We start from the raw sequence: 115343 nt of genomic DNA on the forward strand, positions 1-115343 counted from the left end.
TGCAAGAATTCCTCTATCACCACTTTGTGCCCGGCAGCACCGAACTTCTGGTGCAGCAACATGCCAGACAAAGCTAAACTGGCTTCTTCAAAGTTTTGAGCAATTACCACCCCTTTCCCCGCAGCTAATCCATCGGCTTTCAACACCACTGGGTAAGAGTGCCCTTTCAGGTAATCTACTGCCTGGTCATGCGTATCTGCTGTAAATGTTCTGTAGCGGGCAGTTGGTATGTTGTGCTTGAGCAAGAACTGCTTTGAGAAATCTTTGCTGCCTTCCAGCTGTGCTCCGGCTTTGCGAGGCCCAACTACCAGAATGTTTTTTAGGTATTCTTTCTCGGCAAAATAATCGGCAATGCCTTCTACCAATGCAGCCTCCTGCCCTACTACCACCATCATGACATTGAAGTCAGCAGCAAACTTGGCCAGCTCCTCAAAGTTGGTGATAGAAATATCTACGTTGGTGGCAATTTGGGCAGTTCCGGCATTACCGGGAGCTACAAATATTCTTTCAGCGTAAGGGCTTTGGCTCAGCTTCCAGGCAAGGGCATGTTCTCTGCCGCCTGAGCCAATGATCAAGACGTTCATATAAAATTAGGTTTGACGCAATAATTTCTTGCGCGTGACACATCAGAAAGGTCTGCTGTTTTTGGCGCATTTACAAGAAAACAGGGCAAAAACAGATTTTCCGCTCTTCCAATTCAGAAGAACCAATTTCCTGACCTTTCTTTAAGCAAGGAAAGCAATCTGAATTGATAACAAAAAAGCAGGCTGTTACACCTGCTTTTCTTTATGCTGCTCAAAACTAGTTTGCGTACTTAGACAGGAATTTAATCCGCATCAGACGCAAGTCATCTTCAGTATAGTCATCGGTGCCCAACTCTTTAATAGCCATGGCCATGTTGTCTGAAGAAGCCGTCATGAAGTAATCAATCACTTCCTGCTGGCGGTCATCGTCTAACACATTATTAATATAATAGTCTAGGTTCAGCTTTGTACCAGAATAACAAATGTGCTCAATCTCCTCAATCAGTTCAGGCATGGTGATTCCCTTAGAGCTGGCAATCTCCTCCAGGTCCATCTTCTTGTCTATCTGCTGAATGATGTAGATTTTGAGTTTTGACTTGTTCACCGTTGACTTCACTACTACATCAGCGGCAGTCACAATGTCATTCTCTTCTACGTATTTGGCAATCAGCTCCAGGAAAGGCTTTCCAAACTTTTGCGCCTTACCCATACCCACCCCGGCAATGTGCGAGAGGTCTTCTTTGGTGGTTGGGTACGTGGTGGCCATTTCCTTGATAGAAGGATCCTGGAACAATACGTAAGGCGGCAGGTTCATTTCTTTGGCCAGCTTCTTGCGCAGGGCTTTCAGCATGTCAAACAGAACCTCGTCATGCCCGGCCGCAGCCTGACTTTCCTCTTTTTCTTCGTCTTGCTTCACTTCCTCGTCAAAGTTGTGATCTTTGGCAAACTTAATAGAATGCGGGCTTATTATGAAGTTTTCCCCTTTCTGAGTAATTTTCAACGTCCCGAAATTCTCGATATCCTTCTCCAGGAAGTCGAACAGCAGGGCCTGACGAATAATAGAGTGCCAGTATTGTGGCTCTTGCTCTTTACCAGCGCCAAATACTTCCAGCTCATGGTGGCTGTAACTGTCTACGTGCTGGCTTTTCACCCCAATCAGCACATTCACCAAATGGTCAATGGCAAAGCGTTGGTTTGTTTGCACTACTGTTTTTAAGGCCAGCACCAGTTGTTCTTGTGCCTCAAACTTCTCTTTAGGGTGTACGCAGTTGTCACAAAAACCGCAGTCTTTGTCATATTGTTCGCCAAAATAGTGGAGTAGCTGGCGGCGGCGGCATACGGCTGAGTCAGCGTAAGAAGCCATTTCCTGCAACAAAAGCTTTGAATTATCGCGCTCAGTCACGGGCTTGTCTTTGCTGAATTTCTCCAGCTTTACAATATCATCATAGCTGTAGAACATGAGGCAGTTGCCCTCTAAGCCATCACGACCGCCACGTCCTGTCTCTTGATAATAGCCTTCAATAGATTTAGGGGTGTCATAGTGAATGACAAAGCGAACGTCTGGCTTATCAATGCCCATACCAAAGGCAATGGTGGCCACAATTACGTCTGCTTCCTCGTTCAAGAAAGCGTCTTGGTTGGCCATACGCACGTGTGAGTCGAGTCCGGCGTGGTACGGAAGAGCCTTCACATCATTCACGCGCAACAGCTCGGCAATCTCCTCTACCTTCTTGCGGCTCAGGCAGTAGATAATACCGCTCTTGCCTTTATTTTTTTTGATGTACTGAATTAGCTGCTTCTTCGTGTTGTGCTTTGGCCGAACCTCGTAATACAAGTTGGTACGGTTAAAGGATGATTTAAACACCGAAGCATCATCCATCTGAAGGTTCTTCTGGATATCCAGCTGTACTTTTGGCGTGGCCGTGGCCGTAAGCGCAATAATTGGCAGATTACCTATGTTGTCAATAATTCCGCGGATTTTACGATACTCCGGACGGAAATCATGTCCCCACTCAGAAATACAGTGAGCCTCGTCAATGGCCACAAATGAAATTTTGGCCTGACGTAAAAAGTCCAAGGTGTCTTCCTTCGTAAGTGACTCTGGGGCCACATACAAAAGGCGCACGTCTCCGCTTACTGTCTCCCTCTTCACTTTATTGATCTCTGCCTTTGACAAAGTGGAGTTCAGGAACTGTGCGTTCACCCCGAAAGCGTTCAGCTGGTCAACCTGGTTTTTCATGAGCGCGATGAGCGGCGAAATCACAATAGCCGTACCCTCCATAGCCAAAGCCGGGAGCTGGTAGCAAAGTGATTTTCCGGCACCGGTAGGCATGATCACAAATGTGTTCTTGCCCGCCATTATGTTCTGAATAATGGCCTCTTGGTTTCCTCTAAATTGACTATAGCCGAAAACTTCCTTTAATTTGTTTTTTAAAAAAGAATCCTGTTCTACTAACATTATGGGTCTTGTTTTTGCAAACAAGGTTTAGAATTGTTTTTGTTGTCTTGTCTAACACAAATTTAACTTGAATATCACGAAAAATATCATAAGCATCGCAAAAAAAGTGTTGCACGAAGAGGCAGCGGCGGTGCTTAAGCTGGCGGACTATCTAAATGAAGATTTTGACCGCTGTGTACAAGCCATTTTAGCCATTAGAGGCCGCGTGGTGGTAACCGGAATTGGTAAGAGCGCTAACATTGCCAGTAAAATGGTAGCTACGCTTAATTCTACCGGAACCCCCGCCATGTTTATGCACGCCGCCGACGCCATACACGGTGACTTAGGCATGATTCAGGAAGATGATTTTGTCATATGCCTCTCTAAAAGTGGGAATACACCAGAAATCAAGGTATTGGTTCCTTTATTAAAGCGCAAAGGCACTCAATTGGCGGCCTTGGTCTCAAATATAGATTCTTACCTGGCGCAGCATGCCGATTTTGTTTTGAACGCTACCATAGAGCGCGAAGCCTGCCCCAACAATCTGGCTCCCACTACCAGTACCACCGCCCATTTAGCCCTTGGCGATGCTTTGGCCGTTTGCCTGTTAGAATCGCGTAACTTCAGCAGCGAAGACTTCGGCGCCCTTCACCCCGGTGGGTCTTTGGGCAAGCGTCTTTACCTGAAGGTTGATGACATTTACACCCAGAACGCGGCACCCAAAGTAAACATTGAAGCCAATCTGAAAGAAATCATCATTGAAATTTCGTCTAAACGATTAGGAGCCACCGCCGTTTTAGGAAATGCAGGTGACTTAGTGGGCATTATTACTGACGGGGATTTACGCCGCATGCTTTCAAACTTTGATAATCTTGCAAATATTAAAGCAGCTGACATCATGACGCCGTCTCCGCTCACCATAGATTGTGAGGCCTATGCGGCAGAGGCGCTCAGCATTATGCAGCAAAGGAATATTACCCAGTTAATTGTGGTGAAATCCGGTAACTTTGCTGGATTCGTGCACCTGCACGATTTATTGAAAGAAGGATTAGTATAGCATGAAGGAAAACACCTACGTAGTGATCATGGCGGGGGGCATAGGCAGCCGCTTTTGGCCTTTTAGTCGTGTAAGCCATCCAAAGCAGTTTCATGACGTGTTTGGCACCGGCGAAAGCTTACTTCAAACCACGTTTAAACGGTTCAAAGACATCTGCCCGCCCCAGAACGTTTATGTGGTCACCCACAAAGACTACGCTTCTTTGGTGCGGGAACACTTGCCGGAACTGTCAGATAATCAGATTCTGCAGGAGCCCATTGGCCGTAACACCGCCCCTTGTATTGCCTACGCCTGCTATAAGATTGAAAAGCAGAACCCTAACGCTAATATAGTGGTTGCCCCGGCTGACCATGTTATTCTGCGTGAAGAAGCCTTTACCAATTGCCTGAAAGAAGCTCTACAGGCCACCTCTGAGCGTGATATTTTAGTTACGTTAGGTATTAAACCCTCTAGACCAGATACCAACTACGGCTACATTCAGTTTATTGACGATGAGCAGAATACGCTAAAAAAAGTAAAGACCTTTACCGAGAAGCCAAATTTAGAGATTGCCCAGATGTTTCTGGACAGCGGAGAGTTTGTCTGGAACGCAGGTATTTTTATCTGGAACGCCAAAGCTATCATCAAAGCGTTTAAGGCCTATTTGAGCGACATGGCCGACACATTTGAAGAGGGCCATAGCGCTTTGAATTCAACGGAAGAGGAAAATTTCATCAGTAGAGCCTATTCCCACTGCCGCAATATTTCTATTGATTACGGGGTGATGGAAAAGGCCGATAATGTTTTTGTGATTTTGGGAGATTTTGGGTGGTCTGACCTAGGCACCTGGAATTCCCTTTATAGCCTGTCAGAAAAAACGGCAGAAGGTAACGTAATAGACGGCAATACCTTACTGTATGATGTCCATAATTGTATTGTCAAGACTCCTGCCAACCAATTAGTGGTGGTGCAAGGCCTGCAAGATTACATAGTAGCTGAGTATGACAATGTACTAATGATCTGCCGCCGTGAAGACGAGCACAAGATTAAAGACTTCGTAGCCGATGCCAAGGCGATAAAAGGACAGAACTTTATTTAAGTATTTCTTTACATCCACAAAAAAAGGAGCGTCTCGTGAAGATTCGCTCCTTTTTTTGTGGTTGAAGTTCAACACTATTGCACTTCAACCTGTCGCTTCAGCCGGTAAACATCCGTCACATCTCCTTGCTTACGCGTAAGGACTAACTCTCCATCCCCTTCCGTAGCTATTGAGAAGGTGTTATCCAGAATGATAGTCCAGTCGAAGTTTGCCGTCCAGAAGGAAGCATCTTTAAAAGTTATTTGCTCCCCTGACACATAATAAGTTCCTCTGCCAATGGCTGGGTAGTACATTCTATCACTGGTACCGGAGAAAGAGTTGCCTTCCAGCACTAGCACAACATTGGCAGGCACCGGTCTAATAGTTGGGCTACTCCTATAAAACTGCCCTACATACGTACCATTTTCAATTTTGGAAGGAGTTTCCTCTTCCTCAAGGCAGGAAAACGAAACAAACGCTAACAACAGAATCAGTAACTTCTTTTTCATATAGGTGCTTTTAATATGAAGACCCTATAAACGCGGGCAAGGCTGCATGTCCGGAGAAAAATCTTACTGACACTAGCAAACGTTTTAGTGCTGTTTTCCAGAAAACACGCCTAAAATAGAATTTGTGTTCTCTGCCGCTGACGCTAGGCCTCGTATAAAATGATACAACTGCTTCTTCAACAATCTTTGGTTTCAGCAACTCTCCTTCTGTTTCTAGCTTGCTTTTGCAAAAAAAAGACAGGAATACACAATCACACTCTACTTTGCCAACGGAAAACCCATTTCAAATGTCATCTTTAGCATAAGCTTAAGAATGACCTTAGAAATGGGTTTGTGAGACAGGGAGAAAGCAATTTGAAAAAGGATATCCTGTGCTGTTGATAGTACAGCTCAGGCATCTTCGTTAGATCCTTCGGCTTGCGCTCAGGATGACGGGAAGGGTGAAGGGAAAGGCAAAAACTGCGTTTTGAGCCTACTTTCGAAAAAGAAGGCCCAAAACGCAGTTATAAACGCTTATAGATTTATGCTTGTTGCCGCTGCCGCAGAGCCTCATACAAGATGATACCACTGGCCACCGAAACGTTAAGAGACTGTATTTGACCCGCCATAGGAATCTTTACCCGCACATCAGCACGTTTCAAGTATTCTGGAGAAATACCGTCTTCTTCGCTTCCCATCATAACAGCAATAGGCCCCGTTAAATCAACAGTAGTATCGGTTAAAGTATCATCCGCTTTTTCGGTACAGGCAACAACTCTTATTCCGGAGTTTTTCAGGTAGTGCAGAGTGTCTTTCAAATTTGCCTCACGGCATACCGGAATCAGGTTCAGAGCACCGGCTGAGGTTTTCAGGGCATCAGCGTTTATTTGAGCCGCGCCACGGGTAGGCACCACAATGGCGTCAACGCCCATACATTCGGCGTTACGGGCAATGGCACCAAAATTACGCACATCGGTAATGCGGTCCAGTATCAGCAGCAAAGGGTCTTTCCCTTTCTCAAAGAGTGAAGCCACAATTTCATCTAACGGAGAATAAGAAATAGCCGAAAGGAATGCTACTGCCCCTTGATGGTTCTTTCTGGTAAGTTGGTCCAGTTTCTCATTAGGCACTAGGGAAACTGGTGTGCCGGCTGCTTTAGCCAAGTCAGTAATTTCCTGGCTGATGCTGTGTTTCGTACCTTTTAGAAGGTACACTTTTTCTAGAGTTTTGCCGGCATGCAATGCCTCCAGTATTGGCCTTAAGCCAAAAATCATTTCCATTTTATCGGCTTTGGGCTGGCTGTGGTATCTTGGCCTGCCCCCACCCTCTCTATCTCTGTAGTTTCTGTGCTCCATTACTTATCATATTTGTGTAGCAGTATCTTCCTACTGCTTACGAGAACAAAGGTAGGCGGATTTCACCATAAATAGGCAAATCATGAATGGTGCTTTCTTAGCAAGCTATAAAACAGCAAAGGCTGACCGCATGGTCAGCCTTTGCTGTACTTCTTTATTTATAAGCAACTACCGCTGCATTTGTCCATAGTACGCCATAAACCTTTGCTCAATTTCAGCTGCCTTTTGGGTGTGGCCTACCTGACGGCTTACCTGAGCCAGTTGCTGCATGATGAACAGATTTATACGAATTTCGCTTTCAAACAAAGAGCTTTTATCAAGATAATACTGCAGCGCTTTGTCTGAGCGGGCAAACATGACATTGATAATCTCCTGCGCCCGCTTCTCATCTCCTACTTCGTACAACGGCACCACATAAGGTGGAATGTAATAATCATACGGAATGGCATTATCTGGCAGCTTTTCAAAGATATAGTCCATAATCTTTTTGGCAGTTGCTTTGTCGCCGTCTTCCAGATACGCTACTGCCAGCTGGTAATACTTATCACGGGCGTTAGCGGGGAACCTTAGGTAATTTTCATCATAGAAAATGTCATCGCGGTTCATGTTGCGCCATGAGAATTCATTCATGAGATTATCATACATGATCTCTTTCGCTATGTAACCGGTTCTTTCTGGGCTACGCACCAATGCTGGCACAATACGGTAAGCCAAACCTTCTAACTGCAGGTAATTATCAAGCCCCAGGAAGTCAGAGTTATCTGCGGTGGTAGAGAAATAAACTGGGCGTTTCCAGTTGTTAGTAGCCAATAGGTCTAAAATAGCCAGGTGCTTTTTCTCTAAACCAGAATTATTGACAGTCCAGCGCATGACGCTTACAACAGAGTCAGTATACTCTTTCGGCACAATATTCATCTTCTGCACGGCCTCTTTGTCCACGTTCAGAAAGAAGCTTTTAGTAGGGAAAGACATGTACTGACGGCCAGAGCGGTCAGCAATTTTCAGTGCAGGGTGACCTTCATTCACCAACTGTATGTACTGCTTCAGGTCAATTCCACCAGCCACTTCGGCGCGTTCTACATACGGCAGATAATCATTCACACCTTGTCTGTAGTCATCTTTCTCCAACGTCATCGGGAAAGGCTCAGACTCATAGGCCTGACGCTTCATTTGCTCAATGTACCAGTCAGTGTTCATGTAGGAAAGCACTGCCACACGAACATCTGTCCGGAAGCCTTCTACCTCCTGCACGTACCAAAGCGGGAACGTATCATTGTCTCCGTTGGTGAAAAGAATGGCGTTAGGGGCTACAGAACTCAACAGGTTACGAGCCGAATCTACCGAGTGGTATCTGTCAGAACGATCGTGGTCATCCCATCCTTCGGCGGCCAGCAAGGCAGGCGCCACCAGCCCTATTACGGTAGCCAAGCCACCGGCTACTGCGGCATTACGGGTAAGTTTTCTCAGGAAGTCGGCAATGGCCAACACTCCCAAACCAATCCAAATAGAATAGGCATAGAAAGCACCGGCAAACGTATAGTCCCGCTCACGAGGCTCAATGGGTGGCTGGTTCAGGTAAATAACAATGGCCAAACCGGTAAAGAAAAACAGGAGGCCTACAATAAAGGCATCGCGGCCTTTCCGGTTTAACTGGTAAAGCAAGCCTAAAATTCCCAGCACAAAGGGCAGCATGTAAAAATTGTTCCGTGCTTTACTCTCGGCAAATCTTTCAGGCACATTGGTGTCATCTTCCCATGGCCAAAGTACTCCAGAGTTCTGAACATCCCCCTCACGGCCAATAAAATTCCACCCGAAGTAACGCCAGAACATATGGCCCATTTGGTAATTAAACAGGAAGCTGAGGTTTGCCCCAAACGACGGTTTCTTTCCAGCTTCTACATCAACCCATTTCTGATACTGAGCCAGGTGGCTTGGTTGGTTGCTGTACAAGCGCGGCAGCAAAGTTTTGTCTTTAGAATCATACACATATTCTTGCTTACGACCTACCTCAATGTACTTGTCTTTGCCCTTAATGTACTGCGCACTTCCTTCTTCAGAAGCAACTGGCTCCGCATTGTACTGGGGCCCGAACAGCAACGGACGGTCACCGTACTGCTCGCGCTTCAGGTAAGAAACAAACGAAACTATATTCTCAGGGTCGTTCTCGTCAATGGTAGGGTCATAATTTGATCTGATTGGAATAATCAGGTAAGAGGAATAACCTATCAAAACAAAAACAAAGCTCAGCAGGGCCGTATGAAGTGTACGATTGCCCGTGCGGATAGCATAACGGATGGCCCATACCAAACCTGCCACAAAAAGGACCAGGAAGAAAATGACACCAGAGCCGAAAGGTAAGCCAAAGCTGTTCACAAACAGCACCTCAAACCAACCAGCTACAGACGGCAAGCCGGGGATAACACCCACCAGAACTATTCCTAAGATAATGCCGCTGATGACCAGCGTAAGAATAGCTCCCACCAGCGAGTACTTTTTTAACCGGAAAAAGAAGATAAAAGCCAAGGCCGGAATAGCTACCAAGTTGAGTAAGTGAACTCCAATGGAAAGTCCCACCATATAGGCAATCAGAAGCAGCCACTTGTCTGAAGACTCTTCATGCGCTTTGGTCTCCCAGCGCAGCATAGCCCATACCACAAAGGCGGTAAAGAAAGACGAAAGAGCATATACCTCTGCCTCTACTGCGCTAAACCAGAAAGAATCGGTAAAGGTGAAGGCCAGAGCACCCACCGCTGCGCTACCCATAATAGCAATGGTTTGTCCAAAAGTTGGTTCAACCGTAGCCGTTACAGAAGCTGTAGTGGCGGTAGTACCCAAGCCAACTTTTTTGGCAGGTGCACCCACCACTAATCTGCGGGCCAGAATACTAATGGTCCAGAACAGGAACAATACAGTAAAAGAGCTAGCCAGGGCAGAAAGTAAATTCACCCACCATGCCACCTGCATTGGGTCACCGGCAAACATGGAGAAGATCCGACCCAACAATAAATAGAACGGCGCCCCGGGCGGGTGCGGCACTAATAACTTATAAGAAGTGGCAATGAATTCTCCGCTGTCCCAGAAACTGGCGGTTGGCTCAAGGGTTAGTACATACGCAATGGTGGCCACTGCAAATACTACCCACCCCACCAGATTGTTAATCCGATTGTATTGAAGCATGATAGGTTAAAGATTGAACCCTCGAAATTAGTAATTTTCTGAAAGTGTTGGTTCTCGAGGAGGCAATAAATAAAAAAAGAGCCGGCTAAGCACGGCTCTTTTACAAACGATATTGGTTTTCAGTTATTGCTGCTGCAGTATGAGACGCTTAGTCTCCACCATTTTTTCATTTACCAGCAGGCTGTAAAAATAGATGCCGGCCGGCAGCGGAGAAAGATCAACAGTAATGGTTTCATTAGCCGTTTCTTTGCTAATGGGTATTACCTTGTATACTTTTCCTATGGCGTTGGAAATTCTGATTTTGTAGTTATCGTCTCCTAGCGCGGTAAGTGAAATTCGTGTCAGTCCTTTTGATGGGTTAGGGTAAGCGTTCAGGGTAGGCGCTGGCAGCACCCGCTGCTCCTGGAAAGTAGAAACAGAAGCAGTCTTGCTGTTCCCTGAAAAATTAAATTTCACTGATTTTATTCCCGCTTTGGCAGATAATACACTGTTGCTCTTGTTCAGGCTCAGGAAAGGTGAATATTTTTTCGCGTTTGGGTTATAAGACGGCAACTGAAGGGCGCTGGAAATTCCAAAATCGGTAATGGTTAACGTGGCACCCGTGCGCCAATTCACCAAAACTGAGTCACCTTTAGAGGAGTCGGCCGTGCGACTGCCTGCGGGAATTGTACCTGGCACCACGCCAAAAGACGCGGCCTGACTACCAAAAACCAAGCTTATTGACAAGAAACCTAAAAGAACGCGTGTAAAAATTTTCATGCCATATAACTAGAAGTAGGTGCTACATATTCTGATCTTTTCAAATATATAAAGCAGCCCCCTAACCACAAATTATTTTAACAAAAAATTAATGCCTCTTGGTTAAGAAAAAGCCAAAATGCCTTTTCTAAAATCCTACTCACTTTTAGGTAGTTTTGCCAAAAACAGCCCAAAAACATGCGTTAGCCAAATAGATATTTTATTTCTTGGAACTGAAAAAACTGCAATTTTTGTTCTACCAGCAATGCAAGCCTGCCCGCAGCGTCTACTCCTACAATTTGACCGGTAATTTTCTCACCGTTCACTTCAAATGGATGCCATTCCTGATAGCGGTACAAGTGCTGTAGGTATTCCTGCTTTTGGGCATTGTGCGCTCCGCCCCGCAAGGCCAAATAGCGGCGTTCTATGTTCTCCAGCAGCTGATCGACAAGTTTAGGAAGAGGCAGCTGTTCTCCGCCAATGAAAGCGAAAGAGGAAGCTCTAGGGTGTAGAAAAGAAACTTGGTTAATGTTCAGGCCAATTCCTATAATGCTGTGCTGCAAAAAGCGACCGCTCACGGAGTTTTCTATGAGTATACCGCCCAGCTTCAGGTCATGGTAATATAGATCATTGGGCCACTTGAGGGAAGCACCCACAGGCAGATAGTCTCTAATAAGGTCCAGAGCAGCCAGCGCCACCGCAATATTAAGCGAGAATTGCTGTTGGGCCTCTAGGAAGGTTGGCTTGAGAACAACTGACAGCGTAATGTTTTTGTCAGGCTCTACATCCCAGCTATTACCGCGCTGGCCACGGCCCTGGGTTTGGGCACCCGCCACTATGACACAGCCATCCGTGGCTCTATTTTTGTTTAGAAGCTCATGGGCAACCGTGTTGGTAGAGGCACATTCGGGCAAAAAAATCAATTGTTGCCCCACAAAGAGCGTATTAGGCGAAAAGTTTTGCAAAAGCTTTAGTATTTTTGAGAATCAAATTTATATTTCCATAATGAAACATAACACCATTCAGGACACATCCGACATATTGGCAGAATTGGTAGTAAAAGGAATGCAAGAAAAGAAAGCTTCTGACATTGTCGTTCTAAACCTGAAATCTTTGAAGAATGCCGTCTCTGACTACTTCATCATAAGTTCAGCCAACTCTGACACCCAATTAGACGCCATTGCCACTTCTATTGAAGAAGAAGTATTTAAACTCACCAAAGAAAATCCTTGGCAGAGCGAAGGCCGTACCAACCGTGAATGGGTGGTGCTAGACTACGTAAACGTGGTGGCGCATATCTTTTTGAAAGAAAAACGTAATTTCTATGCCCTTGAAGAACTTTGGGGCGATGCCGAGATTACGCACGTAGAATCCACGGAGGATTCTGCATCGGCCGCGGTATAAAACATATACCGGGCTCGGAGGTTTACTTTTATCCAAAAGGACAATCCATGACTGAAAAACCAGATAATAAGAAAAAAAGGAAAATAATACCGAATACCCCACCCCGCCCTACCATGCAAATATGGGTATTGGCGGCATTGGTTATATTTATTTTCGGACTCACTTACTACAACAACCTTAACGCCACAGTAGAAATACGTCAGCCCCGCTTTGAACAAATGCTGGAGTCTGGAGACGTGAAGAGGGTAGCGGTGGTGAACAACAACATGGTAGAGGTAACCTTGAAAGAGGAAGCGCTCCAAAACGAGAAGTACAAAGCAGAACTGGAAAACCGGGGCTCTTTCACTTCCACCCAAGGCGCGCACTACCACTTCCCTATCATTACCGCCGAGGCCTTCAAACAAGACTTAGACGAACTGCAGAAAAGCGTTCCCCGCGATGAAAAAGTGCCGCTGGAGATTGAAAAACGTACCGGACTGCTGGAATTGTTGATGGGCTGGCCTTTCTTTATCCTGCTCATGGTAGGCTTCTGGTTCCTGATGCGCCGTATGGCCACAGGCGGAGCTGGAGGACAGATCTTCAACATCGGGAAATCACGTGCCGCGCTGTTTGATGCCGAAAACAAGGTAAAGATCACGTTCAAAGACGTGGCAGGTCTTGAGGAAGCCAAAGAAGAGATACAAGAGATTGTAGAATTCCTGAAGAACCCTACTAAGTTTACTATTTTGGGAGGTAAAATCCCCAAAGGTGCTTTGCTGGTAGGCCCTCCGGGTACAGGTAAAACCTTGTTAGCCAAAGCCGTAGCCGGCGAGGCAGATGTGCCGTTCTTCTCCCTTTCAGGTTCTGACTTTGTGGAGATGTTTGTGGGAGTAGGTGCTGCCCGTGTGCGTGACTTGTTCAAGCAAGCCAAAGCCAAAGCTCCTTGTATCATCTTCATTGACGAGATTGACGCCATTGGCCGTTCACGTAGCCGCGGACAAATGCCTGGCGGTAACGACGAGCGTGAAAACACCCTGAACTCCCTATTAGTGGAGATGGATGGTTTCGCGACTGACTCTGGAGTAATCATTCTTGCTGCGACTAACCGTCCAGATATTCTGGATTCTGCCCTGTTGCGTCCCGGTCGTTTTGACCGTCAAATCAGCATTGACAAACCAGATATCAATGGCCGTACCCAAATCTTTGGGGTACACTTAGGTCCTCTCTCTTTGGCTGAGGATATTGACGCCCGTAAATTGGCTGCCCAAACTCCTGGATTTGCCGGTGCTGAGATTGCAACGTGTGTAATGAGGCAGCTCTTATTGCGGCCCGCCGCAACAAGAAGGCCATTGACATGCAAGACTTCAATGATGCCATTGACCGTGTGATTGGTGGTTTGGAGAAGAAAAACAAAATCATTTCTCCGGAGGAAAAGAAAATTGTGGCTTACCACGAGGCTGGTCACGCCATTGCTGGTTGGTTCCTGGAGCACTGTGATCCGTTGGTGAAAGTAAGTATTGTACCACGCGGGGTTGCTGCGTTGGGTTATGCCCAGTATTTGCCAAAAGAGCAATTCCTGTACACTACTGAGCAGTTGATAGATGAAATGTGTATGGCGCTGGGTGGTCGTGCCGCTGAGCAGATTGTCTTCGGTAAAATTTCTACCGGAGCCCTTAGTGACTTGGAGCGCATTACCAAAATGGCTTACAGTATTGTAACCATGTACGGTATGAACGACCGCATAGGCAACCTGTCATTCTATGATTCTAAGCAGCCAGACAATACGTTCACCAAGCCGTATTCTGAAACAACTGCTGAAACCATTGACTCTGAAGTAAGACTTTTAGTCGGAGATGCTTACCAGCGTACCTTAAAGTTACTTTCTGAAAAACGACAGGAGCTGGAGCTGGTAGCCCAGGAATTATTGCAGAAGGAGATTCTGTTCCAGAACGATTTGGAGAGATTAGTAGGCGCCCGTCCGTTTGAAGGATTAACCGCTTACCAAGCTCACACGTCAGGAACTGACCGTAGCAAAACCCAGAGCGAGGTAGCCGCTGAAAACCACATTACCACGCCAACTGGGGCAGTGGAGTCTGGTGAAGACACGCCTACAGCCGCTGAGCCCGGCACAACACCTGGTTCTACCGCAGGAGAAGGTCCTACTTATAATCCGTAGGGCTGTTCCCTGGCCGTTTTCTGAAAAACAGCATAAAAACGCAAAACATGTACGAAGCCAAATCTAAAGAGATTGTGCTCCGCAAGGTAAGAGAGGCGCTGGCAATGTCAGCGCCTTTTCTGCCTCCTACCCCAGACTTCGCCACCTCAGTATACGGGCCGTTGCTGGAAGACCTTTCGGTGCTGTTTGCCGAAACGTTTATCCGCAACAGCGGCACCTTTGTGTACTGCGAGAACGAAGAGGATTTCTTTGACCAGCTGTTTGAATTCAAAAGAGAGCGTGGCCTGGACAACTTATATGTGTGGGAACCAGTCCTGAAAAAGATTCTGCACGCAGGCGGAATAAATTTTAATGGCACTGAGGAAAACTTTATTGGCCACGCCGAGGCTGCGCTAACTACCTGTGAGGCACTAGTGGCCCGCACTGGCAGCATTCTGATTTCCTCAGCCAACGCCAGTGGCCGGCGGTTATCTGTTTACCCGGCTTTGCATTTGGTAGTGGCCAAGCTTTCTCAGCTGGTACCAGATATTAAGCAGGCCCTGCAGCTGGTAAAGACTAAGTACGACAAGCGCCTGCCTTCTATGATTTCTTTGGTGAGCGGCCCCAGCCGTACCGCCGATATTGAGAAAACCTTAGTGATGGGTGCCCATGGCCCCAGAGAGCTTATTCTGTTCCTGATTGATGATCACACCGATTAACCAACTTCCGCCAGGCAAGAAAGTATACTTCGCTTCTGATTTTCACTTAGGCGTACCAACGCCTGAGAAAAGTCTGGCGCGGGAACGCAAGATTGTCCGTTGGTTAGATGAGATCAAAACAGATGCCCAAGCTATTTTCCTGCTGGGCGATATTTTTGATTTTTGGTTTGAGTACCGCCATGCTATCCCCAGAGGATTTATTCGGCTACAAGGAAAGTTAGCTGAGATAGCTGATAGTGGAATCCCTATTTACCTGTTCACCGGAAACCATGACATGTGGATGTTTGACTACTTCCCGAAGGAGCTCAACATACCAATTGTCAGAGAGCCCGTTTCGGTTAAAATTGGGAAGCACATCTTTTACATTGGCCACGGTGACGGGCTTGGACCAAAAGATCACACCTATAAATTACTCAAGCGTGTTTTCGCCAACAAGGCATGTCAGTGGCTCTTTGCCCGTATTCATCCAAACGTGGGCATAGGGCTGGCCAACTTCTGGTCGCGCCGTAGCCGTGTGCAGAATACCAAATCTGATGAAGTTTTTATGGGTGACGAGGAGTGGCTGGTACACTATTGTAAGGAAGTAGAACAGCGCCAGCACCACGACTTTTACGTGTTCGGGCACCGCCATCTACCCCTGGACTTGCCAATTGGAGAAAAGAGTCGCTACCTTAATTTGGGAGAGTGGGTCAATTTTTGCTCTTACGCTGTTTATGACGGGAACGAACTTAGCCTTACGTATTTTGAAAAAGCCGAAGCTTAGTCTTTTTGGCTTCGCAGCCGCGCTATGTTTATTTCTCCTTACCTCATCGGTTCAGGCGCAAACTCCTGTTTTGACACTGGCCTTCCAACTTCCGGCCAAAGGTCTTAGCCTCCAGTCTATTGACCGCTTTGACCGCATCTATATGTCAGATGCCCGCCAGAACGTGCTTCAGTTAGACACCTTAGGCCAGATCACCAACACTTTTTCGCCGCCTATACAAGGCCGCGTGGCCATGGTAGAAGCCTGGAGCCCGGCTAAAATTACAGTGTTCTATGATGACCGCCAGCGGGTACAATTGCTGGACAGGTTTCTTACGCCCCTTGGCTTAGCAGATTTGCGTGAATACACCGATGGCACCATTCGGGCGGCCACGCTATCGGCAGATGACCGCCTTTGGTTATTTGACGAGACTTCTTTTCGGCTGCTCAAGATTGATACCCGCTACACCCGCATCACCCACCAAACACCTTTGGAACTCCTGCTCAACCGCGAGCCACATGATATTACCTTTCTGCGCGAGTACCAGAGTAAACTGTATATGGTGGACCGACTATCTGGCGTATTCGTTTTTGATAACATGGGCAACTACCAAACAAAGCTTCCTTTGCCCAATTTATCTTATGTTGGCTTTCTAGGCGAAGAGCTATATTACTTGACTGGAAACCAAATTACGTTTCAGCACCTGTACAGCCCCAAAACCCGCACCCTTCAACTCCCTGAAACAGCCTCACCTTACCGGCAAGTTTTAGTGGGTGATAAATTTCTGTACCTGCTTACCAACACTTCTTTACTAGCTTACCGCTGGCGGTAAGAGTAATGCCTGAAGGAGTAAATAGAAGCGGGGCTTTTCTGAGCTGTTTTTCAAAAAGAAAGGCTAAAACAGAAAGTTGTTTATTCTTTTGATAAAAACTTAAGCCCCAGCACCCCTCCTATAATGAGCGCAATGCAGAGCAAGCGTACTAAGTCTTTGGGTTCATTAAACAATACTATACCTAAAATAGCAGTTCCCACTGCCCCTATACCCGTCCAGGAGGCATAGGCTGTTCCCAAGGGCAATGTTTTCATGGCCTGTGCCAAAAGCACGAAACTCAAGATCATGACCACCACAGTGACCAAACTGATCCAAGGTTTGGTGAAGCCCTCTGTATATTTCAGGCCTATGGCCCATCCTATTTCACATAGCCCCGCTGCCACTAGATATAACCAAGCAGAATTCATAAATTCACCTTTAAAGATTAGAATGTGAACCAATTGAGAAACCCTTTGCACCTATTCATCTGGTAAGGTTCCGCTTTGGTCAGATTTTACTTGTACGCTTATTTGTAAAACTTTTATTTGCATAGATAGGCCATTTCTTACCTGCCTAACTTGTGCGCTTGCAAACTTATGAAAAAAGCCGCCCTTACGTTCTGCACTTTTCTAGCCTCTGTGGTCTTTTGCTGGTCACAGACGTTTCCAGCTTCCGCAAATGAGCCAGAAACCTTGTTTCAAGGAGACGTAAACCACTCTTTCTATATAGCTCCCTCGCTCCTGCTCACGCACTGGCAGGAACGGTCTGGCTTGATGGTGGGTGGCAAGGCAGCATGGGTCATGAACCATAGGTTTGGGATTGGCCTATCTGGCTACGGATTGGTGTCGCGCAACAACATTGGCGAGATTGCTGAAACTAATAACGCTTTTTTACAGGCCGGCTACGGTGGGGCTTATTTTGAATACACCCCGCAGCCAAGTCGTTTGCTGCACCTAAGCTTTCCGGTTTTAATTGGTATGGGTGGGGCTGCCTATACTAATAACGCCCTAGGTAATAACACCTCTGGTTCTTACAGCTATGAGGTGTATGACACCGACACCTTTTTCGTGTTGGAGCCCGGCGTACAGGCAGAGCTGAATCTTGCCAGATTTATGCGGCTGGGGCTAGGCGTAAGTTATAGGTTTGCCCAAGGGGTTGACCTTCCAAAATCAACCGACAAAGACATGAGCGCCCCGGCGGTCTCGCTCATTTTCAAGTTCGGCAAATTCTAACCTAAAAAATCATCATCGGCTGTGCCCTTGAATATATTACCAGCATACCAAGACCAAGAGGCTGTTTCATTACAGCCCATTTTTATGAAAAGACCTTTTCATTTTAAGCATAAGAAACTGCTCCGGTACACCATCAATACAGGTATCGCGTTTCTTATTTTCTGGACGTTCTTCTTCATTCACCGCACCGGTCTGCATGAGTTCCATAGCACTGACGTGTTCCGGCTCCTGTATAACTCGGTGATGGTAAACGTGATTTTAGAGGGTACCCGCCGTATTTCAAAGCGCCTAAGCAAGAAGTATGACTGGCGCGAGTTTGGTCTGAAACGCTTTGTGTATGAGTGGATTGCGGTGCAATCATACATCTTGCTGGTCATGGTGTTGTTCCAGATTATCCCGCGCCTGATTCTGGGCCAAATGGTTTCTTACAATTTCACTGATGCCGAAACCATACGAGATGTAAAAGAGGTATTTGTGTTTGGCAGCCTTATTTTGCTGTTCGTGCACTTTATCAGGTCTGGTATTTATTTCTATAACCAATGGCACCGCTACCTGGTGCAGTCAGAGAAACTGAAGAAAGAAACAATAAAAGTGCAGTTTGAAAGCCTGAAGCAGCAGGTGAACCCACACTTTCTGTTCAACAGCCTGAACGCCCTTTCTTCGTTGATTTACAAAGATCAGGACATGGCCGCCAAGTTTGTGGAGCAGCTGTCAAAAGTGTACCGCTACGTGCTGGAGAACAAAGACAAGGAGCTGGTAACCTTGCACACCGAACTTGATTTTATTTACTCGTACCTCTTCCTGCTTAAAATAAGATTCAGGGAAAATCTGCAGGTAGATATTCAGGTGCCTGACGAACTGCAGAACCACCAGGTGGCGCCGCTCACCATGCAATTGCTCATGGAAAACGCCATCAAACACAACATTGTAAGCCGCGATGAGCCCCTGTACATTAATGTATTTGTGGAAGGTGACTACATCATTATTAAAAACAACCTGCAGCTCCGCGAGAGCCGTGAAGAGTCTACCGGTGTGGGGCTGAAGAACATTATTAACCGCTACAAATTCATTACTGATAAAAAAGTGGGCGTGGAAGTGACAGCAGAAAATTTCATTGCTAAATTACCGCTTCTAAACAATGCTGCCTGATGAACATTCTGCTGATTGAGGACGAATACCTGGCCTCAGAGAAACTAGAAGCCCAGCTGCTTCGCTATGACTCTACCATACAAGTTGTGGGTACCATAGACTCTATCCGGAATGCTGTTAAATGGTTTGAGACACACCCTGCCCCTGACCTGGCTTTTCTTGATATTCACCTCTCTGACGGCAACAGTTTTGAAATCTTTCAGAAGGTAGACGTAAAATGCCCTATCATCTTTACCACGGCTTATGACGAGTATGCTGTGAAGGCCTTTAAGGTAAACAGCATAGATTACCTGCTTAAGCCCATAAGCAACGAAGATTTGGCAGCGGCCATGGAAAAATTCAAGAACCTCCGCCAGCAGCAACCCGCTGCCCCCGCGCTGGACATGACCCAGATCATGGCGCTCCTGAACCGGAACCAAACACCGGAAACGCCGCACTACAAAAACCGATTTCTGGTAAAGAGTGGACAGAAAATTCGCTCAGTGTCTACTGATGAAATTGCGTATTTCTATGCCGAAGACAAAATTGTTTTCCTAATTACCACGGCTGGTCAGCGTTTCATCACCGACTATACCTTAGACACCCTGCAAGAGCTTTTAGACCCGGAGCAGTTCAGCCGCTTAAACCGTCAGTTCATTGCCCACATCCACTCCATTGACGAGATTCACCCTTATCTCAAGGGCCGCCTGAAAGTGTACGTGAAGCCAAACACTGATAAAGAAATCATAATTAGTAATGAACGGGCCCACGCGTTCAAAGAGTGGCTAGGGAAGTAGCGTTTTAGGCTTGTTTTTGGGAAAACAGCCCCAAAACGACACAGGAAAATTGAAGATTTTTAGCCGCGTTTGCTGCGCATGGCCTTAACGTTTTTCAAGTTTTTATCTTCCGCCAGTTTCTGGTATTCGGCAGATTCCACGGCGTAGAGAGCCATTTTACCGTCTTCTCTATGGTGCACGCCCCAGCCGTAGCGCTTAGTGAGCGGTGATGCCCTGAAACAAGCCTGCCCCTTAGAAAAGAACTTCTGTCTTTCGGTCTCTAACTCGTCTGGAGATAAATCGTTTTTAATGGCGAACACCTGAAACAGCACTTCATCTGAGGTGTATTGGTATGGCTGCGCATGCAGCATTTCAAACTGCAGGTTGGCAACTGTTTTGTCACTTCCTTTCTGGGGCGGAACTTCAGCGGCAACCACTGGGCAATCTTCTGCTACCGCAATAAAAGTGTTGGTGTAGTTCGTGGTTTTCATGTGAGCGCAGTTTGGTGTAGTTAATGTAGCATTTATCTTGCTGTTCACCAATTCACTTCTCTTTGTTTCAGCAGATTAGCTTCCTGTTTTTGAGCTGCTTTAGAGAAAACAGCCCGAAAACACCTTCACCTCTTAACAGTTCTTATTCTAAATCCAGCAGCATCCAGATGGTGCAGGCATAATGGCCGGAGTTGCCCATGGCATGAGGTATTAGCTTGAATCCGGCTCTTTCATACATGCTAACCGCTTTACTTAGTTCTGGGAAGGATTCTAAGTACAGCTGCCGGTAGCCTAACTCTTTGGCCATTATAATACTTTCCTGAAGCAACCGTGAGCCTATTCCCTTTCCTCTGGCCTCAGCGGATAGGTAAAATTTCACCAACTCAGCACAGCTTTCCGGTAGCCCCTCAGTTGGGTATACGCCGCAGCCGCCTATCATCTCTCCATCTAATTGGGCCAACAAATAGCCACTGCCGGGTGTCTGGAAATAGGTGTACAAAACATCGGTGGTGGGGTCTGTGTACACTGTGCCGGGCATGTCTATTTTAAACTCCCTGAATACTTTTCGGATTAGCTCAGCCAGGGCTTTGTTGTCTTCTTTCTGAATAGGTCTGGTGGTAATGGGCATGTTTGAAGTTCCTGTATCTAATTCATTTTGGTTTTGAAGCGCTCTCTTTATCTCCGGCCTAAAAGTACAAAGCAATGCTGTATTCTCACCTAACTCACCAACTGTAGATATCTTTCTGTATTCGATCTGATTTTTTTAAAAAAAGATCGAAAACAGAAGCTTTATTTCTCTCTTTCATCCATATCTGCTGAAGCACGTATTTATCTACAGTTCGCCGCTGCTGCAACTTTAAACAGCGGGGCTAGTATCTAATAGTCACAACTGCTTCACTTTAGCTTTGCCCAAGGTGGAGTGGCACATGACTATTTGTGCACTAAAGAACAATTTGTCTCACTTAACCCAAAGGAGAAATCTTATGTTAGCTATGGAGTACCGGGGCCCACAGCGGGTCCGGATCACAGAAAAACCAATGCCTGAAATAAAGCATCCGGAAGATACCATTGTTCGGGTTGTCCGCTCATGTATCTGCGGTTCAGATTTACACTTGTATAACGGAAACGTACCTGACACTCGCGTAGGAGAAACCTTTGGGCATGAGTTCATTGGAGTGGTAGAGGAAGTAGGCACTGAAGTAACCAAAGTCAAAGTAGGCGACCGGGTCATTGTACCATTCAACATTGCCTGCGGTAAATGTGCTTTCTGTAAGCAGGAACTATACGGTAACTGCCATGAAGCTGCCCCACAGGCCACAGCGGCTGGCGGTATTTTCGGCTATTCCCACATCACCGGTGGATACGCCGGAGGTCAGGCTGAATACGTGCGGGTACCCTACTCTAATGTAGGCCCAACTGTTATACCAGAGGGTATGGACTTGGATGATGCCGTTATGCTTACTGACGTGGTACCAACCGGCTACCAGGCTGCCGAAATGGGCGGTATACAGCCCGGTGACACCGTAGTAGTGTTCGGGGCCGGACCAGTTGGAATCATGGCCGCCAAATGTGCCTGGCTTTTTGGTGCAGGCCGAGTAATTGTGTTTGACAGAGAAGAATACCGCCTGGAGTTTGTCAGAAACTACGCCCAGTGCGAAGCCTATAACTTTGAGTCTATAGAAGACCCCGTGGTGTTTGTAAAACGTACTACCGACTCTCTGGGAGCCGATGTTTGCATTGACTGCGTGGGGGCCGAAGCCGCTGGCAGTGCCATGCAAACTATTACCGGCCGCAAACTTTTATTGCAGGCTGGCTCTGCCACTGCCCTGCACTGGGCCATTAATTCAGTAAAGAAAGGTGGCATTGTTTCAATAGTAGGCGTGTATGGCCCAACAGACAATTTGGTGCCAATTGGCAACGTGGTGAACAAAGGTATTACCATAAGAGCCAACCAAGCCTCAGTGCCGCGTCTGCTGCCCAGAATGATTGAGCACGTGCAAAACGGCGTTATCAATCCTAAGGCACTGCTTACGCACCGCATTCCTCTTGAGGAAATTGCCGACGGCTATCGCATTTTTGCCGATAAGTTAGACAACTGCATTAAGCCTGTTCTTATTCCACCATCTGCTGGAATGTAAAATATTTAAACACTATGGAAGACTTAGCAAAAAAATTTGAACACATAAAAGGCTGGGGCATTGACGCGGATCCTAAAAACGACCCGACATACCCCATGAAGAAAAGAACCAACGCCGAGCATGCAGGCTACACCTGGGATAGACCTACCCAACAGCCTATTGATGTGGAAGTGTTACACTCGAACGAGCGCCCCAACATTACCGCTGTTTTTGGCGGCACGGTGCCGCCTAGCGGCCTGAGCGGCAAGCTTAGACGGTACGCCTTCCAGTATGGGGAGTCGAGTTATGGCCATTGGTTGCCCCTACTTTTAGCCGATAGGGTTAACGTGGTAGAAGGCATTATTGATGACCTGAAGAAAGGACACGTGCCCAACATCTTCGCGGAGCGTGGCATGAAAGCCTCCTGGAAACATGACCGTTCCACCATCATGAAAAAAGCAGCCATAGGCATATTTGCCATTGCCGCCATTGCCGCCTGGAAACTGGGCAAGAAGAGCGGAGAGAGAGATTAACTCTTACCTGTTCTTTGGCTCCTGATACAAGGAGGCCCGGCAGATGTACATCTGCCGGGCCTCCTTGTATCAGGAGCTATATAGTTTCGGCTGTTTGTCGTTATTCCTTCAATTCCATCCGGTACAGATCAAACCCGGGTGCCCAATAATCTTTCACCACTTCTAATAACGTAAAGCCGTTTCTCTCATAAAACTTATACACCAATTGAGAGGTTCTGACGGAGATTACCTGTACATGCTTTAGCTCTTTTAGCCTATCAATTCTAAAACGCAAAAGCTGACCGCCAACTCCTCTGCCTTGGTAATCAGGATGTATAATATCCCAACTTATTTTACCTACCGTTAAGTCTTCTGAGAAATTATAGCCTCCACAGCCTACTACTTCACCCTCTACCTCCACCACAAAATACTGCTCTATTTCATGTTCTAGATAATGGTCTAGGTCTGGCTCTTCTTCTGGAGAGAAATATTCAGGAGTGTTCAACCGGAGCAGATGGAGCACCATTGGTTTGTCTGATGCCGTATACTCTCTTATTGTGGGTTGCATTTTCATTCTTTGCTTGAGAGAAGTATATAAGTTAAAGTATTTAGCTGTTGCTGCGTAATTTGAGCAAAGAATGAGCAGTGTTATCAGCTTAACTGTTATCTATAAGTTCACCAGCAGAAAGAACCCATAGCTCAAGAATCACCCTGCGCCGCTGTTTTAGCCTTGTTTTACGAAAAAATGCCCAAAATCAGGTTCATAAATAACCTAACTACACCTCCCTCACCATTTCAAACTGGCCTTTGGTTTCGGCTACGTTTCTATTTTCCAGAAACTGAAGAAGGCTCTCACCTCGGTTCGCATCAATATTCACCACTGTCACGGCTGGAGTTTCTACCGAAGCCATCAGCTCCTGCATCAATGCCTGACCAATGCCTTTGTTACGCCAGTCGGGGGCAACAGCCAATTGGGCAATAGCACCCGTCATGGAATATACCACTCCGTAGCCTATACATTTCCCTTGCGTTTGCGCCTCAATTATCTGCACGTAAGAAGCGCTTCTGTCAACGGCTGCGGTGTGGTGCTGCCAGCTTGGCTCCATGTCCCAGAAAGTTTGGTAAAGCTCCCAATTCGGAGAGGCTACCCTTTTCAATACAATGTCTTCTGCCTTATGTGTATGCCACTGTACCTCAGGCTTCGTTTGCTTAAAGCACCTGAAGGTTCGGACAATGTCAAAGCCTAAGCGCTTGTAGACTTTTAAGGCTCTGGTGTTTTCTTGAATAACTTCCAGCAGACACTGCTCCGCCCCATACTGCCTTAGTAGCGGCACGCAGAACTGATACATCTGCTCCGTAAGCGCCTGCCCCCTGGCCGAAGGCACCACTCCCGTACCACCGTTGTAAGCTGTTCTTTTGCCCTGCCAACTGCTCAGGCTGTTCAAAATAAATCCCACCGGCTCGTTTTTATCCATGGCCACAGGAGAAAGCTCAGGCTTGGTACCATCCCTCAACAGCTTCATTTGCAGCACCGGCTCCGTCAGAACCATGGGGATCACATAATCAGCAAAGGCGGCATTGAAGAGTGTGCAAAGCTGCGCCACAGTGGCCGTGTCTGCAAAAGAGAATGTCATAAGAGAAAAACGTACAAGTAATGAGGCGAAGAAACAAAATAGGTTGTCGGCATCAAAACTTACGGATATGCTGAATTATTGCTTGCTCCTAAAAATGCTCTGGATCGGCTTCTCTCCTACTGCCATTCCTGTGAAAACACTACTTTAAGAGGACTGTAAATGCCTGCTCTTGCTGCTGTTTGACCTTGCCACAAACCACAAGATTGAACAAGAGGCAGCACCTTTTTTGTTAGCTACCCGAATGGGTTTTGGCGCCGTTTTTCAAAAAACAGCCCCAAAACAGCCTGTTCATAACTTAGTCTGTTGTTCGGCTTAATTCGGATTAAGTTATTATATTTGTTAATTAGGGTCTCAGGCAAAAGGAGATAAAATAGGTTTTAATTGCTACATTTCAACGAATGCGGCATTCAAAGCTTTGATTTACAAGCACAGGCACCATAAGGTCTTTAGACCATGCCACTGATGCGCTTTGCCTGCACCATGTTAATTGTGAAAACAAGAATTATCTATATAAAAGGATTTACCTGTGGGATGTAGTTCATGTTCTAGTGGCGGCTGCGGCTCCAAAACCACTACCTCTGCCGATGGCACCGAGGTAGCAGTGGCGGGTTGCAAAAGCAACGGCGGTTGCAGCACGGGAGGCTGCAATCGATTAAATGTATTTGATTGGCTCTCAGACATGGAAATACCCGTGTCTTTCAAAGAGTTTGATGTGGTAGAGGTACGCTTTAAAGGCGGCCGTAAAGAGTTTTTCCGGAACATTAACCGGCTGCCGCTCATTACCGGCGATGCCGTAGTAGTAGATGTACCCAATGGCCACCACATTGGCCACGTGTCTTTAAAAGGTGAACTGGTGCGGTTGCAGATGAACAAGAAAAAGGTTCAGAACAACGACGAGATCCGGAGCATCTACCGAGTGGCCACTGAAAAAGACATGGAGAAGTTCAATGCCGCACGCGAGCAGGAATCTACCACCATGTACCGGGCCCGGGCCATTGTGCAGGAGCTCAAACTCAAGATGAAGCTCTCAGACGTAGAGTACCAAGCCGATAAAACCAAAGCCACCTTCTTTTATTCCGCTGAAGATCGTGTAGACTTCAGAGAGCTGATTAAGAAACTAGCCGAGGAATTCAAAATAAGAATTGAAATGCGCCAGATCAGCCTTCGGCACGAAGCTGGCCGTTTAGGTGGTATTGGTTCTTGCGGCCGCGAGCTCTGCTGCTCCACGTGGCTCACTGATTTCCGCAGCGTATCTACCACTGCTGCGCGGTACCAGAACCTGTCTTTGAACCCCAGCAAGCTTTCCGGTCAGTGCGGTCGCCTCAAGTGCTGCCTCAACTATGAGCTGGAAACGTACATGGATGCCCTCAAAGACATCCCGAACGTAAACCGGCCGCTGCAAACAAAAGCTGGTGAGGCCTACTTGCAGAAGACTGACATCTTCCGTCGCATCATGTGGTTCGGTTACCGCGGCGACAGCAACTGGTTTCCGGTAACTGTGGAGCGCGTGCACGAAGTCATGAAAATGAATTCTGCCGGCGACATGCCTGAGAACCTGGCTGAGGAAGTAAAAAAGCAGCAACAGGCGGAAGTAGTTGACTTTGTAGAAGCCCTTGAGGGGAATCTGGATCGCCTGGACGATCAATACAAAAACAAGAAAAAGCGTAACAAGAAAAAAGGAAAAGGCGGCAGCAGCGGAACAACCACGGCAGCAGCAGAGGTATTGGCTCAGGCTTCACCAACCCCTGAAACCCGCAAAGACAGACCTTCTGGCCGTCTGAACCTGGGCGAGCCCAGACCGAAGCCTGAGCGGCCCGGAGCCCGACCGGCAGCGGCTGAAAACAAGCCAAGGCCAGAGCGCGGCGATCAACCCAAAGGACAGTCACAGCCTTCTGGCAAAAACCGTCCGGAGCGTGACCCTAACAGGCAGCCAAGGGAGAACCGACCACCCCGCGCCGAAAAGCCGCAGGGCCAGAATGCACGGCCGCCTCAGGAGCAACGGCAAAAGCAGGCTCCTCAAGCAACCGCACCTACCAGTTCCGCTGCAGTAGAGGGAGCAGAGCGTACTCCGCGCCCAGAAGGTGAGCAGCGGCCTCGGAAAAGCCGTAACCGGAATCATAGAAACCGTAAACCCGGTAATTCTGCCAATCCATCTTCCACAACAAAAGGTGACGCGTCATGAAAAAAAACAGTTTAGTCTTTGCCACGCTGTTCTGTCTCATAGGCCTGCTTACCAGCTGCGATGCAAACCGGGTATATGAGGAGAATCAAGACATAAAAGAAAGCTTGTGGCCTATAGATCTGGCCCCCTCGTTTACTTTTGAGATAGCTGACACTACCGCCCAGTACAATGTGTATTTCAACGTACGAAATGCCCTTCAGTACCCATTTTACAACTTGTACCTTCGGCATTACCTCATTGGCCCAGATGGAAAGCAAATAAGCTCGGCGCTGCATGAAATGCTCCTCATGGACCCTAAAACCGGCGAACCCAGAGGCAGCGGAGCAGGCGATTTGTTTGACCACAGATTCAGAGCATTGAAGAATATTAGATTTGAGCGGTCGGGCACTTATAAACTTATTCTAAACCAGTATATGCGCCAAGATCCCTTACCCGGTATTATGTCTATTGGCGTAAGGGTAGAGAAGGTGCAGGCTCAGCAATAAGTTTAATAAACTCCTCAACACAAAGCTGTTTTAGGGCTGGTTTTTTAAAAACGGCTCTAAAACAGCTTTTCCTTTTTATAGCCTGGGTACAATTTAACTAAGGTAACCCTGTCTACCTATTCCGAGTATTTGTACCTACTTACCCCTTACCCTTTATATGCGCATACTCTTAGAAATACTTGGCGGAATAGGTATTCTGTTTTCTTTACTCACCCTGGTGAAAAGCACCCAGTGGTGGATAAGAATGATGGATTTCCCGAGGGTACAGGTCATGACGTTGTTGCTCATGGTTATGGGGCTTTATGGCTGGCTGTACGGGTATGAAATGCTTTCGCAGAAGCTGTTTGCTGGGTTAATGGTGGTAGCCATTATCAACCAGGCTGTGCATGTGTATAAATTCACGCCTCTTGTACGCCCACAGGCGCTGCGCTCTAAAATTAAGGCTCCAAAAAACTCCTTCGGGTTTATGATCTCCAACGTGCGTATGTCCAATAAAAGGTACGACCGTTTCTTGCAGGTGGTGCGTGAAACAGATCCTGACATGCTGCTGATCAACGAGCCCAACCATGCTTGGGCCCAAGCCATTTCAGAGTTAGATGAACGGTACCCGTACTGCATCAAAAAGCCTCTGGAAAACACCTATGGTATGATGTTCTTCAGCAAGTTTAAGCTGAGCAATACTGAGGTTAGGTATTTGGTAGAAGATGGCATTCCATCTTTTTATGCCGTGGTGGAATTGCCTACCGGCAAGAAGTTTGATCTGTTTACGGTGCACCCACAGCCGCCCCACCTGAACAAAGACACAGACCTGCGCGAGGCTGAGCTGCTAACCGTTGCTAAAATGGCGAAAGACTCCCCTTACCCAAGTATTGTAGCCGGTGATTTGAATGATGTAGCCTGGTCTTACACCACTAACCTCTTCCGGAAGATCAGCGGCCTTTTGGATCCCCGCATTGGCCGAGGCTTCTACAACACGTACAATGCCTTTGTTCCGTTCTTCAGATATTCTCTGGACCACGTTTTCTATGACCCTGCATTCCGCCTTATAAGAATGAAGTGCTTGGGGTTCTTCGGCTCTGACCATTTCCCTATTTTTATTCGCCTCAGCTATGAGCCTCAGGAAGCCAAGGAGCATGAGGTACCTACCCCAGACGAGGAAGAGAAAGAAGACGCTGATGAATTGCTGCACCCTGACCCAGATAAGCTACAGCGAAAGGGATAAACCTGATGTGTAGAGGAGTAAATATATTCCTATTTCACTCCCAACAATTATCTCCAAGGCCTCCTCCTAAAGCTCTATAACAAACCAACTTCTGCTATTCGGTAAGTTTCAGAGCTAAAAATGACAACTGTGATTTAACATTCCCATTCTTAACCATGCTACAAACCACTCGTATAGAATAAGCACTTGCCATAGTGTCTCTTCTTCTTTAATGCTATGGCAATGTTAAGCTTACCCAACTAACATTCTATAACCATTAACTAAGGAGAATTCGCTATGAAAGAAAATCAGAATGACGATCAGAACAACTTAAATTCATCTACCGGCTCAGGCAGTAAGTCAAATTCTAAATCATCTTCATCGGGCAGCACAGGTAAAACCTCCACCTCAGACGCCAATATTTCTGGAGTAAGCGCCTCTGGTATTTCGGGCTCTACTACTAGCATGGGTACCGGCGCCTCTTCAGGCAATACCGGAGAAAGCGTTACCAACAGCTCAACTTCGGGCTCAGCCTCTTCAAAGAAATCTTCTACCTCTTCGGGTAGCAGCAAAGGCAGCACCAGCAAATCTTCTACGCCTAAGGCAAGTTCAAAATCTGGTGCCTCTTCTACTTCATCTAAATCTGGCAGTGGTAAATCTGCTACCGGCAAATCTTCCTCATCTTCTAAAGGAAGTTCTTCTTCAGATATGAGCAGCAACAGCGACTCAATGTCAGGCTCATCAGCCTCAATGGGTGGCAACATGGGTTATGGCAGCTCACAAGGCGGCGACATGGGAAACCAGAGCAGCTCTTCAATGCAAAACGGAGGAAACTCCAACAGTAACCAAGGCAACTACGGATCTACTGACATGGGTTCACGGGGAGGCTACGGCAGCCAAGGTGGCTCTAACTACGGACAAGGTGGTTATGGCAACTCTGGCTCACAAGGAGGAAACGACAGCAACAACCAAGGCTATGGTTCGCAAGGCGGAGGCAACTACGGAGGCCAAGGCGGCTACGGCGGTTATGGCCAGGGCAACTATGGAGGCCAAGGAGGCTACGAGTCTCAAGGCGGCACCTACGGCGGAAGCTTCGGTGGCGGAAACTACAACACCCACGACGACCAAAACTACCGTGGCGGCTCTATGGGCGGCGGAAACTACGGCGGCAACTATGGCTCTATGGGCCAAAACCCGCAGGGCATGAGCTCACAAGGCGGTTACTCCGGCAACGCTTCTCGCTCAGAATCTGATCGTGGCGGTTACAGCAACTACGGTGGCTCAGGTTACTATGGAAACCAGATGGGCTACGGCTCTGAAAGCGGCTATGGCATGCACGGCAACGACCACGGAAGAAGCGGCGGCGGATACAGCCAAGGCTACAGCAACCAAAACAGCAGCTCTTACGGGTCAATGGGCTCCAGAGGAGGTTCTTATGGTGAAGAATACGGATCAAGAGGTGGCTCGCGCGGCGGCTATGACGGCAACTCTGATTTTGACGGAGGTTACAGCCAGGGCGGAAACCGCTACAGCACCCAAAACCAAGGTGGTTCCCGCTACGGCCAAGGTGGCTACGGCAACTCGGGCTCAATGGGAGGCGGCAGCAACTATGGCTCTAGCTCCTATGGCAATGACATGGGTTCAAGAGGCGGCTACGGCTCTAACATGGGCTCAGACATGGGATCACGTGGCGGTTACGGTTCATCTAGAGGCGGTAACCAAGAGTGGCAAGGAAGCTCACGTGGTGGCTACCAAGGCGGCGACAGCAGCGGCTACGGCTCAATGAGCGGCGGAAACTATGGTGACCGCGGTGGTTACAGCACGTATAACGCCCAAGGTGGCGACTTTGGGTCACGTAGCTCGCAAGGTGGCTACGGTTCACAAGGCGGCTCTTCTATGGGCGGCAGTAACTATGGCGGCTCAAACTACGGGTCTGGCTCTGGATCACAAGGTGGCAACTACGGTGGCTATGGCGGAGGCAGCTTCGGCGGCTCTAACTATGGCAACCTAGGCAATGACATGGGCTCTCGTGGCGGATATCAATCTTCCGGAACTGGCTCTAGAAACGGAGCACAGGAACATGGCCACGGCGGTTCTATGACCGGTGGTGGATATGGTGGCCAAAACCGTGACTACGGCATGGGCGGCTACGGCCAAGGCAACAGCAGCCAAGGTTCTTCTAGCGGCTATGGTTCGTCATCATCAGACATGGGCTCACGCGGAGGCTACGGCAGCCGAAACCAAGGCGGCATGTCTAGCTACGGCGACGGCGGCTCTGGCTATGAAAACCGTTCACAGTACCGCGACAATGACGATGATTATTCAAGCGGCAACTACCGCGGCGGACGTTCCTCCAGAAACGACCGTGACTAATTAACTGTCTTTAGAACCTACAAAAGCTGCTGAAATTCAGCAAGGCCTTTTGTTTTTGGCACCTCCGCTTTTTACAAATGACAGCAACATCTATTCATAATACACTAACACCGTAGCATCTTTTAGTGTTGTGATTTTCAAAATGTAGGGACAGGTGGCGACCTGTCCTAAACGGCAGCATTAGCTCTATCATTAGAGCCGTGGAAATATTTTTGAGAACGGGATCAGCAATTCGTGGACCAGCAGGTGTAAACATCCCCCTTCGCCCCCTTCAAAGGGGGAATCTGCATAGAAAAACATTGTTAGGGAATTTGAAAAATGAAAGGAGGTTCTGATAAAAGGTTTTATAAATAAAAGGAGAGGCTACAATTTCAAGTTACGCTTATAGTTGTCTCAATTCTCATGACCATAAATAAGCAAAGCATGCTTTCCTGTACTTCCGCAATGAGATATGCTAGCTATGTTCTTAGCCTATTTCTAAAAAATAAGCTAAAAACATAATTTGGTAGGTATAACTAATTGCTTGGTGTAACGGCTAAGAAATGGGTAAAACAGGAGACCCTGTCAGAAAATTTGAAGTATAATTAACTACTGCTTTCTTGTCAATTTATACAGCTTTCCACCCTCATTTGAAATAATGAAATCAGTGTCATTCAAAAACACCAGCCCCTCGGCCTGTCCCACTTTCCCTAACGGAATCTGCTCTTTTTTGCCTTTGAAGACATTGTCAGGGCTGTCGGTTACAAAAAGGTAAGCCCAGCCCTCGCCTAGCAAAGCAATGTGCCGGCCGTTTGGCGAAATGTCAGCAGCAGTGATTTGGGTACTGATTTGGATGCTGTCCAGGGGAGCCACGGTTTGCACGGCACCTGTTTTATTCTCTACTTTGTAAAGCTTCACCCAATCTCCTTTGCCGCGGTTTTTGGTGAAGAGGTAGAAAGCGTTATTGTGCATCAGGAAACCCTCTACGTCAAAGTTTTGGTTTTTCTTTGACGGCGGAAATTCTGTTTGGTCAGCGTATTTAAAAGGAATGGTGCCTACAATGCGCTTTGCCTTTTCGTCTACTTTCAGAATCTGCAGGTCTTTGCGGTCGTTGTCGTTATTGCCCATGTCGCCTATGTACAGAAAACCGTCTTCCCCGCGCGCCAAATCTTCCCAGTCGTTGTTTTTGGCGCGGTCAATAGGAAGGGTTTCCAGCAGGTCACCAGACTGGTTTACCTTGTACAAAACCGCGTCGTTGCCCGCATCTGGGTGCGTCCAAAAGTTTCCGTCTAGAGAGGCTTCCAGGCCAGAGCTTTCGGGCACTTTCTTTTTGCCCATCTTGCTCAACTCCTCTAAATCATAGTTGTTGTTGACAGCAAAGCCCTCCGATGCTGGGTTTTTGTCTTTTTTCTTCTCTTTCTTTTCAGAGAAAAGGCCAGCGCTGTTCTCATCGCCTTTAGCGGTGCTAGAGTCGCAGGCAACAGCAACGAGCAGGCACAAGCCCGTGGTTATTTCAAGTAATTTATCACGCATCATGTTCGTACAGTTCGGTTAGTCTCTGCCACACCTGGTTGGGCTGGCTCCAAAACTGACGACTGTACACGGCTCCAAATTTCCAGCCCCGGGCTTTTAAACGCAGGGGCACATCGGCGTGAGAGGCCTTGGCAGAAGGGCGGCGGAAGTACAAATCGTCGTCTGTTAACACTACGGCCTCATAGCTCCCGCCGTTACGGAAAGTTAGGTCTGCAAAGGGAAGTTCCAACGATATTTCCGGTTTTGTACTATTCTGCTTAAACTCTTCCAGCAAAGCAGGGTACAAAAGCAGTGCTGAAGGGATGCCGGCGGGTGGCGTAGGCTGCGGCTGAAAGCCGTTGCTGGACACCTCTCGCGCGAAGGCCAGGTAATCGCGGAGCAGCCTCGGCCCTATGTGTTTTGTATTCTCCACCGGAAACTGCTCCGGCCACAGGCTCGTTACCAGATACACCCGCTTAATAGCCCGCGTAATGGCCACGTTCAACCTGTTTTCGCCTTTGGCCGCGTTTAGGCTGCCGAACATGGCCCGCACCACGCCCTGTGCATCGGGCGCGTAGCCTACAGAGAATATGATGTACTGCCGCTCATCGCCCTGAATGTTTTCAATGTTCTTGACGATGAGTTCTTCTGGCAGTCTCATGTTCTGCTGCAGGGCGTGTTCTTCCAGTAAATCCTGCACCAGCTGCTGCTGCGGAAAATTGAATGTAATTACGCCGATATTGGTCTCGCCCTGCGCCATCAGTTCAAACACCAGGTCACGCACCCTCTCCGCCTCTACGCGGTTAGTCTGGTTTTCCCAAAGGCCGTCCACCTTGATATACTGCAAAGCAGGCTCGGCGGCATTCATGGCCTCGCGGCGCGGAATCAGCTGCAGTTTGTCGCGGTAGAAGTTGCGGTTCGAGAACTGGATGAGCTCCGGGTACTGGCTGCGATAATGCTCCGAGAGCAGGGTCTGTGGCAGGTGCAGGGCGCTCAACTGCAGCAGCGACTCTACCAGCAGTTCCTCGGTTTCTTCTTCCTCAGTGCCGAACCGCACGCGGTACAAATCAGATGGCCCCAGTTGCTGCTCGTCACCGGCTATCACAGCTTGTTTGCCGCGCATCATGGCGGGTATACCCACCTCGGCAAAACATTGTGAGGCTTCATCGAAAATCACCAAATCAAACACCCGCTCCAGCGGAAACAGCGCTGACACGGTCTCAGGTGAGGCCAGCCAACAAGGCAACAGCTGCCGAATTTCGCCACCGAACTCAGCGTTGAGTTTGCGCAGCGGGTACAGCATGCGCTTTTTGCTTACCTGCGTGAGGAGCCGTTTATAGGTGACCGGGTTCCCTAGCCGGTTGTATTCCATGTTTTTGTAGGTCTGCTCGCGCAGGTTCAGGAGAATGATTTGGCGACTGAGCTCGGCCTTCTGTTTTATCTTCTCCTGCAGCTCCGCTTCCAGTCGCTCCAGTTCACCCGTGCTGACAATGGTGAGCACGGGGTATTGGTTCTCCAGATGTTGCACCCAAGCCAGTAGCACACTGTTCTCCAGCGCCTGCAACTGCGCTTCCAGACCTTCAGGCACTGCCGCTCGCAGCTCATCCAGCCACGCTCGCAGTTCCGGCGAAAGCGTGTGTACCAACGCATCAAAAGACACCAGACGGTCGAAATTGTCTACCAGGCTCTGGGCTAAGGCAGGAGCGGCAGCTGGGTCTATGGCTACCTGCTCTATTTGAGAGGAAGTCAGCCATTGCTCCCACTCCCGCATCTGAGCCTGCAATTGCTGGAGATTTGGCAGTGTTTCGGCGAAAACAGCCTTAAAACGCTCAGCTCTGAATTGTAGCAGTTCATCGGGCAGCACCTCGTAGGCCATCAGTTTCTGCAGGGCCTTCCGCTGCTCCCAAGCCAGCTGCAGTGCCTCCAGCTCCTGCGCCGACTCTCGGCCATACACATCTGCAGGTAGCTCTAACGTAGGCTCCAATTCTTGCAAGTTTCTCCATTGTGCTTGAAGCCCCTCCCACCCCTGCAGCGCCTTACGCAGGTGCTCTACCGCGGTGTCTGGGTTCGTGAGCTTTTTGCTTTCGGCAAATGCCGATAATTTCTTTTTGTCACTGGAGAAGCTCCATTGGATTTTGCCCAAGAAACCACTGTGCGCTTTATCATAGGCAGCCAGCAGTTGAGACAATTCCTGCACCTCGGCCAGTGTCAGTTTAGTTTGGGCGGCAGCGGTTTCTTTTTGTAGTTGGGCCAGTTGCTCCTCGCGCTGTTTGTACTCTTTGGTTTGGGTCAGATTTCCGAAAAACAGCCGGGAAACGGCTTTGTCTTTCAGGGCCTCCTGCACGGATTGCAATGTTGGCAGTTCCTGTACCAGCGCCTGCAGTGCATCCCAAGGCTCGGCGTTTGGTGGCAACAGCTCCTGTACCTGCTGGGCTACGGCTTGGGAGGTAGCCGGAATCTCATTGAGCAGCTGCGTCAGTTTCTGGCGCTCGGCCCAGGTGTGGTGATGGAAAGAACGGCGGTCGTTCCACGGGAAATCCGAGCTTTGCAGCAAGGCCGCGTCTTGCAGGTAATGCAGCAGCCGGGGCCGCCACTCCTGCCAGGTTTCAGCGGTGAAGTGCAGGTAAATTCCCTCAGCGGAGAGGTGCGGTGCGCGCGGGTTGCTGCGCAGGTACAGTTCTTTCACTGACCAGCCACAAACCGAGGTATCGAACAGCGCTTCTTTCAGGTCGTTCAGCCGCTCCGATATTTGGTTGATGCGGCGGCTCACCTCCAGAAACTGCCGCTCCGCCTGAATGTTACCCAACGCTACGTTCTGCCGCTGGTACTCCTCTACCTGCTCAATCTGCTGCCGTATTTTAGCGAAAACCGCCGGCCGGTCTAGGTTCAGGTCGTGCACCAGCGCTGAGAACTGGTCTAAGCCGGTGGTAGATAGCCGCTGGTACACCACATCTAATGCCGCCCGTTTTTGGCACACCACCAGAACGCTCTTGCCCCGCGCCAAGTAGTCAGACACCAAATTGCAAATTAGCTGCGATTTACCGGTGCCCGGAGGCCCCTGCACCACTACGCTCTGCCCCGCTTTCACCTGCCGCAGGGCCGCCTCCTGAGAGGCATCGGCGTCAAATGCGGTAAACAATTGTTGCTCCAGTTGCGCCTGCGCCGAGTTCACCTCCGTCTCGGGCAGCAGCAGTTCCTCCAGCGATTCAGCGGGCGGATTTTCGAGTAAATCATCATAATCAGCTAACTGATAAGAACCTGCTTGGGGGAAGATGCCTAGCACTGCCTCTGGTTGCAGTTTCAGCTGACCCGGCTTCCACGACTTCTCCAGCTCGTCGCGTTTGTAGGCTTTGAACGGTTGTAGCGTATCTTTCAGCAACTCTTGGTTGAAGTTTACCTCCACGTTGCTTTCCTTCAGTAGCTCATACAGCTTGGTTCTGAACTGCAGGTCATCCGTCGGAAACTCCTCAAAATCCTCTTCCATGAGCGCCTCGTCGGGCTTCAGGCTGAGGTAGTGCGCGTAGGCCAGCAGAAAACTTTTGTTGAAGAAAGCAGGCGTACCCGAAGGCCGCACCAGTTGCCATTGCCGCTTCTCGCTCACCCGCAGTTCCACGGGGAAGAACAGCAACGGGCAGCGCACCAACGTGCCGTCTGGGAAAGCACCTTCCACAAACGGCCACCCCACGAACAACTCTTTGGCGCCCCGCTCTTCCCAAATCATGTGTGCCCGCCGTTGAATGTTCTTCAGCTGCTTCGTCAGCGGTGCTAAAGCGGCATCACGGGCATCGGCTACTTCACACAAAGCTATTTGCTGCTTTCCCGCCAACAGCTCCTGCACATAACTGAACGAAGAGCCTTTCAGCGCCTGGTCAAGGGCATGAACATCTAAATGCAAACTAGCCGATGGCTTGAGCAGCAACAAGGATTTGTTGGAGCCGCTCAGGTTGAGCAAACGGCGCTGGTACTGTTTGAGCAGGTTGGGCAGTGAAGACGCGGGGTTAGGCATTTAGGCAGTTATCAGTGTGCAATAAACAGTTATCGGGTTGGGTAATTTATGTTTTGTAAAATAGGCAGAATGGGATTTATTACCAATTCATTTTTTAGCAGAGGCAACCGTTCATCCTTGCTCATTTTTGTACTAATCCACAGCTACATACGGTTTCATTTTCTGGTATGCCTCCTCAGTGATGACTTTAATTTTGCGTAGTTCATCTACATTGGGGTAAGGCCCGTGCTGGGTTCGATAATTGACAATGGCTTTGGCCAAGTTGTAGCCAATGTACGGGTGTTGCCGAAGCTGGTCAAACGTAGCAATGTTCAGGTTTATTTTCTTCGGTTCAAACGCCTTAGCCACGAAACCATATTTCCGCACGCTGTCTGCTACTTCCGGAGACAGACCGTAAACCTCCGCTACTTGCTCCACGCTCTGGAAACCGCCTATCTTGTCTCTAAAGTTGACAATGCGCTGGGAGAGTTTGCTGCCAATGCCCCTGATTTGCTTTAACTCGGTGGTGTCGGCGGTGTTGAGGTCGAAGGGCTGTAGCTCCCAGCGCTTGCGTGGGTATTCTGTTTTTGGCCTGTTTTCTGGAAAAGGAGCCGAAAACGCTTGCTCATTTTCCCTTCTGCTGTAGCCGGGGCTCTCATCGGGCAAATTGATGTACGGGTACCATTGCTGGAAAAGTGAGTCGGGCAGCCCGTAGATTTTCTGGAGCTGGGCTTTACTCTTAAAGTCACCAGCTTTGGCGCGGTAGTTTAAAACGCGCTGCGCGATGTATTTACTTAGCCCCAGCTCCTGCCACTGCTCCACTGTGAGCTCGTTCGGGTTGAAGCGGTACAACTTGATTGGTTTGCGTTTGTACGTTTCGGCTCTGGCAGCTTCTGCTTCTGCTACATTCGCGTCTAGCTGCACTACCAGGCTGTCTAGTATCTGCCTATCGGTGGTGGGGTCATAGGGAACATCGTCCTGGTAAAAGAAAAATGGCGCCGCAATAAGCAACACCATCAAAATGATCAGCATGAAAAACTGGTTCAGCTCCCGCCGGGAAAACGAAAAGAAATCCTGAATGGCTCGGCGCAAACGGTTCAGCATATCTGCCTTTACGTGAATTTTGGGGAACGGGGTTTCTATTGAGAAATTGACTCTGCCTGACCCTGCCGTCTCCCATGAGGAAGTTACTATTCCTTACACGCATACCAAATACTCCCCCTTTGAAGGAGCCGAAAGGGGATGTTTATAAAGGAGTGTCCACGCATTTTTGATCTAACCCCTTAGTGGTCATCTCGAGTGAAGCCGAGAGATCTAACGAAAATATTCCAAAGCAGACAATCATATATTGGCCACCGCAAGGACAGGTCGCGACCTGTCCCTACATAATAAACCTCTGTTTTGGGTCTGTTTTTCAGAAAACAAGCTCAAAACAGAGGTTTTAAAAAAATCAAAAAACTATATCTGCCCTGCTACAATGGCAATGCTTTCTTTGAAAGAATGTGGTTGGTAGCCTAGCTGGGTTTTGGCTTTGGTGATGTCGAAGCCGGTGCGTGGAGGGCGTTTAGCAGGTTGGGTGAAGATGGAGCCGTCTACTTCTTCAATCAGGCTCTTGTCCAGGTTGAAGTAATCGGCTACTTGCAGGGCCATTTGGTGTGGGGTCAGCAGTTCTTCTCCGGAGATATTGAAGATGCCTTGGGCATCGTGCTTGGCGGCTAGCCAGCAGCCTTGCGCCAAGTCCTCGGCCAGAGTTGGGGTGCGCAGTTGGTCATTGACCACTTTTATTTGCTTGCCCTGCTCCAGGCTCCCTTTCACCCACAGCACAATGTTGGAGCGGCCGTAGTCGTGCACAATGCCAAACACCAGCACGGTACGCAGAATAGCCCATTTGCACGATGCTTTTTTTACCAGTTCCTCGGCAGCCAGTTTGCTCTCGCCGTAGAAATTCACCGGGTTGCCCTCGGCTTCTTCGGTGTAAGGACCGTCTTCGCCATCAAAGATAAAGTCGGTGGAAACGTGGATAAGGTGCATTCCGTGCTTTTCACTGGCCTTCACCAGGTTCTCTACCGCGTCTACGTTCTGCTTCCAACACTCCTCCCGCTGACTCTCGCAGTCATCTACGTTGGTCATGGCGGCGGTATGGATGATGTGGGTGGGCTGCGTTTCGGCAATTACCTGCTCTACCTGGTCGACATTGGTGACATCCATGGCAGCGAAAGCTACCTGCGGATATATTTCGGCTAATTTATTTTGACCGCGTGATGAGGCGATTAGCTTGATGTTTGGCTCAGTATGAAGCAGGTCTATTAGTTTTTGACCCAGCAAACCGTTGGAGCCAGTGATGAGGATGGTTTTCATAGGCAGGTTATTCGTAGCGGTAGCCGTATAGTTTCGTGATTTTCTTTTTCCGCATTTTCTTGGCGGTTACTTTCATCTTGATTTCCTGTTCTGGTCGGTCGCGGAAATCTTTAGGCACCTCGGCAATTCGGTCAATTACCGATAGACCGTCAATCACCTGGCCATACACCGTGTACTGGTTGTCTAAGAACGGCACACCGTCATGATTTTCCACTAAAAAGAACTGTGACCCACTTGATTCTTTCTTTGGGTTCATGGCATCGCCCAGGCGGGCGGCAGCCAACGCGCCATACACGTGCTTGTGTTTTATTTCAGCAGGAATGGTGTATCCAATATTACCAGCTCCATCATTATTGGGGTTGTCGTCTTTGCTGTTCACATCGCCGCCCTGAATCATAAATCCGTCAATCACGCGGTGAAACGTGGTGCCGTCGTAAAACTTTTCGTTTACCAGCTTCAGGAAGTTCTCGCGGTGCTTGGGCGTGTCCTCAAACAAAACCAACCGGATGGTGCCTTGCTCGGTTTCAATGGTAACTAAGTAATCTTTCTTGCTTTTCTTTTGTGCAAAAGATTCGCTAAAAGAACCTGATATAATTCCAAAAGCCAGGATTAGGCCTAAAAAATACTTCTTCATGAACGGATTTATAATATGATGCAAAATAAACCAAAAAGATGGAACGATGATTCATTTGCGGGAGAGTTGTGGCGGGCATTGCCTATGCCGCTGTCTGGAGTCTTCCGAAGAACGATTCCAGGCTTTGAATGAATCAGCAGAAACTCTGTTCCGGAGAAGTAGTAATTCCGGTGCTGTGAAACAAAGTTAAAATTAGCCACTGCTTTAGCTCCGTAGCAGTCAGGAAGTCGGAGACTTCCATTTTCATAGACAGTTTGCAGTCATCCTGCGGAAGACTACAAACAGCATTTTGAGCCAAAAACATAAAAGCGTTTTCAGCCTACTTTTAATAAAACAGGCTGAAAACGCTTCTTACGCACCAATGAACTGCTACGCTTTTTCTTCTCGTATTTGCTTTAGAATTCTGTCTCCGCCGCGGCTTAATACTACATTGGCCAGTTGCTCGCCCATGGCTTCCGCTTCGGCGGTGGTGCCGGTGAGTTCTTCTACAATTAAGTCGCGCCCGTCCAGGCTGATGATGCCAGCGCGCAGGTTCAGCTTGTTATCTTCTAGGGTAGCTAAGGCAAAGGAAGGGATGCTGCAGCCGCCTTCCATGGTGCGCAGGTAGGCCCGCTCCGCCACCAGGCAAAAGTAAGTCTCGTTATGATTCAATACTTCTCTAAGGGCATTTTTTTTATCAAATGCCAAAGTTTTAGCACACTCTATGGCCACACTGCCTTGTCCGGCGGCCGGAATGAACTCCTCTAGAGAAAGGTGTTGGGCTATCATGTGGTCGTACTGCATGCGGGCCACGCCGGCGTAGGCCAACAGAATGGCATCGTACTGACCGTCTTTCAGCTTCTGGATTCGGGTCTGTAAGTTCCCGCGGCATTCTGAGGTGATAATATCAGGGTAAAAGCGCTTGAGCAAAGAACGACGGCGGGTGGAGGAAGTGCCAATGATTTGCGGCCCCTCGCCCAACTTAAAAGTAGGGTTGAAGGAGATCACCACGTCATGCACTTTTTCGCGCTCCATAAATGCCAATAGCTCCAGATCGTCCGGAATGGTGGACTGTACGTCTTTGGCACTGTGCACGGCAATATCAATGCTGCCGTTGCGCAGGCTTTCTTCCAGCTCTTCGGTGAACACGCCTTTGGCGCCTATTTTATCTAGTGATTTATCTAAGACTAAGTCTCCTTTGGTGGTGATGGTGATAATCTCCACTTCCATGCCCGCTTCGTGCAGCTTATCGGCTACGTGGTGGGCCTGCCACAGCGCCAGACGGCTGCCGCGGGTACCAATTCTAATAGGAGACGTTATTTTATCTGCTTCCATAATTATGTTTTACGAAACCGGCCTGATGAGTTGGGCGATTTGGATGGAGGTATTCAAAAACGTGATTTTAGGGTGGGCGTTGCGCTCAATATGGTAATGCGCCTCGTTGAGCTGCTGCGTGAGCTGTGCACCGTTGCCCTGGTGAATCAACTTCGAAAACTTCTGCACGAAATCCATTTCGGGGGGCGGTAAAAAAGTAATCAACTGCGTATCTACCCCAAACAGCAACACCTTGCGCAGCAGGCTCAGGGCAAACTGCAGAAAGTTCTTCTGGTTCTCTCTTCCTAACTTCTGGAAGTCCTCGCTTTGTTCCAGCACCGCATCATATTTATGGTTGTAGCACAGGCGCATCCAGCTCAGGAAAAACGTAAAGTAGTCAGAAGTCATTTCCTGACTCAGCACGCGCGCGGCCTGCAGGTTCCCCTCCGCCAACTGCGTTACCTGGTACGCGCGCTCCTGCTCTACGCCAAACTTTTCGGTAAGGTACTGAATGACTTCCTCATCAGTGAAGGCCCGTACTTTCACCAGTTGCGTTCGTGATAGTATGGTGGCCAAAATTTTATCTGAGGCGTTGCTCACCAGCAGGAAAACAGTGGCCGCCGGTGGCTCTTCTAGCAGCTTCAGTAAAGCGTTAGCGGCAGTGGGGTGCAATAACTCCGGCAGCCAGATGATAATAACCTTGTACTTGGCCTCGAACGCTTTTAACGACGTAAGCCTGATGAGTTCGCGGCTTTCTTCTTTGGCGATATTCCCCTGTTTGTTCTCAGCACCTATAAACTGCATCCAGTCATTGAGGGTCTGGTAAGGGCTGTCGTCCAGAAACGCCCGCCAAGGTTTCACGAAGTGCTTGCTCAAAGCCTCGCTTTGGTCTTTGGTTTTGGTCACCGGCATCACGAAGTTCAGATCTGGATGAATGCGCTTGGCTATTTTGGTACAGCTGGCGCACACGCCGCAGGAATCTTCGGGCTGCGGGTTCTCACAGTTCAGGTATTGGGCGTAGGCCAAAGCCAGCGCCAGGTTGGCACTTCCGTCTGTGCCTAAAAACAGCTGCGCGTGCGCCACGTGCCCGGATTTTACCGAGTTCAGCAACAGTTTTTTGGTTTCTGCGTGGCCGTAGATAGAAGAGAATTGCACAGTAGAAGGTGTAATTTGAGATTCAGAGCACTGATGCCGGATTGCGTTTCATTGCTGCCGTAAAGATAAGGTTGTGCTGCTGTTTTTGCGCTGTTTTTCTGAAAATAGGCTGAAATGGTTGATTGTTGATGGCTTATTGTTGATTGTTTAAAGGAGGTTGTGTGTAGAGCTAGCGTAATCGCTCTACGAACTGACGGACAGCCAATCTCTTGAGTGGCGTTGATTAATGACTGCGAAAAGAATTGTTATTTTTCATTCTGCCGACTCTAGACTCGCGACTCAAGACTCATAACTCTTTCTGCTGACTTTCGCCTCGCTGACTGGGCCTTACTTTTCTCCTTGATGAGAAAAGTAAGCAAAAGAATCAAGAAGAGAAGAACTCGCTGCCGCTCAGACAGCTTCTCTTCATTTTTACCACTTGACTAGCGTCCGCTGTTTCATTGCTGGCTTCGGTTTTAGCCAGTTTAAAAGTATATGCGTGCTCCCCTTTCCTTGGGGAGGCCTCACGACCCGCCTCGCCTGGAAGACCGGGCAGGATGTGAACTGCTGCTTGAGCCGTTGCAATGCTTTTATTCGCTGCGCGGGGCTTGCCTGAGTATGTTTTGCGCTATCTCCTTTAGTCTGTTTCCAGCCTATTTTTCAAAAAGCAAGCCGAAAACGATATGCGTTTTTCTTTCCCTACACCAACTTCGTTTCGGGTTTGTCCCAGGGGCGGTTGTGTTTGGTAGCTTTGAAGATGTGTTCGTAAATTTTGTGTTCTTCTTCGCTGAATTTCATTCCGCGGCGGCCTAAAACGGCATCGGCTACTTCAAAAAACTTGGGCAGACGAAAGGTTTCCATGCCAGCGGCGCCACCCCAAATAAACGAGGGAATGAAACTTGGCGGGAATCCGGCCCCGAAAATATTGGCGCCCACACCAACTACTGTACCGGTATTGAACATGGTATTGATGCCGCATTTCACGTGGTCGGCCATCAGGAGGCCGCAGAACTGCAGGCCGGTGTCTATCATTTTATCCTGTGCGTGGCTGAAGGCTTTTACCTGAGCATAGTTGTTTTTGAGGTTTGAGGCGTTTGTGTCGGCTCCGAAGTTACACCATTCTCCTACCACAGAGTTACCCAGAAAACCCTCATGGCCTTTGTTGGAGTAACCGAAGAAAACGCAATTGTTCACCTCGCCGCCAACCTTACAGAACGGCCCAATGGTGATATCACCGCGCATTTTACCGCCCACGTTAACGTGACTTTCCTCGCCCAAGCTGAATGGCCCTCTGATGATTGCCCCTTCATGCACCTCTGCGTTTTTACCAATGTATATAGGGCCATTCTCGGCATTTAAAATGGCAGCTCTGATTTTTGCCCCCTCCTCTACGAAGATATTCTCTCGATTGTAAACTATTGTATACTTGTCAGTGATTGGCTGGCTCGTTCGGCCCTGGGTAATTAATTCGAAATCAGAGCGAATTTGGTCTCCGTTCATCCGGAAAATATCCCATGGCTGGCGTACGACGTCGAGAGGGGGTGGTGGAGTTTCTCTGCTGCGGTTTGTGGTATGTTGGAAAAGCTCTTCCACACTACGTAATTCTATGCCATCAACATTCAGGGCCACCAGTAAACCTTCATGCACCAGACTTTCCCCCACCGGTAGTCTTTTAATCAGCTCAAATAACTTAGGAGTAGGGCAAATGGCTCCATTAACGTAAATAGAGGGACTGCCGGCTGTATATTGGCTGTACTTGGCCTGCAGGTAGTCTTGCGTTAAATAAGACACCACCTCTCCTGACAACTCTCGCCATTTTTGGGCAATTGTCAGAATACCTACACGAATGTCGGCCACGGGCCGAGTAAAAGTAAACGGCAGCAGATTAGCCCGTAATTCGGGGTCATCAAAGAGAATGATGTTCATAGAGTACAAATAAAAAAGGTCTTTCTGAAATTCAGAAAGACCCTTATACGCAATACCTAAAATTAGGCTTATTTTTTGTAACGCTGCTTGAACTTATCAATACGACCGGCAGTATCCACGAAAAGGTTTTTACCAGTGTAGAACGGGTGAGAAGCAGAAGAAACCTCCACCTTGATAACTGGGTAGGTTTTTCCGTCTTCCATGGTAATGGTCTCACTTGAGTTCATGGTAGAACGTGTGATAAATTTGAAGTCACTGGAAGTATCTTGGAAAACTACTTCTCTGTATTCAGGATGGATGTCCTTTTTCATTATTCTGTATATTTAAACAACGAGTTTCTCGAATAGGACTGCAAAATTAACACATCTTGTGTAATTATAAAACTCTTATGTAGAAATAATTTCCACAAGTACAGAGCTTTTTCAGATTTTGCGCGGTTACTCCAATATTTTGATAATTTTAGGCCGTTAAAAACACCGCCACCCTATGGTCTTCACAAAAGAGAGCCTCATTCTGGAACACCAGCAGATTCTGCAAAAAGTTAAGCGAATTGCCTTTGAAATTTATGAACAAAATTTTGAGGAAAAGAAGCTGGTGTTGGCAGGCATTCACGAAAACGGCTATTTTCTGGCGCAACAACTGGAGCAGGAACTGAAAAATATTTCACCGCTGGAGATTCAACTCATTGAGGTAAGGCTACATAAAACGGAACCGCTGGAGCACGAAATTCAGATAACGCCATTGCCTGAGTCATTGAAAGATACCGCCGTGGTACTAGTAGATGATGTGCTGAACACTGGCAAAACCCTTGCCTATACACTGCGGGTGTTTCTGGAGAAGGACTGCAAAAAGCTGGAAATTGCCACTTTGATTAACCGTCACCACCCGCTTTACCCAATAGCGGCTACTTATACAGGTTATTCTTTAGCTACTACTTTACGTGAACATATAAGAGTAGTACAGGAAAATGGGGAGTGGGGAGCGTATTTAATCTAACAACCGCTTAAGTGAGAGATTCGCCATATTTTAGCTGTTTTCTTAAAAACAGGCCTAAAATATGACGCTGGCAGCTCTTCTGATGGGTTAGTCTATCTTGATTGGCTTGATAACCGTTACGGTGTCTGCTGTGGGTGGAACTGTTGAAGGTTGTATTCCTTTCTTTAAATTCTTCTTTTCTTCGAGCTTTAATAAACGCTCCTGCTTTTCTTTCTCTCTTTCTTTTTGACGGGCCTCACGCCGAGCTTTGCGGCGGAAAAAACCGTTGAGCAAGATGCTGTGCTGCAGGCTTTCCATGTTGGCGTCTAACTTATCGGTGCCTGCCTCCAGGTTTTGCATGGTCAGTTGCAAATCGGTGGCAAACTGCTCGTCGTTGAGAAGCACACCCAAGGCATTGTCAGTGGTGTTGAGCTTGCTGGCCGTGTTGTTTATTTTGGCAGTCAGGGCCGAGGCGGTGGCCATGGTTTGCTCCAATTCGGCTGCGGTGCGTTTCAGGCGGTTGTATACCACTGTATCAGTGAGCAGTTCATCGGCTAAGCCGCCTTCTGTGTTCAGCTTGTTCGTGAATCTAGTAAGGGCTTGTGAGGCACGCACACTACTGGCCGAAGTCCTTTCCAAGTTGGCAACTATAGTGCGGAAGTTGTTGGCCAGCCTTTCGTCTGTGAGTAATGCCCCAGCCAGACCTTCGCCTTTCACCAAGCTACTGCTCAGCTGTTTTACATCATTGGTGATGGCTTGCAGGTTTTTGTTGTTTTCCTGCAGCGTCTGCATCATTTCCTCGGTACTTAACTGTTCTTCCGTGCGAAGAATGGCGCCGTCTTCAATGGCCGGGGCTGTTTCGGTACCACCGTACACTACCACTGTTTTGTTACCAATTAAACTTTCAGAACCCACCTTGGCAAAAGCATCATTGTGAATAAACCTACGGGCGCTTTCCTCAATAGACATGGTCACGGCTATTTTGGAGTTCTCCACTAGCTTAATGCTGTTGACCACGCCCACCCGCACGCCTGAGTAAATCACGTGGTTTCCTTTTTTCAGGCCGGTTACATCCTCAAAAAGAGCGCTTACCTCAATAGTTTCGGCAAAGCGTTTCTGCTGGCCGCCCAGCACAAAAATACCCGCCACTAATATTAATATGGCTAGCAACACAAATATGCCTACGACAACAGACCTTCTATTTTCTTCTGCACTCATTTAGTCTATGAAATTGTAATCGTAAAATAATTTTACCCGCTTATCATCGGTATTGAACACTTCTTCAAAGGTGCCCTGCCGCTGAAATACCCCGTCTAACAACATCACCATCCGGTCACCTACTGCCTTGGCGCAGGTTAAGTCGTGGGTAATGATAATGGAAGAAGTATGGAAGCGCTCCTGCACCTCATTAATAAGGTTATTGATCTCTATACAAGTAATAGGGTCAAGACCGGCGGTTGGCTCATCATAGAGCATGATGTCTGGGTTCAGAATCAGCGTACGCGCAATGCCAATCCGCTTCCGCTGCCCACCCGATAGCTCTGAGGGCATCTGGTTAATGGTTTGCGACAGCCCCACTGCGTCTAATACCGTTTCCACTCTTTGCAGCACCTCTCCCCTGGTTAAATCTTTCTGGTTGCGCACCAGAGGAAATTCCAGGTTTTTCTTGATAGTCATACTATCATACAAGGCGCTGTTCTGAAATGAGAACCCGATCCTCAAGCGCAGACGGTCCAAATCACGCCCTCGCAGCTGGGGCACATCCTCGCCGAGCACATTCACGGTTCCTTCGTCTGGACGCAGCAGGCCGGAGATTATTTTAATCAACACCGATTTCCCTGTTCCGGATTTGCCAAGCACCACCAGGTTTTCACCTTTGTAAAGATCAAGGTCAACACCCCTGAGCACGTCTAGGTCGCCAAACGATTTCACCAGATTCTTGATGGAAATAACGCTGATGCTTCTGTCTATAACCGGTTGTCCTTTTTTCATCTCCCTCCCTCCTTTGTTAACGTAGTGCCGTGATTACCTGCAGAGACAAAAGCTCCTCAATAAACACCAGAAACATAGCCGTTACTACGGAAGAATTAGCGGCCTTGCCTACTCCCTCGGTTCCTTTTGAAGAATTATAGCCTTTGTAGCAGCCAACCATGCCAATGGTGTAGCCAAACAAAGTAGATTTTATAACCGAAGAGAAAATATCTAGAAACGTAATGGCATCAAATACCTGTGTGAAATAAGTCACAAAAGAGGTACCTTCATTGGCACTCACGTTCAGGTACGCCCCCAACAACGCCACCAGCATGGTATACATCATCAGCGCCGGAATCATAAACGTGGTGGCCAGCACCCGGCTCACCACCAAAAACTTGAACGGATTGGTAGCCGACACTTCCATGGCGTCTATCTGCTCGGTTACCTTCATAGAGCCTAACTCGGCTCCTATCATAGAACCAATACGTCCTGCCCCAATCAGGGCGGTCACCAATGGAGCCAAAGCCCGCACAATGGCCAAGGAAACCAGCGAGGGCAACCATGATGTAGCCCCAAACTCAGCTAAGGACGGGCGCGACTGGTTCATGAACACAATACCTATAATGAAGCCCGTCAGGGAGATAAGCGGCAATGACCTTACCCCTATCTCGTAACACTGCCTGATGATTTCCTTGCCCTCATACGGCGGCAGAAACACCTCCTTGAAAAATCTGACGTTGAATGAAAAGATGTCGTAAAGCGCCAAAAAGAAGCGGTCTATCTTTCTGGATATCACACGGCTCCGTCTGGTTCTTACACGTTTTTCATTCTCGGGGCTTACCTCCATCCGTATTTCTTATTCTATATTCTTTTTTAGAGAACCGCATCAAGGCAGGTTTTCACCTATAATTCTGTAATATACAGACACCTGCCAAAACTTATCAATAAAAATTCCTGCATTTGGCCTTCCTGCTCTTAACTTTTTCAGCAGCACCTGCCTTTACTTAGTTAAGCAACCAACAATAGGTTTAGCTACATACAAGACAACTTTAGGCAAGGAAAGCGGTGCAAAGGTAACCAAAGAAAAATAATTGGGACTAGTTCTACTCCTTACTATACTATAAGAGCCAAATGCCTGCTTGTCTGTTTTGTTTTTACTCCTTCTTGCCGTATACTAGCCTTTCAGCACATTGCCTACCTATGAAAATCTGTTTTGCCTCTAACAATGCCCACAAACTGCAGGAAATTCAGCAACTGCTTGGAGCACCCTTTGAAATTACCAGCCTTACTGACATTGGCTGCACCGAAGAACTGCCCGAAGAACAGGACACCTTAGAAGGAAATGCCCTTCAGAAAGCCACTTATGTCTGGGACCGCTATAAAATCATGTGTTTCGCAGATGACACCGGTCTTGAGGTAGAAGCCTTAAATAATGAGCCAGGCGTTTATTCTGCCCGTTATGCGGGGCCACAACGAGATAACCAAGCTAACATGCAGAAGGTTTTGGAAGGATTAGCCGGAAAAGAAAACCGCAAAGCCAGGTTCAGAACTTCCATTGCCCTGATTCTGGAGGGCGGTGAGCAGCATTTATTCGATGGTATTGTAGAAGGCCATATCATAGAAACGCCCCGCGGAGCCCAAGGCTTTGGCTATGACCCCATTTTTGTACCCGAAGGGCATAGCCGCACCTTCGCTGAGATGAGCAGCCAGGAAAAGAACGAAATAAGCCACCGCGGCCGTGCCGTTCAGCAGCTAGTATCGTTTCTACGGCACCGCTACGTGCAGACAGGAACGTGAAGATTAATGAGTGAATGATTGAAGGAGTGAATGAAGAAGGGTCTTTTGGAGACATATATGCTTGACTCAGTTTGGCGGTGCATTTTGGAGCTGTTTTAACGAAAACAAGTCCAAAACACATAAAAATATAGCCGAACAAATTTTTCACCTCCCGTTTCAGCCGCATCACCCGTCGCCCTTGTTGGTGTTATCACCAACAAGCAAGATTGTGCTTATAGTTACAAACGCCTTTTCCTGAAGCCTGTGTCGAAAACCAAAGGCTTCAGGAGAAAAAGCAGCTGTGCTTTTACCATTAGAATCGCAGTCTCCCTTGTTGGTGATAACACCAACAAAGGCGGAGAATAACGGCGGAAGTGAAAATACACGAACAACTTCAACACGGCTTGGGTAATAGAAGAATCACGTTTTCGGCCTAATTCCTGAAAAACGGGCCGAAAACGTGATTCTTGCATCATCTTTCTATTGGCACCCCATCATTTCTCATTCATAATTTCTAATTTTTAATTTAACGAAGCCCTAGGCAACCTGACCGAAAATGGCTAATTTTGCACCCCGTAAACCAGTACGTACTTATGCATCAAAAGCCGTTTATTGTTGGAATTACGGGAGGGAGCGCATCAGGGAAAACCACATTCCTGAGCAGGCTATTGGCTTCGTATGCACCAGAGGATATTTGCCTCATCTCACAAGACAACTACTACCTCGACCGCGAAAAGCAACTGAAAGACGAGAATGGCATTCATAATTTTGATTTGCCGGGCTCTATTGACAGTGCCGCTTACGCCCATGACATTCTCAAATTAAGTCAGGGCGAAACCGTTCACCGCAAAGAATACACCTTCAACAACCCCAATGTGGTGCCTAAGCAACTGGAGTTTAAACCAGCGCCTATTGTAGTGGTAGAGGGCATTTTTGTGTTCTATTTTGAAGAAGTGGCCAAACTGCTTGACATGAAGGTGTACATAGACGCCAAAGAGTACATAAAATTGCAGCGCCGCATTATGCGCGACAAAGTAGAGCGCGGTTATGACCTGGACGATGTACTGTACCGCTACACCAACCACGTGGCGCCAACCTACGAAAAATACATCAAGCCCTTTAAGAACGACGCTGACATTATTATACCGAACAACCGCAACTTTGAGGTTGGCTTAGAAGTTTTGGTGACGTACCTTAACTCTAAAGTAAAAAAAAATAGGTAATTCACATCCGCTTTTAGCACCAAACAAAAGCCTCTGCTGTTCAACCTACTGCAGAGGCTTTTGTTTTATTTCAAGAATCGGTTACCTTTGCCAACTAGCATGAAACCCGAGCACTACATACAACGTAATTGGCGGCTGATTTTCACCAGCCTTGCCTTGCTTTTGGTGCTCACGGTGAACCACCGTGCTTTGCCGGCCTTTGCCTATGCCGCTCCTTCTCCGGAGCACACATCGGTTCAGAAAGGTCGTGATGCACATGAATCAGAAGTAAAACAAAAGGTTTCATTAGAGGCTGTCTCATCTTACACTGCTCAGTTAGCAGAGCCTGCCACTTTACTGCCTATTGCCTTTACTGCCCCAGTGCAGTATTCTGTTCAAAAGAAAGCCAGTGTTCCTTACTGGACTTTCCACTTACAAAAACTGGCTACGCTGCCCATCTCACCCAACGCTCCCTAGTTTTAGCTTTCTTATTTCAGCCGCCCTACCTAATAGATATATTTCTTTTGGGAAGGCTGACTTTATCTGCTTTTCTGGCCCACTCTGGCCAAAAGCAACCTGTTTGGAATTTCCATTCTAACACAATTCATAAACACACTTTTTTTTATCATTTTCAATTAACCCATGCGTAACAAAGGTTTTATTTTATTCCTGACAGTTATTGTATCGGCGTTGTGCCTTTACTACCTGTCGTTCACCTTGGTGTCTAGAAGCGTTGAGCGCGATGCCGCTGAATCTGCCACCACAGCCCAAGGCACTGTAGACCACTACAAGAAACAGCAGTATCTGGACTCTGTTTGGAGAACTCCGGTGTACAACTTCTTAGGTGCTGAGTACACTTACCAAGAAGTAAAAGAAAATGAGTTGAGCCTTGGCCTTGACTTGAAAGGCGGTATGCACGTAACGCTGGAGGTTTCTCCGGTTGAGATCATCCGCGCTATGGCGGGCAGCAGAAAAGACGTGGCCTTTGAAAAAGCCATTGAGCGTGCCCAGCAAATGCAGGCCACCAGCCAGGAAGGTTTCGTAGACTTGTTCTACCGCGCTTACCGTGAAATTCAGCCAAATGCCAAACTGGCTACAATCTTCGCCAGCAGCACTACCCGTAACTTGTCGTACAACTCAACAGACCAGGAAGTACTGGCAGAGATCAACCGTGAGGTAGATGATGCCGTAGCCCGCTCCTTCAACATTCTTCGTACCCGTATTGACAAGTTTGGTGTAAACCAACCAAATATTCAGCAACTGAAAGGTACTAACCGCATTCAGATTGAACTACCAGGCGTAGACAACCCTGAGCGTGTGCGTAAACTTTTGCAAGGTACTGCCAACCTAGAGTTCTGGGAAGTTTGGAACTACAACGAGTTTGGTCCATATTTCAGCCAACTGAATGATTACCTGGTAAAGCAAGAAGCTGCCAACAAATTAAAAGCCAACACTGCTGCTCCGGCAACTGATAATGCTTTGGCTAGAGCCGCCGGCACTGATACTACTAACTTGGCTGCCCAATTAAGCACACCAGATTCAGCTGCTGCTCAGTCTGATTCATTGAACGCAAACCAAAGCTCACTGCTGGGTCAGTTGTTCACTACTTTGCCAAGCGGCTTGGGCTCTAATGTGCGTGACACTGCCAAAGTAAACGCATTGTTCGCCACTCCACAGGTAAAAGCTATTTTCCCACAAAACATGAAGTTTCTTTGGGGTGTGAAGCCAATTATAGCCGATGACGGAGCTGAGTTCCTGGAACTGTACGCTATCAAGAAAGGCCGCGATGGCAATGCTCCTTTAACGGGTGAGTACATTGCAGATGCCCGTCAGGATTACGATCAGTCTGGCCGTCCTGAAATCTCCATGAGCATGAACGCTGCTGGTTCTAAAAAATGGCAGCGCCTGACCGGCGACAACATTGGTCGTCAGGTTGCTATTGTATTAGATAATTATGTGTATTCCGCCCCAGTGGTTCAGTCAGAAATCAGTGGCGGTAACTCTTCTATCTCTGGTTCTTTCACCATTGAAGAAGCTCAAGACTTAGCCAACATTCTGAAAGCCGGTAAAATGCCAGCCCCTACCCGTATTGTAGAAGAAGCCGTAGTTGGTCCTTCATTGGGTAAGGAAGCCATTAACCAAGGTTTGCTTTCCACTTTAGCTGGTTTAGCGTTGGTAGTGATCTTTATGATGGCTTATTACAGCCGCGGTGGTTTCATTGCTGACTTAGCATTGGTGTTCAACATCTTCTTTATTTTGGGTATTCTAGCCCAATTTGGCGCTGCCCTTACTTTGCCTGGTATAGCCGGTATAGTGTTGACCATGGGTATGTCCGTAGATGCGAACGTACTGATCTTTGAGCGTATCAAAGAAGAAATGGCCGCTGGCCTGAACGTGAAAGATGCTATCAAGAAAGGTTATGAGCGTGCCTTCAGCTCTATCTTTGACGCTAACGTAACGTCATTGCTGGCAGGTGCTATTCTGTACTTCTTCGGTTCAGGTCCGGTGAAAGGATTTGCTATTACCCTGATGATTGGTATTGCTACTTCTTTCTTCACTGCAGTTTTCCTTTCTAGGCTATTTATTGAGTCTATGGTGTCTGACAAGAACGGCTCTGCTAACACTTTCACTACTTTCTTATCTAAGAACTGGTTCAAAAACACGAAATTTGATGTACTGAAGTACCGCAAGGCTGCTTACATTGGTTCTACTGCCTTCATTTTGTTTGGCGCAGCGGCTATCTTTATGAAAGGTGGATTAAACCTTGGCGTTGACTTTAGCGGTGGCCGTTCTTATGTGGTAGACTTTACATCTCCGGTTCCTGCTTCTGACGTACGTACAGCTTTGTTAGATAACTTCGGCAACCAAGGCACTGAGGTGAAAACCTTTGGGGCTCCTAGCCGCTTGAAAATCACAACAAGCTACCTAATCAATGACGAATCAACTGAGGCTGATGAGCAGGTTAAAGCAGCCTTGATGACCGGTCTACAGGAGTATCAAGCGCAGAACCCAACTATTCAAAGTTCTTCTAAAGTAGGTGCTACCATGGCCGATGACATTCAGAAGCAAGCTTTAATTGCTGTGTTGCTGTCGTTTGCCGGTATCTTCCTGTACGTGGCGCTTCGTTTCAGCCGCTGGCAGTATAGCTTGGGTGGCGTGGTAGCTTTGATCCACGATGCCTTGGTAGTAATTGCAGCCTTCGCCATTGCTCGTCTGTTTGGTATTGCTTACGAGATCGACCAGGTGTTCATTGCTTCCATCCTGACCATCATTGGTTACTCCATCAACGACACCGTGGTTATCTTTGACCGTATTCGTGAGTACACCAGAGAGAACCCTCGTCTGAAGTTCCGTGATGTGATCAACCCAGCGTTGAACAGCACCTTCAGCCGTACTATCATCACGTCATTAACGTTGTTCCTGGTAGTGATTGTGTTATTTATCTTCGGGGGCGAGACCCTTCGTGGCTTCTCATTCGCCATGATTGTAGGTACCCTTACCGGTACGTATTCTACCCTGTTCATTGCTACTCCGCTGGTGGTAGATACCACTAACGTTGACAAAGAGAAACAAGTAGCTGCAAAACCTACTGTAGTTGCCTCTAGATAATAACTTCTTCTAGAAGACTGAAAAAGGCCGGACAATGTCCGGCCTTTTTTTATGCAGTTATCTATTACAATGAAAAATTCCTTTCAGTTATTGATCAAATTTTATCCTCCCTACCCTTTCCCTCAAGGTTATATATGAGAAGACCTTGCAAAATAGACTTATAGGTAGCGTTCACTTCTTTCAAGAGCTTGCACCAGTATTCCTCCAGAAATATCTTTATCTGGAAAAACAATATAACTAGGATGTTTTAAGTCTACTTTTGAGAAAACAGGTCAAAAGGAAGCTCATGAGCACAAACCTTCCTATGGCTATTGACCTTTTACACTCAAAACAGATGATTGAACAAAACAGCTTCTTGTTTAGTACTTCTAAAGCTTAGAATAAAAAGACCACATGGTGCTGTACTTTTTTAGCGCACCATTATATAAGTGTCAAAGCCTTTCCTTTTGCAGCAAAATACCTAAGCATTAACAGCTTCCTGCTGAGCAGGTGTTTTCTTTGATTGCTGTTTTTTTGTAAACCACCAATACATTGGAATTCCAGTCAACATTAGAATCATACCAATACCTGCCTCTCGTGGTCGAACGTAAATAGTATTGAAAAATAAAGCTACGCAGAAAAGAATCATAATGGCGGGAACCACAGGGTACCCCCAAACTTTGTAAGGACGATGGGCGTCAGGCATCTTCTTCCTTAATATAAACACCCCAAACGTGGTGGCGCCATAATAAATGAATACGGCAAAAATGATCATATCGGTGAGTTGGTCAAACGTGCCCGAAAGCACCAGCATGCAGGACCAAACGCCTTGAAACAGCAAAGAATTGGATGGCACCTGCGCCTTATTCAAGTGAGCGGCTTTCTTAAAGAAAAGCCCTTCCCGAGCCATGGCAAAATACGTGCGGCAACTGGTAAGAATAGTGGCATTGGTGCAACCCAAGGTTGTAATCAAAATAAGCACTGAAATAAGAAATCCGCCGCCAGATCCCCAAAAAGCTTTTACGGCTTCAATGGCCGCAATCTGGTTACCCGCTTCATATACTGCGGTTAGCTCTGAAATAGGTAATAATGACAGGTAAGTGGTGTTCACCAGAAGATATATAGTAATGACGGCCAATACTCCTAAAAAAATGCCCCTCGGAATGTTGCGGTGGGCGTCTTTTATCTCACCGCCTAAAAAGCCAATGGAGGCCCAGCCCTGATAGGCCCAAAACGCTGCCAGCATAGCCGCAAATACTGAAGAGAAAGTAACAGCAGTGTCTTTAGCAGTTTCCAACTGAAAGGTACTTTTCAAATCAGCCTGCTCACTGCTAATCCCAAAGAAAATGATCAGAAAAATACCTAAAAAAACCAAAAGCAGAATAGCCGTACTGAAACCCGCACCAGCTTTGACACTCTTAGTATTAAACCAAGTTAAAAAAAATATCAGCAGTATAGCCGTGAACTTAATATTGAAATCAGCGAACGGAAAAAATACGCCTGCCAGATTGACCTCTGCTAAAGAACCAAATAGAGCAGGTAACGGGGCAATACTATTCAGTGACTGAGCAAACACATATGCTAATGAAGCAATAGTGGCTGTTTGTATGACCGTAAACAATGACCAACCATAGAGGAAAGCGAAAAACCGATTATATATCCTTTTGTAATAGGAGTACTCCCCTCCTGTATCAGCCAACAAACCAGCCACTTCGGCATTACTCAGGGCACCGAACATGGTGATAACACCTCCTAGAACCCAGCAAATCAAAACCCAGCCTGGTGAACCGAGTTCCGCAGCCATAGGCGCTACTTTTTTGTAGACACCAGACCCAATGATATTGCCTATCACCATCATGACAACTAATTGAAGCCCAAGAGAGCGCTGCAGCTGGTTTGAATTACTCATACTTTTCTAAAATATATTTAATCAACTGAATAAGAATCATAAATCCAAGGGAACAGGTAATTTAATAGATATGAACTGATAACTACTCCAAGGTTTCAGTATCCTACAAGAGCTGGGGCTAAATAAATTAGTATCTATCTGAATCCTATTTTGGTAGTATTTCATCAAGCCCACTTTAACATTCCTTTACTGGCCCGAGGTTAAAGCTATTTCTAAAAAGGACGCCCAGAACATGGGGTAATGTAAAAGCGATCAGCAGGCACTGCCAAGAAGGCACGTGACATTAAAGCATTGTAGTGCAAAGGTCACTGGCTCTCCGCATTTTTCTCTGAAACATTAACAGGCTAAGCTTCATCAGAAAGAAACAACGCCCCTGTTTTTGGCCTGCTTTTAAAAAAGCAGACCAAAAACAGGGGCGTTGAATAAAATATTTGCCTCTGGAGAGGTTACAGCCTCTACCAGACAGTCAGCTTTCTTGTACTTTCTGCTGACTTATTGAACAGGCTGTACGAAAGAGAGAACTCATTGCTCGGTCTTGACATGTACTGTGCATCCTCGGTGGCTTTCTCGTAGGAGTACCCCACCCTGAAGCGCGACAGCTGCAGCCCCCCGGTGAAGGAGTAGGCCAGGCTTTGGCGGTAACCCGCCCCCAGCCAAACCATGTCGCGGAAAACCAGCTTCGCCTGCCCCTCGGCAAGTCCCTTGTCGTTCCTGTCGTAGTGGTACACACCGTTCAGCACCACGCCTATGCTCTCGGAGAAGCCTCTCCTCACGCCCGCCTGCACCGAGTGCCGCGCCACGTTCGCGTCCTCCAGAAAGCCGTCCCCGCTGGCCTCGTACCCGCCGGTAGCGTCTCTCACCCCATAGCCCAAGTAGAAATCCTCGCCCGTTAAAGCTATGCCAAGTGCCAAGTCAAAGCGGCTGGAGCGGCCATCCTGACCCAAGTATCCAGTCATCTCCGGGTCGTTCGGGTTGTCCAGGATGAGCGTTTGGCTGCGCAGGCGCTGCAGCGAGTAGGTCGCCGCACCGCCAACCCGCAGGGTAATACCCTCGGAGAGCCTGGCGCGTGAGCCGTAGTTTATACCCACCCTGCTATCGGCGAAAGGGCCGAATTCGTCATGCATTGCGAAGAGTCCCCAGGAGTTACGGGTGGTTTCCACTCCTACTTCCTCACCCTTGGCCCAGGAGGAAAGTTCCTTAGAGCCCATCTCGGCCGAAGCAAAAAGCGTCCGCGGCGCGTTTTCGAAGCCCGTCCACTGGTCGCGGTAGAGCATCTTCAAGGAGGATCCCCCGTACCCGGTCAAGGCCGGGTTGTAGAACTGCCGCAGCAGCGTGAAGTCAGAGAAGGACTTCCGGCCCTGGGCCGAAGCGCCAAGGGCTGAAAGGAATATACAGATTGATAATGTGAGCTTTTTCATCTTCGATTATTTCTTTAGGACAGTTACCGTTCCTTTTTGCACCAAACCTTTATCTTTCACCTCGATGATGTACAGGTATGCTCCTGACACTACCTGGCCGTGCTGGTTGCGTCCATCCCAGCCCTGCTCAGGGTTGGTGGTGTGGAACAGCCTCACGCCGGAGCGGTCGAACACCTGCACCTCCACGTTGTTGTAGAATCTGAGCTCAGGCACCTCCCAGGTGTCGTTCACACCGTCACCGTTCGGGGTGAAGGCGTTCACCAGCTTGATGCGCTCAGCACTGTACCCTTCCTTAGTCAGGTTGAAGGACTTCTCGAAGGTGTTGCCGTAAGGGTCTATAGTTCTAACCCTGATGGAGAAGCTGGTTCTTCCTGACAACCCTCTGTTGGACTTCAGGAACAGCTGGTTCCCATCTATCACGAACAGGCCGTTGTCGGCGCTGCCCGTGCCGCTCACCAGCTCGTACATGTGCTGGTTTTCAGGCTCGCCGTTGATCGGGTCATCCTCGTCGGTAGTGTTGAAGGTTCCGATTGCCTCGTCAGGGCCAATGTTTGGCTTGAATGCAGATTTGCTCAACACTATGTCAGTAGGTGCTTTGTTAGGCTGAACCTCCACCGCGATCTTTGGAACCATATTATTCAGGTTGGTAGTACCTGAGCTGAGAGTCAGGGTACCGCTGAGCTCGTACGAACCAGCTACCAGTCCGTTGTAGTTGCCTTCCGCCCATGTCACAGGGATAAATTCCCTGCTGTTGTCCGTGTAAGTCACCTCCACCGTGGTCGGCAGCGGAAGCTGCGCGAATGTGGTCCTGATGGCGGGGCGGAGCGTGGCCGGAGGGGTGATCGCCATGATGTCGCGGGTATATTTCATCACCTGCGCCGTCACGTCGGCACCTCTGTTCGTGGCCGCGTCAGTCTGGAAGAAGGTCACCGTCAGCTGGCCGTCACCCAAGTCAGAAACGTTTATCCCTGTTATATCAAAGGCAGCACCAGGTGCCGCAGCACCTCCCGTTACCGGCGTTCCGCCGCCTGCGCTGGTAATGCTGTAGTGGTAATCAGCTCCTGCCTCAGCACCGGTTACTTTCAGAGTAACTGCGGTTTGGTTATTGAAGTCCACCATGGTCTGCACAAAGGCTATTCCGTAGCCAGCTGGCGCAATGCTGTCAAATATCCGGTTCAACTCGGCCGAAGCAGTGCTTTGGTTACCCGCACCGTCCTGGGCCACATTAGCCGGCACTGAAACGGTTACTTCACCCTGGGCAGCAGGCGTGATAAGCGCGGTGTAAACGCTGCCACTTACTTTAGTAAAATCAGAGGCAGAGGCATTGGTCAGGGTAACTTCGCCTACCGTGAACCCGCTTACCGGCTCACTGAACGTGAAGGTCACCGTGAACGGAGCGTTGGTTGAGTTGGCGGCCGGAGTGGTCAGCGCCACCGCAGGGCGGGTAGCGTCAAACATCCTGGATACCACGTTAGAGGCAGTGTTCGGGTTGTCCGCCCGGTCTATCACCGTGTTCGCGCCCACCGACACGCTCACTAAGCCGTCGGCTGTTGGCGTGATGGTGGCGGTGTACTCGGTCTGGTTCGTGCCTACCTGGGTCAGGGCCCCGGCGGAGCCGTTGGTCACCGTGATGTCGGCCAGCTCGAAGCCGCCAACCGGCTCGGAGAACTGGAACGTCACCATAAACGGAGCCCGCACTGAGTCCCCGGCCACCGCCGCGCTGGAAAGCACAACGGTAGGGGCGGTTCCGTCAAACATGCGGCTGATGGTGTTGGAGGCGGTGTTTCCGTTACCGGCCCCATCTACTATCCTGTTCTCCGCCACCGACACATTTACCGCTCCGTCAACGGCAGGGGTAATAGTAGCGGTGAACTCTGTTTGCGTGGTTCCTACCTGGGCAAGTGTCCCCGCGGTTCCTTTTACAACGCTTATGTCTGCCAGGGTAAAGCCCTCCACCGGCTCAGAGAACCGGAACGTCACAGCAAACGGTGCTTTTACCGAATCACCGGCAACCGCCGCGCTTTGCAAGGCTACCGTTGGTCTGGTGATGTCATAGATTCGGCTCAGCGAGGCAGTAGTGGCCAGGTTGGGGTTACCAGAGGCATCTAAGGCTACGTTTTCCAGAATAGATACCGTAACCACGCCATCAGCGGCAGGCATTACGGTAACCGTATATTCACGGGCGTTCACTGCTATTAAGGAGCTCACCGACCCGTTGGTCACCGTCACGTCACCGGCCTCAAAACCTGTCACGTCTTCATTGAACGTTACTTTCACCTGAAAGGCCGCGTTTACAGAGTCTGGCGCAGTAGAGGAAAGCGCTATCTCCGGACGGGCACCGTCAAACAGGATAGAGAAGATGTTAGAGGCACTATTGCTGTTGCCCGCCACATCTGTTACCACCCCGGCAGTCAACTGTACAGTCACATTGCCGTCGGCTATTGGCCTGATGGTAGCGGTGTAGGTAATATTGTCTGCTGTCTGGAGATCCTCCGCGCTGGCATTTGCCAGGGTTATGTCTCCTATCTCAAAACCGGCCACTACCTCACTGAACGTGAAGGTGGCAGTAAACGGCAAGTTAGTAGACAAACTCCGGTCTGCGGTAACCGTTACCGTTGGCGCCGTTTGGTCCAGCATGACCGCAAAGGCACTGCTAGCTTCGCTTACGTTACCGGCAGCGTCTGTAGCATTGGCGGTGAAGCTATGCGTACCGGCCATCAGAGTGGTAGCGGTATAGTCGTAGATCCAGTTTCCGTTGTTGTCAGCCATGACCGGAGAAGCCAGTGCGTTTCCGCCCAAAGACAGGGTAACCCTGACGTTTGGCTCGGCGGTTCCGGAAAGAATCAGTGTGGCGTCATTGGTGATGCCGTCGGTGTTGCTAGTGCCACGGTCTTCCGAGATGGCCGCAATTACCGGAGCAACCGGTTTGGTTATATCAATGGTTACCCTAAAGTCGGCCCCCATGGCGCTGGTGTTCTGAGCGGCGTCAGTGGCGGCGGCGGTGAAGACATGCTCCCCCTCCGGCAGAACCACAGCGCTGTGGTCGTATGTCCAGTTACCGGTGGCATCAGCGTTTACGGTACCCAACAAAGTTCCGCCCAGGTACAGGCTTACTATGCTGTTCGGTTCCGCGGTTCCGGAAAGAATAAGGGTCTGGTCAGAGGTAATGCGATCCATGTTGCTTAACCCGGTGTCAGTGTTCACCGCGGCAATGACTGGTGCCACTGGTACCACGGCGTCTACTTTTACATTAACTCCTGAAGCCACATTGTTCAACGTAAGCGTTGCCTGATTTCCAGGAAGGTCAGTAATAGTGCCACCGTTCAGAGCAATGGCTGGGCCCGTCAGGATATTTCCGTCAGTGTCCAGGTCTCCATCGGCTACGGTATAACGGAATACCAAACCGTTAGAGCCGGAACCGCTGATGTAGGAGGCCTCTTTGGCAACCGAGCCAATGGTCAACGCAAGCGAAGGAGTACCTGTCACGGCAACCGCTTCGGTGAAGGTCACGGTGAAGTCAAGGTTTTGACCAGCTTTGTAGGCTCCGTCTGCCGGATAGGCCACAGAAGCCACGGCAGGAGCCACGCCATCCACCAAAATTCCGGCGGTAGACGGCACGCTGAACAGAGCACTAACATATAAGTTTCCGGCATGGTCTGCCACGGTGGCAGATCCAATGGTTAATGACGTGTTCACCTGAATACCGTCTGTGTCTAAATCTCCTGACCGAACGGTGTAGCTGAACACCAGGGAATTGGTACCGCTCCCGCTCTCCAGCAACATCCTTATGTTCGCAGTGCCAATTCTTATGCGGTATTCTATTTGGTCTCCCGTCACTACCACCGGCTCGGAGTAGGTGAATACGGTTTGCAGCTTATCCCCAACTTTATAAGTTCCGTCTGCTGGCTGTGTCACTGACACCAGCGTTGGGGCCACGCCATCTACCAGAATGCCAGCGGTAGAGCCTGGGGTAAAAGTCAAGTCTGCATTGTTGCCGGCCCAGTCCCTAAAGGTGGCGGTATTTAACGCTATGGTTCCCACTCCTATTCCGTCAGCGTCTGTCTCTCCGGCTTGAACGGTATACCTGTAGGTAATCTTGTTGGAAACGGTAGATAAATGACTGGCTGTTCTGGCGTTCTCCCCAATGGTCAGAGCCAAGGTGGAGGTGGCGCCGTTTACTGCCATGCTTTCACTGAAAGTGAAAACGAAGTCTAAGTTATCACCGGCTTTGTAAACCTTGTCAGCAGGCAACGCGACTGAAGTGATGGTAGGTGCCACCGCATCAATGTTTACTCCAGCGGTATTACCCACATTCTGTAGGGTAATGTCGGCATTATTTCCAGCGGCGTCTTGAATGGTGGCTCCATTAAGAACCAAGCCCTCTATGCTGATGCCATCGCTGTCTATATCGCCTGTCAACACTTTATATTGATAGGTGATGCTGTTGGCGGATTTGTTTGCGAAGGTGGCAAACCGGTCCGGATTCGTTGTTCCCACCTGAAGTTTCAACGTAGTGGCATCTCCGGTCACAATAATGTTTTCACTGAAGTTCACTGTGAAGTTCAGGATATCATCAGTTTTATAAATACCTGAGGCTGGCACACTCACTGAGGCAACCTGTGGTACTTCCGCATCTACCTTCACCGGAGTGGTAAAGTTGGTTGTGAACGTGAGGGTAGCATTATTACCGGCTAAGTCCTGCAGAGTACCGCCATTAAGAGCGATAGTCTTTTGCGTTTCAAAAGCAATACCGTCAGTATCTACTTCGCCGGCTTGCACCTGATAGCGGAACAACAAGGCTGTGGCGGTACTGCTTCCGGCAACGTAGGTGGCAGAGCGGGTAGTATTTCCAATAGTTATGGCAATGGAAGGTGTACCGGTCACCGTAACATCCTCAGAGAAGTAAACAGTGAAGTCCAAGTTCTCACCGGCTGTATAGGTTTTGTTCGCAGCCGGAAGGGTCACCGAAGAGATAACCGGGGCAGTAAGGTCTAGGGTATAGGCCTCACCACCGGTAAACCCTCCGTCGACAATTACATTACCTGCCAAATCAGTAACGCCGGTATTCACGCTTCTTAAATTTAACTTGGCTGTTCCGGTACCGGAATTGATATTTACGACAACATCATAAACACTGGATCCCGGCGCTACAGCTGTTGCTGATTGCAATGAGCTGACAATAGTACCTGTTTCCGCTACGTTAAAGTCCTCATGCGTTACACCTGTTACATCCTCAGAGAAGGTAACCCTGAAAGTTACCGAAGACGCATTGGTGGTGGCTGTAGTTGGGTTCTGGCGGATAATAGATACAACCGTAGGCTTGGTTACATCAACGGTCCAGGTGTGTTCGGCTGGCGTAGCATCTACATTATTATAAAGATCTTTGGCGCGTACCAAAACAGTATGCTGGCCCTCTGCCAGATTATGAAGCACCAACGGATTGGAGGTACCTATATAGGCACTACCATTTAGGCTGAACTCGTAGGTAACGTTGGCCTGGTCACTGCTTAAACCAAAAGTAGCGGTGGTGGAATTAGATAATTCAGCCGGTTTACTAACCAATATTGTATTTGGACCGGCATTACTTAAGGTATAGGTCTCGATGCTGCCTGTTGGGGCGGTGTTGATTAAGAAGTTACCAGCCACATCGGCAATATCTTGCCCGCTAGCCAAAGACAAACTAACTGTTCCATTATAGCCGGGCAGGTTGCCACCCGAGATTGCAATGTCATAAGCCTTTCCTTCAGTAGCAACAGCCGTTACATTGGTAACACTAGCCGTGGTGCCGCTTACACTAAAATCATTGGCATCTACACCATTTACCTTTTCAGAGAAAGTAACCCTGAAGGTTAGGATATCTGCGCTAGTAGTAGCGGTGGTTGGGTTATGGCGAATGATGCTTGTAACTAAAGGTCTTGTTGCATCATAGACAAAGGTATTGGTATTGCTTGCCGGGCTGATGTTACCTGCCGCATCAGTTGCCGTGGCATATACTGTGTGACTACCTTCTGTATATGATACCGAAGGTGTGACAACCCAATTATCACTGCCATCTACGATGGCAGTTCCTCTACTTACTCCATCTATATATAGGGTGACGGTAGTAAAGGCTTCCGCTTTTCCACTGAAGGTTGGATTGTTGTTATTCGTCACGGTGCCGTTTGCCACGGCTGAAACTGTTGGGGCGGCAGGGGTAGTGGCGTCTATTTTAAAATAGTTTATGTTACTCTGTGAACTTGTATTTCCTAGAACATCTTTTGCCCATGCTTTCACATTCCAATCCCCATCTGAAAGAGCAAATGGCTGTAGGAGGCTCCAGTTACCGGCTGCATCGGCGGTAACAGTTCCTACTACAGTACCAGACACCTCAATAACTATTGAGCTGTTTGGCTCTGCAGTTCCAGAGTAAGTGGGCTTGTTGTTGTTAGAAAGAGATGAATTTACTGGAGCAACTACCACTGGCGAGGCCGGCGCCGTGTTGTCTATGGTATAAACCTCGCCTGAGGTGTAAGTGGCATTTACATTTGGAGTAACGCCGGTAGTACCAGTAAAATCTAAACGCAGGGTACCGTTACCGGAAACATTGTTTACTGAAACCGTATAGGTAGTACCTGAGCCGGACACGCTGCCGATAGTACCAAATGCCGGTCCGGTTGTTATTAATGTAAAATCGGAGGCATCTACACCCGTTACCGCCGCCGCAAAGGTGACGGTGTAATTAACCGTGGTGGCATTTGTAGGCGATGGATTTGCCCGCGCTATAGACGATACTGTTGTTGTAGGTTGAGGCGCAATTGTTAACGAGTAAGCTTTTGAACCGGTATATGCGACGTTGTCAGAGGCCGTAACAGTAAAGTTAAACGTACCACTGGCAGTTGGGGTACCGGTAAGAGTACCGGAAGAAGAAAGGCTTAAACCAGTAGGTAAGGTTCCTGCCGTTCTGGTATAGATATAAGGCGCAGTTCCACCGGAAGCTGTGATAGTAGCATTATAATTGCTGCCTACTGTACCAGAAGAAAGTGAGGCTGGGGATAAAGTAATATTAGGCGCAACCGAAGCTGGCCCTACAATCAAGTTATCTAAATTGAGCCCATTCAGGCCACTAAAGTTTAAAGTTACAGAAGTCACCGTAACATCCTTCGCAAGTTCAATCGTTTGACTAGAGCCATACGTCTCTGGGCTTAATGAAGAACCATTATATGATACTTTTAAGTATGGTGCTGGATAACCAGTATTGCTAATGTATTTCAGCCATACACCGTAAAATTTAAAGGGTTGGGTATCTTTTCGTTGTATAGTGACAAATTGTGTACCATAAGGTGCATGGTTAATTGAGGCAGAGTTATTCTTACCTCCAGAAGTCCCATAATGCCACGAATCATTTCCTGTATGTTTGATCTGATAAACATCCCCCCCCAAGGTGACTTCAGCAGTAACATACCAGATATCCCAAAGCTTTTCAGTAAAAGTTGGAGCCGATGAAAAATCAGCAGTATACTGCTGTGCATTAGCTTTGCCAGAACAGAGAAGAAGGAAGGCAATCACCAATACAGCAATTTGCCTTATGTTCTTCCTTACTAAATTTTCACAAAAGTGCTTTATATTGAAATATGACATAGAAAAAGTATTTACAAAAAAAGATGGTAATTCCTGTTCCCGGGGCAAACGATTATTGATGCTACTCCCAAGAGCATTTTCTTTCCCGGCTGCCACACCTTTCACAGGCGCGGCAAGCCGGCAGCTCGGTCGGTGATTGGGCGGCGGCGCGTGGGTAGCATGAACAGATGGTGAGGGTTGCCCAGCCGTAGAAACGGCAAAGCCCTCCGCCCTGGCAGAGGAAGGAGAAACACGAGGCGCAGCAAAAGAAGGGTGGTGAGTAGATGTCTCTCCCATACGTGATAAGTATGCTTAATTACAATTTTTGTACAAAAACAAAAATATGACACAGAACCCTTTTTGGGGCTATTTTTTCAAAAACAGACTAAGAACAGCATAAAGGAATATAGCAAATTCAGCTTGGGGGAGCTAGCTATACTTCTCTTACAGGATCATCATATCTACCTTCAACTACTATCTTTCTTTCAGAAACTAAAGATATTGATTATCAGTGGGGGATACTGATTTTCTGCAAATTTCAAACATTCTTTCAAAAAGAAAAACTTTTAATTAAAGTAATCGTAGCTAAATCAAACTTTGTTTAAAAATTATTAACTTATCAAGCAATAACACAATTTATAATATTAAAATATCTAAATTACATTATAATAATTATATTTTGCAGAAATATTATTCATAATGTTAATCATATAATATTTACATAAAATTAATACAATAGCAAATCCTGCAGCAGTTACTTTAAGTACTTGATGAGGCTGCCTCTATACAGAAACTACAATACAAATAAAGACATTTTACTTAGTAACTCTACAAGCTCATTGCCAAATCTCAATAGGCATTAGCAAGAACAGCGGTTATTGCTTGCTTTGCCAATCATGCTTTTTGCCTTTCCCTGATTTCTGGTCTTCAAAACAGTACCTCTAATCGACTTATAAACAAAAATAGCCCCACCATAAATGGTGAGGCTATTTTCATGAAGAATACTTTATTAAGGAATGGTAAACTTTACAGTACTACCCCCTCAGCTACTACTTCCTGCACTTGAGGCACCATGCGCTTAAGCAGGTTTTCAATACCAGCTTTCAGGGTAACGGTAGCCGATGGGCAGCCGCTGCAAGAACCCTGAAGATTTACAGTCACCACACCATCTTTGTAAGAACGGAAAGTAATGTTACCTCCGTCTTGCTCTACTGCCGGACGCACGTAATTTTCCAGAAGGTCAATTACCTTCTGAGAAATTTCAGTGTCTTCGGCTGAAAGATCTGACGGTACCTCTGCCGCAGCGGAAGCAGCCGTTGAAGTAGTAGGCGTACCTAAGAAAATAGGGCCACCAGCCTCTACATATGATTTAATAAACGTTCTTAGCTCAGGTATCAGTTGTGCCCAGGCAATAGGAGTGTTTTTAGTAACGGTTACAAAATTACTGGCAATGAACACTCTTGACACATAGTCAAAGTTGAACAGCTCCTGAGCAAACGGAGACTCCGCTGCGCTTTCCACAGAAGGGTAATCGACACTCCCTCCCTCTCCAAGCAACACGGAGTTCAAAACAAATTTCATTGATTCCGGATTTGGGTTCGCCTCAGCGTACACAGAAACCGGTTTGGTTGTATTTTCAGTCATGGCTATCTCTGTTTAAGGTAAAAACTTATAGCATAGCGTTTAAGTTTCCAAAATTAGTCAGAAAAATTGACACCTGTTAGTTACATATAGGGAACTACCCATTGCGCAATCAAAGGCATAGGGCAGAAATGGGCAAAACACGGCCCTCATTTAACACAGAAACCGTACCTTTGCCCCACTAATTAAAAACAAACCACCACGCTCTTATGCCTAACGCCACAGTTTTGCTGTCCGCTACACCACCAGATGTGCCTGGTTTTCTGATTGCACCTTTTGCGATTTTGATTGGCCTTATTGCCACTGGCCCTATATTCTTTGCCCATTTCTGGCACAAAAACTTTAAAGTTATTTCCGTAGGGCTAGGCCTGCTGGTACTGGCCTATTACCTGTTTGTACTGCATGACACCCACATGCCAGCCGAAACTTTAGCTGAATACGCTTCTTTCGCTATTTTATTAAGTGCGCTTTATGTAGCTGCTGGCGGTATCTATATCAATGCCAATGCCAATGCCACACCTCTAATAAATGTGGGCATTTTATTTTTGGGCGCTGTGCTTGCCAACTTTATTGGTACAACTGGTGCATCGTTGTTGTTAATCAGACCTTTTATCAGGTTAAACAACCACCGCATTAAGCCTTACCAAATAGTTTTCTTCATTTTCATAGTGAGTAACGCCGGCGGCATGCTTACCCCTCTTGGTGACCCACCGCTGTTCATTGGTTTCTTAAAAGGGATTCCTTTTTTCTGGACGTTGCAACACCTGTTCACCCCTTGGCTTCTTGCGGTAGGCTCCCTTTGCACGATCTTCTTCTTCAAAGACCGACTTAATAAAGAAGGTTTTGTGCCTAATCCAGCCGTGAAAGCGCGCGTAGAGGCAAAAACTGAATTCTATTTTACTGGAAGGCGGAACTTAGTTTGGCTAGGGGTGATTATTGGCGCCACTTTCCTGAACCCTTCTTCTTATGAGTGGCTGCCTTACATTCCGATGGAAGGCGGAGTGAGAGTATCTTTTGTGCGGGAAGTTATTCAGCTATCGGCCGCCATTCTTTGCTTTAAATTTGCCAGCCGCACTGCCTTGAACGGTAACCACTTCTCCTTTGACCCCATTATGGAAGTGGTGTTCTTATTCTTTGGTATTTTCTTCACCATGATGCCGGCCCTGCAGCTTTCAGCTGAACTGGCTTCATCGCCTGAGTTTGCCGCTAAATTAACGCCATCCGTATTCTACTGGGTAACCGGCTCGCTTTCTGGTATCTTAGACAATGCCCCTACCTATGCCAACTTCCTTTCATTGGGTATGGCGAAATATGATCTTAACTACGCCAATGTGGCAAACGTGAGAGACTTTGCGGCAGGCCTTTCACAGGCACCAGAAACCCTGTTGATTCTGGAAGCCATTTCTATTGGAGCGGTATTATTTGGCGCCATGACTTATATTGGCAACGGGCCTAATTTCATGGTGAAAGCCATTGCCGAGCAGGCAGGTGTTAAAATGCCGCCGTTCTTCCAGTACATGTTCAAGTACTCGTTGATATACTTACTGCCGGTACTGTTTCTGGTGTGGGTTCTTGTTATTTTGTAATAGATATCTACAACAATTAAAGTACGTTTGCTGATTTTGGAAAATCAGCCCCAAAACGTACTTAGAAATGCGTGGAAAACAACCCCTCCTAAATGAATCCTGAGTCTAGAGTGCTGAGTCACGAGTCTAGAAAATACAAAAGTAGATACCACACCCTCCTTAGAGGTTCCTGCGGGAGCGGGCAACGCAGTGCCAAGGGCACGCAGGCGCTTAGCGAGAGCACCAGACGCAGGTTCAATTTAGCAGTAGCCACCGTGGCGATGGAACTTCGCACGCTGGCCAGGTGGTAAATTTACTGAAGCCCCTTTTGTCTGAGCGGCAGCGAGTCAGGGGCTTCTTGATTCTTTTGGTTACTTTTCTCATCAAGGAGAAAAGTGACAAACCTTAGCAGGGAGAAAAGAAAGCTAGAGGTTCAGCAAGAGAGGCAATGGGAGCAAAAGCTCATTAAGTTGTTGGTGAGAACACGCAACAACGGCAGAGGGTACAGCGGGAGTGGGAGTAAAAGTGCCGGTAGAAGAACTGCGTCTTCGTTAGATCCTTCGGCTAGCGCTCAGGATGACCGCAAAAGAGAAAGATCAGGAATGCGTGGATCTGCTTGTGTAAACATCCCCCTTGCCCCCTTCAAAGGGGGAGTATCTGGAATGCGTGCAAAAGGTAAAACTCTTTCGGAATTAAATTACACCCCACCCTGTTTCTGACCTACTTATAGAAAAATAGGCCAGAAACAGAAGAAGGCTAGTCTATCCGGTTCGTGCGCTGACGCAATACAAAGTCAGCGAGTACCAGTGCAGCCATGGCGTCTACAATAGGCACGGCGCGTGGCAACACACATGGATCATGGCGGCCTTTGCCTTGCAGCTGTATCTCCTGACCTTCTTTGTCAATGGTGGTTTGAGTTTGCAGAATGGTGGCAACCGGCTTGAAGGCTACTTTGAAATAAATATCCTGCCCGTTGGAGATACCACCCTGTATTCCTCCTGAATGGTTTGTACGCGTTTTCACGTTTCCTTCTTCATCGGTGTAGAAGACATCATTGTGTTCAGAGCCGTACATGCTCACTCCCTCAAAGCCACTGCCGTACTCAAAACCTTTCACGGCGTTAATGCTCAGCATGGCTTTGCCCAATTCTGCATGAAGCTTATCAAATACAGGCTCACCTAAGCCGGCGGGCACACCTTTCACCACACAGGAAACCACTCCACCAATAGTATCTAATTTGTCTCGGGTCTCCTCAATCAGCTTGATCATTTCATCGGCCGTTTCTGGGTGAGGGCAACGCACTATGTTGCTGTCTACCTGGCTTAGATCTATTTGAGAATAATCTGCCGGGGCATTAATATTACCAACCTGAGACACGTAAGAGGTCACCTGTATGCCTTTTTGGGCCAAAAATTTCTGCGCTAAGACACCTGCTGCCACACGGGCCAAGGTTTCACGAGCCGAACTGCGCCCGCCGCCACGATGGTCACGGCTGCCATATTTTGCTGTGTAGGTATAGTCTGCGTGTGAGGGCCTGAATGCTTTCTCAATGTGCGAATAGTCGTGGCTCGCCTGGTCTTTGTTGAAAACCGCCATGGCAATGGGTGTGCCTTGGGTGTGGCCATTGAAGATGCCCGATAAAATCTGCACCTGGTCCTTCTCGTCGCGCGGAGTAGTGATTTTAGACTGACCTGGCCTGCGGCGGTCTAAGGCAGCCTGAATCTCTTCTACGGTGATTGGCAAACCGGCGGGGCAACCGTCAACAATTACGCCTACGGCCGTGCCGTGCGATTCCCCAAAAGTGGTGATCCTGAATATGGACCCGTACGTGTTACTCATTTCCTTTATAGATGAAAATAAACAAGGCAACCAGCCCCATGACCGCCAGCACCACATTGGTGTAAAGCTGAACCTCCTTAAATTGGTCTAAATCAATGAGCTGATTACTTTCTGTGTCAATGATACTGTAAAAATTGCCCACATCCTGAGCTCTTATAAATAAATTCTGATCTTCCTGCCCCCTCACCCGCACTGTCACACTAGGCCTGAGGGTATCATAGCGGGCAGTTACAGGGTTAAAATACACCCATTGAAAGAGTTCATTTAATGGATAAACCCCAGCTTGCCGGCCCACCATAAAATACCGGAACGTCTTGTAACCTGTAATCCTACCTTGGCTGAAGCTGGTAGCCTGCCTTACTTCCGGCGGATAAATTTCCAGCTCGCTGGAAATGCCAATGCCCTGTGGCAAAGGCAGCGCATTTATGTTTCCCTCCCCCTCAATGCGCATTTGGTAAACCAGGTTCTGGTTCAGGGCAATTTCATTTTTTGACAGCTGTTCCCGTAATCTGAAAACACCTACCGCCACCTGGTCGCGCAAAGGGTGCGGCGGCAGAGGTCGAACCGCCACCCTTTTAGAAGGAGTAGAATACGTTTTGTACTCCGGCATTCTGTTCTGACGCAAAAGGCTCGGGTCTTTGGCAAGTTTATACTTGATCATGCGCAAGCTCACCGGCGGGAACAACAGGTCTTTGGCTGTGATAGGAAATAGAACGGCCTCATATAATTTAAACCGTGTAAAGTCTTTCTCCCCTACCTTCACCTTTTCGGGTAGAATCTCCCGCTGCTCCAGCACCTCCTCCAGCACACTGGCTTGTTTCAACTGCCTTATTATTTCTAGAATCTGTGGTTCAAACTCATGAAAATCTAGCAGGTTCAGATCAGTTTCTGCCACGTAAAACCACAACGACAAGGGCACTCCTTCACCGGCATACACTTGGGTTTTGGGCAAGTGCAGCGTCAGAAAGGCATTTTCCTTTACTTCTACAAACTCAGGAGTATTGGCAGGACCAGCGGTGGCGGGCAGAGAATCCAAAGGCACCTGGCCAGGCGGAAGTGACGCTACCACTTTTAAAGTAGCGGCCGGCGCGTTTACGGTGGCACCATCAACGGTAAGGGTAAAAGGTTTAATGGGTATTTCTCCCTCACGCAATGGGGCATACTGCTGCGTAATTGTAAAAACCACTGTAGTAACCCCGCCAGTAGTATAAGTAGACTTCACCTGCCGCTGTGTACTCTTTTGCAGCCCCTCAATCTCGGGAAATCCCTCTACTTTGGCCGGCCGTGTTGGTGATGACTTAAGCGAAATAGTGAAATACTGGTCAATGGGAACGACCGTAGGGCCATATTCTACAGTAAGTTCCTGAGCCTGACAAAAGCTTGCCCAGCAAAGTAACCACAGTAAAAACCCAATTCCCTTTTTCATCAATTTTAAGAAAAACAGCCCAGAAAGAGCGGGCACTTGTTTTCAAATGTACAAAATACAGACGTAGTGACCTGTAAAACATCTATGCGTTGATTGATCAATAAGATTTGTACAATAAAAAATTAATTATTTTAAATTTTTCATAAACATAATGGGTAATGACTTGTTCTTCTAGTATTCAGCTGCTGCTGAAGAAGAAAAGCTGAGAGGAAATGAAGAGTTTCTGAGGCGAGGAGTTCCACTTAACCATTAACGTTTATGATTAAAAACAACAAAACCCCCAATCGTGTTGCCTTTGAAGACTTAATGAACCCGGTGAACCGTCGGAACTTCATTCGTTATACAGGCATAGGCATGGCAACCACTGCTGTATTACTTACCGGCTGCGGCGACGATGACGAAGGCGGCATGAACAACATGAACGCCACGCTCACCAATAATGACACCGGCATATTGAATTTTGCCTATGCGCTAGAGCAGCTGGAGGCGGCTTTTTATACTAAAGTAATTGCCACTCCATACGCCAATATGTCTACTATGGAGACGAACCTGCTGAAGGACATTAGGGACCATGAAATTGCACACCGCGATTTTTTCAAAGCTGCCCTGGGCTCAGATGCCATTGGTGACCTGCAGGTAGATTTTTCTGCCGTCAACTTCAACGACCGAAACTCTGTGCTTACCACCGCCCGCACGTTTGAAGACTTGGGTGTTTCTGCCTACAACGGCGCAGGGAACTTGATCTCTAACGCTGATTATTTGGTAATAGCGGGTAAAATAGTATCTGTTGAAGCCCGTCATGCCGCCTGGATTAGAGACATGCTCAGCAACGGCACTTTCTCTGACTCTGCCAACGCACAAGGTTTAGACCCCGCCATGATGCCTTCTGCTGTGTTGCAAGCAGCAGACCCGTTCATCACGACCACCATAACCAGTCAGTTACCATAAGTTAAGTTTTCCCCTAAATCTAATTCCTATGAATATTCTAAACATTTTCAGAGAGATAGCCAAAGTAGATCCAGAGATATATGACCGCGTAGACAACCGCCGCAGCGTTTTCAAACACATGTCGGGCTTTGGAAGCAAAGTAGCTTTAGCCGCCGTGCCACTGGCCCTGTCTTCTGTTTTCAAGAAAGCCTATGGTCAAAACACATCTGGCGTGGTAGGCGTGTTACAGTTTGCCCTTACTCTTGAGCACCTAGAGGCTGAATTTTACAAAGCAGCATTGAATAGTTCGGGGCTTATTCCGACGGGAGCACCTATGGGAGCCATTACAAAAATAAGAGACCATGAAATTGCCCACGTAACCTTGCTGCAGCAAACCATTACTCAGTTAAACGCCACACCAAACCCAATGCCTAACTTTGACCTCACAGGTGGCAATGGGTCCGGTAACGGGCCGTATGCAGATGCGTTCAGCAACTACGCCAAGTTTCTGACAGTAGCTCAGGCCCTAGAAGATACTGGAGTACGTGCTTATAAAGGGCAGGCTGCTAATTTAATAAGCAATGACACAGTATTGCAGGCAGCCTTGCAGATTCACTCTGTAGAGGCCCGCCACGCGGCGCACATCCGCCTAATGCGCGCTGGCATGAGCAGTACACCAGACAATGGCAACCTGAAGCCTTGGATCACCTTAACCCAGGCACACGGAGCTCCGCAGTCTGTTTATGAAGGCGAGGGCGTCACCACACAAGCAGGCGTGGATATCATGACTAATACTGATCCGGACATAACTGCTGCTACTGCTTCAGAGGCATTTGATGAGCCGCTGACCATGGCACAGGTACAGGCTATAGTAGACCCATTCATAGCCTAGTTCTTGAAACTAAAGCTATTAAAAAAGCAGCCCTTCACAGGGCTGCTTTTTTTGTTATTTACTCAGAAAAATCAGTATAAATACAGCAGCTTTTTGGTGGCTTCACACGTATATAGTAGTCCTTAACAAAATACACATTCACCTAACTATAATTAAGACCATGTTGGAGTACGTAAAATTGATTTTGGACAAAGTGAGCTTTGACCCAAAATTGTTTGAGAAAGAGCTAAGAAAAAGCATGCGCATGCTAGTAAGAAATGAATTAGAAGCTTTACAGGCATGGTGCTACAAGCGCTTCCCAAGTTCTTACTACACCATTTTAGACAAGGTCTTCGGGAACGTGATGGCTGCTTAAAACCTCGTCCTGATGGGCCACAAAACGAAGGTTACGGGTTAGACCCTTATAACCTGTTCGTTTTACGGCCGAATTTTTGAAGATTGTCCCGAACACATCTTGAGTAAGCTCCTGCCACTCCCCCGCGGATAGGCGGAGCAACTCTGGATGCGGGGTAAAAGCAGGCTCTTGGTGCGGCTTGCTAAACCTATTCCAGGGGCAGACATCCTGACAAATATCACACCCAAAAATCCAATTCCCGAACTTCCCGTTCACCTCCTGCGGAATCTGGTCTTTCAGCTCAATAGTAAAATAGGATATACACTTGCTGCCGTCAACCACATAAGGTTCTGAAATGGCATCGGTTGGGCAAGCGTCCATGCATTTGGTGCAGGTACCACAATAATCTTTTATGGGCCCATCGGGCTCCAGCTCCAAATCCAGAATCAATTCGGCAATAAAAAAGAAACTGCCCACACCTGGCCTGATCAGGTTACTGTTCTTACCAACCCAACCCAAACCGCTTTTCTTTGCCCACACTTTGTCCATAACCGGGGCCGAATCAACAAACACCCTACCGCCAACTTCGCCTATCTCATCCTGAATATACTGGAACAGCGTTTTAAGTTTGTCTTTAATGACGAAGTGATAGTCTTGCCCGTACGCGTACTTGGATATTTGGTACGTATCCTGGGGCTGAGTTTCTTCAGGAAAATAATTCAGCAACAAACTCACCACCGATTTAGCCCCTTCCACTAACAGCCGTGGGTCTAGCCGTTTGTCAAAGTGGTTGGCCATGTAGTGCATTTGGCCGTGCTTTTTCTGGTTTAGCCAATTCTCCAGCCGGGGTGCCTCTTCCCCCAGAAATTCTGCCTTTGACACACCGCAGTACATAAACCCCAGTTCCTGGGCTTTCTGCTTGATAAGGTGCGTATGTTTGGGGGCTAGATTAAGCATTCTGTAAACTGGCTGTGGCTAAAGAACAAAATTGGCGGAAAAGAATTTCAGTTGCTGACATTTTTCTGTTTTCAGGCTGGTTTTTGAAAATTAGGCCGAAAACAACATTCCCTCAGACCTAACTCCTGTACGAATTCCGTTACCCTTTGAAGGGGCGAAGGAGGATGTGAAGTTCTCGCACTTAGAGATTGCTCTTCCGGATTTGTAATCCGGAAGCGGGTACTGAGGGGATTTATAATCCCTGTTGCTACGCCGTTGATTGGAAAAGCTGCGGATTACAAATCCGCGGGACACTTAAGTTCGGGATTTGAAATCCCGAACAGCGGAGAACATAACACCCCTGCTTTGAAGAGGGAAGGGTGATTAGGTATGTTGGATATACTTCTTATGAGAATCTTCGCCTGCATAGTATTCATTTGAACAGGAGCTTTCGGTTCTTCCTCAGTTTTTGTCATCCCCCTACCCCCTTCAAAGGGGGACGGATCGTGTGCAAAATATTGTGGAGTAAAATGAGTTCTGAGAAATAGAATAGTGCTTTTACTTTTTCAATACATCTTCCGAAGATGAGCCTGAAAAGAAAAACTCACAGGCCAAACAACCTGTGAGTTCTTTTCAATGGCTTCAATGGATTAGTAACTCCACCCATTTTAGACCTCTTTTTCAAAAAACAGCCTTAAAACGCCACTACTCTGCCTGGTCAAACAAGGTACCACTGCGCACGTGGTTAGGCGGAATCTTGCCTAAGTGACGATAAGCTGCCTCAGTGGCTTCACGGCCGCGGCTGGTGCGCTTCACGTACCCTTCCTGAATCAGGAACGGCTCGTAGACTTCTTCAATGGTTTCGGCTTCTTCACCGCAGGCCGTGGCAATGGTAGACAAACCAACCGGACCACCTTTGAACTTATCAATGATGGTGCTCAGAATGCGCTTATCCATTTCGTCTAGGCCACTTTGATCTACATCCAAGGCATTCAGGGCGAAGCGGGCAATTTCTACGGTTATGGTTCCGTCACCTTTGATTTGGGCGAAGTCACGGGTACGGCGCAACAGGTTGTTGGCAATACGTGGCGTGCCCCGGCTACGGCGGGCAATTTCAAAGGCGGCATCTTCATGAATAGGAGCACCTAAAATTTCAGAAGAACGCTGCACAATGGTGGTCAACAGCTTTGAATCATAATACTCTAAACGCGCGTTGATGCCAAAGCGAGCCCGCAGCGGTGAGGTCAACAAACCAGACCGCGTAGTAGCACCAATCAACGTGAACGGATTCAGAGAAATCTGCACCGACCGGGCATTAGGGCCCGAGTCTAGCATAATGTCAATCTTGTAGTCCTCCATGGCGGAGTACAGGTACTCCTCCACAATAGGGTTCAGGCGGTGAATCTCGTCAATGAACAGTACATCGTTCCGCTCCAGGTTAGTAAGCAACCCCGCCAGATCGCTGGGTTTGTCTAGCACCGGGCCAGACGTGATTTTAATATTAGAACCCAGTGCGTTGGCAATGATATGGCTTAGCGTGGTTTTACCTAAGCCTGGAGGGCCGTGCAACAGCACGTGGTCCAAGGCCTCGCCCCGCATAATGGCCGCGCCCACAAATACTTTCAGGTTCTCCACTACCTTGTCCTGACCCGTAAAGTCACCGAAATCAAGCGGCCGGAGCGCTTTGTCGTACTCCTTCTCAGCGGGCGAAAGGTTATCGGCGGAGCCGGTTAAATAATCTTCTCTCATGGTAAAATCTCTTGGCAGTAAAGCAAAGATACAGTTGTAAAGGTAACACATCTGCCGCTAAAAACGCTCCATGAGCCGCCGCAAAAACCGTAGTTTTTGCTATTATTTTTACCATTAACAATCTTTTGCCAGTATATTTAGCAACCACTTCTGCTGTGTCTGATTGAACGCCTGATTTAGTCAGTTTTTTGTCCCGCCATTTGAAGTAAGGTGTAACCATCTCGGCAAAGAAACAGGCATTTATTTCATGATTGCTCTTATTCCTGCTCCAGCTCTTGCAGCATGTTTTCCAGTTCCTGCACTACCGGTTCATACTTCTCTTGGTACTGCAGCCTCTGGAAATAAATGGTAAGGCCACCGGTAAAAACCATAAGCATAGCCAGCCCTATGTGAGCAATCACGCGGTGCAGGGTGGAGCTCTCTACCATGGCACCATATATCATGAGCTGTAGCCCAATTCCGAAGAGCGCCATGTACAAAGGCACGAAAATGCGCAAAGAGCCATAGATAAACCGGAAGCTTTTAAGGGAGCTTTTTACAAACTTTTTGCTGCTGAGGCTAGGCGATTGCCTGCTCCAGGGACTGCTTTTCAACCAACCGCCTATACTGGCCACCAACAAGGCCCCAAATATCACGATGACACCCACTTTCGTCCAGGCGGAATCACCGAAGTCTTTCATCCAGAAAAAATGGAAGAAAAAGGCATTGGCCACCACACCTACCGTCATCATGAAATTAGAGAAGAACAGTTTCCGCCGAAGCTTTTTCACCTGCTTCAGTATCTGCGCCTGATCACTTTTGGGGGCAGCGTATGTTGGCTCCGGCTTTGCCTGCTGCTGCCATGCTTTTTGAAGTTGCTCAAAATCCATATGATTGACCTCCCTCCCTTTCAGAGTTTCCTGCTGTCTCTTTTTCCATTAACTGCCCTATCTTTTTCTTAATGCGATTGATTTTCACACCCACGTTGCTGGTGGAAATTCCCAGCACTTCTGCTATCTCTTTGTAAGGCACCTCCTCCAATACCAGTGATATGATTAGCCTTTCCTGATTCTGCAGTTGGGCTATGCAGCGGTGCAGTTTGTTTAGCAGTTGCTCCTGCTCCAGTGCTTCTGTTTTGGCAGAACCGGTGTCGGCAAGTTGTGCCTCGTGTCCGGTTAAAGAGGTTGGCTGACGTTGCTGTTTTCTGCGGAATACAATGGCTGTATTCAGTGCAATGCGGTAGAGCCAGGTGCTGAGTTTAGCCTCTCCTCTGAACGTAGGCAGGCTCTGCCACACCTGCACCATAATCTCCTGGTACAAATCATTTGCCTCGTCCGGATCCGGCACATACGCCCGACATATTCTGAAAATCCGGGATCGGTTATCCAACTCAATCTGCTTAAACTTTTCTTCGCGGGTTAGCAAAACGTGACTGGTTCTGGTTTTTAAGCTTAGATGGATAAAAGGGTATTTTATTACAGAAATGCTCCGTAAAAAATTAAAATAACTTTAAACCGATGGCAGGAAACTCTGTTTTTGGTCTGCTTTCCTGATAATAGGCCAAAAACAGAAGAGCAGCCGCAAATGCGGCTGCTCTTCTGTTTTCATATCTAAGTTGCAAATTCTACGGCAAAATTCGCTTACCCAGAATCTTCAGGGTTCGCTCCTCCCCTTCAATCATAGCAATGTTGGGCAAGGTACCCCAATCTTCAAACCAGAAGCTGCGGAACAGACGCAAAGTAGGTTCATTATGCGCGAAGATGTACCCTATCAATGTTTTGATTCCTAACTGGGGCGCCATATTGATGGCGTATTGCAGAATCTGTTTCCCTAAACCGGAGTTCTGCTTCTCCGGGCACAGGTAAATATTTATTTCAGCGGTGGCGTTGTAGGCAGGGCGGTCATAAAACGACTGAAAGCTCACCCAACCCACCGTCTCGTCGTCTTCTATCACCAACCATAGCGGCCGGGTCTCGGGGTTGTGCGCTTCAAACCACGCGTACCTGCTTTGCACCGTCACGGGCTCTGTGTCTGCCGTTACCATACCGGAAGCTACCGATGAATTGTAGATCTCCACCACCTTGGGCAGGTCTGAAATAATAGCATTCCTATATGCAAGCGCAGCAGCCATTCAGTACATTTTATTTAAACGCCGGAATTCCGGTAATATCTGCCCCTGTTATGAGCAGGTGAATGTCGTGTGTGCCTTCATAGGTGATCACGCTTTCCAGGTTCATCATGTGGCGCATGATGGGGTATTCACCGGTGATACCCATACCACCGTGAATCTGGCGCGCCTCACGCGCAACCTGAAGCGCCATGTCTACGCTGTTGCGCTTGGCCATGGAAATCTGCTGGGTAGTGGCTTTGCCTTCGTTTTTCAGAACACCCAAACGCCACACCATCAGTTGCGCCTTGGTAATTTCAGTAATCATCTCGGCTAGTTTCTTCTGGATAAGCTGGAAGCTGGCAATTGGCTTGTCAAACTGAATGCGCTGCTTGGCATAATTCAACGCACTTTCATAGCAGTCAATGGCTGCACCAACGGCTCCCCAGGCAATGCCGTAACGCGCGGAGTCAAGACAGCCAAGCGGCCCTTTTAAACCATCAATGTTAGGGAGCAGATTTTCCTTCGGCACTTTCACGTTATCAAACACCAGCTCACCGGTGCAGGACGCACGCAAACTCCATTTATTATGAATTTCGGGCGTAGTGAACCCTTCCATGCCGCGCTCCACAATAAGACCTTTGATACGGCCTTGTTCGTTTTTGGCCCACACTACCGCCACCTGGCACTCAGGGGAGTTAGAGATCCAGAGCTTGGCACCGTTGAGCAGATAATGGTCGCCCATGTCTTTGATGTTGGTGACCATGCCGCCGGGGTTAGAACCGAAGTCAGGTTCGGTGAGACCGAAGCAGCCCAACCACTCGCCGCTGGCCAGCTTGGGCAGGTACTTCTTCCGCTGCTCCTCAGAACCATAGGCGTAGATGGGGTACATCACCAAAGACCCTTGCACCGATGCCGTGGATCGCATACCGCTGTCGCCGCGCTCAATCTCCTGCATAATGAGGCCGTAGCTGATGTAGTCTAACCCGCCCCCGCCGTACTCTTCCGGAATGGTAGGCCCAAAAGCTCCTACTTCGCCAAACTTTGGCACAATTCCACTAGGGAAATGTGCGTCTTGTGCCCACTTTTCAATATTGGGGGAGATTTCGCGCTTCACGAAATCGCGCATGGTCTGGCGGATAAGCTTGTGCTCTTCGGTGAGCAGATCGTCTATGTTATAGTAGTCGGTAAAGCCTGAATTCTCTGATGCCATAGTCTGGATAGGTTATCGTCGGTTAGGGGTACTGTCTATTGCCAAACATAAGAAGAAACTGGGGGCAGGGCAACAGAAATGATAAGATAACCGAGGATGGCAACAAGAAGTTACGCTGTTTTAGGCCTGTTTCCTAAAAAATAAGCCAAAAACAGAAATGTTTACAGTTACTCCTCCTCCACTTGTGCCAATTTAAGCCTTGCTGATACTCCCCCATTGAGGAGGGTAAAGGGGATGTGTACACTAGTGAGTCAACGTATTTCTGAGACCTCTGTTCTAGTCATCCTGAGCTTGCCGAAGGATCTCACGGAGACAAAATATTGGAAAGACAACCCTCAGCTGTTTGTAGTCTTCCTCCAGAGGTAGACTAAAAACAGCATTAGCACAACCGCCTTTTTAAGCTACTTTTTCCAAACGAAGTCTAAAACGCAAAAGCCCTCACCAGTTATAGAAACCAATGAGGGCAGAATTCTCTCGTTTTAGCGTTAATTTATGAAAAACAGGCTAAAAACGCAGGCTTACTTGGGCTAGGAAGTTGCGGGGAGCCTGCGGATAATAATAATTGTAGTTGTAGCGGGTGGCATCACCGGTGTAGTATTCTGAGAAGGTATAGCCGTTTGCCTCATAAGTTTCATTCAGCACATTGTTAACCAGCAAGCCCAGCTCTATTTCCTTCAACCAGTCTGTGAGTTTGAATGTGTAGAAAACGCGTACATCGCCTACCTGATAAGGATTGATACGGCGGTCTTGGCTGGCGGTGTTGTCCAGAAACTGCTCGCTCACAGTTTTGTACTGAAACTGGAAGCGCAGGCCATTCAACGGCTGCAGCTGCAGCTGCGTTGAAGTGATGACACTGGGCGAATAAGAAATAGTGGTTTCTTCATATACCGTATTGATGACTTCATCTAAGTCATAATTCTCATCATAGCGGTACAGCGTCTCGTTGAAGTTTTGAATGCGGTTACGGCTAAACGACAGGTTTGTAGATAAACGAGCTAATTCACCCCAACCTAAACCAGCAGAAATCTCTACTCCGGTACGGTAGCTATTGGCTATGTTTGTTCTAAGCGGGGTGCCTACGTTGTTTAACTGCCCGGTGAGTACCAGCTGGTCTTTGTAGTCCATGTAGAAGTAGGTAACATCGGCGGAAAGGCTTAAGGGAGTACCGTCCAAATCACCAACAGGTTGGTTTAACCGGTAACCGGCTTCATAGTCAACTAAGCGTTCGGCCTTGGCCACGTCGTTGGAGGGGCGGTCTACAAAGTCTGAACGGGTTGGCTCACGGTGCCCAACGGCTACTGAGGCATACAAACTATGCGCCGGTGAGAAAGCGTAGGTAACACCAGCTTTCGGGTTGAAGAAGTTGTAATCGGCACGGGTGGTCACGTCACGCTGATCGTCATCAGTGCCGTCTACGCGGTAATCTACGGTGCGCAGCTGCAGGTCTCCAAACAAGCTCAATCTTTCGGTGGCTTGCAGAGTGACTTTGCCATACACGTTAAAATCGGTTTTGCGGGCGTTGCCGAAATAATAGCGGTGGCCAGGACGAATGGTGGGAGCGTACTGCGCCCAGATCACCTCGCCAAAGTGGTCGCCGTCATAGCGATTCCAACCGCCGCCTACCACTGCCGATAGTTTGCCGGCACCTCGGTACTGCAGCGCGAAAGTAGTACCGTAAAAATGGTTATCGAGCCACTTCTGGCGGATTAAATCGGTCTCGTCAAAGGTGGTGCCACCAACCGTGAAAGTTGGGATGAGGTAATCAGAGAAGTCTTCGCCAGACTTGTATGTTTCATAAAATCCGAAGCCACGGGTATAATGCAGAGCCGCGTTCAAAGACAGCACCGAACTAAAATCATGGCCGTAGTGCAGCTGGTAATGGTACTGCTGGTAATCATCCACCTCATTTTCATACGGATTCTCCTCGCTCAGTTCAGTACCGGCGGAGTTGTAGGTGCGGTTGGTTTCCAGCAGGTCTTGCGGCACCCCGTTCCAGGCCTGGTAGGTTTTCTCATGGCCGCCAAACACCACTACTTTCAGCATATCTTTGCTGCCGTAGTACCCGCCAGACACGTAAAATGATTTCAAGTCTGAGGAAGCACGGTCAACGTACCCATCAGAAGAGATTCTGGACAGGCGTCCGTCTACGGCAAACTTGCCGCCAATAAGGCCGGTGCCAAACTGCACGTTATTTTTCCAGGTATTGTATGAACCGTAGGCATTGTCAGTGCGGGCGTAAGCTTCGGGGCGGGCGTCTAAGGTCTGTAGGTTCAGGCTGGCTCCAAAAGCACCGGCTCCGTTGGTAGAGGTACCCACGCCGCGCTGAATCTGCACGTCTTGCACCGAGGTGGCAAAATCTGGCATGTTCACGAAGAACACTCCGTGGCTTTCAGCATCATTCACCGGAATACCGTTCACGGTCACGTTGATACGGGTTACATCTGAACCACGTATGCGTATGCCGGTGTACCCTACCCCTGCTCCTGCATCTGAATTGGTAACTAAAGAAGGTGTGTGATCCAGTAGATACGGCAGGTCTTGTCCGAAATTACGGCTCTCCAGCTCTTCTTTGCTCACGTTGGTGTAGGTAGTACCCGTTTTCTCATTGGCGCGGGTGGCCGTTACCAACACTTCTTTGGAGGTGATGCTGGTGCGATTGAGGGCAAAATCTAAGGTTTGGGAGCTTTGCAAAACTACCGTCTGCTGGGCGGTGGCGTAACCCAAATAACTTACCTGCACCATATATTCCGCCGCAGAGAGGTTACTCAGGCTGTAGCGGCCGTTGGCATCTGTAATGACAGCCCGATTACCGGAAGAAACAGAAACAGTACTACCTACAAGTGGTTGTTGGGTGGTGGCGTCTAGTACGCGGCCAGACAAAGTGAATTGTGCCATGGCAAACCAAGGCAGCAGGCAGCCCATGAGCAGGGCTAAAGCTTTTTTCATGGTGAAAAAATGAAATGATAAAACAAACAGAAGCCACAGGGGTCGCGGCTCCCTTTTAGTTTTGTTCCCGTGTTTTTCCCTTCGCCGGTATTACCCGTATCAGGTTCAATGGGTATGATCTCAGCCCGTTTTATTAAGGCACCCCTAAAACTGCCGCAAAGCTACATGCCCTGAATGGCAAAACCAATAGAACGAAAGACAATCCGCAATTTTTTCGGCCAAAGCCCTAACATAGAAAGGCGGCTATACGTTGAACACTCTTAGACGCCGTATAGGCACCCGACGAGATGTGAGACCTTTAAAGAGCCGTTATTATGTTGATTATATACTCGTTGGCCATGTTTGCCATCATTGCTTTTCTGGCACTGGCCCCTCGAAAAAAAATAACCGTACCCCCCAGTGATGACAGTGACGATGACGGAGGAGAACCATTAAACGATGGCTTACCTGATCTGGATTTGCCCCCAGGAATATGCTTGCCTATTAACGATTGGGAGCCGGATTATAACCGTTCACGATCCAAGTCGCCTAGTTTGACCTGAAGAGCACAGACCTACTGGTTTGGAACCCGAAAGCGTGGCTAAAACTGCTGAGCTTTCGGGTTTTGTTTTGTAGTGGCCTGCGTTTTTTTTATTACCCTCAGTTCTACCCTGCACATATAGGCCAATGGGTAAATAGCATGTTCTGTTTTAGGCTTTTTTTTCAAAAAACAGGTTCAAAAGGCGGGTTAAACAAAAAAGCCGAAGCATTACCAGCTTCGGCTTTTTTTGTTCGTGAAGTCAAGAATTACAGCTTGGCTGTTTTCTCTTTAGCGTCTTTCTTCTTTTTGTCTTTGGCTACTTCCTCTACTTTGGCCACTATCTCCATTTGCAGTTCTACATCGTCTTCAATGGCTCGGTCTCCCAAGTTCTCAAAGAAGTTTCCTGAGCGGTATTTAATGTCCCATTTGGTACGGTCAAACTTAAGGGTGCCTTTGGCAGTAGCCACTCCTTTACGAACATTCACCAGCATTGGGAAAGAGATCTCATGGCTAATACCTTTGATGGTCAGGTTACCTGTAATGATGTAGTTGGCAGTTCCGGACTTAGCATTTGGCCGAGTCGCCAAATTGGAAATGGCAAACATAGCCGTTGGATTCTTTTCTACTGAAAAGAAATCATCAGAGCGGAGGTGCTTGACTAAATTACCGTTAGACTTTGGGTCTTTCAGATCAGTACAGGTAATGGAGTTCATGTCCATGAAAAAGCTACCGCCACGTAAGACAGTTCTATCAAACAAGATAGTGCCCTCTTTCAGCTGAATAGTACCGGTGTGCTCTCCGGTTACTTTACGCCCAATCCAGGTGATTTTACTTTCAGCGGGCACCACTTTGTAATTCTGAATTGCCAACGAAGCGGTTGTTGCCTCCGTTATCACGGCATTTTCAGAGCCAGCAAGCGTAAACGCAGACACCACCACCGCGGCAGCTACTACAAATGGAAGTATAATTCTTTTCATGGCGAGATGTAACAAATTAAAATGTAAGATTGTGTGTGTGCGAACAGGTTATAAACGCCTACTCCATCCTCTGTATTATTTGTCAGGAGGTTGGCACGTGAATCAAAGTTTAGCTTCTTATTTTATCTAAAAGATCACTCAGCTGGTTGGCTTCTTCTGGGGTAAGGTTCCGGATACCCAATTGCTCTGCACCTACCAAGCCGTCCATCTGCTTCAGCAGCTTCAGGCCTTTATCAGTGATCAGAATATCAACGGTGCGGCGGTCTGCGGGGCATTGCTTACGGGTAACCAACTCTTTGGCCTCCAGCTTATCTACTATGCGCGAGGCGTTAGACGTTTTGTCTAACATACGCTCAATAATCAGGTTCACCGTAGCGGGCTTGGGGTGCTGCCCCCTTAAAATGCGGAGAACGTTAAACTGGGGCAACGTAATACCAAACGGTTTAAACAAACCTGATTGGCGCTGCTGTAGCCAGTTTGCTGTAAATACAGTATTGATGTACACCTTCTGGTAAGCATCTTTAAACGAGCTCTGCTTTATCTCTTCTTCTATTTTCATGTAAGCACCTGTATTGACCGGATTTCATTCAAATATAGCAACATACCCACTGCCCCGCAAGAAGTCACTACTCAACCGCCATTGTAACCTTTCATCTCTTATTCAAACGAACAGATGGCCAGTGCCGCCAAAGAACCAACATGCCTTTCTTTTGTGCGTAAGTAGGAAGGATAATACACCATCACCCAATGCAAGACCCTATCTTTTTAGTGAACTGGACTGAAATGTTCGCCAGCCCTGAAAACATGATCAGGTACGGTGGCCTTACCCTTATACTGGCGGTCATGTTTGTAGAAACGGGGCTATTGATTGGTTTAGTAGTACCTGGCGGAGACTCACTGCTGCTCACTACCGGTTTATTTGCCGGGGCGGGCATATTGCCTGTGTCACTGCCCCTGCTTTTGATCAGTATGTCTGCTGCCAGTATAATCGGAGATGCCACAGGTTTTTACATTGGTCGCCGCATGGGTCGTAAACTCTACCACAAAAAAGACACCTGGTATTTCAAGCATTCTCACCTTGAGAAAGCTGAAAAGTTCTACCGCCAAAAGGGTAAAACAGCCATTATCATGGGCAAGTTTGTGCCAGTTATCCGTACGTTTAACCCATTACTCTCTGGAGTCACGGGCATGGAGTTTCATAGGTTTATTCTGTTGAGTGCTGCTGGCTCTACCCTTTGGATCTGCTCTCTGGTTTTAGCTAGCTATTACGTAGGTCAAAAATTCCCGAACCTGAAGGATTATCTACACATAGTGATTCCGGTGATTATTTTTATTTCGGTGGCACCGGGTATTGTGCAGTACCTGAAAGAACGAAGAAAGGAACAATAGCTTCTTGATTTAAAGCTGACACTAAAGCCCTGCGTTTTTACCTTGATTTCCTGAAAACAACTCTAAAACACTGTAACTATCTGTTGTATGCAGAAACCATTCTTTTTCCCGTTGCTCATGTGTGGCATCGTTTTTTGCCTGACTTTTTCAACAGCTCAGGCGCAGAACAAAGCTACTATTCAGAAAAAATCTTCTGGCCGTACCACTACCACCAGCGTTACCCCAGCCCGCGAAGGTATTATTATGCGCAATGGTAAAATAATGATCATTCTGCCCAAAGGCTATGCTCCTTTAACCAGCACCCGCAGCTTCCCGAACGGGGCCAGGGTAGAGCCAGACGGCCAATTCACCACCCCCGAAGGAGAGAAACAGCAACTTAGTGATGGTGACCGCCTTGACTTAAATGGTAATCTTACCCGCAACCCTGTGGTGATTGAGCAAAAAACTGAACTTAAAGGCGACACAACTGGCATAGGAAAACAGCTACTGCAAGCTCAGCAGTTACAAAACAGAATTCACTTGCTCCAGCGCAAAGTAGACATTCTGGAAAAGAAGAATGAGCTCCTGCAAAGCACCGCCAAAAACAAGCCTGATGCGGAGCAACTGAAGAAACTAGACGAAGAGTTGGCAAAGTTAAAACAGCAACTAGCTGCTACTGATAAGAAGAGATAGAAACTAGTTGTCCCCTTGTGAGAATGCTTTTCAAGGGTTCCTCACCTTATATACCTGTTATCTTCTTATTTCTCTTCTTCCCCCATGCAATTACCTGTACTCCGGGTGAGTAATGGGCTAGGTCTGGCTTGTTGCTCAAGAGGTTGTTAAACTTTGGATAATTCACCTGAACGTCTTTCAGACCTATTTCAAAAATAGGCCACTCCACATGGTGAATCTCAAATTCATTAATGGCTGTTGGAGTGTCCTGAAACAAGGCATACTTCTCGGTTAGCCATTTATCAAGGGTGCTTTTACCTGACATTGGCGCACCAACCTGATACCTTAGTTCAAGACTACTCTTGAGCGCTCTGTTTTGGGAGTGGTATAGATTCTCCTCCCTTTTCATGTTGGAGTAACGGTACGGAAGCTCAGACAAACTTCTGGCTATTTGGCAAGACACTCTTGTTCCACCTTCAATACTCAAAAAGTAAACACCTGCTTTGTTTTTGTAGGTCACATAGGTCCGGATGTTGATTTCATCAAAGCAGGAAACCGGAGGGAAATACGGCAGACCTCTTGGCCTTATTTTCTCCATGGTGAAAGCCACCAATGAAACCCAAGGGTTGCCATCAAACACATCAATTTCCAGATCGTCAGGAACAATTTTTTTTTAGTTCCTTCATGTCAACTTGCCAATGTAGAAACACTGCATTGTTCCATTCTTGGTAGTACTTCCAGTTGCCTGTGGGTAGGCTCCAAGGGCGGTGTTTTGTCAGTTGCAGTATTTCCTTTATGGTCATTCCTCAAGTTAGCAAACAAACCTTCTGTTTCAACGGCAACTATGCAACATGCCCCACCAATTTGCCTTTTTGGGCATAGCAACATTTTATGAGGACTGCCATGCTTTTACCTAGCCACTGTCTTTGCCGTCTAAGCTGTTATTATTTTTTAGACTCAGCGTATTTTTTGAAATTATCTAGTATAGCTTGCCAGCCTGTTCTTTGCAAATCAAGAGAATTTAGTTCTTCTACTTCAAAATTCTCGGTGACTTTAGTTTCATTTCCCATATCAGAAAAATCAACACGCACTAACCGCCCATCATCTAACCTGTACACCAGTTGTCTGTTTGGTATTACCTGCTCATAGATTCCTGAGAAGTCAAATCCCATACTTCCGTCCTTGGCCTCCATTCTTGAAAGGAACCGGCCTCCGGGAGTCAGGTCATTTTCTGCCCTGGGACACTGCCAGGTATCTGTTGCGCAATTCCATTGGGTAATATGCTCCGGTTTAGTCCAGAATTCCCACACCTGATCAGCAGGCATTTGAATGGTTGTTTCAACGGTTACTGTGGTTTTGTCTTTTGTTTCCATGTGTTCTGTATTTTCTTTAATTCAATGTCTATGCTAAGCGGCGGCGAAGGCCGTCGGCCGATGTGTGTTGTTTAAATCATGTTAAGTGCAGGTTTTTAGTTTAGCTGCACCGTTATTTTTCTACTATCTGTATTTATGTCTATCCAAACGTCTCCCTCGCCTTCTGGAATAGCTTCAATCATATTTTCTCCATTCAGGTTTTGACCAATTGCTTCATACCCGAGTAAGATAGTCATGGAGTATTCTTCCTGACCGTCTTTACCAATCCAGGCCTTCGTTTGAATTCGTTTGGATTTAATCGGATTATCCCCTGGCTCAATTGCAGGAGAAATCCCGTCACACCAAAGACTTCTGATTTCTTTTTTGTCACTTTTTCTAAATAGTCGAGAAAGTCGGTATTCTAAGGCACTACAGAAGTTTTCATCCAATGACTCTAACAAGGTCTTTACTTTTTATTTTCAAACTTGCACATAACAGTTTACAGCTACCCAAATGGCGTGACGTTTACCACAAAACTTAAATTAAAAAATAATGTTTGATTAATCACAAAACTACATTTGGAACATAAGAACCCGCCTTTTGGGTAGGTGCTGTTATGCCCAGTTATTCTTGTCATTTGCCCGTTTTTGAAGACGCTGTCGGCTTCACCTTTTCTTCAAGAACGTCAATTACACTTTTTTTCAAGTCTTCATATTTGAAGTTGTCGTTAAAGCTGATATTGAAAGTCGAATGAGTGTCTCCCTTTGTTCGACAGAGTAAATATTTTGAGCCACCTTGTTCAACAGAAATTGGAGAGTATTCTGTTTGAATTCTATATTCAATCTTGTTGTCTTGATTTACTACATAGAATAAATGCTTGTTGTAAATGTCTTTTGTACCTTCTTCGTATCTTTCATAAGCTTGGATTAATTTGTCATTCCATTTGAATTGGTCGAAGCAAAACATATCTTTCAAATTATCTTTTAGACGCCCCATTTTATGAGCTTCATATAACTTGTCTTTGTAAGGTTTTGCTTTATCATACTCTTTTCTATGGTAGTAAACTTGGATAAGTTTTGAGTAGGATTGATAGTCGTTAGGGGCTAATTGTAATAGTTCAACGTATGTTGGCTCAGCCTTGTCGTAATTACCTTTTAAAGATTCCAGTAGACCTATATTGTACAATGCGTTTATGTATGAATCAGATTTTTTGTCAATTTTTGATTTAGCAAAATAAAATGCTTCTAATGCTTTGTCATTCTTTTGTTGGTCGGAATAAATTTGAGCAATAAATGAATATGGTCTATCAGGGCAGTCTTTTTGCTCCGTTGCTTTTTTATAAGCGTCAAGTGCTAAATCTAATTTTTCAAGGTTATAGTAGGAGTCACCAAGTCCGCTGTAAAACTCTGCATCGTCTGCCTTTAAAGCAATTGCAGATTGAAAGTCTTTAACTGCTTCGTCATACTTTTTCATGTAGTTTAGTGTTGACGCTTTAATGTAAAAAGGAGCAGGGTCTTTTGAATTCTTGTCAATGGAAAGATTCATGAATTTAATGCAGTTGTTGTCGTCTTCCTCCATGTAGTAAGCAAGTCCGACATAATACAATGACTTTGCAGAAAGCTCTTTGCTCTTTGAAGTATATTGATCAATTATTTTGTCATACTGTTTATTGTCTAATAATGCTTTTAGCTTTGTTCCCGTATTGTCTTGAGCAAAAATTGTCAAGCTAAAAATTGTCAAAATAAGTGTTGCTAAAATGTTTTTCATTGTCGATGTATGGTCATTTTATAATTGCCCACTACGGCTAGTATTAAAGACGGCGCGGCCTTCGGCCTTGGCATGGCTTATTCACAATGTTGGCGAAAGCTTTTCTTTCTACATATAATTGATAAACACTATCATTTCTTTCTTTTGTGAGTCAATGATAGTAAAAGTATAATCTCTTGGGTCTTCTTTATCTTGATTCAGTAAGTAATATCCGTTCATTCTGTCATTCACCCCATCGGGAAGGATTAAATTGGGGGAAGATTCCTTTATAGGTAACCTTTTATAGCCTCTTAAAGTGGACTGCTTTGAATAATCATTTAATTCTTTGTCTGTAAGAGTTGCTTTAATATGAGCTATCCCGTCACCGTTGGGCGACCATTCATCTTGAAGCATTTTAAATTCTACTCCATTTGATATTTCCAGTCCGCTGATAAGTCTTGCTATTTTTAGAGGTGTCCTAGGGGGCAGAGAATCTGAGTAAGTGATGTAAGCTATACAAAGTAACAGCAACCCTAATAGCAATAAGTAATATCTTTTTTTCATTCATTATAAGTTATCGCCAACGTACTTGTGTAAACGGTGGCGGAGGCCGTCGGCCGAAGGCTAGCGTTTTTACCTTGTTAGGTCTAGTTTTTTCTTTGCAAAGACCACGAGACTTATTTCTGTTTTTAGCCTGTTTTTCGGCAAACAGCTCCCAAACCGCTACTTTATTCAAAGGGCTTTTTATTCTTTATTTATATTCCGTCCATTTTTGAATTTTTTCTTATAAATCCAGTAAATCAAAGGTGTCCAAAACATCCATGCACCTACAGTAGTAACGATGATTCGACCAACTTGACCAATAGGGCCAGGTTGCCAACCGTGTATATCGCCAGTTACTAAAACATAAAGAATGAATCCAGGGATTGTAGGTAATACTATAAGTCCTACAAATCCGCTATCATTATTGTTGGTATCTAAAATATCACCCGTGGTAGTTAGAATTGCTAAGACCAAAAAGATAACAATCGCAACAATCCAGAATTCGATTTTTGTATTTGTTAACATTTTCAAGGTTTAGCTGGAAATAAACTTCTTTATTAAGTTAGCTGTTCTTTATATTTAAAATACCATACAAGGCCTAGTGCATGAGACGTGCTTAGCCGTCGGCCGTAGCATAACTTATGCACCTTGTTAGGTGCTGGATTGTTTTCTCTTTAAAAGCAAGAAAATTAAAACAGCGTTTAACAGGATGCTTACAAAAGATATTATATTTGATAGCTGAAACCTATTCTCAACTGGCGGTTTTAATTCTTCAACTGGTTTAGAACTATTAGCCATCTGTACTTTGAAACCCTTGCCAAGTTGATTAATTCCCTCTCCATATTGTGAGAAAACCCAATTAGTCTTACATACACCTGTTCTATAAATACCTTGGTCAAGATAAGCTATAATAAGGTGAACGGAGTCTTGTTGAAATTCTGATGAGTGGCAAGATGTATCATCAAATATAGTTAAAGTGTCGGAATGGAGTTCTAGTTCTTTCTTATGCCAATATTCTTGCACTTGTACATTGACTGGAATGAATTCATAGGGTTGTCCATAAACAGTTGCATTTATATTTAATATTTTGGCTTTTAAATAAATATATTCTAAATCCTTATCCAATTCTATTACTTGGGTCAAGGTTCTTTGCATACATGTACACCCATATGTATAAATTGGAGCCAACAGTGCAAATAATATGAGGTATAAAGTCTTCATGTCTAATCTTGCACCTAACGTACTGGGCTAAACGACGGGCGAGGCCGTCGGCCGAGTCTGACGTTTAGGTGTTGTTGTGGTGCGTTATTTTTACCTGATTATAATTGGCTCACTTACTCTTATATTTTCTGGCATGCTACCGTTCTCCAAAAGGTGTTGGACTGATTTATATTCTGGGCTACGGCCAGCTAGCGCTAACTTAATTTGAAAGTCTGAGCTAGAATTCCAGTAATTATCAGTTTCAATCTGTATAAGCTGATATCTCTTATTTTCAACTAACTTCCTTTTTATTTGCCTGTTATCAGAGTAGTGGTCGATGTATTCTGTTGACCAATTTATAGATGGCTTTAGCTTTCTGCAAAATGCAGTCGGTAAGAATAGGAGAATTTCTACGGCTTCTTGTTTAGGAATCCCATGCTCTATAAGGTAAGATTGAAGTTCCTTGTCCTCCATTTCTTTTCCCTCTTTTCCGATTAAAAGAATGCTTTTCCTTACCCAATTCTGAAACTCTTCAGGTACTTCCTCTTCAGTCTTGTTTGTATTTCCAAAAATAGACTTCAGTATATTCATATTTATAATGCACCACAACTACCGGCTAGCAAGAGCCTGACTCCCACTACCCGACTAATATCTCTCCTAAACATACATTTTATCTTTGATAGCTACAATATTCTAGCGTCGCACCCCTTCTCCCCAAAACAGCCAGGCCCAGCAGAATTATTTCTGCTGGGCCTGGCTGTTTTGGGATTCTTTTCTAAAAAACAGGTCTAAAACAACAACTACGGCTGCTCTACTGGGTACAACCGCCCTGCCTCCTCACGCACTAAGCCAAACGGCTCGTCCTTTACAATCAACATACCGTCTAAGTCTAGGATATTTACGCCATGGGCCAATTGCAGGGCAGACCAAATACCCATGGAGGTTTCCATCATGCAGCCTATCATGGTTTTCAGGCCTAGGGAACGGGTCTTGTTCAGAATTTCGAGGCCATTGAGGTAACCGCCAGCTTTCATCAGTTTCATGTTTACGCCATGGAACTGCTGCTGTAGCAGGTCCCAATCGGCGTGGTCAGTCACCGATTCATCGGCGAACAAGTCATAGGGCGTATGCTTCTTGAGGTACAGGTACTCTTCTTGCAGCGCCGATGGCATGGGCTGCTCTATCATGATGATAGGGTACTTTTTCAGACCTTCAAAGAAACGCATGAGGGCATCAGGGTCTTGCCAGGCCTCGTTGGCGTCCACCACCAGCGGTTGCGAGGTGGCACGGGCAACTTCAGCCATCATGTCCAGCCCGCTCTCTTGGTTTACTTTCACCTTCAGGTACTCAAAACGCTTCAGGCCATGCTCGGCGGTAAAGGCGGCAATTTTGCCGGGGTCCATGATGGGGAAAGAATAAGCCGTGGGCGCCGAGGTTACTGGTTCTACCCCCAGGAATTCCGGGACGGTTTTGTTCTGCTTGCGGCACAGGTAATGCACCATCGCACTCTCCAGGGCAAAACGCAGGGCAGGCAGCACGGGCACCTGCGTTGTCAGCTGCTGCAGTTCAGTAACCGAGCCTATCTGGTCAAGGCCACTGGCTTGTAACTGGGCAAACTGTTGGTTCAACAGCTCAGGGGTTTCGCCGTAGCGAACGTTAGGAGCCGCCTCGCCACGGCCTTGGAGCTGGCCATCACCCACTGTGATGAACAGGTTTGTTTTAATATCAGAGGCATTGCGTGATATTTTCCAGGTATAGCGCAACGTCAGTTCTCGGGTCTCAATATGCCAAGTGAGCATAGGTATTCGGGTTAAGGGAATAAAGGTTCAAGTGTAGCAAAAAACCACCAATACCCCACCAGCATCTCCTCACTTTTTAAAAATTTTACTAAAGCAGCCCCTTATGCTGACTAGCTTGAAACAATAGTCTTTTCCCTTGGGCTTCATCTGATACCATAGCCCTTTATAAAAGTCGTTGCAGGCATGAAATTACAGGCCGCAGCGGCTAAAATCTTCTGTTTTTCTCACTTGTTATTCCTATGCATTTTATGTAATAGAATTCATTACATTTGTCGGTTTTTCTGTAGAGTAAACTGCTGTTTCGGCACCATTTCATCTCTTACAAAAATTGATTCTTACCCTAATTTTTGAATTACACCTTTTATGAAAAAGTACGCGCTGGCTCTGTCGGCTTTTGTCATTATTACTGTGGCGGCTACCTTAACGGTGGTACAGAACTACCGCTGGGTAGTTATTCCGGAAACGGCACTAACTTCTGCCCGTTGGGTAGGCATTGCTCTTCTGGCCCTATTCGCTTACAGAAAGAGATCGCTTACTACCTGGATTCTGGTGAGTATGGTCATTGGCGCCGAGATAGGTTATTCCTTTCCTGAATTTGCGCAAAGCCTGAACGTGCTGAGCAAGATTTTCCTGAAGCTGGTGAAAACCATTATTGCACCGCTCATTTTCGCTACCCTGGTGGTGGGTATTGCGGGGCATTCTAACCTGAAGCAGGTGGGTAAAATGGGAGGCAAGGCGCTCATCTATTTCGAGATTGTGACCACTATTGCCTTATTTATTGGTTTGGCGGCCATTAACATAAGCAAAGCCGGCGAAGGCATTGTATTGCGTGGCGAGGCCAGTGACGAAATAAAGGCCCCTGAGCCGCAGACCTGGCAAGACATTATCCTGCACATTTTCCCAGAGAACATTGCCAAGTCGGTGGCCGATGGACAGGTACTCCAGATTGTGGTGTTTAGCGTATTGTTCGGTATTGGATTAGCCATGCTGAATGAGCGCAAGCGCCGTCCGTTACTGGAGGTGACGGAGAGCTTGGCAGAAACCATGTTCAAATTCACGAACATCATCATGTACTTTGCGCCTGTTGCCGTGGGTGCCGCCATTGCCTATACCGTAGGCCATATGGGCTTTAGTATTCTGATTAACCTGTTCCAGTTGCTGGCTACTTTATACGTGGCTTTGCTGGCATTTTTGGTGCTGGTGCTGTTGCCGGTGGCCCTGTTCTTCCGGATTCCTATTGTCATGTTTGCCAAAGCCATTGCCGAACCAGTATCAATTGCCTTTGCCACCACCAGTTCTGAAGCCGCCCTGCCCCGCGCCATGGAAGCCATGGAATCTATTGGCGTACCGCGCAAAGTAGTGGCGTTTGTCATGCCCATGGGCTACAGTTTCAACTTAGACGGCACCACGCTCTATTTATCTTTAGCCTCTGTGTTTGTGGCACAGGCGGCGGGCGTTCCGTTTACTTGGGAGCAGCAGCTGCTGATGGTATTCACGCTCATGCTCACGAGTAAAGGGGTGGCCGGGGTACCTCGTGCCTCCTTGGTGATCCTGATGGGCACAGCCGCTTCGTTTGGGTTACCCGTGGAACCCATCTTTATCATTCTGGGTATTGACGAGCTCATGGACATGGCCCGCACCTCAGTAAACGTGATAGGGAATTGCCTGGCCACTGCGGTCATTGCCCGTTGGGAAGGTGAATTCGTGGACCTTGACGAGCCCCGACCTATTGAATCAATTTAGCGCTTTGCTCAATTACAAATTAGAATTTAAGAATTAGAAATGAAGATAATCTGTTTTCGGCTTGTTTTCTGAAAAACAGGCCGAAAACGTAAAGTAGCCTTTGCTCGCCAACAGGTAGTTCTCTTCGATGGGAATGGGCAGAACCTGCAAAGCCCAGAACTTGGTTAAATTTTTCGGGCGAAATGAATATTGATAGTACTTTTATCCGTTAAATGGAAAAGTAACAAAGAAACAGCCATGAAATACAGCTTTCTCATAATTGCCTTGGTAGTGTTAGCAAGTTGCGCCACCCCTCGGCAGGCACCTATCACTGAAAACACCCACACCGGTTTAGACCCGAACGAAAACCGCGAGGAGGCAAACCAGGCGGGTGACGGCAACGTGCTTATTGGCCCTACCACCCGCGTGGCATTTGAGCAAGCCCCGTACAGTGAGTGGTTTCACCCTATGTACCTGAAATACAAACCCAATGAAACCATAATGGAGGAGCTACAGCCTCTATTGGAGGGCGTGAGTATAAAAGGCTACATTGGCAGCTGGTGCTTAGATAGCCAGCGGGAAGTGCCCAGATTCTTTAAGATACTGGATGCCGCCCGCTTTCCCTATGCCCGCCTGGAGCTCATTAGCCTGCGCGAGGATAAAACTAGTTTAGCCGGTGAAGAAAAAGCAGATAACGTCACAGCTGTCCCCACTTTTATCTTCTATAAAGACGGCAAAGAACTTGGCCGGATCATAGAAACCGCCTACCCCACTCTGGAGATGAACATGGTGCAAGTGCTCTCCGGCAAATCACAGAATTGACTTCCCTTTCGGGCCTGTTTTTCAGAAAACAGGCCCGAAACGCTTTAAGGCACTTTTCAATATTATTTCAGCCTGCTGCTTTTACTATTTTCCCACGCATTGCTGAGATATTGGCACAGACACTCGCAGGTTTGAAAAACGCTGCGAGGTCATTTGAGCAAGCGATAATGTTTTGCAAAAGTAGGGACAGGTCGCGACCTGTCCGCTGCGTAGGCCAATGCATTATCAGCAGCTATAGAACCAGAAGAACACCTATCCCTCCGAGAAGGGAACATCAGCAGTGCGTGAAAAGGCAATAACCTAGTCACCTGTTTTAGACCTACTTTTTGAAAAACAGGCTATAAACGCAAATACTGCACTGTTTTCTCCCTCCTGACTTTCAACACGAACATGTAGCAGTGAAATCCGCAACTTCGGTCTCATTTTTGTAACTTCACCCCTGCAGGTGGCTAACGAACATCTGCTAGTCTCACTAACACAACTTATCTATGAACAAAACAAAACTGCTTAGCCTGGTGCTGTTGCTGTGTACACTGGTCGTCAGCGGCTATGCGCAGGCACAGGGCACCGGCGAAAAAATCTTGCCCTACCCTATCCAGCAGACCAAACTGGCCAACGGCCTGAACGTGGTCACTGTGCCGTATAATACTCCCGGACTTGCTGCCTTCTATATTGTGGTGCGTGCCGGTTCTAGAGAGGAAGTAGAGCCAGGCAAAACCGGTTTCGCGCATTTCTTTGAGCACATGATGTTCCGGGGCACCGAGAAGTATTCTACTCAAGAGTACGAGGAAGTGCTGAAGTCTATTGGTGCCTCGGCCAACGCCAACACCTCCACAGACCGCACCGTGTACCACATGACCGGCAACGCCGATATGCTGGAGAAAATGTTTGAGGTAGAAGGCGACCGCTTCCAGAACCTGAAATACTCAGAGCACGACTTCAAGACCGAAGCCGGCGCTGTGAAAGGTGAGTACACCAAGAACTCCGCCAGCCCCTACTCACAGCTTTACGAGAAACTCTACAGCACCGCCTTTAAGAAGCACACCTACGCCCACACCACCATGGGCTTCTTTAAAGACGTGGTAGACATGCCCAACCAGTTTGCCTACTCCAAAGTATTCTTCGACCGCTTCTACCGCCCAGAATATACTACCATTGTGGTAGTGGGTGATGTAAAGCAGGAAGAAGTGAACCGTCTGGCGCAGAAATACTTCGGCAACTGGAAACGCGGAAAATATACTCCTAAGATTGAGACCGAACCCGCCCAGAAAGAAACCCGCTACGCGCACGTGCAGCAGGCTGGCTTTCCGCCGTACCTGTTGCTGGCGTACAAAGGCCCCGCTTTCTCAGACACCAACAAAGACCTGCCCGCACTTGATTTAATGACCAGCATTCTGTTCGCTCCTACTTCAGAACTGTACAAGAAACTGGTGCTGCAAGAGCAGAAAGTACGTTTTGTGGGCGGCGGCCCCAGCTTCTCCCGCGACCCTAACCTTATTTCAGTGTCTGCCAGTGTGGTGAAAGCTGAAGACCTGCAGTACGTGAAAGACGAGATCACCAAGGCTATCAACGAGATGAAAACCAAGCCTGTTGATGCCCAGAAACTGCAGGACACCAAAAGCAACAACCGCTACAGCTTCGCCATGGCCATGGACAGTCCAGACGCCATTGCCAATGCCTTGTCTCGCTATATTTGGCTCACCGGCGACCCTGAAGCCCTGAACCGACTTTATGCGCTGTATGACCAGGTAACGCCGCAAGACATTATGAATGTGGCCAAAAAATATTTCGTGAACAGTGGCCTTACCATTGCCACCATCTCACCTAACAAAGAAGGAGGTGTGAAATAATGAAAAAGATACTGACTTATATTCTGCCGCTGGCCCTAAGCTTAGCCGCCTGCCAGAAACAACCGCAAACCTCCGCCACCGTTGACCCAGAAAAAGCACCAGATGAAGCGCTGGTAGTAGCCACTATGCCCTTTGACGTGGTAGAACTGGCTCTGCCTGAGTCAGACAAAGTAATTGTGAAGCTCATGTTCCGGAATGGCTCTATCTCAGACCCAACCGGAAAAGCAGGACTTACCTATGCCACCGCCCAAACCATAATGGCTGGGGGTACCCAAGAGCTGACCAACACCCAGATTCAGGAGAAAATCTACCCCATGGCCGCCCAGTACGGTGCCAGCGTAGACAAAGAGGCCACTGTGTTCACGTTTGCCGTGCATAAAGATTTCCTGAACGAGTTCTACCCTATTCTGAAAGGTTTGGTGCTCACGCCACGCTTCGCGGAAGAAGATTTTAATCGTGTTAAGTCAAATCAGCAGAACTTTGTTGACCAAGTTATCCGCTCCTCTTCAGACGAGGATTACAGCAAGAAAGCTTTGGAAGACCTCCTGTTCCGGGGCACTAATTACCAGCACACGCCCCAAGGCACCAGCACGGGCGTAAAAGGAATTACCCTGGAAGATGTGCGTAACCATTACCAGAATTTCTTCACGCGCCACAACGTCACCGTTAGTATTGCCGGCAACTATTCCCAAGATTTCCTGAACCGCCTTACTGTTGACTTGGAAGGACTATCGGGTACCCGACCTAACATTCCGCAGCCGGGCAAAGCCAACAAACCCGACGGAATTGTGGTGGAGATCATTAGCAAGCCAAACGCCTTGGGCTCGGCTATTTTTACCGGCACACCGCTTAGAATCACCCGTTCTTCAGATGATTTCGCGGCCCTGATGGTGGCAAACTCTTACCTGGGCGAGCACCGCAAGAGTTACGGCCAGCTGTACAACAAAATAAGAAGTACCCGCTCCATGAATTACGGAGACTACAGCTATATTGAATGGTACGAGAACGGTGGTTCTAACATGCTGCCCGTACCTGGCGTGCCCAGAAGCTCAAACTACCATGCCCTCTGGATCAGACCCGTACAAACTGCCGAAGGCCTGAAACAGCAGTACAAAGAACTGAGCGGCATTAAAGTAGGGCACGCCCACTTTGCCCTGCGTCTGGCTCTGCGTGAGGTGGACAATATGATCAAGACCGGTATCAGCAAAGAAAATTTCGAGCTGACCCGCCAGTTCCTGCGCAGCTACAACAAGCTGTACATCCAAACCCCTGAGAAACGCCTGGGCTTTTTGCTGGACTCGCACTTCTACGGCCGCCGCGATTACATTGAAGACATGGATGCGCTATTGGCTAAATTGACGGTGGAAGACGTAAACCAGGCCATCAAGAAATACTGGACCGCTGATAACCTGTACGTGACTATTGTGACCGACGACAGCGAAGCCCAACCTTTGGCCGATGCCCTGAAGAACAACACTCCCTCGCCCATGAGCTACTCTAATATTGTGAAAGAGGGACTTCCACAATCAGTGAAAGATGAAGATGCACAAATTGCCAACTTCAAGCTGAATGTGAAAGAAGTACGCATAGTAGATACCAACGACACCTTCAGATAAGAAGGCTCAGTTCTAAAACAAGAAAAGCCGGTGCAGCAACAGCATCGGCTTTTTTTATTTATTACCAATGACAAACCATACAGCCTGTACTCGAACCTAGCCTTTTCAATGCAGTCCCCGCTACTCTTAATAAAATTTGGCACCTGCTGACTGGCAAGTTTAAATGCTCGCAGTTGAAAATACACCAATACCTTCTTCTGTTTTTAGCCTCTTTTTGAAAAAATAGCATCAAAACGTTAATTTTTCTATCTTTCATTAAACCTCTGAACTTCAACTGCATCTAAAGCAAGAAAAGACTATAAAGTTATGAACAGCAAAATTTGGTTGTGCCTACTGGCGTTGGTGATGCTGCTAGGCAATAGCGTTCTGGCGCAAAAAGACAAAAGACCTGGACGCAAAGCAGTGCATGGGGAGCTTCGGAAAGAGTTGGCTACTTACCAGCGTCTACACATTGCTCCGTTTATACTAGAACAGCGCAAAGAGCTGGATAAAAAACTTTCAAAAGCAGACAAAAGAGAGCTGGCTGACATACGGCAGCAACTGGCCCTGCACCGCCAAAGCCAGAAGGAACGCTTCAAGCAGCTGAAAGCAGAACGCGAAACTCAACAAACTCCTCTCACTGAAGATCAAAAGGCAGAATTCAAAGCTGCTCGTGCAGAGCAACGGGAGCAGTTGTTACGATTAGCCGAATTGGCCAAGCGTAATGAAAAGCACTTAACGCCCATTGGAGTAAAAGTAAAAGCGCAGCAGGAAAAATGGCGGACTGATTTACAGGCCATTGCCGCTAAGCATGGGGTTACAGAGGAACAAATGCAAAACCGCGAGCGCAGAAGAGGGCCCATCAAAGAAAGGTTTATTGAACGCTGGAACGCCACCCGCTTTCTTCTCATAGACCCCAACAAGCCGGTTCATCAGGCACAGACTATTAATCCAGAAAAGTCAGATAACACCAGTTCTCTTCAACTAAGCCCCAACCCAACTACTGACAAAGCTACTTTGCGCTTTAACGTACCAACAGCGGGCAATGTGAAAATTGAGTTGTTAGATGCCCAGGGGCAAGTGGTACAGCAAGCAATTGACCGCACCTTCCCCGCCGGAAAACAGGCGCAAACCGTACAGTTAGCCGCACTTAAAGAAGGTGTTTATTTTTACCGCGTCACCACATCCAGCGGAACTGAAACCATCCGTTTTTTGAAGCAGTAACCCAATAGCACGTTAAATCTTCTATTTTTCAGAAAGCCAGCTTTTAAGCTGGCTTTTTCTGTATCTGCCAAGGCTGTTTTGCGTTAAAAGCCCTGTATGCATTCCCAAGAACATAATATCAGCGTTACTACTTTTCCGTTCAAGGCCAACCTGAGCTTTGCACCCATCATTAGGTATTGGCAGCAGGAGCACGAAGGCTGCAAAAGCAGCTTTATACACTGTGCGCAGGAAATCACCCGTCAGCTTAAAGATGCCCCGGAATTGTTAGGCCCCATCACGGACCTAAAAGTGCTGGAGAATTATGAGTGCATCATTGACCTGCTCATGACGGCTGTTTTTCCACCTGCCACTCGTGAAATTGAAGCCATAGGAACTGTAGGGCCTAACTACGATGTCAGCTTTTACCATACAGATCTGTTCAGGGAAATCATTCTAACTGACCATAATTACCTCAAGCGCCCCCTGAACATTGACGAGCACCGCATGCTTTTCAACCGGGTGCGCATGGTCTACTTTATGGTTCTGGAGAAGTTTTACCAGGTACAGGTACCTCACGAGGAGTTCTTGATTTATACCGTTCCCGATTATCAGCTGGGCCTGTACCGGCACTACAACGTTGAGATTAACACCCAGTTCCTGGATATTACGCCCCTTGGTCCGCTGCCCACTTTGTCAGAAGTTGAGATTCAGCATCTGTTAGACAACATCCGGGACATGGACATTTGGATGAAGGTTCTCCCTCCGGAGTTGTTTGAAATCAATGGTTTTTACACCCTTCACCTGGTAGATGTAACTGTGCAGGAAGTCTTGTCTTCGCTGAAGAACGATTTGCTGGAGCGCGACGTCATGCTGGCACCAGATAGGTTTGAACAACTACAGGAGAAGGTACGCATCTACTTTAAACGCCCCCATTTGCAGCTGGGGGTGGCGGCGTTCCACAAAAATCGAAGCACTTTTGTAAACTTCGGCAACAAGATAAACCACAGTTTTTTATTGCAGAGTGAGCCAAGCAGCAGCAGTTACGTAGGGTTTAAGTCTATTTATGACAGCTTGGTACGCGATGGCAGGCCACTGGTAGTAAAAGATGTAGCCAAGTCTGACCAGCTACCTGAAGGCGTGCGCGAAGAAATGCTGGGCATGGGTATACAGAACATCATTCTGGCGTTGCTACGCTACGGTGAAGAGCCCATTGGCATTCTGGAGTTGGGCTCCCCTAATCCTGGCGATTTGGACAATTTCTCACTTTCTAAAATAGAGCAGTTTCTGCCCCTTTTTGCAGTTGCTGTCAACCGTAATTCAGAAGAAATTGAGGCACGGGTACAGGCAGTAATACGCGATAAGTTTACGGCTATACATCCGGTGTTGGAGTGGCGATTCAGAGAGGCTGCCCTGAACTTGCTAGACAAAATGAATAACACTCCGGGGCCAGTGGAAATGGAGCCCATTGTATTTCCGGATGTATACCCACTGTACGCCGCCGCCGATGTACGCGGCTCCAGCACTGAGCGAAACACTGCTATTTTAGGCGACTTGGTTGAACACCTACAGTTGGCGGAGCGAATTCTGAAAAAGGCTATTGAAGTACACCCCCTGCCCATTCTGGATGAGTTACGCTTCTCGGTGACCAAACATTTGCGTCAGCTCAAAAAAGGCCTGATCTCGCAAGACGGCATCCTCATTTTTGATATGCTGCGCACGCAGGTAGAGCCAATGTTTGAGTTTCTGGAAGCCACCCACCCAGACCTGATGCCCTACATTCAGAACTACCGAGATGCCATGGATCCCGACTTGGGCATTTTATACAAGCGCCGTAAAGCATTTGAGGAAAGCCTCACGCTCATAAACGAGACCATTTCTGAATACATTGAGCAGGAGGAGCTGAGCGCCCAGAATATGTACCCGCACTATTTTGAGAAGTTTAAAACCGATGGGGTGGAATTCAACATTTACGTGGGCGCCTCATTAGAAGAGCGGCAGCCATTTGACATCATGTTTCTGCGGAACCTGCGTTTGTGGCAACTTATGGTTATGTGCGAAGTCACCCGCCGCGCCGCCGCACTTAAACCTAAATTAAAAGTACCTTTAGAAACCACGCAGCTCATTCTCATTCACAGCCAACCCTTGGCCATCCGGTTCCGGCAAGATGAACGAAAGTTCGACGTAGACGGAGCGTATAATATTCGCTATGAAATAGTGAAAAAACGGGTGGACAAGGCGCTGATACGTGGCACCGACGAACGCCTCACCCAACCTGGCAAAGTAGCTATTGTTTATTCCCAGGCCCGCGAAGCCAACGAATACATGGAGTACATAGAATACCTCCAAAACAAACAAGTACTGACCGAAGACGTGGAAAACCTGGAGATAGATGACCTACAAGGCGTCAGTGGCCTAAAAGCATTGAGGGTAAAAGTAAATTGCTAGATTTCAATATGTTGATTATTGAATGTGCTAATGTGCTATTTCAACTTTGAAGATGCGGGAATTTGAAGATGGAAAGATTACAGGCGATAAGGCTGCCTTTAGTTTAATTATAACTGCTTTTAGTCTGTTTTATAAAAAGCAGGCCGAAAACGCAAAAGCGCAGTTCCTTCTCCCCGAGGGAGAAGGTTAGGATGAGGGGAGGACAGTCTCAGAATGAGACAAACAGAAAGTAAATGCTATTCGCTTAAAATTCTCTATGGCGCGGAAGTTACTTCCGTGACTTACAGATACTGCTTGGTAAGTCATGGTAGTAACTTCCGCGCCATAGAAAATGAATTGAAGAAATGCTTATAAAAGCTAATTCCGTTTCCGCCTACTTTTCAAAAAAACAGCCCTAAAACACTATGAACCAAAACAGAATTAATCTACTGAAAGGAGACATCACCAAAGTTACCACTGATGCCATTGTGAACGCGGCAAACTCCAGCTTGTTAGGTGGCGGTGGTGTTGACGGGGCTATTCACCGCGCAGGCGGTCCGGCTATTCTGGAGGAGTGTAAACAGATCAGAGCCAGGCAAGGCGGCTGCCCTACCGGCGAAGCCGTGATTACCACCGGCGGTGATTTACCTGCTCAGTACGTCATCCATACCGTTGGGCCGGTGTGGAACGGCGGCCATAAAAATGAACCTAAGTTGCTAGCCAACTGCTACCGCAATTCCTTGCTTCTGGCTCAGCAACACAAAGTAAAGATCATCGCCTTCCCTAACATCAGCACGGGCGTGTATGGCTATCCAAAAGACAAAGCAGCTCAGGTGGCCGTGCAAACTGTTCAGGAGTTCTTACAGGAAAATAAGCTGCCGGAGCAGGTAACTTTTGTAGTATTTGATGAAGAGAACCTGAGGCTATATGAGCAGTTGTTAGGCGAATAATGTTTCCTACTTTCCGTTACTGGCCGATGTAAAATGGTAGAACTCCTTTAACTCAATGTCCTTTCCGTTGGTCAACTTCCGGAGTTCGCTTAAAATGTAGTACCGGTGCAGAAAGCCAGTCAATACCACCAACCGTTTCCCCGGATAATGATTGGCCATGCGCATGATGTTTCTGGCCATGGTCTGGTTACGCAAATCCCAAAAATCAGCCCACAACTGATATCCATTCCGGTAACTGATTTGCTCTCCGTTAGGCTTGGTTAAAAAAGTGGTATCAAACTCAATTCTGTTGTTGGTAATGCTGGCGATACCATGGTGCTGCAGATCCTGCCGCCTTTTGGCAAGAGCATCTGTAGTACCGTTATTGAAATGCTGCGGAGATTTAGCCGCCCGCACTTTCAAAGAATCTGTGATATCATGGTAAGCTTGTACTATGGCGTGCTGCTGAGCCGTGAGTTGGTTAGCCTTGTACAGAGAATTCAGCAATTTGATAGTTAGGTTATCAGCGGGCACCATCCCTCTTTCCCGCCGGTACTCGTTCCTCCCCTCAAATTCAAAAGGCCGCACCATAGCCTTAGGGTGCCGCGCCAGGTACCTGATGGTGGCATTTTGTTCGTTTTCTTTAGACGGATATTTGTACTGGAAATCTTGAGTGAAGAAAGATGAATCAATTTCAGCAAGAATAATATCTGGCTGCACCCGCTCCAGAATGTAGTACAGCGTATCTGCGTTGAAATTAGGAACAGCCTGATGAATGCTGCCAATCACAATAATTTCTGTCTTCTTCTGCTGAGCAAACGACTGAACGGTTAGAAGTAAAGAGCAAATTACGGCAAAGAGGTACTTCATATAATTTGATGCTGGGGGAAAGTGTTGAAACAGGAGGAAAAAATTAGTCCTGTTGGCGAAGCAAAAACTTGCACCAACAGGACTAAGACAACCTGTTTCAGGCGTATTTTTCATAAAAAAGGCCTGAAACAGAAATTCTAAGGTAGTTACTGTACCAGACCTGGCACCTCTACTACTTCGTTCACATCTTTTTCGTACTCCACGCCGTCTACCTCAAACCCGAACAGGTTAAAAAAGTCGGTGCGGTAGCCTTGCAGGTCACCAATCTCAGAAAGATTTTCAGTGTTAGCTTGCTCCCAAAGGGCGGCCACTTCGGCTTGCACGTCATCGCGCATTTCCCAGTCGTCAATTCTGATGCGGCCTTGCTCATCAGTAGGCACTTCGCCGTTGGCATATAGTCTATCCTGGAACAAACGCTGAATCTGCTCAATAGTACCTTCGTGAATGCCTTTCTCTTTCATGACCTTGTACAGCAATGAAATGTACAGCGGAATAACCGGAATAGCCGAGCTGGCCTGCGTCACCAAGGCCTTGTTCACTGAAACGTAAGCTTTTCCGCCCAGGTCTTTCAACTTATCAGTGATAGTAAACGCGGTAGCTTCCAAGTGGTCTTTGGCGCGGCCAATGGTGCCTTTGCGGTACACTGCCTCGGTCAAAGATGGTCCAATGTAAGAGTAAGCCACGGTAACGGCACCTTCCGCCAACACACCAGCTTTTTTCATCTCATCTATCCACATTTCCCAATCTTCGCCACCCATTACGGCTACGGTATTTTCTATATCTTCCTCATTGGCTGGCGCAATGCTTACCTCGGTCACGTTGCCGGTATGGAAATCAACGGTCTTGTTAGAGAAGGTCTGGCCAATTGGTTTTAAGGCAGAATTGTGGGTTACGCCGGTTTTAGGGTTTGTTCTGCGGGGCGAAGCCAAGCTGTACACCACCAGATCTACCTGGCCTAAATCAGCTTTGATAAGATCAATTGTCTTTTGTTTGATTTCATCAGAAAAGGCGTCGCCGTTGATACTCTTGGCGTACAAACCGGCCTCCTGCGCTTTTTGCTCAAATGCGGCAGTGTTGTACCAACCTGGTGAACCTGGCTTTCCTTCCGCCGATGGCTTCTCAAAATACACCCCAACAGTAGCAGCGTTAGAACCAAAGGCGCTCGTGATTCTGGAGGCCAACCCAAAACCAGTAGAGGCACCAATCACCAATACTTTTTTAGGGCCGTCAATAGTGCCTTTTGATTTCACATAGTTGATCTGGTTCTCTACATTTTGGGCGCATCCTTCAGGATGAGAAGTCAGGCAGATAAAGCCGCGAACTCTGGGCGTTATAATCATAGTATATTCGTTTTACAGATTTCTGTTTAGGTAAACGGACAATTGCAGACGTAAAAATTGTCAATTTTATTGACAATTTACACCACCTAGTACTCTTTCCTGAGCTGACCCAGCCAGAAGCAGTAGCCAGTTTCAATTTTCAATCTTACTCTCCACCTTGCGCCCCATGCGGTGCTGCAGCTTTTTGAGTAAGTACAGCGCCACCATGAGCCAAAGAATTCCGGCGCTCCAACCGGCCAGCACATCTGAGGCATAATGCACGTTCAGGTAAACCCGGCTAAAACCGATGAGAAATATCCAGATGCCTACTAGAATGCAGAGAATCCATCTTAGCCACACCTGTCTTACATTGGTCCAGATCAGGTAGGCAATGAGGCCCCAGAACGCGCCGCCAATCATGGCATGCCCACTCGGGAAGCTGTTTCCGCTCTGCTCCAGAAAAGCAGTCTCTGGCCTAGGGCGGTCAAAGATCCACTTCATGGTTTGGTTAAAAAGCGTGGTAGTTGCCGAAATGGTGATAATCTTGAGAGAGTAAAAGCGCCAGCGCTGGAAGATCAGGAAAACCGCAGCCAGCCCCAAAGAACCATAAATGAGAAAGTCCTTTGACCCGAAGAAGGTGACGAAATACATGAAGGCGGTATTCTCTGGCGTGGTGACGCTGGCGGCAAAAGCAAACGCAGCCTGGTCCAGTTCTTTTTCCTGCTCTACAAACACCACCGTGGCCATCCAGAAAAACAGCAGCGCACAGGCTACAAACACCAGCCACGCCAGCGCCACCTGCACCGACATAACTGCCAGCAGCGCGCCCAGTTTTTTAAACAACCGTTGTACCCGTTCCTGCATGCGTCTCTTTTTTTACCCGCTTGTACGCAAGAGAAGGTCCAGAAAGATTCAAACTAAATGGTTCTGTGCAAACAGATGCTACTAATTGGTTTGGGAAGAGAGGTGCTGATACAACAGTTTGGCAGCTGATTTCAACAACGGAATGTCATATGAACGCTCTTGGCAACGGTTCATATCAAAATGGCAAAGGGTCCCGAAGGGTTGTTCGTACTCATCGCTGATTAACACGCCGCAATAGGAGATAACCGGTGAATTTACTTTACCCTTTAACCGCTCATCAGTTGTTACGTCGTTAAACTCCAGCGACTTGCTCGGCTCATGCTGCACCAGGGCACAGTAAGTGGCTTTCATGGGGAAGTTTTCTCCCTTAACTAATTTCCCGGCAAGGCTATCGAACAGCGCTATGTTCGTAAGTATATTGCCGGTGTATTTATAAATACCCGTAAACCTATGGGGGGTTCTACTTCCAAGAAAGTGTAAGGCTCCTTCCAATCCCTGCTCTTTTAGCAACTCACTAAATTTGTTAAAGTCACTTTTCAGGTGCTCCTCATCCACTGGAAAGTCGGCCATTGTCTTAATGTATAAGTTCTTTGTTCAAACCACAAAGGTACCCTATAAATACGGATATCATACTTCTCTAGCATTCGTGTGACTTTTTAGCAACACGAGCAAGATCACACAATAAAAAAGCCGGTCTCATTTCTGAGACCGGCTTCTGTGCGCTGGGGGAGAGTCGAACTCCCACGCCCGAAAGCGCTGCCACCTGAAGACAGTGCGTCTACCAATTTCGCCACCAGCGCAACATTTCACCCCTTCTTTGCAGTTGGGAGCACAAAAGTACTACTTTTTTAGAAATGTCAATACAGGTGCTGTCAGTTGTAGAAAAAAAATTTTAATTGTCCGGCAGCCCCTCTTTTATGACTGGGTTGATGGTACGTTTAGAGAACCGCTCCATGCGGTTTAACATGAAGATAGCAAGTATGACCCAGCCCAGGCCAGCTGCCAGTCCGGCCACCACATCGGTAGCATAATGCACGTGTAAATACACCCGGCTAAACCCTATCATGAGAATCAACAGGCTGAGGAGCGTAATCAGCAGAAATCGCCAGGCAGGCGCCTCTACGTGTTTCCAGACCAGATAAATCAGCAACCCATAAAACGAAGCACTGATCATGGCGTGTCCGCTTGGGAAACTAAGCCCGTACGAATCTACCAAATGCGGCACCAATGGCCTGGGGCGGTCAAACAAGTATTTTAAAATCAAATTCAATGAAATACTCCCCACCGCAATAACCGGCACTTTAATAGAATACCACTTATGCTTTTTCACGAACAGGAAGTACCCAATGAGCAGAAGCCCCAGTACAGTTATAAAATTTCGGGACGCTAAAAACGTGATCGCTTTTATGAACTCTGTCAGGGCAGGCGAATTACGGGCATCGGCCCAGGCAAACGCCATGTTGTCAAAACCCAGCTCACGCCCCGGCATCACTTCTCTGGCCAACCAGAAAAACAATACCAGACATATTATAAAGACAGCCCACAACAGCACCAGTTCCACCGTGAACAAGGCAGTTGAGGCTACAAATTTCCTTAACGCTTTTTTCATATCACAACCTCTTCTAATTCTGTTTCAGAGCTTATTTTTAAAAAACAGCCTTAAAACAAAAGCTCCTCCTCATTACGTATTCGCTTGAATGGACGTTGGGTTTGGCAAACTCAGTAACCACTCCCCCGCATAAAGAGTAAGATGAGCAACTATTAACCTTCCGCCTATGAAGACCGAAGAGATCACGCAGCTTGTGCTAAAACTGAAAGACAAAGGCCTCACACTGGCCTTTGCTGAGAGCTGCACCGCCGGCAGCCTGGCCGCGGCTATAAGTGAAGCCACTGGCACAACTGATGTTTTTCTGGGCAGCATGGTCACCTACAGCGCCTTGGCTAAAAACAAAGTTCTGGGCGTTAAAAATGAAACACTAAAGCTATACTCCGCCGAGAGCCAGCAAGCCACTAATGAAATGGTTTTAGGTTTGCAAAAATTGCTAAAAGCAGATGTATGTGTGGCCGTGACAGGTCTATACGGACAGGGAGCCTCTGAAAGCTCAGAGAAACCTATAGGCACCACTTTCATCTCTATTTATTTTAAGGAAAAAGTAGAAGAGTACCGGCAATTATTTAAAGGTGATGCCGCTAAAATGCGCTCCCAAACCATCGATTTCATTTTCTCGAAACTTGATGAAACCGTAGACCGCCATTTCCAGCATGCTTAACTGCTTCTTGTCTTATATTATTTATTTCAAGTCAGACCAGACCCAATGCTTTCCTGATACTCCCCCTTTGAAGGGGGCGAAGGGGGATGTTTACACCAGCGGATCCACACATTCCTGATTTACTCTTTTACGGTCATCCCTCTTTTGCAGTCATCCTGAGCGCTAGTCGAAGGATCTAACGAAGACGCAGTTCTTATACCAGAACTTTTACTCCTGCCACCGCTTTACCCTCCGCCGTTGTTGCGTGTTTTCACCAACAACCTAGATTGCTTTTGCTCCCACTGCCTTTCTTGCTATACCTCTAGCTGCCTCTCTCCCTGCCGGGGTTTGTCACTTTTCTCCTTGATGAGAAAAGTAACCAAAAGAATCAAGAAGCCCCTGACTCGCTGCCGCTCAGACAAAAGGGGCTTCATCTATTTTACCACTTGGCCAGTGTGCGAAGTTCCATAGAGGAGGTGGCCATTACTGCCTTGGACCGCCTGTCCGTGCTCCCGCTAAGCGCCTGCGTGCCCTTGGCACTGCGTTGCCCGCTCCCGCAGGAAAGGCTAAGGAGGGTGTGGTCTTTAATTACTTCTTTTGACTCAGGACTCGCGACTCAGGACTCAAGACTCATTCAGGAGGGGTGGGCTATATGTTTTTGCCCTTCTTTTGTAAAAACAGGTCAAAAACGTTCATCTTTGCGCATGATTTCCCCTTCCACTACGCCAGACTTTAACTTTATAGCGCCGGTTTATGACAGGTTAGCTAAGGTAGTCTTCGGTGATACGCAGCAAAAAGCTCAGGGACACTTTCTCTATAAAATTCCGGTGGGGGCACGTGTGCTGGTAATAGGCGGCGGAAGCGGGGAAATTCTTATCCAACTGCTCCAGAATTGCTCCCCATACCATGTGCTGTACCTGGAGGCTTCTCCGGTTATGTTGCAGAAGGCTAGGCAGAGAACAGAAGCTTCCGTAAAAGCTCCTTTAGTTGAATTTAGATTGGGAACTGAGAACCAACTGCACCCCCAGGAATTATTTGATATAGTCATCACCCCCTTCCTGCTGGACCTCTTCCCAGATTCCTTACTTACAACGCTTATCCAAAAACTGAACAGCGCCTTGCTACCGAACGGGCTTTGGCTGCACACAGATTTTCGTCTTGCCCCTTCAACAAAAGCGCAGCTGTGGCAAAAGCCTTTGCTTTGGGCTATGTATAGATTCTTTGGTGTGCTAAGCAACGTGCAAGCAAGGCAGCTGCCTTCTTTTGAGCAACATTTCCGCCAGGTGGGCCTTGTGCCAATAGCAAGTACCTACTATTACCGAGCCTTCATTGAAGCAATGGTTTTCCAGAAGCCTTAAACCCAATATCAGACTCTAAGAGTGGCACATCATAAATTTGTCCTTATCTTGTGGGGCAACACTGATTCACCATGAAGAAAAGAATTTGCATTGCCCTGGCCGCGGCGCTCTGGGCTTTCTCATCTCCTGCACAGGCGCAACAGAACGTTTCATACCGCGTCTCCTTTGAAAATGCTGTGCACCATGAAGCCAACATAAAGGCTACGTTTACCGGTGTACAAACGCCTACGCTTGAAGTACGAATGGCACGTTCCTCGCCTGGGCGCTATGCCTTGCATGAATTCGCAAAGAATGTGTACAGTGTAGAGGCCACCGACGGCAAGGGAAAACCCTTAACCGTTTCCCGCCCCGACTTACACCGCTGGATTGTTTCAGGCCATGATGGCACCGTCAACGTCTCCTACACACTCTTCGCCGACCACGCCGACGGTACGTATGCCGGAGTGAACCAGACACACGCGCACCTGAACGCACCAGCCACGTTTATGTACGCCCCTTCTCTGGAGAAGGCACCTATACAAGTCCAGTTCATTCCGCCCGCCAACAGCAATTGGACCGCCGCTACTCAGCTAAAGCCTGAGGCCGATCAGATGAGATTCTCGGCACCCGATTTCCAGTATTTCATGGACAGTCCTATAGAGCTGGCCGATCTGAAATGGCGTGAGTGGACGGTGAAAGACAAAGGTATAGAGCAGAAAATCAGAATTGCCATGCACCATTTGGGCACCGACAAAGAACTAGATGAGTACACTGAAAAAGCCAAGCGCATTGTGCAAGAACAGCAGGCGGTGTTTGGTGAGCTGCCCCGCTTTGATTTCGGCACCTATACCTTTCTGGCCTGCTATATGCCCGGCACTCCTTCCGATGGCATGGAACACCGCAACTCTACCTTTATTACCGGCTCCCGTCCGCTGAGCAGCGGCTCCACAGGTCATTTGGGCACTCTGTCGCATGAGTTTTTCCATGCCTGGAACGTAGAGCGTATTCGGCCTAAAAGCTTGGAGCCCTTTGATTTTACAGATGCCAATATGAGCGAAGGCCTGTGGCTGGCCGAAGGTTTTACCTCCTACTATGGAAACCTTCTCTTGCACCGTGCTAACGTGACTACGGAAAAAGAAATTCTGAACTCTGTCATCTTTGCGGTTGGTTTTGTACTCAATGCCCCCGGCAAAGCGTATTTTTCACCGGTAGAAATGAGCATGCAGGCGCCGTTTGTTGATGCCTCACGCTCGGTTGATCCGGTAAACCGCCACAACACCTACATCTCTTACTACACCTACGGCAGCGCCATTGGCATTGGGTTAGACTGGACCCTGCGCACCCGTTTTAACCGCACCCTAGATGATTTCATGCAATTGCTGTGGAAGCGCTTCGGAGAGCCGGAAAAACCGTACACCTTACCGGAGATAGAACAGGCTTTGGCAGATTTCACCAAAGACCCAGCCTTCGCGAAAGACTTTTTCCAGCGCCACATATATGGGAAAGAACTTATGCCCTATGAAACGCTAGCCCAGCACATGGGATTAGCGTTACGCCCTGCACAGCCTGGAAAAGCTGTTTTAGCGCTGGAACCGCTGCGTTTCAATAAGGATCAGGCTACCATTGCCATGGGTACTTTCCAGAACAGTCCGTTGTATGGAGCTGACCTAGACAACGGCGATATTATACTGACGGTTGAGGGCAAGAAGCTGAAAGACCAAAAGACCTTAGATGAGTTACTGGCAAAGTACAAGCCTGGTCAGAAGGTGACGGTGGAGGTAATGCAAGACGGCACTAAATCTAAGAAGACAATTACGCTGATTCAGGACCCCAAGCTTGAATTAGTGCCCCTGGAAAAAGCGGGGCAAAAGGTAACCGAGGAAGCTAAACAGCGCAGAGAAGCCTGGCTGGCCAGCAAAGGGAAATAGACATGTTGCCCCCTTCTGTCGTTTTGGGCCTGTTTTTCTAAAAACAGGCCCAAAACGACAGAAACTATTAGACGACAGAAGCAGTTCTTACGTTAAATTAGTAACTTACACTGGGTTATCTGCTATGGCAGGTTTTGCGCAAAGTGTTACCCACCAACATTGCTACTATCTTTACAGATGAACCATACACTTTTCACCTTGAGATCTCTTTTTCTGCTGATGTTTATGGCCCTAGCTGGAATGGCCACTACACAGGCACAAGACATTCTGCAACGTACTTCTGATGTTGACTCCTTGGAATTGCCGCAGATGGCGCCGCCACGCATTAGCTACGGGTTAACCGCAGGTGCCTTTGTGAGCAACTTGGGCTCGGGCTCTTATATTGAACCAAGGGTGCAATACCATGTCACGCCAAGATTTCAGGTATTCAGTAGCCTGATGGTGGTGCAAAGCTGGGGTGGCCCTACTTATACCACTACTACCGGAGAAGGAAAATTCACCGCTGCCCATTCAGCTTACCCTACCAGACAGTACCTGCTGCACGTGGGCGGCTCTTATGCCATGAGCGAAAAACTGGTTCTTAGTGGCAGCGTCTGGAAAGATCTGAACCCAGCAGCCTCATACGCACCGGGACAAATGACTCCCTTCGGCTTTGGGCAATACCCGCGGCAGGGCTTCAACTTCCGGGCCGACTACCATATTTCCCCTAACGTTACCATTTCAGGAGGCATCCGCTCTGGCAACAGTTACTCCCGAGGTTTTGGGGGCCACCCAATGGGCGGCTTTTATTCTCCTTGGGGATTTTAGACAGCTATAATTCTTAATTTTTATTAAAAAGCCCTTCCTAAATACCAATGGAAGGGCTTCTTTTTTGTAGCTTACGGTCGTTTTGGCCACACTTCATCATAGGCACCCCAGCATTTGGGTGCTAAACTTGGCTCGTGTTCAAGCCTTTACCTACTAAAAAACCATAAATTCACCCATGTCGTCTACGCTTATTTTAGGCATCATAGCCGCTTATTTCTGTGTTCTGATACTCATTTCGTTTCTGACCAGCAAGAAGGGCGAATCTACAGACAGCTTCTTTTTAGCAAACCGCGCCTCGCCTTGGTATGTGGTAGCCTTCGGTATGATCGGGACCTCCCTTTCCGGAGTCACATTTATTTCGGTTCCGGGCATGGTAGCCAATGCGCAGTTTTCTTACCTGCAGTTCATTTTGGGGAACATGGCAGGTTATTTTGTGGTGGCGCTGGTACTCATGCCTTTGTATTACCGCCTTAACCTGGTTTCTATCTACACCTATTTAGAGCAGCGGTTTGGGTACTGGTCTTATAAAACCGGCGCGGCTTATTTTATACTGGCCCGTACGCTTGGTTCTGCATTCCGCCTTTTTCTGGTGGCAGGCGTACTTCAGCTGGCTGTGTTTGACGAGCTAGGCGTTCCTTTTGAAGTTTCGGTAATTATCACCATTGCGTTAATTTGGGTATACACGTTCAGAGGCGGTATGAAAACCATTATCTGGACAGATACTTTCCAGACGCTGGCTATGCTGGTCTGCGTGGGCATCAGTATCATCATGATTACCGATGAGCTGAACCTCGATTTTCAGGGCATGGTAAACTCCATCAGCGAGAGCAAGTACTCTAAGGTATTCTTCCTGGACGATTTTAAAGACACCAAATACTTCTGGAAGCAGTTTGTCTCCGGGGCTTTCATCTCTATAGTAATGGTGGGTCTGGACCAGGATATGATGCAGAAAAACCTGAGCTGTAAAAATTTGGGTGAGGCGCAGAAGAACATGTTCTCTTTTACTGCTATTATTCTGGTGGTGAACATTTTGTTCCTGAGCTTAGGTGCCTTGTTGTACATTTTTGCTGAAACCAAAGGAATCGCTCTGCCTGCTAAAGGAGACATGGTATTCCCAGCTTTAGCCCTCAACCACTTTACCGCCTTTGCGGGCATTACATTTATTCTGGGTATTACTGCCATAACATATGCTTCCGCTGATTCTGCCTTAACCGCCCTTACCACCTCTTTCTGCGTAGATTTCCTTGATTTCAAGAACCGCCCGGAGGCTCAACGCGTGCGCCTGAAAAACTGGACTCACCTTGGTTTCTCAGCGGTGATGGCCATCGTGATCATCATCTTCAAAATTCTGAATGATGAGAGTGTGGTGCAGGCGGTGTTCAAGGTGGCAGGTTTCACGTATGGTCCGCTGCTGGGTCTTTATGCCTTTGGCATGTTCAACAACCGCCCTGTCCGCGACAATTTAGTACCTGTCGTTTGTGTGCTGGCTCCGGTACTGACCTTCATTCTCAACTATAACTCAAAAGAATGGTTCTGGGGCTATGAATTCGGGTTTGAGGTTTTGCTGCTGAACGGACTCTTGACTTTCTTGGGTCTCTGGGCCATCTCCAGCAGACGAACTGGTTTGCTCACCGATAAAGACCCTGAAGCAATTGCATAAACTTAGAAAAGGCCTGTCAGTGAGACAGGCCTTTTCTATTATTGGGTTCTTCCTGCATTAGCACAAACCATCTAGGCGCTTGTTCTAGCAAATTCCCCCTTTGAAGGGGGGGCGGATGTTTACACCAGGCGGTCATGGCGTTCCCAATAATTTTCAAGGTAGGGACAGGGCTTGACCTGTCCGCGGCGTTGGCCTTAGTAATTTGCATCGCCCACTATGCATCTTCGTTAGATCTCTCGGCGTTGCTCGAGATGACCGAGAAAGGAAAGGATCTATAATGGTAACATCCCCCTACCCCCTTCAAAGGGGGCGGAACACGTGTAAAAAGATGTGGGATAGAATGAGCATCTTCAAAAGGGGAGTATCGGGTAGGGTAACATATCTAACTTTCTGTTTTCGACCTGTTTTTCAAAAAACAGCTCCAAAACAAAAGCCACCTCTTACTTTTGCACCTCCACCAACACAATTCTTAATTCTTCATTCATAATTCTTAATTAAAAGAAGTGTCTCCACTCCTCATCCTTTTCATCATCATAGGTTACTTTTTCCTGCTGCTGGGAGTTTCTTTGGCCACGGGCAAAAAGGGCGAATCTACGGCAGGCTTTTTCCTGGCTAACCGCCAGTCGCCGTGGTATGTGGTGGCGTTTGGTATGATTGGCACCACCCTCTCGGGCATTACCTTTGTGTCTATTCCGGGCATGGTGCAGAAGACGGGGTTTACCTATCTGCAGATGGTGCTGGGCTACGTGCTGGGCTATGTGGTGATTGCGTTGGTGCTGCTGCCGCTGTATTACCGCCTGAACCTGGTGTCTATCTATACCTATTTGGAGGGTCGGCTGGGATATTGGTCTTATAAAACAGGCAGCGCTTTTTTCCTGCTGTCACGCACGCTGAGTGCAGCGCTGCGGCTATATCTGGTAGCGGGAGTGCTGCAACTGGCGGTGTTCGGTCCTTTGGGAGTGCCTTTTGCCGGCACTGTTTTCCTGACCATCGGGTTTATCTGGCTTTATACATTCAGGGGCGGCATGAAAACCATTATCTGGACCGATATGCTGCAAACGCTGGCCATGCTTTTGTGTCTGGGGGTTAGCATCTGGCTAATTTCAGAGGAATTGAATCTTGGCTTCTCTGGATTAGTGCATACCATAACCGACAGTCCGTCTTCCCAGCTTTTTATCTGGGACCCCAAGGCTCCCAACTTTTTTGTGAAGCAAGTGTTGGCGGGCATGTTCATTACCATTGCCATGACAGGGCTTGACCAGGACATGATGCAGAAAAACCTTAGCTGCCGCAACCTGCCCGATGCCCAGAAGAATATGTTCTGGTTCACGGTTATTCTGGTGGTGGTGAATGTGCTGTTCCTGTGCCTGGGGCTACTACTGTACTTCTATGCGGCACAAGCAGGCATAACGCTCCCAGACAAAGGCGATGACGTTTTCCCTTTCTTAGCCCTGAACCATTTTTCAGCGTTTGCAGGAATCGCGTTTGTTCTGGGCATCACTGCCATCACCTACGCCTCCGCCGACTCTGCCCTTACCTCGCTCACTACTTCCTTTTGCGTAGACTTCCTGAACTTCAAACACCGGCCGGAGCCCCAGCGCATCAGGTACAAAAACTGGGTGCATCTGGGCTTCTCTTTTCTGCTGCTGCTGGTGATATTGGCGTTCCGGTACTACAACAACGAGAGCATCATTGCGCTGCTGTTCACGCTGGTAGGCTACACTTATGGCCCGTTGCTGGGCATGTTCACCTTTGGCATGCTTACCCGCCGTTCCGTACAAGACCGATTTGTTCCTGCCATTGCTGTTCTCTCGCCGGCGCTTACTTATGTTATCAGCAGCAACTCCGCTGACTGGTTCTGGGGCTACCAGTTTGGGTTTGAGGTGTTGCTGTTGAACGGTCTGCTGATGTTACTGGGGCTGCTGCTGGTTTCTAAAAATAATAGTTTACAAAATTTCAGTAAATCTTTATATTAAGGAAAATCAACTCATCTAGCACAC

General features: G+C 47.6%; 93 protein-coding genes, 1 tRNA gene, 2 pseudogenes and 1 riboswitch (1 of these 97 cut by a window edge). Of the genes and pseudogenes, 41 read left to right on the top strand and 55 right to left on the bottom strand.

Annotation, left to right across the window (positions count from 1 at the left end; all coding sequences use genetic code 11):
* Window positions 1-584, bottom strand: the 5' end (the start) of a protein-coding gene (gene purD, locus A8O23_RS04515; RefSeq protein ID WP_066617314.1) for a phosphoribosylamine--glycine ligase. 721 nt of this gene lie to the left of the window's left edge; 584 of the gene's 1305 nt are visible here — the first part of the coding sequence; it begins with the start codon at window positions 582-584; its stop codon lies beyond the left edge, outside the window.
* A 217-nt stretch (window positions 585-801) separates the two neighbouring features.
* On the bottom strand, window positions 802-2982 hold the full coding sequence (recQ, locus tag A8O23_RS04520) for a DNA helicase RecQ (protein WP_192849032.1): 2181 nt from the start codon (window positions 2980-2982) through the stop codon (window positions 802-804).
* Between the two features lie 67 nt (window positions 2983-3049).
* Here recQ and A8O23_RS04525 point away from each other — a divergent pair, with 67 nt between their 5' ends.
* Window positions 3050-4018, top strand: coding sequence for a KpsF/GutQ family sugar-phosphate isomerase (locus A8O23_RS04525; RefSeq protein WP_066617317.1), 969 nt, complete (start codon window positions 3050-3052; stop codon window positions 4016-4018).
* A gap of 1 nt (window position 4019) precedes the next feature.
* Window positions 4020-5096: a mannose-1-phosphate guanylyltransferase gene (locus tag A8O23_RS04530; protein WP_066617320.1), complete on the top strand. Its 1077-nt coding sequence runs from the start codon at window positions 4020-4022 to the stop codon at window positions 5094-5096.
* Window positions 5097-5170: 74 nt separating this feature from the next.
* Here A8O23_RS04530 and A8O23_RS04535 read toward each other — a convergent pair whose 3' ends face one another.
* The 5 genes from A8O23_RS04535 to A8O23_RS04555 all read right to left on the bottom strand — a co-directional run bounded on the left by A8O23_RS04535 (window position 5171) and on the right by A8O23_RS04555 (window position 11798).
* Window positions 5171-5584 carry a hypothetical protein gene (locus A8O23_RS04535; protein WP_066617323.1) on the bottom strand — a complete coding sequence of 138 codons (414 nt, stop codon included), beginning with the start codon at window positions 5582-5584 and terminating at the stop codon, window positions 5171-5173.
* A 521-nt stretch (window positions 5585-6105) separates the two neighbouring features.
* Window positions 6106-6918 (bottom strand): 23S rRNA (guanosine(2251)-2'-O)-methyltransferase RlmB, encoded by an 813-nt coding sequence (rlmB, locus tag A8O23_RS04540; protein WP_066617326.1) that lies wholly within the window; start codon window positions 6916-6918, stop codon window positions 6106-6108.
* A gap of 168 nt (window positions 6919-7086) precedes the next feature.
* Window positions 7087-10095: a protein O-mannosyl-transferase family gene (locus A8O23_RS04545; protein WP_066617328.1), complete on the bottom strand. Its 3009-nt coding sequence runs from the start codon at window positions 10093-10095 to the stop codon at window positions 7087-7089.
* 123 nt (window positions 10096-10218) lie between these two features.
* On the bottom strand, window positions 10219-10854 hold the full coding sequence (locus A8O23_RS04550; protein WP_082882913.1) for a T9SS type A sorting domain-containing protein: 636 nt from the start codon (window positions 10852-10854) through the stop codon (window positions 10219-10221).
* Window positions 10855-11036: 182 nt separating this feature from the next.
* A complete protein-coding gene (locus A8O23_RS04555) occupies window positions 11037-11798 on the bottom strand; it encodes a biotin--[acetyl-CoA-carboxylase] ligase (RefSeq protein WP_066617332.1) in 762 nt (253 codons plus the stop codon).
* A 40-nt stretch (window positions 11799-11838) separates the two neighbouring features.
* Between A8O23_RS04555 and rsfS the strand changes: the two genes are divergently transcribed.
* The 5 genes and pseudogenes from rsfS to A8O23_RS04580 all read left to right on the top strand — a co-directional run bounded on the left by rsfS (window position 11839) and on the right by A8O23_RS04580 (window position 16664).
* Window positions 11839-12237 carry a ribosome silencing factor gene (rsfS, locus tag A8O23_RS04560; protein WP_066617334.1) on the top strand — a complete coding sequence of 133 codons (399 nt, stop codon included), beginning with the start codon at window positions 11839-11841 and terminating at the stop codon, window positions 12235-12237.
* Between the two features lie 47 nt (window positions 12238-12284).
* Window positions 12285-14392: pseudogene (gene ftsH, locus A8O23_RS04565) on the top strand (ATP-dependent zinc metalloprotease FtsH).
* A gap of 47 nt (window positions 14393-14439) precedes the next feature.
* A complete protein-coding gene (locus A8O23_RS04570) occupies window positions 14440-15090 on the top strand; it encodes a LutC/YkgG family protein (RefSeq protein WP_066617339.1) in 651 nt (216 codons plus the stop codon).
* On the top strand, window positions 15074-15853 hold the full coding sequence (locus tag A8O23_RS04575; RefSeq protein WP_066617342.1) for a UDP-2,3-diacylglucosamine diphosphatase: 780 nt from the start codon (window positions 15074-15076) through the stop codon (window positions 15851-15853). Before A8O23_RS04570 ends, A8O23_RS04575 begins: the two co-directional genes overlap by 17 nt.
* On the top strand, window positions 15834-16664 hold the full coding sequence (locus tag A8O23_RS04580) for a hypothetical protein (RefSeq protein WP_153042073.1): 831 nt from the start codon (window positions 15834-15836) through the stop codon (window positions 16662-16664). The genes A8O23_RS04575 and A8O23_RS04580 overlap by 20 nt, the downstream gene beginning before the upstream one ends.
* An 80-nt stretch (window positions 16665-16744) precedes the next feature.
* Here A8O23_RS04580 and sugE read toward each other — a convergent pair whose 3' ends face one another.
* Entirely contained in the window at window positions 16745-17071 is a 327-nt protein-coding gene (gene sugE / locus A8O23_RS04585; protein WP_066617346.1) for a quaternary ammonium compound efflux SMR transporter SugE, read from the bottom strand.
* A gap of 168 nt (window positions 17072-17239) precedes the next feature.
* On the opposite strand from sugE, the gene A8O23_RS04590 reads away from it, so the two are divergent.
* From A8O23_RS04590 to A8O23_RS04600, 3 genes are all read left to right on the top strand, one after another.
* Window positions 17240-17875, top strand: a complete 636-nt coding sequence (locus A8O23_RS04590) for a hypothetical protein (RefSeq protein ID WP_066617347.1) — start codon at window positions 17240-17242, stop codon at window positions 17873-17875.
* An 84-nt stretch (window positions 17876-17959) separates the two neighbouring features.
* Window positions 17960-19024, top strand: coding sequence for a sensor histidine kinase (locus tag A8O23_RS04595; protein ID WP_066617350.1), 1065 nt, complete (start codon window positions 17960-17962; stop codon window positions 19022-19024).
* A complete protein-coding gene (locus tag A8O23_RS04600; protein ID WP_066617352.1) occupies window positions 19024-19800 on the top strand; it encodes a LytR/AlgR family response regulator transcription factor in 777 nt (258 codons plus the stop codon). The genes A8O23_RS04595 and A8O23_RS04600 overlap by 1 nt, the downstream gene beginning before the upstream one ends.
* 59 nt (window positions 19801-19859) lie before the next feature.
* Here A8O23_RS04600 and A8O23_RS04605 read toward each other — a convergent pair whose 3' ends face one another.
* Together A8O23_RS04605 and A8O23_RS04610 are read right to left on the bottom strand one after the other, a co-directional pair.
* Window positions 19860-20270 (bottom strand): DUF6157 family protein, encoded by a 411-nt coding sequence (locus A8O23_RS04605; RefSeq protein ID WP_066617355.1) that lies wholly within the window; start codon window positions 20268-20270, stop codon window positions 19860-19862.
* A 142-nt stretch (window positions 20271-20412) separates the two neighbouring features.
* On the bottom strand, window positions 20413-20898 hold the full coding sequence (locus A8O23_RS04610) for a GNAT family N-acetyltransferase (RefSeq protein WP_066617358.1): 486 nt from the start codon (window positions 20896-20898) through the stop codon (window positions 20413-20415).
* Between the two features lie 355 nt (window positions 20899-21253).
* Between A8O23_RS04610 and A8O23_RS04615 the strand changes: the two genes are divergently transcribed.
* Together A8O23_RS04615 and A8O23_RS04620 are read left to right on the top strand one after the other, a co-directional pair.
* Window positions 21254-22408 carry a zinc-dependent alcohol dehydrogenase gene (locus tag A8O23_RS04615; RefSeq protein WP_066617361.1) on the top strand — a complete coding sequence of 385 codons (1155 nt, stop codon included), beginning with the start codon at window positions 21254-21256 and terminating at the stop codon, window positions 22406-22408.
* Between the two features lie 14 nt (window positions 22409-22422).
* A complete protein-coding gene (locus A8O23_RS04620; protein WP_066617364.1) occupies window positions 22423-22920 on the top strand; it encodes a hypothetical protein in 498 nt (165 codons plus the stop codon).
* 100 nt (window positions 22921-23020) lie between these two features.
* On the opposite strand, the gene A8O23_RS04625 is transcribed toward A8O23_RS04620, so the two are convergent.
* Both A8O23_RS04625 and A8O23_RS04630 read right to left on the bottom strand, forming a co-directional pair.
* A complete protein-coding gene (locus A8O23_RS04625; RefSeq protein WP_204377676.1) occupies window positions 23021-23467 on the bottom strand; it encodes a GNAT family N-acetyltransferase in 447 nt (148 codons plus the stop codon).
* A gap of 208 nt (window positions 23468-23675) precedes the next feature.
* A complete protein-coding gene (locus A8O23_RS04630; protein ID WP_066617369.1) occupies window positions 23676-24533 on the bottom strand; it encodes a GNAT family N-acetyltransferase in 858 nt (285 codons plus the stop codon).
* A gap of 679 nt (window positions 24534-25212) precedes the next feature.
* Between A8O23_RS04630 and ricT the strand changes: the two genes are divergently transcribed.
* From ricT to A8O23_RS04645, 3 genes are all read left to right on the top strand, one after another.
* Window positions 25213-26715, top strand: coding sequence for a regulatory iron-sulfur-containing complex subunit RicT (ricT, locus tag A8O23_RS04635; RefSeq protein WP_066617372.1), 1503 nt, complete (start codon window positions 25213-25215; stop codon window positions 26713-26715).
* Window positions 26712-27200: a gliding motility lipoprotein GldH gene (locus A8O23_RS04640; RefSeq protein ID WP_066617376.1), complete on the top strand. Its 489-nt coding sequence runs from the start codon at window positions 26712-26714 to the stop codon at window positions 27198-27200. Before ricT ends, A8O23_RS04640 begins: the two co-directional genes overlap by 4 nt.
* Window positions 27201-27357: 157 nt before the next feature.
* Window positions 27358-28422, top strand: a complete 1065-nt coding sequence (locus A8O23_RS04645; RefSeq protein WP_066617378.1) for an endonuclease/exonuclease/phosphatase family protein — start codon at window positions 27358-27360, stop codon at window positions 28420-28422.
* A gap of 299 nt (window positions 28423-28721) precedes the next feature.
* On the opposite strand, the gene A8O23_RS04650 is transcribed toward A8O23_RS04645, so the two are convergent.
* The gene (locus A8O23_RS04650; protein ID WP_066617380.1) at window positions 28722-29165 is read right to left on the bottom strand and encodes a hypothetical protein; all 444 of its coding nucleotides are present in this window, start codon (window positions 29163-29165) and stop codon (window positions 28722-28724) included.
* On the opposite strand from A8O23_RS04650, the gene A8O23_RS04655 reads away from it, so the two are divergent.
* Complete coding sequence (locus tag A8O23_RS04655) at window positions 29131-30774, top strand: hypothetical protein (RefSeq protein WP_153042074.1); 1644 nt, start codon at window positions 29131-29133, stop codon at window positions 30772-30774. The two genes, A8O23_RS04650 and A8O23_RS04655, sit on opposite strands and share 35 nt — an antisense overlap.
* A 588-nt stretch (window positions 30775-31362) precedes the next feature.
* On the opposite strand, the gene A8O23_RS04660 is transcribed toward A8O23_RS04655, so the two are convergent.
* The 9 genes from A8O23_RS04660 to A8O23_RS04700 all read right to left on the bottom strand — a co-directional run bounded on the left by A8O23_RS04660 (window position 31363) and on the right by A8O23_RS04700 (window position 43906).
* Window positions 31363-32289, bottom strand: coding sequence for a hypothetical protein (locus A8O23_RS04660; RefSeq protein WP_066617385.1), 927 nt, complete (start codon window positions 32287-32289; stop codon window positions 31363-31365).
* The gene (locus A8O23_RS04665; protein ID WP_066617388.1) at window positions 32279-36271 is read right to left on the bottom strand and encodes an AAA domain-containing protein; all 3993 of its coding nucleotides are present in this window, start codon (window positions 36269-36271) and stop codon (window positions 32279-32281) included. Before A8O23_RS04665 ends, A8O23_RS04660 begins: the two co-directional genes overlap by 11 nt.
* A gap of 132 nt (window positions 36272-36403) precedes the next feature.
* Entirely contained in the window at window positions 36404-37354 is a 951-nt protein-coding gene (locus A8O23_RS04670; protein ID WP_239693344.1) for a ComEA family DNA-binding protein, read from the bottom strand.
* A 354-nt stretch (window positions 37355-37708) separates the two neighbouring features.
* Window positions 37709-38608 carry an SDR family oxidoreductase gene (locus A8O23_RS04675; protein WP_066617389.1) on the bottom strand — a complete coding sequence of 300 codons (900 nt, stop codon included), beginning with the start codon at window positions 38606-38608 and terminating at the stop codon, window positions 37709-37711.
* Window positions 38609-38615: 7 nt separating this feature from the next.
* Window positions 38616-39242 (bottom strand): peptidylprolyl isomerase, encoded by a 627-nt coding sequence (locus A8O23_RS04680; RefSeq protein WP_066617391.1) that lies wholly within the window; start codon window positions 39240-39242, stop codon window positions 38616-38618.
* A 369-nt stretch (window positions 39243-39611) separates the two neighbouring features.
* Window positions 39612-40556, bottom strand: a complete 945-nt coding sequence (gene hemC / locus A8O23_RS04685; protein ID WP_066617393.1) for a hydroxymethylbilane synthase — start codon at window positions 40554-40556, stop codon at window positions 39612-39614.
* Window positions 40557-40565: 9 nt separating this feature from the next.
* Entirely contained in the window at window positions 40566-41690 is a 1125-nt protein-coding gene (locus tag A8O23_RS04690) for a DNA polymerase III subunit (RefSeq protein WP_066617395.1), read from the bottom strand.
* A gap of 678 nt (window positions 41691-42368) precedes the next feature.
* Window positions 42369-43595: a GlmU family protein gene (locus A8O23_RS04695; RefSeq protein WP_066617397.1), complete on the bottom strand. Its 1227-nt coding sequence runs from the start codon at window positions 43593-43595 to the stop codon at window positions 42369-42371.
* Window positions 43596-43663: 68 nt separating this feature from the next.
* A complete protein-coding gene (locus tag A8O23_RS04700) occupies window positions 43664-43906 on the bottom strand; it encodes a type B 50S ribosomal protein L31 (protein WP_066617399.1) in 243 nt (80 codons plus the stop codon).
* 175 nt (window positions 43907-44081) lie between these two features.
* Here A8O23_RS04700 and A8O23_RS04705 point away from each other — a divergent pair, with 175 nt between their 5' ends.
* Complete coding sequence (locus A8O23_RS04705) at window positions 44082-44591, top strand: phosphoribosyltransferase family protein (protein ID WP_066617402.1); 510 nt, start codon at window positions 44082-44084, stop codon at window positions 44589-44591.
* Window positions 44592-44678: 87 nt separating this feature from the next.
* Here A8O23_RS04705 and A8O23_RS04710 read toward each other — a convergent pair whose 3' ends face one another.
* Genes A8O23_RS04710 through A8O23_RS04720 form a run of 3 tightly spaced genes read right to left on the bottom strand, consistent with a single transcriptional unit; the run spans window position 44679 to window position 47391 of the window.
* Window positions 44679-45788: an MlaD family protein gene (locus tag A8O23_RS04710; protein ID WP_066617404.1), complete on the bottom strand. Its 1110-nt coding sequence runs from the start codon at window positions 45786-45788 to the stop codon at window positions 44679-44681.
* A complete protein-coding gene (locus A8O23_RS04715; RefSeq protein WP_066617407.1) occupies window positions 45789-46562 on the bottom strand; it encodes an ABC transporter ATP-binding protein in 774 nt (257 codons plus the stop codon).
* A 16-nt stretch (window positions 46563-46578) separates the two neighbouring features.
* Window positions 46579-47391: an MlaE family ABC transporter permease gene (locus A8O23_RS04720; protein WP_066617410.1), complete on the bottom strand. Its 813-nt coding sequence runs from the start codon at window positions 47389-47391 to the stop codon at window positions 46579-46581.
* Between the two features lie 353 nt (window positions 47392-47744).
* Here A8O23_RS04720 and A8O23_RS04725 point away from each other — a divergent pair, with 353 nt between their 5' ends.
* The 4 genes from A8O23_RS04725 to secDF all read left to right on the top strand — a co-directional run bounded on the left by A8O23_RS04725 (window position 47745) and on the right by secDF (window position 53131).
* Window positions 47745-48341 carry a non-canonical purine NTP diphosphatase gene (locus tag A8O23_RS04725; protein WP_066617413.1) on the top strand — a complete coding sequence of 199 codons (597 nt, stop codon included), beginning with the start codon at window positions 47745-47747 and terminating at the stop codon, window positions 48339-48341.
* Window positions 48342-48913: 572 nt separating this feature from the next.
* Window positions 48914-49543, top strand: coding sequence for a uridine kinase family protein (locus A8O23_RS04730; protein WP_066617416.1), 630 nt, complete (start codon window positions 48914-48916; stop codon window positions 49541-49543).
* A 99-nt stretch (window positions 49544-49642) separates the two neighbouring features.
* The gene (locus A8O23_RS04735) at window positions 49643-49999 is read left to right on the top strand and encodes a hypothetical protein (protein ID WP_066617419.1); all 357 of its coding nucleotides are present in this window, start codon (window positions 49643-49645) and stop codon (window positions 49997-49999) included.
* A gap of 165 nt (window positions 50000-50164) precedes the next feature.
* Window positions 50165-53131 carry a protein translocase subunit SecDF gene (secDF, locus tag A8O23_RS04740; protein ID WP_066617422.1) on the top strand — a complete coding sequence of 989 codons (2967 nt, stop codon included), beginning with the start codon at window positions 50165-50167 and terminating at the stop codon, window positions 53129-53131.
* Window positions 53132-53591: 460 nt separating this feature from the next.
* Here secDF and A8O23_RS04745 read toward each other — a convergent pair whose 3' ends face one another.
* From A8O23_RS04745 to A8O23_RS04760, 4 genes are all read right to left on the bottom strand, one after another.
* Window positions 53592-55019 (bottom strand): APC family permease, encoded by a 1428-nt coding sequence (locus A8O23_RS04745; RefSeq protein WP_066617425.1) that lies wholly within the window; start codon window positions 55017-55019, stop codon window positions 53592-53594.
* Window positions 55020-55474: 455 nt separating this feature from the next.
* Complete coding sequence (locus tag A8O23_RS04750) at window positions 55475-56437, bottom strand: PorP/SprF family type IX secretion system membrane protein (protein WP_066617428.1); 963 nt, start codon at window positions 56435-56437, stop codon at window positions 55475-55477.
* Between the two features lie 6 nt (window positions 56438-56443).
* Entirely contained in the window at window positions 56444-64330 is a 7887-nt protein-coding gene (locus A8O23_RS04755; protein ID WP_066617431.1) for an Ig-like domain-containing protein, read from the bottom strand.
* A 729-nt stretch (window positions 64331-65059) separates the two neighbouring features.
* Window positions 65060-65677 (bottom strand): NifU family protein, encoded by a 618-nt coding sequence (locus A8O23_RS04760; RefSeq protein WP_066617435.1) that lies wholly within the window; start codon window positions 65675-65677, stop codon window positions 65060-65062.
* 206 nt (window positions 65678-65883) lie between these two features.
* Here A8O23_RS04760 and A8O23_RS04765 point away from each other — a divergent pair, with 206 nt between their 5' ends.
* Entirely contained in the window at window positions 65884-67260 is a 1377-nt protein-coding gene (locus A8O23_RS04765) for a sodium:proton antiporter (protein WP_066617438.1), read from the top strand.
* A 92-nt stretch (window positions 67261-67352) separates the two neighbouring features.
* Window positions 67353-67550 carry a hypothetical protein gene (locus A8O23_RS21400; RefSeq protein WP_153042075.1) on the top strand — a complete coding sequence of 66 codons (198 nt, stop codon included), beginning with the start codon at window positions 67353-67355 and terminating at the stop codon, window positions 67548-67550.
* A gap of 445 nt (window positions 67551-67995) precedes the next feature.
* Here A8O23_RS21400 and aroC read toward each other — a convergent pair whose 3' ends face one another.
* Both aroC and A8O23_RS04780 read right to left on the bottom strand, forming a co-directional pair.
* On the bottom strand, window positions 67996-69078 hold the full coding sequence (gene aroC, locus A8O23_RS04775) for a chorismate synthase (RefSeq protein WP_066617442.1): 1083 nt from the start codon (window positions 69076-69078) through the stop codon (window positions 67996-67998).
* Window positions 69071-70504: a BatD family protein gene (locus tag A8O23_RS04780; protein ID WP_066617447.1), complete on the bottom strand. Its 1434-nt coding sequence runs from the start codon at window positions 70502-70504 to the stop codon at window positions 69071-69073. The genes aroC and A8O23_RS04780 overlap by 8 nt, the downstream gene beginning before the upstream one ends.
* 258 nt (window positions 70505-70762) lie before the next feature.
* Between A8O23_RS04780 and A8O23_RS04785 the strand changes: the two genes are divergently transcribed.
* From A8O23_RS04785 to A8O23_RS04795, 3 genes are all read left to right on the top strand, one after another.
* Window positions 70763-71452, top strand: a complete 690-nt coding sequence (locus tag A8O23_RS04785; protein ID WP_066617450.1) for a ferritin-like domain-containing protein — start codon at window positions 70763-70765, stop codon at window positions 71450-71452.
* Between the two features lie 28 nt (window positions 71453-71480).
* A complete protein-coding gene (locus A8O23_RS04790) occupies window positions 71481-72323 on the top strand; it encodes a ferritin-like domain-containing protein (protein WP_066617452.1) in 843 nt (280 codons plus the stop codon).
* 160 nt (window positions 72324-72483) lie between these two features.
* Window positions 72484-72678, top strand: a complete 195-nt coding sequence (locus A8O23_RS04795) for a hypothetical protein (protein WP_066617454.1) — start codon at window positions 72484-72486, stop codon at window positions 72676-72678.
* Here A8O23_RS04795 and queG read toward each other — a convergent pair.
* The 9 genes from queG to A8O23_RS04855 form a co-directional block, all read right to left on the bottom strand.
* Window positions 72643-73614 carry a tRNA epoxyqueuosine(34) reductase QueG gene (gene queG / locus A8O23_RS04800; RefSeq protein WP_066617455.1) on the bottom strand — a complete coding sequence of 324 codons (972 nt, stop codon included), beginning with the start codon at window positions 73612-73614 and terminating at the stop codon, window positions 72643-72645. The genes A8O23_RS04795 and queG overlap by 36 nt on opposite strands.
* A gap of 684 nt (window positions 73615-74298) precedes the next feature.
* The gene (gene ruvB, locus A8O23_RS04810) at window positions 74299-75342 is read right to left on the bottom strand and encodes a Holliday junction branch migration DNA helicase RuvB (protein WP_066617457.1); all 1044 of its coding nucleotides are present in this window, start codon (window positions 75340-75342) and stop codon (window positions 74299-74301) included.
* Window positions 75343-75599: 257 nt separating this feature from the next.
* Window positions 75600-76211, bottom strand: coding sequence for a hypothetical protein (locus A8O23_RS04820; RefSeq protein ID WP_066617461.1), 612 nt, complete (start codon window positions 76209-76211; stop codon window positions 75600-75602).
* Window positions 76201-76746, bottom strand: coding sequence for an RNA polymerase sigma factor (locus A8O23_RS04825; protein WP_066617463.1), 546 nt, complete (start codon window positions 76744-76746; stop codon window positions 76201-76203). Before A8O23_RS04825 ends, A8O23_RS04820 begins: the two co-directional genes overlap by 11 nt.
* A gap of 199 nt (window positions 76747-76945) precedes the next feature.
* Window positions 76946-77452 (bottom strand): GNAT family N-acetyltransferase, encoded by a 507-nt coding sequence (locus tag A8O23_RS04830; protein WP_066617466.1) that lies wholly within the window; start codon window positions 77450-77452, stop codon window positions 76946-76948.
* 10 nt (window positions 77453-77462) lie between these two features.
* On the bottom strand, window positions 77463-78641 hold the full coding sequence (locus A8O23_RS04835; RefSeq protein WP_066617470.1) for an acyl-CoA dehydrogenase family protein: 1179 nt from the start codon (window positions 78639-78641) through the stop codon (window positions 77463-77465).
* Between the two features lie 504 nt (window positions 78642-79145).
* Entirely contained in the window at window positions 79146-81587 is a 2442-nt protein-coding gene (locus tag A8O23_RS04840) for a TonB-dependent receptor (protein WP_066617473.1), read from the bottom strand.
* A 59-nt stretch (window positions 81588-81646) separates the two neighbouring features.
* A riboswitch (TPP riboswitch) is annotated at window positions 81647-81743 on the bottom strand.
* Window positions 81744-82373: 630 nt separating this feature from the next.
* Window positions 82374-83084 (bottom strand): YceI family protein, encoded by a 711-nt coding sequence (locus A8O23_RS04850; protein WP_066617478.1) that lies wholly within the window; start codon window positions 83082-83084, stop codon window positions 82374-82376.
* Window positions 83085-83193: 109 nt separating this feature from the next.
* Window positions 83194-83643, bottom strand: coding sequence for a MarR family winged helix-turn-helix transcriptional regulator (locus A8O23_RS04855; RefSeq protein WP_066617483.1), 450 nt, complete (start codon window positions 83641-83643; stop codon window positions 83194-83196).
* A gap of 284 nt (window positions 83644-83927) precedes the next feature.
* Here A8O23_RS04855 and A8O23_RS22085 point away from each other — a divergent pair.
* Window positions 83928-84290 (top strand): annotated as a pseudogene (locus A8O23_RS22085) (DedA family protein); the annotation flags it as partial.
* Window positions 84291-84560: 270 nt separating this feature from the next.
* Entirely contained in the window at window positions 84561-85145 is a 585-nt protein-coding gene (locus A8O23_RS04865; protein ID WP_066617486.1) for a DUF6799 domain-containing protein, read from the top strand.
* A gap of 46 nt (window positions 85146-85191) precedes the next feature.
* Here the strand turns inward: A8O23_RS04865 and A8O23_RS04870 are convergent, their stop codons facing one another.
* The 9 genes from A8O23_RS04870 to A8O23_RS04910 form a co-directional block, all read right to left on the bottom strand.
* Window positions 85192-85764 carry a YqjF family protein gene (locus A8O23_RS04870; protein ID WP_317039517.1) on the bottom strand — a complete coding sequence of 191 codons (573 nt, stop codon included), beginning with the start codon at window positions 85762-85764 and terminating at the stop codon, window positions 85192-85194.
* 304 nt (window positions 85765-86068) lie between these two features.
* The gene (locus A8O23_RS04875) at window positions 86069-86497 is read right to left on the bottom strand and encodes an SRPBCC family protein (RefSeq protein ID WP_066617488.1); all 429 of its coding nucleotides are present in this window, start codon (window positions 86495-86497) and stop codon (window positions 86069-86071) included.
* 95 nt (window positions 86498-86592) lie between these two features.
* Entirely contained in the window at window positions 86593-86925 is a 333-nt protein-coding gene (locus A8O23_RS04880; RefSeq protein ID WP_066617491.1) for a hypothetical protein, read from the bottom strand.
* Window positions 86926-87109: 184 nt separating this feature from the next.
* Window positions 87110-88243, bottom strand: a complete 1134-nt coding sequence (locus A8O23_RS04885) for a tetratricopeptide repeat protein (RefSeq protein WP_066617494.1) — start codon at window positions 88241-88243, stop codon at window positions 87110-87112.
* A 108-nt stretch (window positions 88244-88351) separates the two neighbouring features.
* Complete coding sequence (locus tag A8O23_RS04890) at window positions 88352-88786, bottom strand: hypothetical protein (protein WP_066617496.1); 435 nt, start codon at window positions 88784-88786, stop codon at window positions 88352-88354.
* Between the two features lie 180 nt (window positions 88787-88966).
* Window positions 88967-89290 (bottom strand): hypothetical protein, encoded by a 324-nt coding sequence (locus A8O23_RS04895; protein WP_066617498.1) that lies wholly within the window; start codon window positions 89288-89290, stop codon window positions 88967-88969.
* A 126-nt stretch (window positions 89291-89416) separates the two neighbouring features.
* Window positions 89417-89986 carry a hypothetical protein gene (locus tag A8O23_RS04900; RefSeq protein WP_161486694.1) on the bottom strand — a complete coding sequence of 190 codons (570 nt, stop codon included), beginning with the start codon at window positions 89984-89986 and terminating at the stop codon, window positions 89417-89419.
* Window positions 89987-90076: 90 nt separating this feature from the next.
* The gene (locus tag A8O23_RS04905; protein ID WP_066617500.1) at window positions 90077-90556 is read right to left on the bottom strand and encodes a hypothetical protein; all 480 of its coding nucleotides are present in this window, start codon (window positions 90554-90556) and stop codon (window positions 90077-90079) included.
* A gap of 209 nt (window positions 90557-90765) precedes the next feature.
* A complete protein-coding gene (locus tag A8O23_RS04910; protein ID WP_066617504.1) occupies window positions 90766-91764 on the bottom strand; it encodes an enolase C-terminal domain-like protein in 999 nt (332 codons plus the stop codon).
* A gap of 363 nt (window positions 91765-92127) precedes the next feature.
* Between A8O23_RS04910 and A8O23_RS04915 the strand changes: the two genes are divergently transcribed.
* The 7 genes from A8O23_RS04915 to A8O23_RS04945 all read left to right on the top strand — a co-directional run bounded on the left by A8O23_RS04915 (window position 92128) and on the right by A8O23_RS04945 (window position 102330).
* A complete protein-coding gene (locus A8O23_RS04915; protein WP_066617508.1) occupies window positions 92128-93507 on the top strand; it encodes a dicarboxylate/amino acid:cation symporter in 1380 nt (459 codons plus the stop codon).
* A 237-nt stretch (window positions 93508-93744) separates the two neighbouring features.
* The gene (locus tag A8O23_RS04920) at window positions 93745-94308 is read left to right on the top strand and encodes a thioredoxin family protein (protein ID WP_066618267.1); all 564 of its coding nucleotides are present in this window, start codon (window positions 93745-93747) and stop codon (window positions 94306-94308) included.
* 488 nt (window positions 94309-94796) lie between these two features.
* Entirely contained in the window at window positions 94797-96158 is a 1362-nt protein-coding gene (locus A8O23_RS04925; RefSeq protein ID WP_066617511.1) for a M16 family metallopeptidase, read from the top strand.
* Window positions 96158-97774 (top strand): M16 family metallopeptidase, encoded by a 1617-nt coding sequence (locus tag A8O23_RS04930; RefSeq protein ID WP_066617515.1) that lies wholly within the window; start codon window positions 96158-96160, stop codon window positions 97772-97774. Before A8O23_RS04925 ends, A8O23_RS04930 begins: the two co-directional genes overlap by 1 nt.
* 306 nt (window positions 97775-98080) lie before the next feature.
* The gene (locus A8O23_RS04935; protein WP_066617517.1) at window positions 98081-98977 is read left to right on the top strand and encodes a T9SS type A sorting domain-containing protein; all 897 of its coding nucleotides are present in this window, start codon (window positions 98081-98083) and stop codon (window positions 98975-98977) included.
* A gap of 96 nt (window positions 98978-99073) precedes the next feature.
* A complete protein-coding gene (locus A8O23_RS04940; protein WP_066617519.1) occupies window positions 99074-101401 on the top strand; it encodes a GAF domain-containing protein in 2328 nt (775 codons plus the stop codon).
* A 404-nt stretch (window positions 101402-101805) separates the two neighbouring features.
* Window positions 101806-102330 (top strand): O-acetyl-ADP-ribose deacetylase, encoded by a 525-nt coding sequence (locus A8O23_RS04945; RefSeq protein ID WP_066617521.1) that lies wholly within the window; start codon window positions 101806-101808, stop codon window positions 102328-102330.
* A 6-nt stretch (window positions 102331-102336) separates the two neighbouring features.
* Here A8O23_RS04945 and A8O23_RS04950 read toward each other — a convergent pair whose 3' ends face one another.
* The 6 genes from A8O23_RS04950 to A8O23_RS04975 form a co-directional block, all read right to left on the bottom strand.
* Window positions 102337-103179, bottom strand: coding sequence for a hypothetical protein (locus A8O23_RS04950; RefSeq protein ID WP_066617523.1), 843 nt, complete (start codon window positions 103177-103179; stop codon window positions 102337-102339).
* Window positions 103180-103325: 146 nt separating this feature from the next.
* Entirely contained in the window at window positions 103326-104519 is a 1194-nt protein-coding gene (fabV, locus tag A8O23_RS04955) for an enoyl-ACP reductase FabV (RefSeq protein ID WP_066617526.1), read from the bottom strand.
* 132 nt (window positions 104520-104651) lie between these two features.
* Window positions 104652-105362, bottom strand: coding sequence for a phosphatase PAP2 family protein (locus A8O23_RS04960; protein ID WP_066617528.1), 711 nt, complete (start codon window positions 105360-105362; stop codon window positions 104652-104654).
* 81 nt (window positions 105363-105443) lie between these two features.
* The gene (locus A8O23_RS04965) at window positions 105444-105932 is read right to left on the bottom strand and encodes a hypothetical protein (protein WP_066617531.1); all 489 of its coding nucleotides are present in this window, start codon (window positions 105930-105932) and stop codon (window positions 105444-105446) included.
* Window positions 105933-106080: 148 nt separating this feature from the next.
* Window positions 106081-106162 (bottom strand) — tRNA-Leu (locus A8O23_RS04970).
* A gap of 92 nt (window positions 106163-106254) precedes the next feature.
* Window positions 106255-106971, bottom strand: a complete 717-nt coding sequence (locus A8O23_RS04975; RefSeq protein ID WP_066617533.1) for a phosphatase PAP2 family protein — start codon at window positions 106969-106971, stop codon at window positions 106255-106257.
* Between the two features lie 166 nt (window positions 106972-107137).
* Here A8O23_RS04975 and A8O23_RS04980 point away from each other — a divergent pair, with 166 nt between their 5' ends.
* From A8O23_RS04980 to A8O23_RS05005, 6 genes are all read left to right on the top strand, one after another.
* Window positions 107138-107632 (top strand): CinA family protein, encoded by a 495-nt coding sequence (locus tag A8O23_RS04980; RefSeq protein WP_066617536.1) that lies wholly within the window; start codon window positions 107138-107140, stop codon window positions 107630-107632.
* Between the two features lie 434 nt (window positions 107633-108066).
* Window positions 108067-108969: a class I SAM-dependent methyltransferase gene (locus tag A8O23_RS04985; protein ID WP_153042077.1), complete on the top strand. Its 903-nt coding sequence runs from the start codon at window positions 108067-108069 to the stop codon at window positions 108967-108969.
* A 71-nt stretch (window positions 108970-109040) separates the two neighbouring features.
* Window positions 109041-110876, top strand: coding sequence for a M61 family metallopeptidase (locus A8O23_RS04990; protein WP_066617543.1), 1836 nt, complete (start codon window positions 109041-109043; stop codon window positions 110874-110876).
* Between the two features lie 198 nt (window positions 110877-111074).
* Window positions 111075-111683 (top strand): hypothetical protein, encoded by a 609-nt coding sequence (locus A8O23_RS04995; RefSeq protein WP_153042078.1) that lies wholly within the window; start codon window positions 111075-111077, stop codon window positions 111681-111683.
* Between the two features lie 175 nt (window positions 111684-111858).
* On the top strand, window positions 111859-113343 hold the full coding sequence (locus A8O23_RS05000; protein ID WP_066617548.1) for a sodium:solute symporter: 1485 nt from the start codon (window positions 111859-111861) through the stop codon (window positions 113341-113343).
* 503 nt (window positions 113344-113846) lie between these two features.
* Window positions 113847-115319 carry a sodium:solute symporter gene (locus A8O23_RS05005; protein ID WP_066617557.1) on the top strand — a complete coding sequence of 491 codons (1473 nt, stop codon included), beginning with the start codon at window positions 113847-113849 and terminating at the stop codon, window positions 115317-115319.
* Window positions 115320-115343: the final 24 nt, after the last annotated feature.

Origin of the sequence: Rufibacter roseus, from assembly GCF_001647285.1 — a bacterium.
In the GTDB taxonomy this organism is placed as follows: domain Bacteria; phylum Bacteroidota; class Bacteroidia; order Cytophagales; family Hymenobacteraceae; genus Nibribacter; species Nibribacter roseus.

Excerpts from the sequence above, each read along its gene's own strand:
- recQ (WP_192849032.1), bottom strand. The coding sequence starts at position 2,982 with ATGTTAGTAGAACAGGATTCTTTTTTAAAAAACAAATTAAAGGAAGTT.
- A8O23_RS04530 (WP_066617320.1), top strand. The coding sequence starts at position 4,020 with ATGAAGGAAAACACCTACGTAGTGATCATGGCGGGGGGCATAGGCAGC.
- A8O23_RS04535 (WP_066617323.1), bottom strand. The coding sequence starts at position 5,584 with ATGAAAAAGAAGTTACTGATTCTGTTGTTAGCGTTTGTTTCGTTTTCC.
- rlmB (WP_066617326.1), bottom strand. The coding sequence starts at position 6,918 with ATGGAGCACAGAAACTACAGAGATAGAGAGGGTGGGGGCAGGCCAAGA.
- A8O23_RS04545 (WP_066617328.1), bottom strand. The coding sequence starts at position 10,095 with ATGCTTCAATACAATCGGATTAACAATCTGGTGGGGTGGGTAGTATTT.
- A8O23_RS04550 (WP_082882913.1), bottom strand. The coding sequence starts at position 10,854 with ATGAAAATTTTTACACGCGTTCTTTTAGGTTTCTTGTCAATAAGCTTG.
- rsfS (WP_066617334.1), top strand. The coding sequence starts at position 11,839 with ATGAAACATAACACCATTCAGGACACATCCGACATATTGGCAGAATTG.
- A8O23_RS04570 (WP_066617339.1), top strand. The coding sequence starts at position 14,440 with ATGTACGAAGCCAAATCTAAAGAGATTGTGCTCCGCAAGGTAAGAGAG.
- A8O23_RS04575 (WP_066617342.1), top strand. The coding sequence starts at position 15,074 with ATGATCACACCGATTAACCAACTTCCGCCAGGCAAGAAAGTATACTTC.
- sugE (WP_066617346.1), bottom strand. The coding sequence starts at position 17,071 with ATGAATTCTGCTTGGTTATATCTAGTGGCAGCGGGGCTATGTGAAATA.
- A8O23_RS04590 (WP_066617347.1), top strand. The coding sequence starts at position 17,240 with ATGAAAAAAGCCGCCCTTACGTTCTGCACTTTTCTAGCCTCTGTGGTC.
- A8O23_RS04595 (WP_066617350.1), top strand. The coding sequence starts at position 17,960 with ATGAAAAGACCTTTTCATTTTAAGCATAAGAAACTGCTCCGGTACACC.
- A8O23_RS04600 (WP_066617352.1), top strand. The coding sequence starts at position 19,024 with ATGAACATTCTGCTGATTGAGGACGAATACCTGGCCTCAGAGAAACTA.
- A8O23_RS04605 (WP_066617355.1), bottom strand. The coding sequence starts at position 20,270 with ATGAAAACCACGAACTACACCAACACTTTTATTGCGGTAGCAGAAGAT.
- A8O23_RS04610 (WP_066617358.1), bottom strand. The coding sequence starts at position 20,898 with ATGCCCATTACCACCAGACCTATTCAGAAAGAAGACAACAAAGCCCTG.
- A8O23_RS04615 (WP_066617361.1), top strand. The coding sequence starts at position 21,254 with ATGTTAGCTATGGAGTACCGGGGCCCACAGCGGGTCCGGATCACAGAA.
- A8O23_RS04620 (WP_066617364.1), top strand. The coding sequence starts at position 22,423 with ATGGAAGACTTAGCAAAAAAATTTGAACACATAAAAGGCTGGGGCATT.
- A8O23_RS04625 (WP_204377676.1), bottom strand. The coding sequence starts at position 23,467 with ATGCAACCCACAATAAGAGAGTATACGGCATCAGACAAACCAATGGTG.
- A8O23_RS04630 (WP_066617369.1), bottom strand. The coding sequence starts at position 24,533 with ATGACATTCTCTTTTGCAGACACGGCCACTGTGGCGCAGCTTTGCACA.
- ricT (WP_066617372.1), top strand. The coding sequence starts at position 25,213 with ATGGAAATACCCGTGTCTTTCAAAGAGTTTGATGTGGTAGAGGTACGC.
- A8O23_RS04640 (WP_066617376.1), top strand. The coding sequence starts at position 26,712 with ATGAAAAAAAACAGTTTAGTCTTTGCCACGCTGTTCTGTCTCATAGGC.
- A8O23_RS04645 (WP_066617378.1), top strand. The coding sequence starts at position 27,358 with ATGCGCATACTCTTAGAAATACTTGGCGGAATAGGTATTCTGTTTTCT.
- A8O23_RS04655 (WP_153042074.1), top strand. The coding sequence starts at position 29,131 with ATGTCAGGCTCATCAGCCTCAATGGGTGGCAACATGGGTTATGGCAGC.
- A8O23_RS04650 (WP_066617380.1), bottom strand. The coding sequence starts at position 29,165 with ATGTTGCCACCCATTGAGGCTGATGAGCCTGACATTGAGTCGCTGTTG.
- A8O23_RS04660 (WP_066617385.1), bottom strand. The coding sequence starts at position 32,289 with ATGATGCGTGATAAATTACTTGAAATAACCACGGGCTTGTGCCTGCTC.
- A8O23_RS04665 (WP_066617388.1), bottom strand. The coding sequence starts at position 36,271 with ATGCCTAACCCCGCGTCTTCACTGCCCAACCTGCTCAAACAGTACCAG.
- A8O23_RS04670 (WP_239693344.1), bottom strand. The coding sequence starts at position 37,354 with ATGCTGAACCGTTTGCGCCGAGCCATTCAGGATTTCTTTTCGTTTTCC.
- A8O23_RS04675 (WP_066617389.1), bottom strand. The coding sequence starts at position 38,608 with ATGAAAACCATCCTCATCACTGGCTCCAACGGTTTGCTGGGTCAAAAA.
- A8O23_RS04680 (WP_066617391.1), bottom strand. The coding sequence starts at position 39,242 with ATGAAGAAGTATTTTTTAGGCCTAATCCTGGCTTTTGGAATTATATCA.
- hemC (WP_066617393.1), bottom strand. The coding sequence starts at position 40,556 with ATGGAAGCAGATAAAATAACGTCTCCTATTAGAATTGGTACCCGCGGC.
- A8O23_RS04695 (WP_066617397.1), bottom strand. The coding sequence starts at position 43,595 with ATGAACATCATTCTCTTTGATGACCCCGAATTACGGGCTAATCTGCTG.
- A8O23_RS04700 (WP_066617399.1), bottom strand. The coding sequence starts at position 43,906 with ATGAAAAAGGACATCCATCCTGAATACAGAGAAGTAGTTTTCCAAGAT.
- A8O23_RS04705 (WP_066617402.1), top strand. The coding sequence starts at position 44,082 with ATGGTCTTCACAAAAGAGAGCCTCATTCTGGAACACCAGCAGATTCTG.
- A8O23_RS04710 (WP_066617404.1), bottom strand. The coding sequence starts at position 45,788 with ATGAGTGCAGAAGAAAATAGAAGGTCTGTTGTCGTAGGCATATTTGTG.
- A8O23_RS04715 (WP_066617407.1), bottom strand. The coding sequence starts at position 46,562 with ATGAAAAAAGGACAACCGGTTATAGACAGAAGCATCAGCGTTATTTCC.
- A8O23_RS04720 (WP_066617410.1), bottom strand. The coding sequence starts at position 47,391 with ATGGAGGTAAGCCCCGAGAATGAAAAACGTGTAAGAACCAGACGGAGC.
- A8O23_RS04725 (WP_066617413.1), top strand. The coding sequence starts at position 47,745 with ATGAAAATCTGTTTTGCCTCTAACAATGCCCACAAACTGCAGGAAATT.
- A8O23_RS04730 (WP_066617416.1), top strand. The coding sequence starts at position 48,914 with ATGCATCAAAAGCCGTTTATTGTTGGAATTACGGGAGGGAGCGCATCA.
- A8O23_RS04735 (WP_066617419.1), top strand. The coding sequence starts at position 49,643 with ATGAAACCCGAGCACTACATACAACGTAATTGGCGGCTGATTTTCACC.
- secDF (WP_066617422.1), top strand. The coding sequence starts at position 50,165 with ATGCGTAACAAAGGTTTTATTTTATTCCTGACAGTTATTGTATCGGCG.
- A8O23_RS04745 (WP_066617425.1), bottom strand. The coding sequence starts at position 55,019 with ATGAGTAATTCAAACCAGCTGCAGCGCTCTCTTGGGCTTCAATTAGTT.
- A8O23_RS04750 (WP_066617428.1), bottom strand. The coding sequence starts at position 56,437 with ATGAAAAAGCTCACATTATCAATCTGTATATTCCTTTCAGCCCTTGGC.
- A8O23_RS04755 (WP_066617431.1), bottom strand. The coding sequence starts at position 64,330 with ATGGGAGAGACATCTACTCACCACCCTTCTTTTGCTGCGCCTCGTGTT.
- A8O23_RS04760 (WP_066617435.1), bottom strand. The coding sequence starts at position 65,677 with ATGACTGAAAATACAACCAAACCGGTTTCTGTGTACGCTGAGGCGAAC.
- A8O23_RS04765 (WP_066617438.1), top strand. The coding sequence starts at position 65,884 with ATGCCTAACGCCACAGTTTTGCTGTCCGCTACACCACCAGATGTGCCT.
- A8O23_RS21400 (WP_153042075.1), top strand. The coding sequence starts at position 67,353 with ATGAATCCTGAGTCTAGAGTGCTGAGTCACGAGTCTAGAAAATACAAA.
- aroC (WP_066617442.1), bottom strand. The coding sequence starts at position 69,078 with ATGAGTAACACGTACGGGTCCATATTCAGGATCACCACTTTTGGGGAA.
- A8O23_RS04780 (WP_066617447.1), bottom strand. The coding sequence starts at position 70,504 with ATGAAAAAGGGAATTGGGTTTTTACTGTGGTTACTTTGCTGGGCAAGC.
- A8O23_RS04785 (WP_066617450.1), top strand. The coding sequence starts at position 70,763 with ATGATTAAAAACAACAAAACCCCCAATCGTGTTGCCTTTGAAGACTTA.
- A8O23_RS04790 (WP_066617452.1), top strand. The coding sequence starts at position 71,481 with ATGAATATTCTAAACATTTTCAGAGAGATAGCCAAAGTAGATCCAGAG.
- A8O23_RS04795 (WP_066617454.1), top strand. The coding sequence starts at position 72,484 with ATGTTGGAGTACGTAAAATTGATTTTGGACAAAGTGAGCTTTGACCCA.
- queG (WP_066617455.1), bottom strand. The coding sequence starts at position 73,614 with ATGCTTAATCTAGCCCCCAAACATACGCACCTTATCAAGCAGAAAGCC.
- ruvB (WP_066617457.1), bottom strand. The coding sequence starts at position 75,342 with ATGAGAGAAGATTATTTAACCGGCTCCGCCGATAACCTTTCGCCCGCT.
- A8O23_RS04820 (WP_066617461.1), bottom strand. The coding sequence starts at position 76,211 with ATGGATTTTGAGCAACTTCAAAAAGCATGGCAGCAGCAGGCAAAGCCG.
- A8O23_RS04830 (WP_066617466.1), bottom strand. The coding sequence starts at position 77,452 with ATGGCTGCTGCGCTTGCATATAGGAATGCTATTATTTCAGACCTGCCC.
- A8O23_RS04835 (WP_066617470.1), bottom strand. The coding sequence starts at position 78,641 with ATGGCATCAGAGAATTCAGGCTTTACCGACTACTATAACATAGACGAT.
- A8O23_RS04840 (WP_066617473.1), bottom strand. The coding sequence starts at position 81,587 with ATGAAAAAAGCTTTAGCCCTGCTCATGGGCTGCCTGCTGCCTTGGTTT.
- A8O23_RS04850 (WP_066617478.1), bottom strand. The coding sequence starts at position 83,084 with ATGAAAAGAATTATACTTCCATTTGTAGTAGCTGCCGCGGTGGTGGTG.
- A8O23_RS04855 (WP_066617483.1), bottom strand. The coding sequence starts at position 83,643 with ATGAAAATAGAAGAAGAGATAAAGCAGAGCTCGTTTAAAGATGCTTAC.
- A8O23_RS04865 (WP_066617486.1), top strand. The coding sequence starts at position 84,561 with ATGCAGAAACCATTCTTTTTCCCGTTGCTCATGTGTGGCATCGTTTTT.
- A8O23_RS04875 (WP_066617488.1), bottom strand. The coding sequence starts at position 86,497 with ATGGAAACAAAAGACAAAACCACAGTAACCGTTGAAACAACCATTCAA.
- A8O23_RS04885 (WP_066617494.1), bottom strand. The coding sequence starts at position 88,243 with ATGAAAAACATTTTAGCAACACTTATTTTGACAATTTTTAGCTTGACA.
- A8O23_RS04890 (WP_066617496.1), bottom strand. The coding sequence starts at position 88,786 with ATGAAAAAAAGATATTACTTATTGCTATTAGGGTTGCTGTTACTTTGT.
- A8O23_RS04895 (WP_066617498.1), bottom strand. The coding sequence starts at position 89,290 with ATGTTAACAAATACAAAAATCGAATTCTGGATTGTTGCGATTGTTATC.
- A8O23_RS04900 (WP_161486694.1), bottom strand. The coding sequence starts at position 89,986 with ATGAAGACTTTATACCTCATATTATTTGCACTGTTGGCTCCAATTTAT.
- A8O23_RS04905 (WP_066617500.1), bottom strand. The coding sequence starts at position 90,556 with ATGAATATACTGAAGTCTATTTTTGGAAATACAAACAAGACTGAAGAG.
- A8O23_RS04910 (WP_066617504.1), bottom strand. The coding sequence starts at position 91,764 with ATGCTCACTTGGCATATTGAGACCCGAGAACTGACGTTGCGCTATACC.
- A8O23_RS04915 (WP_066617508.1), top strand. The coding sequence starts at position 92,128 with ATGAAAAAGTACGCGCTGGCTCTGTCGGCTTTTGTCATTATTACTGTG.
- A8O23_RS04920 (WP_066618267.1), top strand. The coding sequence starts at position 93,745 with ATGAAATACAGCTTTCTCATAATTGCCTTGGTAGTGTTAGCAAGTTGC.
- A8O23_RS04925 (WP_066617511.1), top strand. The coding sequence starts at position 94,797 with ATGAACAAAACAAAACTGCTTAGCCTGGTGCTGTTGCTGTGTACACTG.
- A8O23_RS04930 (WP_066617515.1), top strand. The coding sequence starts at position 96,158 with ATGAAAAAGATACTGACTTATATTCTGCCGCTGGCCCTAAGCTTAGCC.
- A8O23_RS04935 (WP_066617517.1), top strand. The coding sequence starts at position 98,081 with ATGAACAGCAAAATTTGGTTGTGCCTACTGGCGTTGGTGATGCTGCTA.
- A8O23_RS04940 (WP_066617519.1), top strand. The coding sequence starts at position 99,074 with ATGCATTCCCAAGAACATAATATCAGCGTTACTACTTTTCCGTTCAAG.
- A8O23_RS04945 (WP_066617521.1), top strand. The coding sequence starts at position 101,806 with ATGAACCAAAACAGAATTAATCTACTGAAAGGAGACATCACCAAAGTT.
- A8O23_RS04950 (WP_066617523.1), bottom strand. The coding sequence starts at position 103,179 with ATGAAGTACCTCTTTGCCGTAATTTGCTCTTTACTTCTAACCGTTCAG.
- fabV (WP_066617526.1), bottom strand. The coding sequence starts at position 104,519 with ATGATTATAACGCCCAGAGTTCGCGGCTTTATCTGCCTGACTTCTCAT.
- A8O23_RS04960 (WP_066617528.1), bottom strand. The coding sequence starts at position 105,362 with ATGCAGGAACGGGTACAACGGTTGTTTAAAAAACTGGGCGCGCTGCTG.
- A8O23_RS04965 (WP_066617531.1), bottom strand. The coding sequence starts at position 105,932 with ATGGCCGACTTTCCAGTGGATGAGGAGCACCTGAAAAGTGACTTTAAC.
- A8O23_RS04975 (WP_066617533.1), bottom strand. The coding sequence starts at position 106,971 with ATGAAAAAAGCGTTAAGGAAATTTGTAGCCTCAACTGCCTTGTTCACG.
- A8O23_RS04980 (WP_066617536.1), top strand. The coding sequence starts at position 107,138 with ATGAAGACCGAAGAGATCACGCAGCTTGTGCTAAAACTGAAAGACAAA.
- A8O23_RS04990 (WP_066617543.1), top strand. The coding sequence starts at position 109,041 with ATGAAGAAAAGAATTTGCATTGCCCTGGCCGCGGCGCTCTGGGCTTTC.
- A8O23_RS05000 (WP_066617548.1), top strand. The coding sequence starts at position 111,859 with ATGTCGTCTACGCTTATTTTAGGCATCATAGCCGCTTATTTCTGTGTT.